Below are 109,899 nucleotides of genomic sequence, written 5' to 3' on the forward strand. Positions count from 1 at the left end.
CGAGACCTGATCCGGGATCTGTTCCTCGTAATCGAGTTCTTCGAGGCTCGCGCCGGCCATGACCTTCGCCGCGATCTTGGCCAGGGGAACGCCCGTCGTCTTCGCGATGAACGGCACGGTTCGGGAGGAACGCGGGTTGGCTTCGAGCACGTACACCTCGCCGTCCCGGACCGCGAGCTGGACGTTGAGCAGTCCCTCGGTCTCCAGGGCCGACGCGATGTCTTCCGTCACCTCGCGGATGCGGGGCATCACGTCTTTGATCTCCTGGGAGCGCGGCGGGATCATACACGCGGAGTCACCGGAGTGGACGCCCGCGGTCTCGACGTGCTCCATGACGCCGCCGATCAGCACGTTCTCGCCAGGGCGAGACTCCGTCTCGCTTGCAGGCGCGTGGGACGCGCCGACGTCGGCGACGGCGTCGACGTCTAACTCGATCGCGTCCGCGAGGAAGTCGTCCACGAGGATCGGCTTGTCCGGGGAGACGCGGACGGCCTCCTCGATGTAGGTTTCGAGGTCCTCGTCGTTGTACACCACGTCCATCGCGCGGCCGCCGAGCACGTAGCTCGGACGAACCAGGACGGGGTAGCCGATGTCGTGAGCCAGGTCCAGCGCCTCCTCCTTGCTGGTCGCCGTCCCGCCTTCTGCCTGTGCGATACCCAGCTCGTCCATCAGCTGGTTGAACCGGTCGCGGTCCTCCGCGAGGTCCATCGCGTCGACCGCAGTGCCCATGATCTCACAGTCGAGGCCGCGGCGGTCGAGTTCCCGTTCGAGCGGCTGGCCGATGTCGACGGAGGTCTGGCCGCCGAACTGGACCATCACGCCGTCGGCGTTCGTGGCTTCGACCACGTCGGCGACTTCCTCGGCCGTGACCGGCTCGAAGAACAGGCCATCACTGGTGTCGTAGTCCGTCGAGACGGTCTCGGGGTTGTTGTTGACCACGTGGGCGTCGATGCCGGCCTCTTCGAGCGCGCGGACCGCGTGGACCGAACAGTAGTCGAACTCGACGCCCTGCCCGATCCGGATCGGGCCGCCACCGACCACGACGACGCTCTCTACGTCGGGGTCGATCTGCAGTTCGTTGCGGTCGATCCCCGAGACGGGATCTCGCGTCGAGTAGTAGTACGGCGTCGTCGCCTCGAACTCGCCGGCACAGGTGTCGACGAGCTTGAAGTCGCGATCGACCGTCTCTGACTCGACGTCCTCGACGGTGACACCCGACCCGTCTGTAGCGGCTTCGATCTCGTCGCCTTTCTCGCTGAGATTACCCTCCGGCACCCAGGAGGCGTGCGTGTCGTTGAACTCGCCGCCGGCCATCGCGGTGATCTCCTGGTCGGTGAAGCCGGCCTCGGCCGCGGTCGCGAAGTCGCCGTTCTGCGCGGCCTCGGCGGCTTCTTCGATCCGCTGGAAGCGCTCGACGTACCACCGCTCGATGTCGGTCAGCTCGACGATCTCGTCGACCGTGTACCCGCGGGCGAAGGCCTCGAAGATGGCGTAGGGGCGATCCGGCGTCGGGCGGATCAGGTACTCCTCTTCGAGCTCGTCGTCGTCGACCTCGCCCCAGTCGACGGCGGGGTCGTACTCCGAGGACCGCAACGCCTTCAGCATCGACTCGGGGAAGGTGCGGCCGATGGCCATCGCCTCGCCGGTCGATTTCATCGCCGTCGACAGCTCGAACTCCACGTCGCGGAACTTGTCGATCGGCCAGCGCGGGACCTTCGTGACGACGTAGTCGATGGCGGGCTCGAAGGCCGCCGTGGTCTCGCCGGTGATCTCGTTGTCGATCTCGTGGAGGCGTTTGCCCATCGCGACCTTCGCGGTGACGCGAGCGATCGGGTAGCCCGTCGCCTTCGAGGCCAGCGCCGAGGATCGCGAGACCCGTGGGTTGACCTCGACGACGCGGTACTCGCCGCCGGGCGTGCCGTCGTCGCGCCAGGCGTGCTGGATGTTACAGCCGCCCTCGATCCCGAGTTCGCGGATGACCTTCAGCGCGGAGTCGCGCATCGCCTGGTGGCCCTCGTCGGGGATGACCTGCGAGGGCGTGACGACCGTCGACTCGCCGGTGTGGATCCCCATGGGGTCGATGTTCTCCATGTTACAGATGATGATACACGAGTCGTCGGCGTCGCGCATCACCTCGTACTCCAGCTCGACCCACCCCTCGATGGACTCGGTGATCAGCACCTCGCTGTTCCGAGAGAGGCGCAGCCCCTTGCGGACGCGCTCGATGAGTTTCTCCATCTCGTGGACGACGCCGGAGCCAGAGCCACCGAGCGTGTACGTCGTGCGTGCGATGACCGGGAGGCCGCCGACCTCGTCGACGGCGTCCTCGACGCGGTCGCGCAGGCTCTCCTCGGTCAGTTCGGTGACGGTCTCACCCTCGTCGAGGGTGATCGTCGTCGAAGACGGCACCGGCTCGCCGATTTCCTCCATGCGCTGTTTGAAGAGGTCACGATCCTCCGTCGCGTAGATCGTGTCCAGCGGTGTGCCCATGATCTCGACGTCGTGCTCTTCGAGGACCCCCTCCTCGGCCAGCTCGGCCGTGACGTTGAGGCCGGTCTGACCGCCGAGACCGGCGATGACGCCGTCGGGATCTTCCTTCCGGATGATCTCGGAGATCGCCTCGGTGTTGATCGGTTCGAGATACACCTTGTCGGCCATCTCCGGGTCGGTCATGATCGTCGCCGGATTCGAGTTCACCAGGACGACCCGCGCGCCCTCCTCCTGCAGGGCGCGACAGGCCTGTGCCCCGGAGTAGTCGAACTCGGCCGCCTGTCCGATCTGGATCGGGCCACTCCCGATGAGCAAGATTGTGCGGTCTTCGCTCTCTGTCATTGTCCGTGGGGAGTCCGCACATCGTAATAAGCCCGGCGATAGGATACGAAGATCGAAACCGAATTTCGAATGTCGTAATGTGGTGGTGTCGCATGGGTAGTCGTGACACCGCCGACTGCGAGGCAGCTGTGCGAGGACGCTCGCTTGGAAACTGCCTTGCTTGCAACGCGGTCGCGACCTCGCAAACGGAACGGTCACGCCTCACGAGACCGGTGAGCGGACAAACGCCGTCTGCCCGGTCAGTTGTTCCGGTCGGCGAACTGGTACCGGTAGGGCTGGTCCTGAATGACTTCGACCTCACCGGTCTGTGCGCGCCGACCGAGCACCGTCGCGACGCGGTGGGCGCTGTCGAACTCCTCGCCGTGCTCGTCGAGGACCTGCAGGATCTCACGCGCCGTCAACGGCTCGTCCGGGTCGGCGTCTTCGAGCACCGATCGAATTCGCTCGAACTCGCCGTGCCGTGTGCGCATGTGCATACATACGCCTTCACACACCATATAACACCGTCAGACAGCCGTCAGACGGCGTTCTGGGTAGAATCGCCGGACGGCGAACTGTCGGAAGATGCAGACAGCTGTCATACGCTATCGGCGGCAGATCTACGTTCTACGAGGATATCTATATATCTCTCGTCCCGACCACGACTCAGATCGGCGTGTCGTGCTCGGACTCGAAGTGCCAGCAGACTGCGTCTCCTGTTGTCTCGCTCGCTTCGCTCGCGAGACTCTCCGAATTACTCGTCCGAGCACTCAGATCGGCGTGTCGTGCTCGGACTCGAAGTGCCAGCAGACTGCGTCTCCTGTTGTCTCGCTCGCTTCGCTCGCGAGACTCTCCGAATTACTCGTCCGAGCACTCAGATCGGCGTGTCGTGCTCGGACTCGAAGTGCCAGCAGACTGCGTCTCCCGTTGTCTCGCTCGCTTCGCTCGCGAGACTCTTCGAATTACTCGTCCGAGCACTCAGATCGGCGTGTCGTGCTCGGACTCGAAGTCTCGCTGGGCGCGGTACTGCTCGACGAACTCGCTCACGTCGAACTCCAGCATCTCCTGTTCGAACTGGTCCATGACCGCGTCGTCCTCGGCGTGGCTGACGGCGTGTTCCATCAGTTCGACGAGCAACTCGACGACGATCTCGTGGAGTCGACGGGAATCGAAGTCGGCCACCCACACCAGCGCGTAGCCGACGGCCCCGTCCTCTGCCACGTCGGCGACGGCCATCTCCTCGGGGAACTCCTCCATCACGATCGCCATGAGGTGTGCTGTCGTGAACTCCTCGCGGTCGTCCTCGGCCGGTTCGACGGTCTCGGTGAGGATCTCGACGAGGAACTCCGGGACGAACCGCGAGAGGGGGTGCATGTCCATCACGACGGCGTGGGTCTCGCCGCAGCGACAGTCGAACTCCCGCAGACCCATGTCCAGTTCGTGGATGGAGCGCTCTTCCCCGCAGGGCAGTTCCATGGACTGGCCCCCGTTCCCGGGCACGCCGGACTCTGTCATTACCAGCGGTAGCGGGTTCGTGCGGTTAAAACGAGCGATGTTTCATGTCGACGGGCCGCTGGGATGCGCGACCGAGATCAGTCAGTCGCCACGTGCTCGTCGGTTGTGGTCCCTGTCTCGGACTGCCGGTTCCCGTCGGCGTTGGCTTCGAACTCGGCGACGAGCGACTGCAACCGTTCTGCTTTCGTCGAGAGCGAACTGGCTCCCGAAGAGATCTGCCGGGTCGTCGCAGTTTGTTCCTCGGCGGCAGCAGAGGCGTTCTGAGCCTCTTCTGCGGTTCGGTCGCTGATCTCGGTCACTTCGTCGATCATGCCGACGACCTCCTGGCTGGAGTCTGCTTGCTGGTCAGTCGCGTCGTCGATCGACTGGATACCGTTGTTGGCGTCTTCGACGGCCTCGACAATCTGGCCGAGCTCTCCGACTGTGTCCTCAACTGTCTGTCGACTCGTCTCGATGTCGTCCTGCATATCGAAAATATCCGTCGAGACGCGGTCAGTCGAGGATTCGACGGTCCCAATGAGCGACTCGACTTCTTGGGTCGCCTCGACAGTCTCCTGAGCGAGGCTCTTGACCTCGTTGGCAACTACAGCGAAGCCTTCACCGGCCTCGCCGGCACGAGCGGCCTCAATCGAGGCGTTGAGAGCGAGAATGTTGGTCTGCTCTGCGATGTCGTCGATCAGCTTCACCACTTCACCGATGCGACCGACGGCGGCTTCGAGTTCCTCGACCTCGGCGACCGTTTCGGTCGCTTGCGTTTCGAGTGCTGCCATCTTCTCGACGGTTTCACTGGCAGTCTCCTGGCTCTGCTCGCCGCGCTCGGCAGCCTGCTGTGATTGGCGAGCGACCTCTGAAGCAGAAGAGGCGATCTCCTCGATCGTTGCCGAGAGATCGTTCATCTCGCTCGCGGTCTGATCGAGTTTCTGATGCTGGTTCTCCGTTCCAGTCGATATCTCTTCGATACTCTGTGCGACTTGCTCGCTGGTCGTTGCGATCTCGTCTGCACCGGCAGTCAGTTCTGTGCTGTCGCTGTCGACCTCCCGCGCGAACGACTGGATTTCACCGATGACCGACTCGATATCGTCCATCATCTCGTTGAACCGCTCGCCGATCTGAGTCATGGACTCGTTGCGGCTCTCGGGGTCCATCCGAGTAGTGAAATCTCCACTTGCCGCTCGTGCCATCGTCGCACTGTAGGACTCGGCCTTCTGTTCGAGCGCATTCGAGATCTCCTCGAACTCTTCTTTGCGCTCTTTTGCCTCACGCTGGGCTTTCTCGGCGGTAGCGCGCTGTTGTTGGGCTTCTTCCCGCGCCTGTTCAGCCTGTTCTTTGGCCTGCTGGGCCTCCTCGTTCTTCCGCTCGGCGTCCTGTACCAGCACTTTCATCTCTTCGACGACACTGAGCGTCGCGGTGCCACCGATAGCGAAGACTGCGACCGTCGCGGTCATCAACGATCCCGTCGCGAGGTTGAAGATCTCTTCCCCGATGCCGGCCTTCTCCATCATGAGGCTGCCCGTCCAAGCAAAGCCAAGCACCGACGCGAACGTGAAGGCGACCCAAAACGGTGCTTCGGCCTCGCTGTCCCGGTAGTTCAACAGGCCCAGTATAGACGCGCCGACGAAGCCGACGGCCCCGATCCCATCAAAGATTGGATCCAGTCCGGTGATCATGATTGCCCCTCTGCCATGATCACGTCACGCCGACGGACGTACGCCGCGACCAAGAAGACGAGGCCCGCGAGCCCGACGCCGATCCCGTGTTCGACGAAGTTCAACACGCCACCGAGCAAGAGCGCCTCGATGTTCGTCGCGACCATCCCGACGACGAGTAGGACGTAGCCTGCTGTGAACCATTTTGTCTCTTCTTTGTACTGCGAGAGGACCGGAATAAGACCTACGAGGGCAACGATCAGCCCAACGAGTTCGAGTGGAGTGAATACCCAAACTTGTACCATACTCGTGGATAGTGATTGGTATACAAATATAGCACGGCCAGAGTATCACGCCTGAAAACACGCCGGACGGTCGTTTGAGCGGTTGCGGCCGTCACGAGAGCGTTCACTGACGACGTGAAAATTGGACCACTTAGTAACAATTGAAACGATTTACACACCGATCGCACTGCCGTCGTGCGATCGGGTGTGCATTGATTTTCAATGTCTACTATAGCTCAGGGCCAGTCGTCGCGCTGCTCTTCCTCGTCGACGGCGTCGGGCGCTTCGGGATCGCCCAGTTCCCAGTCGGCCGCCTCGGCGGCTCCTTCGACGGTGAGGTACTCCCAGCCCGCCGTCTCGGCGAGTGCTTCGTCCTCGTCGCTCGTGCCGACGAAGACGTGGCGCTCGGTGTCGAACTGCTCTTTGACGTTGCCGAGGCTCTCTTCGCGGCCGCGCGGGCCCGAGAAGAAGTCCTGTCTGATGCGGTGTTTCCGACAGAAGTTCGTGACGACGTAGGTGGGTTTCTCGGAGATGACGCCGACGTACTCGGCCCACTGGCGCGCGTCGTTGAAGACTGCGTCAGGCTGAGCCAGTTCTTTGAGCGCCGCGAGTTCGATCGCGAGTGTCATGTCGCCGCTGCCGCCAACCATGCCCGGATCTCGGCTGCCACCGGAAAAAAGGCCGTCGGTTCACCCGCCGATCAGCGCTGGCGGTCGTCCACGTCCCGCAGTTTCGACGCCTGCCCGTTGATCTCCCGCATCTCCCTGACGGCGTCCTGCCCGTTTTTGTGACCGTGGGCATAGTTGACGGAGGCGTCGAGCAGCGACCCGGCGAAGCCAGCGTCTTCGTCGTCGCCACCGTCATCGTCCTCGCTGCTTCGTTTCGGAATGCCGACCAGCCAGCGGACGAATCGTCGGAGCATGCGCTCAAGTTTCCGTTACAGCGACAAAAAACGCTCGCCGACTGTCGACGTTACTCGGCCTGTGCGGGCGCGACTTCTTCGAGGCGTTCGATGTCCACGTCTTCTTCGAGCAGCAGTTCCTTCTTGTCTGCGACCTCGCGCTCTTCGCGGATGAGCTTCTTGAACTTCGACTGCTGGGAGAGATCGCCGATGAGCACGCCGCCGATGAGCTTGCCGTCCTTGAAGGTGAGTCGCCGCCACTCCGTGTCGGAGTACTTTCGCTCGCAGTCCTCGTCGCCGAGCGTCGGGTGACCGAAGGAGAGGAAGGGGAAGTCGAAGTGGGTGATCGAGTACGTCGAGACCCAGCGGAACTCTTCTTCCTCGGCATCGGCGACCATGTTGGCACCGGCGACCGAACCCTGCTCTTTGGCCGAGCCCCACGCGCCGTTCTGTGCGCGCTCGTCGAGGATCGTGTCGTAGAACTGCGTGATGTCGCCCGCGGCGTAGACATCTTCCACGTTGGTCTGCATGTACTCGTCGACGACGATCCCGTCGTCGGTCTCGATGTCCGAGCCGGCGAGGAACTCGGTGTTGAAGTCCAGCCCGATCGCGACGCCCGCGAAGTCGCCGTCGTAGCGGTTGCCGTCGGGGTCGACGGCCGCCTCCACGTGGCCGTCGTCGTCGACCTTGAAGTGATCGACGCCGGACTCGAAGACGGGTTCGACGCCGACGCCGCGCATCGCGTCGTGGATGATCTCCGCGCCGTCGAGGCTGAGCGCGTAGCGCCACCAGCGGTTGCCACGCATGAGGAACGTCCCGTCGATCCCCTGTGCGCCACAGATCGCGGCGAGGTCGATCCCCAGCAGACCCGCACCGACGATGATCGCGTCGTCGGTCTCCTCTGCGTGTTCGCGGATGTTGCGGGCGTCCTGGAACGTCCAGAAGTGGTGGATCCCGTCGGCGTCGGCGTTGTCGACCGGGAGCTGGGCCGGCGTCCCGCCGGTCGCGACGAGCAGTTTGTCGTACTCGTAGCTGTCGCCCTCGTGAGTGTGAATCTCGTGGGCGTCGGTGTCGACCTCCGTGACGTGGGTGTTCAGTTCGAGGTCGATGTCTCGCTCCTCGTACCACTCTGGTTCGTGGATCGAGATCGGTGCTTCGGGGAGCTTGCCCTTCGCGAACTCCTTGATGAGGATCCGGTTGTACAGGGCCTCTCCCTCGTCCGTGATGACTGTGACGTCTGCGTCTGGATCGGCTTCGCGGATCGACTCTGCGGCCGACGACCCCGCGATGCCGTCACCGATAATCACGTGCGACGTGCTCATAGGCGGGACGTTGGATATCGGGCTTAATGTGGATTGCCATCTCCGCGCCAGGTGGCAAGTATTGACGCGGTGGGTGGAAATCACCCCCCCGATCGCGGGGTTGAAGGCCGTCGCGACCAAGGGAAACGTGATGAAACTCCGCCAGAACGTCAAGCACTTCGCGGCCAAGCAGGCGCTGACACTCCCAGTCGTCGGCGATGCGGTCAACGACCGGCTGGTGGACTTGCACACGAACGTCTTCGCCGACAAGGCCGAGCCCGGCCGCGCCGACGAACGGCGCGCCCACCTCGACGACTTCTTCGACGCGACGATGGACACCTACGTCGCCGCGCTGGACGCCGGCTTCCCCGAGGCCGAGGCCAGAGAGATCACGCACGTGCAGGCGAACTTCGACTTCTACAACCACGGCTGGACGGAGATGATGGAGTTCCCCGTCGACGAGCTGGCGGACCACTACGAGCGCTACGAGTCGTTCTTCGAGCGCTACGACATCACGATCGACGAGCCACTCGGGACGTTCGCTCCCGCGGACGGCATCACCGAGGCCCCGTCGACGCCCGAGAAGCTCGACGATCCCGAACACCCCCACGCAGAGGGCGGATTCGCCGACGACGTGTACGTCGAGACCGACGACGGCGAGATCGTGGTCGGCGGCCAGGAAGAGCCCACCGACGTGGATCCGAGCGAGGCCCCCGGCGTCGGTGAGTGACTACCTCGATTCGTCCGCGACAACGGCGAACAGCGCGATCCACTCTACGGTCGTCCGGGCGGTCCCGGTGATCGCCACGACGGCGAACGCGTAGCGTCCTGGCGGGAAGGTGACGCGTCCGTCGGTGACGCCCGCACCGCTCCGATCGCGAGGATCGGGACGGGTGGCAGCCGGTGGAGCAGATCCGACGGAGACTCGAGGAGAGGAAGCTCGGACGACCGATGTCGGTGAATCGCTCGCCGGCCGATGTCGGCGTCGCCCGGGGTTCCGAGGTCTGGACGGGCGCGGGCGTCAGCGTCTGGGACTAGTCGTTCCCGAGGCCGCTACAGCCGCTGAGGCCAGCCAGTACAGCGAGAAACGCCCGTCAGTCTATTACTCGCTTCTACGAACTGCCGAGTCAAGAACTCCCGACACGGGCGTCAGAGAGACCAGTTATCACCACTGAGAAATCCAGGGGAGACATTATCTATCAGTCACACTCAACGTTACTCATGAGCTCGTCCGAGGCCGATCTCGAAGACGTCTCTGGATCAGTGGTCCTCGAACCGTCAGCGTCCGGCAGCGCTCGTTTGTGGACGGTGATGGGTGCGTTATCACATCGAATCAATAGATACCTACCGGCGTCGCTGCAGTCGACGCTGAATCGCGCGCTGTACGTTCATGCTGGAATAGCCGTCGTCGCTCCGCTGTTTGTCGCGTTCGTGACCGGATCGATCCTCACAGCGGTCGCGATTCTCTTGTTTACGTTCGGCTTCGGTGCCCTGATCTACGGCGAAATGTACCGGATCATCCAGAACCTCCAGGACGCGACGGGTGCGATCGGCGAGGAGACGTACGACATCGAGATCGCCGAGCACCGTGCCGACGAAATCGACGACGTCTATCGCCGGATCGAGGCGACAGCGGCCGATCTGGACGAACGCATCAGCGAGGCAGAAGCGGCCCGTGAGGAAGCAGAGACGGCCCGCAGAGAGGCGGAAGCGGCACAGGACGAGGCCGAAGCGACAGCCGAGCGGTTACGGCGACGGGCAGACGAATACAGTACGGTGATGCGGACCGTCGCAGACGGGGACCTGACGCGACGACTACCGACTGACGCCGACAACGAGGCCATGGCCGAGATCGCGACCTCGTTCAACGCGATGCTCGACGATCTGGAGGGGACGGTCCAGGAGGTGATCGCGTTCGCCGAGACGGTGTCGACGGTCACTGGCAGCGTCGAGGCGCGTAGCGAGGCGATCGAACGCGCGAGCAGCGACGTCGACGACGCGATGGACGAGATCGTCGAGGGGGCAGACGACCAGCGGGACCGTCTCGGTGACGCAACCAACCAAGTCAACGACATTTCAGCGACCGTCGAGGAGATCGCGGCCTCCGCGACGGAGGTCGCAGAGACGGCCGACGAGGCAGCCGAAACGGGTCGAGACGCGGGGTCGGCGGCTGGTGCTGCCGTCGACGAGATCGAGACGATCACGGCAGCAGTGTCGGCGATGGCCGACGACGTGACCGAACTCTCGGCGCACATCGATCAGGTCGACGAGATCGTCGACCTGATCGACGGGATCGCGGAGCAGACCAACACGCTCGCACTCAACGCGTCGATCGAGGCCGCACGTGCCGGCGAGGCGGGTGAGGGATTCGCCGTGGTCGCCGACGAGGTCAAGGGGCTGGCACAGGAGACCCAGGAAGCGACAAAGGAGGTCGAGTCGCTGATCGATGCGATGCGCGAGCAGGCGACGACCGCGGTCGATGGCGTCGAGACTGTCGAGTCGAGCGTCGAGCAGGGCACAGAGACCATCGAGGACGCGATGGGCGCGATCACGACGGTCGTCGACAAGATCGAGACGCTCAACGCGGGCGTACAGGAGATCGACGCCGCGACCGACGAACAGGCCGAGACGACCCAACGCGTCGTCGGGACGATCGAGGAGACCGCCGCAGTCAGTGACCAGACGGCGTCGCGGGCACGCTCTGTCGGCGAGACTGTCGGCGAGCAACTGGGCGAGACAGACGCACTGACCGACGCGATCGGCGACCTCTCGACGGAGGCGAGGCGGCTGCAGACCGCACTCGAAGATCTCCAGGTGAGCGATTCGGCGACGGAGGCCGGCGGTGTCGCCACCGCGACCGACGACTGAAGCCCGAGACGGCGACCGCTATCCGCCGTCGGCGATCTGATCGGCACACTCGTAGCCGGCGACGATGCCGCCGTTGAGGCTGCGCTCGGGGTACTGTGCCCGAGAGGCCATCCCGGCGTAGTAGACGCCGTCCGCGATCTCGTCGGCCAGGTCGTACGGGACGACCATGTCCAGATAGCCCCGCTCGTAGATCGGTGCCGTCCGCGGATTCCGAGCGGTCTCGACCCAGTTGACGCTCTCGCGGTCGAAGTCGGGGAACAGCCCCTCGATGCCGGACAGCCACGTCTCGCGGATCTCCGTGTCGTCCTGTTGCCAGTAGGGGTCTTCCGTGTGCTGAACGTACTTGGCGATGTAGACGAGGTGTTCGCCGCCGTAGCGCTCGGGCGGGACGAAGTTGGTGTGCTCGATGAGCGCCCCGAACGGAGCCTCGTCGGCGATGTTGAGCCAGTAGGTGTCGGTCAGCGACTCGTCCATACTGATCACCGAGCAGATCGTCCCCTGGAAGTCGATCGCACACTCGTAGCCCGTCAGGGCTTCGAGGACGGTCGGCATCGCGGCGACGATCGCCGCGTCAACGTCGTGGGTGGTCGTGCCGTCGTCCGTCTCGACCGTCATCGTCTCGACCGCGCCGCCGACCGTCGCGAGGTCCTGCACGCGCGCCCCTGTCGTGATGTTTTCCCGACCGACCGCCTCGACGAGCGCGTCCAGCAGCCGGCCGAAACCGCCGTCGAGGTAGCCGAGGATCTCCCCGTTGAGGATGTCTCGCTCCCCGCGGAACTTGATGCGTCCGAGCAGCCAGGCGGCGCTTACGTCCGCCGCGCGCTCGCCGAACTTCGCTTCGAGCAGCGGTTCGAAGAACGTCTCGTAGACGTTCTCGGTCGTGTGCTCTCGGGCGAACTCCTTGACCGGCACGTCCTCGAAGTCTTCGAGGCGCTCGTAGGTGTCGAACTTCGGGACGCCGCCGCGAACGTCGATATCGAGCGTGAGCATCCCGAGCCTGAACTTGTCGTAGACGCTCCAGTGGGGGAACGCGAGGATCTCCCAGGGCTTGTCCATCGGGTGGACGACCCCGTCGACGTAGTAGGCGTTCTCGCCGATCCGCCACTCGACGTCCTCGCCCAGCCCCAGCTCGTGGGCCAGCTCGACGATCGTCTCCTCGGACTTCGAGAGGTGGTGATAGAACTTCTCCAGAGGGTCCCCGGCGGTCTCGTACACCGCGGCCAGTCCGCCGACCTGGTCTGTGGCCTCGAACACGTGGACTTCGTGGCCGCGTTGCTGGAGCCGGTACGCGGCCGCCAGCCCCGCGATGCCGCCGCCGACGACGCCGATCATGTCCGCTCGTTTTCGGGCGACCGGGATGTGTGTTGTGTCTCGGCCTGCTGGAACTCCAGCACGGCGACGGCACCGCGGCGCGTGCCCTCGTCGCGGATGTCGTTGTCCTCGATCCAGACTGTCCCGCCGTAGAGGTTCATCATCACCGAAACGAAGTAGAGTCCGAAGCCGTGGCTGGTCTGGCTGGCCCCGACGTTGCGCTCGAAGACGGTCTCTTTCATCTCGTCGGTCATGCCGGGGCCGTTGTCTGCGACTCTGAGCTGGACGCGGTCGGCGATCTCGCTGGCGGTGATCTCGACGCGGGGCGCTGGTGCGTCGTTGTGCGTGATGGCGTTCGAGATGACGCTGTCGACGACCTTCTCGACGAGGTCGTTGGCGAGGACGGTCAGCCCGTCGTCGACGGCCAGGTCGATGGTCACGTCCGTGAAGTCCTCCGAGAGCACGTCGACGCGGTCGGACAACACCCCGCCGAGATCGATCCTGTCGAGGCGCTGTGCCTCGCTGGCCGTGACGGTGTCGTTGATCGCTTCGATCTCCTCGCTGAGTTCCGAGAGATCCTCACACCACTGGACGATGCGGTCGAGGTGTCGCTGTCTGGCGTCGTCGACGTGGTCTCGCAGGTGGTTTGCTCGTCCTTCGATGACGAGCAGGGCGTTGCGCAGCGTGTGTCGCAGCACCCCGTTGAAGAACGCGACCTGCTCGTTGCGACGCTCGATGGCCTGTCGGCTCTGGCGCAGCTCGTGTTCGCGGTCGACCTGCGTGAACGCGACCTGCGTCGTCCGGGCGAGGATCGTCGCGAACTGCTCGTCTTCGGTCACGAACGCACCGGGCTCGCGCGAGCCGATCGCCAGCACGCCGTGGTTGTCGATCGGAACGAGGAGGAGATACCGGAACGGCATCGTCGTTCCCGAGTCTCGTACGTCCGCTCTCTCGATCGTCTCGGACTCGTAGGCGCTGTAGATCGGGTGGCCCCGATCCTCGACCGTCAACTCCGTCAGCGTACACTCTCGTTCGAGCCCGTCGCTGGCGGCGATCGGGCACAGTCGATCGTTCTCGTGGACGTATACGGCCGCGATGTCCTGATCGAGGACGCGGTCCGCGAACCTCACCGTCAGCTCGGCGATGCGCTCGACCGAGTTGGCCGTGATGAACTTCTGGGTCGCCGCCTGGAGGGCTTCCAGGCGGTCCTGGCGGCGCTGCTGGCCGGTCACGTCACGCAAGACGACGAGTCGCCCCCGTTCGACGCCGTGCTGGTCGTCGATCGAGGTGACCTGCGGGTCGAAGTACGTGACCTCTTCGGCGGGCCCGTCGGACCGCGAGTAGACCGAACTGCCGTCGAGCCGTTCTGCGAGTCGCGGTGCGACGGTGGTAAGCCGTCGGTCACAGAGAGGGTCGGCGTCGAACATCGCCTCGGCGGCGCGGTTGTGGTCGAGGATCCGACCGTCTTCCGCCAGCACGAAGACCGGATCGGGCAGTTCGTCGACGAGGATGTCGCTCGCCAGTGGCGTCACGTCGAGGAGGTCGTACCGGAACAGTCCCCAGCCGAGCACCAGTCCGGTGAGGCCCAGCGCGGCCGGCGTCAGATCCACGCCCGGGTGCGAGAACTGATAGAACTGCGTCGCGGCGTTGACGATGACCGGGACGAGGATCGCAGTCACTACCGTCGCCGTCTGGAGGCGGTAGATGGCCCGCGATCTGACGAGAAAGCGTGCCAGGAGGACGAACGCCGCCGCGAGGACGACGTACGTGTAGAGGAGATCGATCTGGGAGGGAATCCCCTCTGTGACGGTCAACACGGCGGCATCCTCCCACGTTCCGACCCAAACGCTCTCGGGGCCCTGCACGTAGCCGTGGAGCGGTGCCGTCGCCGAGAGGGCGGTGTAGCCGGCCGGAACGATCCACACCAGCCCGACGAACCGCGGCGTGAGAACGTCTTCACGTCCGATATAGGAGAGCACGAACACCAGTACGAGCGGGGCAGTGCTACTGGAGGCAGCCCGAGCGAAGCGGTCGAACAGATACGCGCTCGCCGGTTCCGCGGTCAAGACTCGGGCCGTCGCCATGAACGCCCACGCGGCGGCAGCGACCATCAGCCAGCCAAACGCCGCGGCCGCCGGGCGATCGTGGTTGCGCCAGGCGAACACCGCCATGGCACTGCAGATCAGCCCGCTGACCAACGTCGTGGCGACGGTCCCCCAGAAGACGTACGTGGCCATTCGATTGTCTCGTTCCGACAATATCCGTTCCGACACTAATCAGTTGCCCTGACGAACAGCCACACCGCCGGTCCCGGCCACACCCTGCGTACGGTCCGCTACCTTTTTGCCTGCAGTGGGGATACTCGGATGCATGTTGACCGTCCGGGCACCGGCAACGAGTGCCAATCTGGGGAGCGGGTTCGACGTGTTCGGCGTCGCGCTCGAGCGCCCGGCGGACGTGGTTCGCGTCTCGAAGGCCGAGCGGACGACCATCGAGGTGACGGGGGCCGGGAGCGAGTACATCCCGGAAGATCCGGAGAAAAACACCGTCGGCGCGGTCGCCAAAGCGCTCGACGCCCCGGCTCACATCGAGATCGACAAGGGCATCCGGCCCGCGTCGGGACTGGGTTCGTCGGCCGCCAGCGCCGCTGCCGCGGCCGTCGGCCTCAACGAGCTCTACGGCCGGGGCCACAGCCGCGAGGCGCTCGTGCCGATCGCCGCCAAGGGCGAAGCCGTCGTCTCCGGGGACGCCCACGACGACAACGTCGCCCCGTCGATCATGGGCGGGTTCACGATCGCGACCGACGACGGGGTCACGCAGGTCGACGCCGACATCCCGCTGGTGGCCTGCCTCCCCGACATCGTCGTCTCGACGCGCGACGCGCGACGCGTCGTCCCCGAGCGGGCCGGCGTCGATCAGCTCGTCGAGACCGTCGGCAACGCCGCCAGGCTCACGACCGGGATGCATCGGGACGACCCCGATCTCGTGGGGGCCGGGATGTACGACTCGATCGTCACGCCGGCCCGAGCGAAGCTGATCGACGGCTACGCGGGCGTTCGGGAGGCCGCGCTGGAAGCGGGCGCGACCGGGGTCACCATCAGCGGTGCCGGCCCGACCGTCATCGCCGCCTGTCACGAGGGCGACCAGCGCGCGATCGGCTCGGCGATGATCGAGCGCTTCGCCGAGGAGGACGTGGAGGCCCAGGTGTACCAGACCCGCATCGGCGCTGGTGCGACTGTGTTCTAGGCGCTGTCTCCACCAGTTCGCTTTTGTGTCACGTGATCGACGTGCGAATATGGTCCCCGACGCGAGCGACGACAGTCACGACCAGTCAACCGACGACGGCCGACCACGGCGAAGCGACGGCGGCGTCGATCCGGGGTTCGATCCGGACACGCTGTACCGGGTCGTTCGGGCCGCGATCAAAGACGCGCTGCTGGACGTGATCGGCACGCTGCTGTTGCTCGGCGTCGCGCTGGTGATCGTCGCTATGGGCGGACAGTTGCTCCTCGCTGCGATGTCCGAGGTGGCGATGGTGCTCGGTGCCCTGCTCGTCCTGTTCGGGCTCTACCTCGGGGCTGCGACGCTGGAGCTGATCCCGCCGCTTCGAGAGTGGCTGTGACCCTCAGTATAGCGGGTGAGTTTATCTGGCCAGAGTGCGTCGTGTGTGCACATGGCACGCAGACAACCGGAGTTCGGGACGGACGGCACCAGGTCGCCGGCACCGGTCGCGGATCGGCTCGTGTGGCTCGGTACCGCGCTGTGCGTGTTCGGAGTGCCGCTCGTCGTCGGCGTCGCTCTCGCGATCGTCCTGTCGGCACCGTCGCTGGCGGCGGGTGTCGACAGCGCCCTCGCGGCCGTCGAGGGGCCACTCGGCGCGCCCGACGGCGTCGAGTGGCTGCTCCACGTGGGCGTCCTCGGCGTGCTCGTCGGCGCGTGGCTCGTCGGTGCGGGGCTCGTGATCGGGGAGCTGTTGCCCTGATCAGTCCGTCTCGCCGTCGGCTTCCGCCGACGGTTGTCCGTCGGCCAGCGGACCGTCGCGCAGTCGGGCCGCGGTTCCGTCGCGTGCGGACAGTTCGCGCTGCGGGTACGGCACCGTGATCCCCTCGTCGTCGAACGCCTCCTTGACGCCGCTGACGACCCCCGAGACCGCCCGCCACTTGCGCGGTGGGCTCGGGTGCTCGATCCAGTAGCGCAGTTCCAGCACGATCGCGGAGTCGCCGAAGGCCTTCGGGATGACTTTCGGTGCCGGCGCGTCCTCGACGATCTCGACGGCTTCGATCGCGTCGAGGGCCACCGCCTCGGCGTGGTCGGGATCGGCGTCGTAGTCGATCCCGACCTCCGTCCGCAGCCGCAGTCGGCCGTTGGAACTCCGGTTGGTCAGGGACTGATCGTTGACCTTGTCGTTGGGCAGGACGACCGTCTCGCCGTCGAAGTTCTGGAGTCGCGTGTTGAGGATCGTGATGTCGGTGACGATCCCCTCCTGGCCGCCGACTTCGACCCAGTCTCCGACGGTGAAGGGGCGCGAGAACATGAGGACGAAGCCGGCGATTAGCGAACCCAGGGTCTGGCGGGCGGCCAGACCGACGACGATACCGAGGAATCCGGCCCCCACCAGCAGACCGCTGAGGTTGATTCCCCACAGCGTCATGATCGACGAACCGACGGTGACGAGCAGGACCACCTGGCCGACCCGCAGCATCACCTCTTCCTGGTGCTGGGTAACTCGATCTGCGCCCTGGCTGAACCGACTGATCACGTTCCTGAGCTGATCCGAGCCGACGTAGGCCAACACCAGTAACGCGGCCGTAATCGTCGCTTTGACCAGATGAGGGATCGCGTCGAGAATGAGGCGACCGGTGACGACGGCCACATCGACGAGTCCCCACACGACCAGCAGTGAGAGCGCACCGACGATCGTGACAGACACCTGCAACACCCGCAGCGCGATCCCCGAGATCGTCGTCGGAATGTACATGCCGACCAGCTCGACGCCGTCCGCGACGCGGCTGTCGAACAGCCGGGACGCGAGGACGCGACGGATCTGGCGAACGAGCAGCGGGACGACGACGAAGACGGCGAGCAGTGCGGCGATCACGAGTACGGCGGTGACGGCGGCCCGCCCCTGTGTCGTCGCGAGTTCTTCGAGGAACTGTTGGCCCTCCCCGAAGACGGACGCGACGGTGTCCTGAAACACCGGCCAGTTCGACGCGGAGCCGTTGGTCGGAGCTGGTGTCTCCTCGCCGACCGGGGTCGGCGTCGTCGCCTGCATGGTTCCTCGGGGGACCTACAGCGGCTTCAGGGTTGTCCTCCGGATCGACACTGTCGGGCGTCAGTCGAGCCGCCGCTCGACGAACCGATCGCGGATCTCGGGATCGGGCACCTGACACTCCTCGCTGCGTCCGAACACGCGATAGCGATACGCTGCCACCACGTCGTACGCCCGGTCGAGAACGCCCGCGGGCAGTGCGATCGCCGGGTACAACAGCGGCCACGGGCCGTCGAGCCGTCGGGCCACGCGCAGTGCGGCCGTCGACTTCGTGGCGACCTCGCCGTCCTCGATCAGGACGACGGAGTCGAAGGTCTCGGTCGACAGGTCGTGGCGTTCGAGCAGGGCCTGGCCGATCTCGGACTGGAGCGGTGCGAACTGGAACGTCCCGGCCGCGTCGAACCGCACGACGAACCGAACTGCGGCGTTACAGAGGTTACAGACGCCGTCGAACAGGAGGACTGGTCCGTCGATGGCATCGAGTCGAGCCGCCACGGCGCGCCCGTCGCTCCCGCCGTCGCGGTCGTCGGAGCCGTCGTCCGCGGGAGTGTCGGCGCTCACGGGTCGTGGTTGCTCGCCGTGTTCGAACGCTCAGACGCCACGGCCCTGCATCTTCTCTTCTTCGGGCAGGTCGGCGTTGGCGTCGCCCTTCATGCCGCCGCCGATGTCCGACGCGATCTCGGCGAGTCGCTCGGGGTCGTCCCAGTTGTTGACCGCCTCGACGATGGCGGTGCCCATCGCTTCGGGGTCCTCTGCGCCGAAGATGCCCGAGCCGACGAAGATGCCGTCACAGCCGTGGTGCATCATCAGCGCGGCGTCGGCGGGAGTCGCGATGCCACCGGCGGCGAAGTTGACGACCGGGAGGCGTCCCATCTCGGCGGTCTCGTGGACGAGATCGGCCGGGGCCTCGTGCTCGCGGGCCCACTTCTCGCGTTCCTCGTAGCTCATCCCGTCAAGCTGTCGGATCGCGCCCTTAATCGACCGCTGGTGGTGGACGGCCTGGTTCACGTCGCCGGTGCCGGCCTCGCCTTTGGTTCGAATCATCGCCGCGCCCTCGTCGATCCGGCGCAGCGCCTCGCCGAGGTTCCGCGCGCCACAGACGAACGGGGCGGTGAACTCGCGCTTGTCGATGTGATAGCGGTCGTCGGCCGGCGTGAGCACCTCGCTCTCGTCGACCATGTCCGCACCGGCGGCCTCGAGGATCTGGGCCTCCTTGGTGTGTCCGATCCGGGACTTGCCCATCACCGGGATCGACACCTCGTCGATGATCGCCTGCAGCGAGGCGGGGTCGGCCATCCGGGAGACGCCACCGCGCTTGCGGATGTCCGCCGGCACGGCTTCGAGGTTCATCACGGCGACGGCACCCACGTCCTCCGCGATGCGGGCCTGCTCGCGGTCGACGACGTCCATGATGACGCCGCCCTTCTGCATCTTCGCGAAGCCGCGCTTGACCAGTTCCGTCCCCCGCTTGAGCTCTTCGAGATCGGTATCGGACATTACGCTCCGCTTAGGGTCGGACTCACTTAACGCGTGTCCTTCTGTGTGGGACACAGTTTCACGGCGTGTGCCCGCTCGCGCTCGGGCCGGCGGCGAACCGACGCCGTCGATTCGGTACACAAAGGCTTTGGCCAACGCGGCCGGCGGATCAGGTATGCACTGGCGGCTCTTCGCGACGCTGGCCGAGACGGCCGGCGAGGATCGGGTGTCGGTCGACGACGCCGAGACGGTCGGCGAGGCCCTCGACGCACTGCTGTCGGCCCACCCCGCACTCGAATCGGAAGTGCTGGACGACGACGGCTCGATGGTCGATCACATCCGGCTGCTCCACGACGGCGACGATCCGTTCGCGGCCGGCGACGGACTCGACACGCCCGTCTCACCGGGCGACGAGTTGGCGCTGTTCCCGCCGGTTAGCGGCGGATAGCGCGTCACTCTTCGCCCGTCAGATCCGCGGCCGTGACGAAGGTCGGCGAGTCGTCGGTGTCGGCCCGGACGAACGCCGCCTGCCCGACGTGGCGTGGCGTCTCCGGGAGCAGGATTCGGACGGCGTCGGCACCGATCGCCGCGGCGTCGTCGCGGATCGCAGTGACCAGCGCGTCGGCGGCGTCGGCGTCGTCCCACGCGGCGACGCCGTACTCGGCGATCCGTTCGTCAGCGCCGGCTGCCGTCCTGACCCGGCAGGCCATCCCGCAGGTGCCGTCGCGCCTGACCGCGAACACGCGCTGCTCGTCGGCCAGGTCGTGGAGGGCGTCGCGGGTCAGCTCCGAGAGGGCCCAGGAGTGTCCCGCATCGAGGGCCAGCCCCCGCAGTGCCGTCCGCGCGTCGCTGTCGGTCCAGTAGTCCCAGGCCGCCGCGGGATCGGGGTCGACGGTCTCGCTGGGGGTTCCCTCCCGTGGTGTCGGCTCGGCCCACCGGAAGCTCGTCACCGGCTCGAACCCCGCGGCGATCGACTGACCCAGTCCGGCGTCGTTCCACGAGAACACCATGTTCCGGGCGACGGTCGCGCCCCGGTCCCGTGCCCACTCGAAGAGCGCGTCGACCATCCGGAGTCCCAGGCCTGCTCGCCGGTGGTCGGGATCGACGCGCATCCCCTGGAGCCACGCCTCGTGGTCGGTGAGCACGAGCGCCTGACAGAGCCCGACTGCCCGGCCGTCGATGTCCGCGACCACCGTGCGTTGGTCCGGCCCGTCGCCCGCGACCCAGTCGCGGAACACGTCCGGAATGTAATCGCGCTGCTCGCGGTCGTCCCAGGTGTCGGCGGTGAAGGCGGCGACGGCCTCGTCGTCGTCCTCGCGGGCCTGTCGAACGGTCCCGTTCATGCGTGACCCTACGTGCCGAGCGCCTTGAAACTACGTCCAGGGGCGGGACTGGGACTGGATCTCGCCGGCCAGGGGCTCGCTCATCGTGTCGGCCACGTCGGACGTGTTCGCCAGCGCCCACATCAGCTTCACCTTCGCCGTTCCGGGGAGCATGTCCTCGCCTTCGACGACGCCGGCCGCCAGCAGATCACGGCCGGTGTCGTAGACCCGGTCACACACTCGCCCGTCGAGACACTGACTGGTCATGACCACCGCGGTGCCGTCGTCGGTCAGGTCGTCGACGACCTCGATCCAGTCGGTGTCGACGTGGCCCAGCCCGGTGCCCTCGACGACGATGCCCGCGGCGTCGTCGAGCATCGCCAGCCGACTCGCGTCGGTGCCCGGCGTGAACTTCACCAGCTCCACGTCCGTCTCAAGTTCGTCGTGCAGTGCCAGTTCGATCTCGCCGCGCTGGGCGTGCTCCCGGCGGAACGTGACGCCATCGGTCGAGTCCGAATCGCTCTCGCTGACCGCCTCGTAGTCGACGGTGCCGAGGGGCTCGGCACCGACGGTCTCGAAGGCGTCCCGACGGGAGGTGTGGTTCTTCCGGACGCGGGTCCCGCGGTGGAGCGCACAGCGGTCGTCGGACTCGCTTTCGTGCATACAGACCATGACCTCCGCGGCGTCGCTCTTTGCCGCCGCGACCGCAGACACCGCGTTCATGACGTTGTCCGAGGAGGGACGGTCGGCCGATCGCTGGCTGCCGGTGAAGACGATCGGCACCGGCGTATCGAGCATGAAGGCCACGGCGCTGGCCGTGAACTGCATCGTGTCGGTGCCGTGCATGACGACGACGCCGTCCGCACCGGCCTCGATCTCCTCGTGGATCGCCCGTGCGAGGTCCTGCCAGACGGCCGGCGTCATGTTCTCCGAGAGGATGTTGGCGACGACGCGGCCGCGGTAGTTGGCCATCCCCGCGAGGTCTGGCACCGCTCGTAACACGTCTTCGGCGTCGAACTGTGCGGTCACCGCGCCGGTGCGGTAGTCGACGGTGGAGGCGATCGTGCCCCCGGTCGAGATCAGCGACACCGTCGGCAGCGACTCGTCGAACTCCACCGTCGAGGTGCCTTCCTCGTCCTGTGCGCTCTCGACGTCGTACACGTCGGTCTCGACGACCTCGACGGTCGCGTCTTCGCGATCGATGCCGACGTTGTATCCGCCGTCGAGCTTGACGACGAGGTGGTCGGGCGTGCTCGACGGCAGGAGGACGCCCTCGTAGGCCTGCGCTCCGCGTTCGACGTGGATCCGGTCGCCTGCGTTCATGGCCGGTCGTTCCCGCCGCCGGGACGTAAACCCTCTCGTTTCACCGCCGAGCGGGACCGCCAGCCGGGAGCGGGCCGCGCCGTCGTCGATATAGTAGCCATTGAAAATCAATGCACACCAGATCGCACGACGGCAGTGCGATCGATGTGTAAATCGTTTCAATTGTTACTATAGGGGCCAACGGTCGCCGCGAACCCCGAAGTTATACGTCTCGCAGGCGACCGTCGGCGTATGAGCCAGTCGATCATCGACCCAGAGTTCGGCGACAACATCGTCACGACCGCCCGGACGGCGACCGGCGACAGCCTCCGGTCGGTGACCTACTTCACGCGGGCCAACTTCGAACAGCTCTATCTGCGCGAGGACCTCGAACAGGACGCCGACCTCAACGACTTCGTCGGCCACGAGTGGCAGGGGTACAAGCAGACCGAAAACGCCTACCAGGAGTCAGAGCTTGGCGAGTACCTGTTCACCGTCCGGGCCTTCGAGAACGGCTACCTCCTGCGGGTCACCGCGGAGCGCTCTGGCGTGTTGATCACGACCGACGGGCTGTCGATGAGCTCCTACGAGGAGATCGCCGAGGCCATCGGTCGGATGCTCGACGAGCAAAACGAGGAGTGACACCACTTCGGGGCCGCTGGGGCGACCGTCGCCGGCCGTGACAATTCTTATGACTCGTCGGCGAAAGGCTCGGGTATGACACTCGACCCGGTGCACGTCGACGGGATCGCGCGCCTCGCCGGGCAGATCGAGCAGGGGGTCGACGAACAGGACCACCGCGCGTTCGCCGAGACCGTCTGGCAGGAGTTTCTGGACCCGCTCGTGGTCGACGGCCGGGCGGTGCTGGAGCCGATCGACGAGCAGCGCCGCCGCAAGGTCGACATGCAGGACGCCGCGCTCCAGGCGACGCCGTTTCCCACCCAGCACGGGCTGGACTCGGGGACGATCAACCCAACGACGTTCAAAAACGGCGTCGTACTGGACGTTGCCCAGGCCGCGATGAGCGCCGTCCCCTCCGACCTGGAGTTGCACCGCGGCCGGACGATCGTCATGACCGCCCACTCGAACGACGCCACGGCCAGCCTGACCGAGGACTGGCGGATGGACGACCAGGGGTACGCCCGCCAGCGAGTCCTCCAGACGCCACGGGTCGACCGGTACGAACAGGACGTGGTCCACGCGCTCGCGCTGTACCTCGCCGAGAGCGAGCACGCCCTCCAGCAGGCCGACGTGGTCGAGGACCTGCTCGTCCTCGACGGTCCGATATACCCGACCGGGCTCCTCCAGTGGGCCGACCACGATCCCGAACTCGCCGAGTTGCTCGTCAAGGAGGACGTGCTCGCCGTCGTCGAGAACTACGTCACCCTCGTCGAGACGTTCCTCGATCGAGATGTCCCCCTGATCGGCTTCGTCAAGTCGACCGGCTCGAAGGCGCTGAGCCGCGCCGTCCGCAAGAACCAGGGGCAGGCTCCGTGGGCCAACGACGCCGCCTTCTTCGAGAAGCTTCTCGCGCGGCGCGACGACGACGGCGAACTCCTGACCGACGCACTGACCTGCACGAACTGGTTCCGGTCGCGGATCGGCACCGACCGCCCGCTCTCGACGGACGGCGACGCGCTGGGGATCGACCGCGAACTCGATCCGGCCGCCTACGAGGTGACGTTCTTCGTCGTCTACGATCCCCGCGAGGACGTGCTGTACCGCGTCGAAGCCCCCTACGGCGTCACCCGCGACGCGGAGACGCGGGACGCGATCACCCGCCAGGTGCTCGCCGACGTGGCCGCCGAGCGCGGCCCGCCGCTGTCGGTCGCCAAGGCCGACGAACTCGCCCGGATCGGGCGCGACGAGAAGGCGGCGCTCCGGGAGAAAATCGAGAGCCAGCTCGACAGCGACCGCCAGCGCGAGTACAACGACGTGCGCTGGGGGGCCGACTTCGAGGAGCTGTAGACTCCCGTCTCGGCCGAGACACTGGCCCACGACACCCCAGAACGACGCTCACACCTCGTCGGCGCTCCCTGTCAGGTCGGCGTCGGGCTCTCGTTCGAGTGCCGGCGGGACCGATCGGTCCGCCGCGTAGCCGTCGAACCAGCGGACGATCCGCTCGATCCGGTCGACGACGTGGCCGGGCTGGCCGCTCCGGGAGAGTTCGTGGCCCTCGTCGGGATACCGGACGAGACGCGTGTCGACGCCGTGTTTCCGCAGGATGCGATGGAAGAGTTCGGCCGAACAGATCGGCGTCCGGTAGTCGTCCTCGCTGTGGAGGATCAGCGTCGGCGTCGCCACCTCGTGTGCGTGCCCCGTCGGCGACTGAGATTGCAGGAACGCGGGCTCCTCCCAGGGAGTCGTATCGAAGTCGTCCTCGACCAGCTTGTAGGCCCAGTCCGTCGATCCGTAGAAGCCGAGCAGGTCGTAGACCCCGCGCTGTGAGACCGCGGCCTCGAACTGGTCCGTCTGACTCACCAGCCAGGCGGTCATGTACCCGCCGAAGCTCCCACCCGTGACGAACAGCTGGTCCTCGTCGACGGAGGGCCGCTCGGCGACCGTCGCGACGCCGGACAGCACGTCGCTGGCCGTGACATCGCCCCAGTCGCGCTCGATCGCCTGCATGTACTCCTTGCCGTACCCCGCCGAGCCACGCGGGTTCGACCAGAAGACGACGTAGCCCCTGGACGCGAGAGTCTGGAACTCGTGCCACATCGTCCCGCTGGTCGTCCACATCGCGTGTGGGCCGCCGTGGACCTCGACGGCCAACGGGTACGACTCCTCGGGGTCGAACTCCGGCGGCGTCAGCACCCACCCCTGGCACGTCCTGTCGTCGGTCTCGTGGCCCGCGTCGCCAGCGGGAAAGCGGATCTCCTCGGGTTCCTGGACCGCGTGCGTATCGAGGTACTCGGCGTTGCACTCGGTGAGTCGCGTCGTCTCGCCGTCGGCGTCGGCGACGAACAGGTCCCCGGGATGGTCCCAGCTGCTCTGGACGTACGCGACGCGGTCGTCCCCGATGTCGAAGCCGTCGATCGCCGACCACTCGTCGCGACGCACTCGCTCCGGCTCGACCGCGACCGGTCGCGGCTCCGATTCGGGGCTGTCCGTCGTCGCGAGGTCGGCCGCGTGGACTCGCCAGAGCGCCGTCGCGCCCTCGTCCGGCGTCCCGAAGTACAGAGTCCCACCGTTCGGGTCCCACGTCGGTCCCAGATCGGTGTCGAGCGTCCGGTCGAGCGCTGCGGTGAGGTCGTGGACGGTGTCGGTCTCGTCGAGCAGGTGCAGCTCCGTCTGTGCCATGGTCCCCTGCTCCGGGTCGGTGTAGGAGAACGCGACGCGTCGCCCGCTGGCCGCGAGCGTCGGCTGGAACGTCGTCGTCTCGTGGCGCACGACGCTGTCGCCGCTGTCGAGGTCGTACGCTCTGATCTCCGTCGCCAGCGAGTCGTCGGGGTCGGCCACGTCGGCGTCGCGGGCGACGTACAGCGTGTCTCCGTCGCCCCAGGTCGGACTCGCGTGGTCGCGGTCGGCCGTCGTCACGCGCTCGACGCCCTCGCCGTCCGCGGTGGCGAGATACACCTGACTCCGTCTCCCGTCGCGATACCGCTCTGCGGTCCGGTACACCGTCCGGTCGACCACGCGCGGGTCCGGCGTCTCCGGCTCGAAGTCGGGTTCGACTTCGAGATCGCGGTCCGCCTCGCGGTCTGCGTCGGTCACCTGCTGGACGAACGCGATGCGCTCGCCGTCGGGTGCCCAGGCGATCTGGCCGACGCCGCCGACGACGCTGGTGACCTGCGTCGCCTCGCCGCCGTCGGTCGGCACCACCCAGAGCTGCTGGCGGTCGTCGGCCCCGCGGGTCGAGACGAACGCGAGGCGGTCGCCGCTCGGGCTCCATCGTGGCTCCGAGTCGACGCCCTCCGCGAGCGTGAATCGCTGCACCTCGCCGCCGGTGGCGTCGGCGACGTACACCGTGGCCTCGTACTCGCTGTCGTCGCTGGGGGTTCGCCGGACGTAGGCGACCCGGTCGCCCGAGGGCGAGAGACGTGGCGTCGAAACTTGCGCGAGATCGTGATAGTCGGCGGCGCTGATCGGCTCCATACCATCGCCTGTGACTGACAGCCAAAGACAGTGGTGGATCCCGTCGCAGATCGCCGTGACACGGCCCGGAGAGTTCGTCTCATACTGCCAGCTGTAACTTCGTGAAGATCTTCGCCACCCCGGGGTGGCGAAATCGGTCACAGATTTACAGCCGGTAGTATCACTCCGCGTGCTCTGGGTCGGACTCCCGGGTCACCGTGATCTCGACCTCGTCGGCGTCGATACCGAGCCTGACGAACTGGGTTCGGACGTGATCTTTCGCGGCGTCGAGGGCCTGCTCGCGGTCCTGAAAGCCCCGCGGCATCGGCGACTCGAACGCGATCTGGATCTCTTCGCCACCGATCGTCTGCGTGCTACCGCCGGTGTCCACTTCGTAGAACTCGTCGCAGATCCAGACGTACGGCGCGTCGTCGTCGGGGCTGCCGGCGAACTCCGGGGCGTCCTCGCCGTCCTCGTAGATCGTGCCCGTCAGCGCCGTCCCGCCGGCCGCACCGTGTACCAGAAGCATCGTCGGAACTTGTGTCTCCACTCTCTTCGATATTTCGGCCTCGAAGCCGACACCACGGCACGAACGATCACGAGAGCGTGTCATGGAACCCGCCACGAGATGTTATTTCTTAGAAACCCTCACCGAAATATTCGATTAGTATGAATGCGAATTGGACGCTGGGGGCTATGCTAACAATAACTCAGCTTTAAACGTTAGCGTCGGAGAGGTCCGTGATCGGCATCATCTGTCCTTGTCACCGCCTTCGTCACACTCCAACGTGTAAAGCCGAGCTTTTAATATAGTCCAATAACAATTATAGGTTGACACTATCGGTTGTAGCCTCGTGAAAATCTTTGCCATCTCGGGTAGTACCATCGTTCATAGATTTACAGGCTCCGACCCACCTGCTTGCCGCTGACATCATTCTATGAGGGGATCAAAAACAATACAGAAATTAAAAAGTGTTTTGGTAGTATACAAGCTAATATGGTATATTTCTCTCGGACTTGGTGTTTTTGGGGCTTTTACTGCTGGAATTACAAATCATTCTGCAGGCTGGGTGTTTTTTATTTTTCCAATGGTAATTCTCATCAGTTTCTCTCTGATTAATAGTTGGCAAGTAATGCAACGAGGTGTAGCGCAACCAGCAGGCGGGCAATTCACAATACTTGCTGGTCCAACTGTATTTTTTCTTGCGCTCATTCTGTCATCAGAGATTATACCAGCACAAGTACAAATCCCATTTATCGGCAAGCTCACTATTCTTGTTACCGGTACACAGGCGTTGTTTTTGTCGATAAGTTTGCAAGGTGAGGAAGCACCTCTCTTTCGGCGGAATATAATTCCAGCAGCCAGTCATCTGCTCATCGGTCTGGGTTCTATTCTGTTGGTTGTAGCTGCGCTTCGAATTACGGTCACGCGTGTGTTCCAAGGAGTGGTACTTTGGTACGCTACTGGATTGACTGTGTTGTTACTCAATACGTTCTGGCGAAATCAGCGAATTGATTCAAGTAGGTTCAAATCATCAAGTGGAATTTCTGATGATTGGAACAATATATTGTTAATTTCAGTTGTTATTGGTATTATTTCTGCTATATTTATTGTCTTTAGTTCATTAAACCAGCCGTTGACTCTAGAGATCGTCGCTCTGGCTCGACCATGGGCATTTGATACTACGCTCGAACAATTTGCAGTAATAGTTGTCGGGACCTGTGCAGTGCTCGCATTTGCAACACTCAGTGCTCCGACATCTGCACCTAGTCCCGTGCAGCGACTCAATCGCATAGCAATTACTATCAGCTCGCAAGCCCTCACAACCGCTATTTTGCTGAACACGCTACTGCTTGGTCTGTTCTTCGTGGTTCCACCTCTACTGACACTAATATTTGGCCTACTTATCGTGCTCGTTACACTCACAGTTATTCTGGATTATCTAAGAGCTGTATACATTAGCCGCAATCAGACTGGAAACACGCCAACTGAGCCGGTGTCAGCCTGTATTTCGTCGTCTATAACTGTAGTTATTCCGGCATACAATGAAGCCGGTGTTCTGTCAGAAACAATTGAGCGCAATATCAAAGCATTGAACAGACTGCAATTCTTGTTGGTCCCAGCAGCGGGGTCTACGGATGAAACTGTAGAAATTGCACATCAGTTCCAGGCCAACTATCCTGATCGCATCCGTGTATTTGAGGGGACAACTGGATCCAAGGCGGGTGATTTAAATCGTGCATGGAACAGAATTGACACTCCATTTGTGCTTCTGTTGGATGCTGATGAGGTTACAGATATGGTATTTGTTTCACGGGCACTTCGAACTCTAAAAGAGTCTCCAGATGTAGGCATTGTCCAAGCCCGCAAGGTACCCCGTCAGCTAGATAACTGGATGGCTCGATTCGTTGCGGCAGAGCGTCGAGTTCAGACATGGATAAGTCACCAATTTATTCACGATGTGTGCGCAGCGAGCCATTTTGCGGGGTCAGGAGCAGTACTCAGACATAAGGTCCCAAATGAAATAGATGGCTGGTCGCCACAAGCTCTGACTGAGGATATTGATTTTACTATACGGTTATACTTACAGACTGACTGGCAGATTAGTTACAACTCGCGGCTAGCCGTGTATACTCTTCCACCTGCAACGATCTCCAATTTGATTCGACAGCGTCGGCGGTGGACACGCGGCTGGGTAGAAGTAACGTGGCGTTACACACGTAATCTCATTCATTCACGACAGACCCTCGGATGGCGGAAAACGGCCGGTCTTCTTTGGGAACTATTTTCAACTATCAGTGCACCACTTTATTTGGTTTCGATAGCAATTACAATATTCATATTTGGCGAATTAGGACAGTCTTTTCCCCTATTGTTCGTAGTTTCACTTGCAGTATTTTTATTGCCTGCACGGGGCATTATTTTTTCATACACAGCAAAGAACGACATAATAAAATCCGTAGATGGAATCCAGATTGTAGCAGTGTTCTTCTTCGCGTATCTCTGGATGCTTTTTATATGGCTAATACAGCTTCATGTTCTCTATCTTCAAATATCAGGAACTCCAAAAAAATGGGAGGTGACACAGAAACAAATATATGAAAATAATTCTGCTCATAATCTTTGGTCTGATTGATTACTTGTTATTATAGATGATACATGTAGTAACTAATATGAAATGGTTGTGTCCGCCAGAATCTCTAGTCAGCCGGTAGAGGTGTGCTAAGTATTTCCCACGCCTGCCAATGCTGCTAATTTGGCATATAGATATTCTGTATCTTGCACCGGAATCCTAACAGGTAGCGGATGGGTTGTCGCTTCCCGCGTCACGTTCTTTGCCTGTATTGTCCGAGTCGTATTCCGCTCGAACGACCGGATTCTTCGAACCACTCGTCCGCGCGATTCACTGGTCGAGCGGAGCGAGACCGGCTTTTGGTATCGACGGGTTTTCGCCGAGCGGTTCGCGTCGTGAATCCGAGGCGAAAAACGGTCGCACAGTATCGGTCGTCGGCAGATGGCCACAACGAGGATTGTGACCGTCTCCGGGGGAAAGGGGTTAGTCGGGGGAGCGACATTGGTCCCGTATGTCTGATCTCGGGGATTTCACGGAGTTCGACGCCGACGACAGCGAGTCGTCGACGCCAGCCGACGGAGCGACGGGAGACGAAGACGGGGCCGCGGCCGACGAGGACGAGGCCTTCGAGGAGATGGACATCGAGCCAAGCGGGCGCGACCGCGGGATCGGCGTCCTCTCGGCCTCGGAGGGGCTGGCGATCTGCGAGGACGAGCGCGAGACCTGCCTGCGGGCGTACGTCACCGTCGGCAACCGCTCGGACGTGCGCATCGGCAAGTACCTGCTCGTCCCCTATCCGGACGGTGAGCGACTGTTCTGTCGGATCTCGGCGCTGGAGTACGCCCAGGAGTTCCGCGCCGACGACGCGACCGAGATCCACGCGCGCCGCGCCATGCGCTCGGGTGGGATCGACGAGCAGGACTTCAAGTTCATGGCGACGCTGGAGCCCGTCGCCGTCCTCTATGGGACGGGCGACGACATGAAGCGCCGGATGACCGACCGCGTGCCAAAGCCCGAGACAGTCGTCCGCCAGGCCACCGACAAGAGCGAGATCAAGACCGGGCTGAAGATCCCCGAGGACGGCGTCTTCCTCGGGCATCTCTCGGTCGGCGGCGAGAAGGTCCAGACGGCCGCCGAGCCGCCGACGATCGACTACCGGCTAAAAGACGACTACGAAGCGGGCGATCCGCTGGTCTTCCGGCACACGCTCGTGGCCGGCGGCACCGGGTCGGGCAAGACCCACGGCTCGAAGAACATCCTCCGGCAGTACCTCGCCGAGGACCGAACGTATCCCATCGAGGGAGAGGACCGCGACGTGTCTCCCTGTCTGGTCATGTTCGACCCACAGGACGAGTACGCTCAGATGCACGACGACGGCGACCTCCCCGAGGAGTTCCAGCGCCGCTGTGAGCGCGAGGGGATCGCCTGTGGCGGCCACGAGGACACGACGGCGTTCGTCCCGAAGGTGTCGGGTTCGAGCTACGCCGCGAGCCACCACCGCGCCGAGCAGGTCGAGTTCACCATCCCCTTCTCGATGGTCTACTCGAACCCGTGGCTGATCGCCGGCAGCCAGCTCAACGACAATCAGTACAGCGCCCTCCACTACCTGCTCGACCGGTTCGAGAAGGAGTACGGCGAGGACGGGACCTACGACCAGTTCACGACGTTCCTCGACGACCCCGCGCTCAAGGAGGAACTCGACGAGTCCGGCCGCGTCCACGAGGCGACCTTCGACGCCGTCAAGCGCCGGGCCTACGGCTTCGGCGGCGTCTTCGATCAGGACGCCCGGCCGATCACCGACATGGTCAAACAGTTCGTCCGCTCGGGCGGGATCAGCGTGGTCCCGACCTACCACATCAACGACTCCCGCTCGAAGACGACGGTCGTGCTGGCGCTGGCCTCGATGCTCGTCGACGAGAAGCTCTCGAACAGCCCGCGCTACGACCGCATCAAGGAGACGCCGCTCATCCTCGGGATGGACGAGGCCCACAACTTCCTGACCGACGCCGACAACGTCCAGGCCCGGAAGGTCATCGGGAAGTTCACCGAGGCCGCGAAACAGGGCCGCAAGGAGCGCCTCGGGCTCTTCCTCATCACGCAGGACCCCCAGGACATCGCTGATCCCGTCTTCAAACAGATCAACAGCACCGTCGTCCTCAATCTGGGCGACGAGGACGCCATCTCCGCGGTCAACATCCCCGCGAACCTGGAGTCGAAGGTCCCCTACATGGAGAAAGGCCAGATGGTGGTGTACTCGCCGGACAACTCCGAGCCCGTCGAGATCCAGGGACTCGCGACCTGCGTGACCAAGCACGGGCGAGAGTGATCCCGCCGGCACGCGCGATGGCTCACGGCGAAGCAGTCGAAGGGTATAATCCACAGCCATGACAGTACCGGACATGGGCAAGCGAATTCTGGTCCCGGTCGACGGCTCAGAGCAGGCGGAGACGGCTTTCGAGTTCGCGATCGACGAATTTCCGGACGCGACGATCGTCCTGCTGAACGTCATCAATCCGGCCGAAGCCGGTTACAGCGCACAGGCCTCGATGCCCTCCTTTTCCGAGGAGTGGTACGAACAGCAACAGAGCGCCGCACAGGAGTTGTTCGACGATCTGATCGCCGACGCCGGTATCGGCGACCGCGAGGTCGAACGGGCCGTCGAGGTCGGGCGGCCGACCACGGCGATCGTCGACTACGCCGACGACAACGACATCGACCAGATCGTCATGGGGAGTCACGGCCGCTCGGGCGTCTCCCGGATCGTCCTGGGCAGCGTCGCCGAGACGGTCGTCCGACGGGCGGACGTGCCCGTGACCGTCGCGCGGTAGGGCGGGCCTCGCGGCGTGCTGTGGCCTCCGTTCACCCCGCGTGGCGCACGATGTGTACGTCGTAGGTGGGATCTTCCGAGATCGGCGCGCCGACGCTACAGACCGGCGTCGACACGCGCCCGGCGTTCTCGCTGCCGATGAACACGATAGAAGCCTCGATATCGTGGGACACTTCCCGGATCGTCCGCACCACGTCGGTGGTCACGTCCGCCATCGAACTCACGTCCGCGGGCCGCTCGACGCGGAAGGTGGCCGCGGGCGCGATCTCTGTCACCTGCCGCTCGAACCGGTCGGCGACGGCCGCTGGATCGTACGATTCGCCCTCGTCGATCCAGCCCCGCTCGACCGCGTAGTCGGCGTCGTCGGGGATCACCGAGAGCGCGACCACGTCTTGCCCGGTGTACTCAGAGAACTCCACGGCGCGTTCGAGGGCGGCTCGTGCGAGCGCCGACCCGTCGAAGGGAACGAGCAGCGTCATGATCGTCGGATCTCGCGGCGGTCGCTTAACTCTTGGCGAGACGGCTGACAACGTGAACGGAGTGGATATAGTAGCCATTGAAAATCAATGCACATCCGATCGCACGGCCGCAGTGCGATCGGTGTGTAAATCGTTTCAATTGTTACTATAGCACCTCGTGTCTCTCCAGTCAGTGGCGTTACTCGACTGGTTCGGTCTCTGCGTTCTCAGCTCTCGCACAATGCTGTCGCGGCTTCCGTGCCGCGATAGTGCATGCAAGTTCGTTGCTGTGAGCACCCCGGCGACCGAGCGGTCCGGAGGACCCGGCAGGTCGCCGGGTTCACCGCGAGCGTGCCGACGGCACGACTCGCGGCTTTTTTCATCGACGTTTTTGCGCGAGCGGTGCGCGAAGCGCACCCGAAGCGGAAAAAGGTCGGTTTAGAAAATATTGGCCTGCTGGTAGACGCTGATGCCCTCCATCGTGATCTCGTAGGGCTTGGTCTCGCGGGAGTGGTTGGCGTTGCGGATCTTCTGGATCTCGACGGCGAGGCGGGTCTCACGGGTTTCGGTGCGGACGTACTGGAGGACGAAGACGGCGTCGGTCAGGTACTCGATGATGCCGTGGCGCGAGGCGTAGGGGTTGTCCTCGCTGGCCTCGGAGGTGAGCATCGTCGTGACCCCGGCGTTTTTCAGCGAGCGGGTGAAGTCGAACACTTCCGTCCGGCGCTTGGCCTGGTCGTCGTACATCATCTCCAGCAAGGACACCGAGTCGAGCACGAGTCGGTCGGCGTCGAACTCCTCGATCAGCGCCGGGAGTTCGCCCCGGATGTTGTCGAGGCTGTTGGCCATCTCGACCGGGTCGAGGTCGACGATGGCCAGCTGGCCCGTCTCCTCGTAGTGTTCGAACTCCCAGCCCCGCTCCTCGGCGGTGGCGATGATGGCTTCACGGCTCTGTTCGAGCGTGATGAACACGGCGTTGTCGCCCTGTTGGAGGCCGTGGTGGAGAAACTGGAGGCCGAAGGTGGTCTTCCCGGTCCCGGCAGAGCCGATGGTGACGATGAGGTGGCGTTCGGGGATGCCTCCCTGGATCATCTGGTCGAGGCCGTCGATGCCGAGGTCGATCCGCGGGATCTCGGACTCGAAGTCATCGTCCTCGAACCCCTCGGAGTCGTCGCCCGGGTCGCCGGCCGAGGCGAACGCCGACTCGAAGTCGTCGTCGAACAGCGAACCGTCGTCGTCTTCATCGAAGGGACCCGCCTCGTCGGTACCGCCGTCGAAGGGACCGTTCCCGACCGCTTCGTCCGGGGAGTCGTCCCGGTCGAAGGGGCTGTCGCTGTCGGTGTCTGCTTCGAAGGGGCTGTCGCTGTCGGTGTCTGCTTCGAAGGGGCTGTCGCTGTCGGCGGGTTCTGACTCGCCGTCGTCGTCGGACTCGTCGACGGCGCTCTCGAACCAGTCGTCGTCGTCTTCACTCATGGCGTGATCGAGCCCCGGTGGCCGTCATACGCGCCCGTTTTTACCCGAACGGATTAACCTTACCGCCGACGTTATCACCTGCGAACATTGGCGTGTGAACGGGTTTATGTACGCGCCGCCGAAAACCCGGGACGATGAAGGTCGGGATCGTCGCCCAGCGATCGAACCGACGGGCGACTGCGCTCGCGACGCGGCTGTTCGAACGACTGCACGACGGGGAGACGACGGTCGTCTTCGACGAGACGACGGCGGCCGCCCTGTCGGCCGACGAGAGCCGCTGGCTGGACGGGCAGACGGCGACGCCGACGGGCCGTGGCGTCGACCAGATGGACGGCTGTGATCTGGTGGTCAGCATCGGCGGCGACGGCACTTTCCTGTTTGCCGCACGGGGGGCCGGATCGACGCCGATCCTGGGCGTCAACCTCGGTGAGGTCGGCTTTCTGAACGCGGTCGCTCCCGACGAGGCGGTCGAGACCGTCGTCGAGGAGGTCCGCCGGATCCGTGAAACCGGGAGTGCGCGGACGCGCACGGTACCTCGGCTTCGGGCCACCGGTGACGACTGGACGCTCCCGCCGGCCCTCAACGAGATCGTGATACAGGGATCACAGCGCGGTCACGGCGGCGGCGCGGGGTTCGAGGTTCGCGTGGACGGGTCGCTGTACACGAGCGGTCACGCGGACGGCGTGCTCGTCGCGACGCCGACGGGCTCGACGGCGTACAACCTCAGCGAGGACGGACCGCTGGTCCATCCCGGCGTCGACGGGCTCGTCGTCACCGAGATGGCGGGCGAGGAAGCGATGCCACCGCTGGTCGTCGACGACAGCAGCGAGATTACAGTCCGTATCGAAAGCGGTGCCGAGAGCGTCGTCGTCAGCGACGGCCGAGTGAGAGAGGCCGTCGCGCCACCGTCACAGGTGACTGTCGCTCGCGCGAGCGAGTCGGTCAAGATCGCCGGGCCACAGCGTGACTTCTTCGCCGCGCTCGGGAAGTTGGCCTAGCGGCGGCCGACGGAGTAGATGACGGGTGCGACGACGAGCAGTCCCAGTCCGACGAACTTGTACATCGCGATCGTCCCGAGCAGGCTGCCGGCGGCCGGTTCGAACATGCCACCGGGCAGGATCAGGAACAGCAGGCCAAACGAGAGGAGGTGGAGCCCGAGCGCCTTGTTCGACCGCTGCAGAAAGACCCCCACCGCACCGAGGACAGTCACCAGCAGCAACACGTCACCGAGGTTGTAGTTCAACAGGAAGCTGTCGACGACTTGCAGTGGCGTGAACATCCTTGTTCGGATTTTCGCCGTGAGGTAATCTTTAAACTTCCGTTCCGCGGGAGCCGGACGAGGCGGCCCTACGACGGCCGTCCGAGATTTTTTCAGGGAGATCGAGACAGAATCGAGCGAGGGCGGACGACAAACAAATATATGCACGCGGCTACCAACGTTGAACCTAGTGTCAGAGTCAACTGACGATGCCACCGTCCTCGTCGTCGACGACGAGAAAGAGGTCGCCGACGTGTACGCGCTGCGGCTGCGTGACGAGTTCGACACGGAGACGGCCTACGGCGGCGAGGCGGCACTGGACGCCATCGGGGATGGTGAGGACATCGACGTGGTGTTGCTCGACCGGCGGATGCCGGGAGTCTCTGGTGACGAGGTCCTCCAGACCATCAGGGAACGCGGCGTCGACTGTCGAGTGATCATGATCACGGCGGTCGATCCGGACTTCGAGATCATCGACATGGCCTTCGACGACTACCTCTGTAAGCCGATCGAGAAAGACGACCTCGTCGCCGCGATCGAACAGCAGCTCACGGCGCGACGGTACGACGACCAGTTGACCCAGTATCTCGAAGCGACCTCGAAGCTCGCCCTGCTCGAAGCCGAGAAGACCGCACAGACGCTCGACGACAACGAAGACGTGGCCCAGCTACGAGACCGCATCGAAGCGCTGAAAGACGAGATGGACGACACGCTCGGCGAGTTCGACGACATCGAGCGGGCGTTCAAAGAGATCGGCCGTCATCCGGGCTGATCGCGACGGCGGGGCGTGTAGACGAGATAGCCGTCGTCGCCGCTCCCGGCCGTCCGGACTCTGAACGGTCGCGGGCCGTCGGCCGTCTCGCAGGTCACGACCGTATCGAGCCCCGCGCCGTCGGCGACCGCCGTGACGACCTCGTCGGCGTCCTCGCCGGCCAGTACTGCCTCGGCCAGCGGTGCGTCGGCGACGGCGTCGGCCGGAACGTCGAACGTCTCGGCGTAGGCGGCGTTGGCGGCGCGGACGACCGGGCCGTGTCCGTCGTCGACGACGTACAGGACCGGATCGGGATGGTCGTCGAACAGGTCCGCGGGCGTCGGGGTGGGCCGTCGCGGTTCCCGTCCGACGGTCATCGTCTCGTCGACCGGCTCGCCGTCGCCCGTCGCGGCGTAGTTGGTCACGACGCCGATGCCGCCCCCGAGTGCGATACCCAGACCCACCGCGCCGGACATCGCGAGTGGGACGCCCAGGAACGCGACCGCGACGTAGCCGATCGCCGCCCCGGAGACAGCGCCGACGACGATACCAGCGAGGAGTCCGCCGACGCCACGGAGCCGGCGTGTCCCGGCGGCGACCAGCACTGTCGCCACGGCGGTGTCCTGTGTGAACACACCGGTGACCGCGAGGGCGACACAGACGAGTGTGACGGCGCTCACCACCAGACGCTGACCGCGTACACCAACCCCCGTCATCGTTTCGTCACTGATCGCCAGACGGTAAAACAGTGTCTCATCGACGCCGTGGTCAGGCGTCGTCTCGGAGCAGCGATTCCCGTACGTAGTCGTCGAAGGCAGCCAGCACTGCCTCCGAGGGGTCGTCGTCTCTGGTCGACTGTCGGAACGTCTGTCCGGCGACGAGCGTCGAGACGAACGTCGCGGTCTGTTCCGGGTCCACGTCCCTGAACACGCCGGACGCGACGCCGTTTTCGACGATCTCCGCGATCTGGTCCTCGAAGCTGCGGTCGACCTCGGTGAACTTCTCGCGGATCGTCTCGTCCTGGACGGCCTGTGCGCGCAGTTCGACGTAGGTGCCCAGCACTGTCGACGCGGGCGATTCCTCGGAGACCTTCTCGGCGGTCGTCGGGTCGAGAATGAGACGAACGAACGTCCGGAGGTTCGCTTCCGGACCGTCGCCGGCCTCCAGTGAGAACACGCGGGTGAACTCCGCGAGGATGAAGTCGACGAACGAGGTCAACAGATCGTGTTTGTCGTCGTAGTGGTGGTAGAACGTCGACTTGCTCAGATCCGCCTCGTCGGCGATCCGCTGGATCGAGAGCCCGGCGTAGCCGTACTGCTTCAGCGCACAGTACGTCGCACGCATGATCGCCTCCCGCGAGTCGTCGGGGTCGCCCGGGAAGGGCGTCTCTGGAGCCATACCGAACGAATATTCGGTCGGCTTGGTAAGGGTTTCGGTGGGTGCGACAGCGATAGATTGATATGATACCGAACGTTCGTTCGACACGAATGCCCGAACGATCGTTCGAGAGCGCTCGGCTGCGAGCGTCGACCGACCGCCACGCCCTCTTTTGTGCTCTGTGGCGTGGATCGGCCCGCCGCGACACGGCACCTCGAACGGTCTGGCGGGCCAGAAACTCATGAACGGACGCACCCTTCTTCCGATAGCCGTCGTTGTATTGCTCGTCACGTCGGGACTCGCCACGGCAGCGGTCACCGGCAGTCCCGATATCAGCGTTCACGTGGCCGACGACACCCTCGCACCCGGCGAGGAGTCGACGCTGGACGTCGTCCTCGTCAACAGCGGCGACCTCGACTCGGGGTCGGCGCGAAACCCCGCGCTCAACAGCGAGGTGACGACCGCTCGCGGAACGACCGTCAGCGTCGACAACGGAAACGCTCCGCTGACCGTCGAGACGGGTGAGCAGGCCGTCGGGTCGCTTCCGGAGGGATCGACGCGCGAGCCGCTCCCGTTCAAAGTCTCCGTTCCGGACGACGCCGAACCCGGAACCTACGACGTGCAGGTCACCGTCGAGTACGACTACTACAGCTACGTCTCGGAGGCGTCGGGTTCGCGGGACCGCGAGTCCGAGAGCCGGACCTACGACGTGCAGGTGAAAATCGAGGAGTCGGCCCGACTCGACGTCACCGACGTAGACACGACGACGCGGGTCGACGGGACCGGCACCGTCGAACTCACCGTCGAAAACAACGGGTCGGCGACGGCCCGAGACGCGACCCTCTCGCTGGCTTCCCCCAGCGCCGACCTGACGCTCGGCCAGTCCGCGAGCGCAGAACGATACGTCGAACAGTGGGAACCCGACGAACAGCGGACCTTCACCTACCGGCTGAGTGCCGCCCAGACCGCCGAGTCCGAACCGTACCCGTTCACGCTGACGGCGGACTACGAACTCGGGAGCGGCGAGTCACGCACGAGCCAGCCGGTCACCGTCGAAGTGACCCCGGAGCCAGAACAGGAGTTCACCGTCAGCTCGATCGACAGCACCGTTCCGGTCGGTGACAGCGGTGACTACACCGTCACGCTTCGCAACGACGGATCGGAGACGCTCACGGACGCCTCGGTCCAGCTGACCTCACAGAACGCAGACATCACGTTCGGCCAGTCGAACAGCGCCAGCCAGTACGTCGAGGAGTGGGAACCGGGCGCAGAACGGACTCTCACCTTCGACGCTCGGGCCGGTGACGATGCCGAGCGGCGCAACTACACGGTCGACGCGACGGTCGAGTACGATCGACCGGACGACTCCGCCACCCATCGACAGGACGTGTCCCTCTCGCTGCGGCCGGTCGCCGAGCAGACCTTCGCCGTCGACACCGTCGACGCGGACCTGGAAGTCGGTGACGACGGGACGCTGTCGGCCGAGTTGACCAACACCGGCCCCCGCACCGCCGAAGACGTCGTCGTGGTGTGGGCCAGCGAGCAGCGCAACGTCGATCCGATCGAAACGGAGTACTCGATCGGGAACCTCGACGCGGGCGAGTCCGCGTCGTTCGACTTCGACGTGGACATCAGCGACAGCGCGCGCAGCGGCCCCCGACAGTTCACGCTCCAGACGCGCTACACCAACGACGACGACGAACAGCGCACCGGTGACTCGATGAACGTCCGTGCCGACGTCGCGCCAGAGCGCGACGAGTTCGACGTAGCCATCCGGAGTGCAAACGTCTCTGCCGGCGACGGGACGGAGCTCACCGTCGAGATCACGAACGCCAAGAACCAGACGCTCAGCGACATCAAGGCCAAGATCTTCGCCGACTCGCCGATCTCGGCCAACGACGACGAGGCGTTCGTGGACGAACTCTCACCGGGCGAGTCCCGGGAGATCACCTTCTCGATCAGCGCGGGCAGCAGTGCGCTCTCGAAGCCCTATCCCGTCTCGATGGACTTCCAGTACGACGAAGCCGACGGTGACACGGTCACCTCGGACACGTACAACATCCCGGTCGAGGTCGAAGAGTCGAGCGGCGGCAGTTCACCGCTCGTGTTGATCGGTGTGGTGGTCGTCCTGATCGTCGCTGCCGTGGGCGGCTACGTTCGGTTCCGATAGCACATGGAGTACCAACGCTACATCGACTGGATCGACGACAAGATCATCTACGACTCCAGGCGCGTCATCCTGGCGTTCCTGGTCCTGACACTCGTCTTCGGGGCGGGGCTCAGCAACATCTCCACGTCCGCCGGGACCTCGCAGTTCGCCACCGGCCTCGAAGAGGAGCAGGCGCTCGAAGACATCAACCGGGAGTTCTCTCCGACCTTCGAGACCGACACCGGGAGTACGCAGCTCATTCAAAAGGAGAACAACGTCCTCTCGAAGCCGGCCATGCTGCGGATGCTCGAAGCCCAAAAGCGGGTGCAGGACCACCCGGACATGCGGGTCACGTCGACGAGCAGTGCCGCCGCGATCGTCGCACAGACGCTCGATCCGTCGGCGACGACCCTCGACCAGCAGATCGACGCGATCGAGCGCGCCCCCGCGTCCGAGATCGACCGTGCGGTGCGCCGGGCCGACGAATCGAGCCCGCGGTTCAGCTCGATCGTCAGCCAGGACTTCAACCGCGGGGACGCCAGCGCCTCGGCGTCGATCGGCGTCATCAGCCACGAGGTGCCCGCCGGACTCTCGTCGGGGTCGGGGCAGGGTGGCTCCAGTCCCCTGACCGCGATCCAGAAGCAAGCTGAGTTCCAGGTCGACTCCGCCGCTGGCGGTTCGATCACCGTCTTCGGTAGCGGTATCGTCGCCGACGAGTTCGGGAGCGTCATCACCGACTCCCTGCTGATCGTCGTTCCCGCCGCCGTCCTCTTCATCTTCCTGTTCCTCTCGATCGCCTACCGCGATCCCGTCGACCTCGCGCTGGGCCTGTTCGCCCTGCTGATGGCGATCGTCTGGACGTTCGGGTTCACCGGTATCGCCGGCATCCCCTTCAGCCAGATGTTGATCGCCGTGCCGCCGCTGTTGCTGGCCGTCGGGATCGACTTCGGGATCCACGCGGTCAACCGTTACCGCGAGGAACTCGTGCTCGGCAGGGGCGTCGACGAGTCGATGCGGACCACGACCGATCAGCTACTGGTGGCGTTCTTCATCGTCACCGGGACGACGGTCATCGGCTTCCTGGCGAACTTCACGAGCGCGCTGGAGCCTATCCGCGAGTTCGGCGTCGTCGCCGGGGTCGGCATCGTCTTTACGTTCCTCATCTTCGGAATCTTCCTCCCGGCCGCGAAAGTCGAGATCGACCGGCTCCGCGAGCGCTACCCGATCCCGACGCTGAGCGAGACGCCGCTTGGCTCCGAGGATTCGGCGCTGGGATCGGTACTGCGAGTCGGAGTGACGATCGGCGACGCCGCACCGGCGCTCGTCCTCGTCGTCCTGCTCGTCGGCAGTGCCGGCGCTGGCGTCTACGCTCAGGAAATCGACACGACGTTCAGCCAGGAGGACTTCCTCCCGCCAGAGGACACCCCGGCGTTCCTCGAAGAGCTACCGGAACCGTTCGCGCCGGGCGAGTACACCGTCTCCGCGCAGCTGAACTACCTCGAAGACAAGTTCGCGACCACGCAGTCGAGTGAGACGACGGTGTACGTCGAAGGGCCGATGCAACGGGACACGGCGCTCGAAGAGATCTATCGGGCCGGAGACGACCCGCCGGACTCCTTCGCCGAGAGCGACGGCCGCGCGGAGTCGACCTCGATCGTCACCGTCATCCAGAGCTACGCCCAGCAAGATCCCGAGTTTCGCCGGCTCGTCGACCGCAACGACCAGAACGACAACGGCGTTCCGGACCAGAACCTCGAACTGATCTACGACGAACTGTTCGCCTCGCCGGCCGGCGACCGCGCCGAGAACTACATGACGGCGGAACGGCGGAGCGCCCGCGTCGTCTACACGGTCGAGGCCGACGCCGAACAGAACGAGATCACCGAGGACACCCGAACGGTCGCCGATCGGTTCCGGATGACCGCGACCGCGACCGGCAACACCGTCGTGTTCAAGGCCGTCTCGGACCTCATCCTCGAATCCGCGATCACCAGTCTCGCCGTCGCGCTGATCGGCTCGGCGATCTTCCTGATGGTCATCTACCGAGTGTTCGAGGGGTACGCCACGCTGGGGATCGTCAACGTCCTCCCCGTCGCGGTGACGGTGACGATGGTGGCCGCGTCGATGCGGTTCCTCGCCATCCCGTTCAACGCGATCACCGCGACGATCCTGGCGATCACGATCGGACTCGGCGTCGACTACTCGGTCCACGTGACCCACCGGTTCGCCGACGAGCGCGCGGAACACGACCTCCGGACGGCGCTCGACCGGACGGTCCGTGGCACCGGTGGGGCGCTGCTGGGCAGCATGCTCACCACCGTCTCGGGGATCGGCGTGCTCGCGCTCGCGCTGTTCCCCGCGCTGGGTCAGTTCGGCATCCTCACCGGGCTGTCGATCACTTTCGCCTTCCTGGCGTCGCTGCTCGTCCTTCCACCGGCGCTGGTGCTGTGGGACGCGCTGATCAACGAGGATCGCCGCCTCGCCTCCCTGTTCGGGATCGGGCCGAAACAGAAGGCCACGCAGGCCCCGACCGTCGGCGGGCCCGACGAGTAGCCCGACGGCGACGCCGGTGAGCGCCACGTTACTGAACGCTTTTGGGTCGGCGTCCGTTTAGTGTCGGTATGACCCACGTCGTCATCATCGGAGCCTACGGCAGCGCCGGAGCCGCCGTCGCTGGCGAGCTGGCAGAGGAACCGGGTATCGAACTGACGCTGATCGACGACGGCGAGCCCGGCGGCGGACTCTGTATCCTTCGGGGTTGTATGCCCTCGAAAGAAGTCCTCTCGGCAGGAGCCCATCGCTTCCAGGCCCGCCACGACGACCGACTGGTCGGCGACGCGCCCGAGGTCGACCTCGAACGGACCGTCGAGCGCAAGGACGACCACACCCTCGGGTGGGCGGGCCACCGCCGCGCCGGCATCGAGGAGCTGGCCGAGCGCGACGACGTGCGCTTCGTCCACGACACCGCTCGGTTCGTCGACCCACACACCGTCCGCGCGGGCGGCGAGGAGTTCGACGCCGACTACGTCGTCGTCGCCACCGGCTCCAGCGTCAACGTCCCCGACGTTCCGGGGATCGACGAGGTCGAGTTCATGACCAGCGCCGACGTGCTGGACGCCACCGACTTCCCCGACTCCGGGATCGTGATGGGCTTTGGCTACATCGGCATGGAGATGGTCCCGTACCTCGCCGAGGCCGGCGGGATGGACCTGACCGTCGTCGAGCACGACGACCGACCGATCGACGAGGCCGACCCCGAGTTCGGGGACGCCGCACTGGAGCTGTATCGGAACCACTGGGACCTGGAGATTCCGACCAACTGCCACGAACGGCGTCTCGAAGCGACCGACGACGGCGGCGTCCGGCTCACCGTCGAGTTCGAGGACGACGGGGCCGACGGTCCCACTCGGGAGACCTACGAGGCCGACCAGCTGTTTTGCTTCACCGGCCGCCGCCCGACCGTCGAGGGGCTCGGACTGGACAACACGGAGATCGCCGTCTCCGGCGACTGGGTCCGCGAGACGATGCAGACGGCAGCCCACGACCACGTGTACGCCGTCGGCGACGTCAACGGCAAGGAGCCGATCCTCCACGTCGCCAAGGAGCAGGGCTTTACCGCCGCAGAGAACATCCGCCGACAGGAAGCCGGGAACGCGCCCCAGCCCTACGAGAACGTCCACCATCACGTGATCTTCTCCGGGCTCGGCGTCTATCCGTTCGCCCGCGTCGGCCACAACGAACAGACCGCCAGAGAGGCGGGCCACGATATCGCCGTCGCGACCCGGCAGGCGAGCGACGACGGGGTCTTCAAGTCCAAGTACGTTCCCGAGGGGCTCGCGAAGCTCGTCGTCGACCGGGCAGACGGCACCGTGCTCGGCTGGCAGGGGATGCACTACCACGCCGACAGCTTCGCGAAGACGATGCAGATCGTCGTCGAGATGGGGTTAGACGTTCGGGAGCTGCCCGATCGCTCCTACCACCCGACCCTGCCCGAGAACCTCGACGGACTGTTCCGTGACGCCGCCGACGCCGTCGAGCAGTAAGGCACTGCGACGGGATCAGGCGAGGGGCAGGTCACGGATCTCGAAGCGCGCCCCGCCGTCGTCGCCGTCGGTGACGGTGACGTATCCGCCGTGAGCCTCGGCGATCTCGGAGACGATCTTGAGGCCGAACCCGGTGCCGTCGTCGATGGTCGTGTAGGCAGACTGGAAGACGTCGTCGCGCTCGTCTTCGGGGATACCGGGGCCGTCGTCGGCGACGTAGAAGCCGGTCCCCTCTTCGAGGGGCCCGACGGTGATGACGACCCCTCGACCGGCGTGCTGGACCGCGTTTCGAAAGAGATTCTCCAGGAGCTGCTGGAGACGCGTCGCGTCGCCGAGGAAACGGTCGTCGACGTCGATTCGCAGCGTCGCCTCGTCGCTTTCGACGACCGCCCAGGCGTCCTCGGCGACGGTCTCGATGTCGACCGGCGTCGGTTCCGAGACGGTCCTGCCGTCGCGTGCCACCGACAGGATGTCCTCGATCAGCGTGTCCATCCGCTGGAGCGACCGCTCGATCGCGTCGAAGTGCTCCTCGGCCCCGGTTTCGCGTGCCACGTCGATCCGTCCGAGTGCGACGCTGAGCGGGTTGCGCAGGTCGTGGCTGACGACGCTGGCGAACTCTTCGAGCCGGTTTCGCTCGCGGGCGATCTCGTTCTGGTGACGGCGGCGCTCCTGTTCGTAGCTCACCCAGTTGCCGAGCAGTTCCACGAGGGCGATCTCCCAGTCCGAGAAGGGCTCGGTCCGTGGCTCTCGGTCGTAGAAGCAGAACGTGCCGTACACCTCGTCCTCGACCACTACGGGGGTACCGAGATAGCAGGCGATGCCATCGTCGGTGTATCCGGCGCGTTCGGCCAGTTCCGGCGCGTCCCGTGCGATGTCTTCGAGGACCAGCGTCTCTTCGGTGACGATCGCCCGCTCGCAGTTGGTCTCGTCGAGCGCGACCCGGTCCCCGGGCTGGGTGTCGCCGGTCGGATCGCGAACGACCTCGAAGACGTACTCGTCGCCCTCTCTGGAGGAGAGCGCCCCGTAGTCGGTTCCGAGCACCGACTGGCCGATCGAGAGCAACCGATCGACCTGCTCCTCGAAGCTGAGCGTCTTCTCGGAGACGACGCGGTACATCTCCTTGAGGATGCGCTCGCGCTCCCGGAGCGTCTCGATCCGGTGCTTTCGATCCGTCACGTCCTGGAAGTACACCGAGAGCCCGTCGACCGAGGGGTAGGCCCGCACCTCGAACCACGTCCCGAGGGGCTCGTACTCGGCCTCGAAGGTCGTCACCCGCTGTTCGTCCATCGCTTCGGTGTATCGGTCGTAGAACTCCGTGTCGACGACTTCCGGCAACAGATCCCAGATTCGGGTCCCGACGAGGTCGTCGATCGACCGATCCACGTCGGCGGCGTCACACACGATCTCTCGCGCCCGTTCGTTGAGGTAGGTGAACCGCCACTCCACGTCCAGCGCGAAGAACGCGTCGGTCATGCGATCGAGGATCGCCGACTGTTCGTGCGGGCGGCTCACTGCCTCGGTGACGGTCGTGACGAGCGTGGGGAGCTGTTCTTCGAGTGGCGTCCGCCGGAGATAGCCGGTCACGTCGGCGTCGATCGCCTCGCTGGCGACCGTCTCGCTGCCGTCGTCGGTGAACAACACGAACGGGAGCGACGGGGCGCGACGCCGTATCGATCGCAGCAGCGACAGCCCACTACCGTCCGGGAGGTCCTGTTCGCTGACGACACAGTCTGTCGATCCGTCCGTCACGTGGGCAAGTGCCGTCGCCGCGTCGGCGACGTGTGTGACGCGAAACGGCCCGCTGTCGCCGAACGAGTCTCGAACCGTCGAGTCCGTGTCCGGGTCGACGTAGAGGACGTCGACGGTGTCCCCTCGCGGCGCTCGCGTTCGATCGACACTGTTCGCCCGGTCCATACACGGGATTGACGAGCCAGCGACATAGGTGTGGTGTCCGCGAGTAGCTGCTCCGTTTCGGCTGCGTTACCGACACGTACGGTGTTGCTATCGGGAACTGGGTTGGTAACAACCGTCTTGACTAGTGTTGCCGTACCACGGAGTATGTACGAGACGATTCTCGTTCCGACCGACGGGAGCGACCACGCCAACCGGGCGTTCGACAGTGCGATCACCTACCTCGCCGTGAACGGCGAGGTTTGTCGGTGGACTCCCGGTCTGTCCACTATACTGTGGAAGGCGAGTAGTCGCCGTTCCCGTTCACTGTTCCCGACTTCAGGGCGAGGTGATGGGTCGCCCCTCCAGAACCAGACTTGAGCCGGTTCTGGATGAATCTGTGTGCGATGTTGCGCGCCGCGTTGTAGTCGCTATGAAGTTCTTTCCCGCATTTCTGGCAGGTGAACTGGTCGCCGTCGCGGTTGTCCTCGTGGGTGAAGCCACAGTCGGCGTGACTACACCGCTGGCTGGTGTAGGCCGGATGGACTGATTCGACAGCGATTCCTTCGGCACGGGCTTTGTATGTCGTCTGGCGCTTCAACTCGCGGAACGCCCACTGCTGGAATTTCGAGGCGTTCGAGATACGTTCTCGTATCTGTTCCAAGTCCTCGAACACGATTGCCGAACAGCCCCGTGACATGGCTTCTTTCACCAGTCGTTTCGACGTTTGGTGTAGAACGTCCTCGGACCAGTTAGCGAAGGTGTCACCGATTGACTGAATCGTGAGGTGTGCGCTTCGCGTCCCCTGTTGTTGTAGTCGGGCGCGACGACGTTCATACTCGCGGCGCTTGTGGTTCAGTAGGTCAGCGTTGCCGATGAACGCTCCTGTACTGGTGACAGCAAGATACCCGTCGACGTTCCGGTCTACGCCGAGAACTGTTCGGCTCTCGGCCTCTTCCAACGAATCTTCGCGTTCCTGTTTGACGGAAACGTGCAAGTAGTAGGTATCGGTCTGATGGTCGTATCGGAGTTTCGCGCCTTGTTTGGTCCACTCGCTACTCTCCATGTATTCGGCCTGGAGCGAGTCGTCTGGGTAGACGTATTCAGCATGAACACGCCCACTTCCGTAAGCGGCCAGCGAACAGTATCCGTCGAAGTAACTGATTGCACTGGTGTTGTAGACGGTCGTGTTCGACGTGAACACAGGTTTTGAGGGGCGTTCGCCAGCTTTCATTTTGTCTACACAGCCGGTAAGCGCGTCGGCGGCATGGTTGACGGCGGCCACGGTCAAGTCTGAGTGAAGGCCGGTGTCGTCCCGTATGTCGTCGTAGACGAGCGGTTGTAGTCGAGAGCGCGACGTTATCACGTACCCATTGTCATCTCTTTCCCATCCCCGGTTGGCAAACCGCTGTGCAGCGTCCCGAAACGTGTTCATCGTTCGTTTCAGGTCGTCGCGCCGCTGGTCGGGGACGGAAAGTTTGACGACAGCAGTACGCTGAATCTCCATCTACACATCACAAGTGGGACTAACTATATATAAATAATTGGGAGTAGGCCGGGAATTGAACGGTGGATAGTCACTAGAGCTTACGCGATTCCCGCCCGCCGTGAACGGCGGGACTCCCTCGCTGAATAAGGTGGCGCTGGCCGACCGAGCGGACAGCTCGCTCGCCCTGTTGCACGTCGTCGACACCGGGACGATCGGCGAACCCGCGCTGTCGGCGACCGAACTCGTCGTCGGCCAGCGCGAGGACGACGGCACCGCGCTGTTGAAGCGCCTGGCCCAGCGCGCTCGCGACCGCGGCATCAGTACCCAGCTGCACAACTGTCACGGCGAGCCGAGCCGGGAGATACGGAGCTACGCCGACGAGATCGAGGCCGACCTCGTCGTCATGGGCTATAGTAACAATTGAAACGATTTACACACCGATCGCACTGCCATCGTGCGATCGGGTGTGCATTGATTTTCAATGGCTACTATACCAGGGCCGGGACCACGACCGCACGCTCGGCACCGTGACGGCACAGGTCGTCAAGGCGTGTGAGCGGCCCGTGATGCTGGTGTAGCGCGGTCAGGGACGCCGCGCTTCGAGCACCGGCATCTCCTCGATGCGGTCCTCGTCGAGGGCCGCCCAGTCGATGCCGTCCGGGCGGTCGTACGGCGTCGCCGTCTCGACGGTCCGTTCGGGCGTCACCACCAGGTCCATCGGTACGTCGTGTTCGTCGACGAGTTCGTGGTCTCGAAGCTGGCGCTCGTGGACCGTCGTCACCACTGGCGTCTCGTCGTCGACCAGATCGAGTTCGCGGAGCAGCGCGTATTCGAGGTCGCTGTACCCCTCGCCCTTGCCGATCCGCGCACCGCGTTCGCTGACGGCGACGCTCCCCGAGACGATCAGGTCGATCGCGGGCATCTCGTCGGGGCCGACCTGCACGCCCGCCTCGCTGGAGCCGCTGACGGTCGTGGCGTCGTCGATGTCGTCGACCGCCGCCGGGTCGAGTTCGATGAAACACCGCTCGTCGCGCAACCGCGGGACGGCCATGTAGACGGTCTTGCCGGCCCGCATCGCCGCCCGCCGGACCGGGAGCTGCGGGGCGTCGGGGTTGGCCTTTAGGGCGTCGGCGTCCGCCCAGATCGCCGTCTCGGCCAGCCGGTCGGCCGCGGCGTCCGCGTCGGCGAAGTTCGGGATGCGACCGTGGGGCGGGAACGGAAACCGGGCGTCGCCGCTCTCTTCGAGGTCGTCCCACACGCGCTGGCGCAGCGTCTGCTTGTCCATGTGGACGGCGACGGACGCTCGCACAAAAGCGCTGGCGTCACGCCGGAAACCAAACGCTTTCCTCGGGGCCGACGGAGAATCACGACGATGGACGAACAGGATCCACCAGATCCCGAGGAGAGCGTGAGAGAGGCCGTCGAGCGGTCTCGCAGTGGGGCTCCGGCAGTGGGACGGGTCGTTCGCGACCGGTTCTCGACCGACGAGGTGTTCCAGCGCATCGTCGCCGCGGCCGACGAGGAGATCACGTCGGGCAGTCGCGAGCTGTACTTCAGCGGTCTGGCGGCCGGGTTCGCGATCACGATCACGTTCCTGATGCTGGTGTCGCTGACGGCCTCGACCGGCGGCGACCCGATTCTGAGCACGCTCCTGTACCCGCTGGGGTTCATCTACATCATCATCGGCGGCTACCAGCTGTACACGGAGAACACGCTGCCGCCCGTCGCGCTGACGCTGGAGCGCATCGCCAGCGTGCCCGCGCTCTTGCGCAACTGGATCGTCGTGCTCGCCGGGAACTTCACCGGCGGCGCGATCGGCGCGATGGCGCTGGCCTGGGGCGGGGTGCTGTCGGCCGACGGGACGGCCGCGGCGTTCTCGATCGCACAGAAGGGCATCAAGGCGAGCCAGGGCGAACTGTTCGTGAAGGCCGCGTTCGCCGGGCTGATCGTCGCTGGCGTCGTCTGGGTCGAGTACGCCTCTCGGGACACGATCTCGCGGATCGCCGTCGTCTACCTCGCCTTCCTCGCGATCCCGCTTGGCGGGCTCTACCACGTCGTGGTCTCCTTTACCGAGATGGTGTATCTGGTGCTGGTCGGCGATCTCGGGGTCGTCGTCGGGATGGTCGAGTTCGTGCTCCCCGTGTTGCTCGGTAACACCGTCGGCGGCATCCTGCTGGTCACCGTCGTCAACTACTTCCAGACGACCGAGGAGCGCCTGGAGTCGGCCCGTTTCGACGGTGCCAACCGACAGCTCTCCTGGCGAGAGTGGATCCTGGGCGGTCTCGCGGGGCGGTCGTACGTGCCCCTGATCGACACGAGCGAGCGAGCGGCCGGACACGGCGCTGGCTCCGAGCGGATCCTTGTTCCGATCTCCAACCCGCGGACCGAGGGGACCCTCGCCGAGCTCGCGTGTGCGTACGCTGCCGGCAAGGAGGCGGCCTACGTGGAGTTCGTCCACATCGTCCGCCTGCCCGACCGGCTGGCGGGCGGGTACGGCGGCGACCAGACCGACCAGATCGTCGCCGAATCCGACGCACAGATGGAGCGGGTCCGCGAGATCGCGTCCAGCTACGAGGTCGACTCCGAGACCTCGACGATCGTCTCGCATCGCTCCATCGAGGAGGTGTTCCAGCTCGCAGACCGGAAGGGCGCGGACACGGTCGTGATGGGCTGGGACGAGGACGCGCTCTGGAAGGCCGGCCGGGCCGAACGCCCGCTCGACGAGCTGACGAGTTCGCTCCCGGCGGACTTCCTGGTGCTTGCCGATCGCGGGTTCGATCCCGAGGAGATCCTGATTCCGGTCGCGGGCAACGAACACTCCGTGCTGAGCGGCGAAGTCGCCAGTGCGCTCGGCCAGACCGTCGGTTCGGCGATCTCGCTGCTCCGGGTCGCCGACGGGCCGGGCCGGCGGACGGAAAACGAGGACTTTCTCGCCCGGTGGGCGAAGAACAACGACCTCGAATCGGCAGACCGCATCGTCGACGACAGCGGCGACGTCGAGGGGGCCATCGTGCGGGCCGCACCGGAACACGGCCTCATCATCATCGGGGCGACCAGAGACGGGCTCCTCTCGCGGATCGGGAGCGACTCGCTGCACCTCGACGTGCTGTCGGACGTGGACTGCTCGGTGTTGCTCGCCGAGCGAGCGACCGAGCGCGGGCTGCTCCAGCGGCTGTTCGGGAACTGATCGGCGCGGGAAACGACAGCCCGAAGACGACGGCGGCCCACTGAGCCGTCGTGGACGAGACTATCGCGTGGCTCCGGGAACGACCCTTCTACGAGGGGCAGATCGTCGACCAGCGGACGGTACCGGGACGGGACGCGACCGTCGCCGACCTCGACGTACGCGACCGACTGGCCGACGCGCTGGCCGAGGACGGCATCGAACAGCTCTACGCCCACCAGGCCGACGCCGTCGGAGCCGTCCGTGACGGCGACAACGTGGTGCTTTCGACCGCGACGGCGAGCGGAAAGAGTCTCGCCTACACGGTGCCGGCCTTCGAGCGCGCCCTCGAAGATCGCCGGACCACACTCTACGTCGCCCCCCAGGTCGCGCTGATCAACGACCAGACGGAGACGCTCTCGACGCTGGCGGATCGGCTCGGCTTCGCGTCGGGCGTGTCGGTCGCCCAGTACACCGGCCGCCAGTCCCAGACCGAGAAAGAGCAGATCCGCGAGCGCCAGCCCACCGTCCTCCTGACGACGCCGGACATGCTCCACTACGGCATCTTGCCCCACGCACACCGCCTCTGGAAGTGGTTCTTCCAGCGACTCGACACCGTCGTGGTCGACGAGGTCCACAGCTACCGGGGGGTGTTCGGCAGTCACGTCGCACTCGTGTTTCGACGCCTCCAGCGCATCGCAGAGCGGTTCGACGCCGAGCCGGAGTGGCTCTGTTGCTCGGCGACGATCGGCAACCCCGTCGAGCACGCGGCGACGGTGACCGGCACTGCCCCGTCCTCGTACCGACTCGTCGACGACGACGCCAGCGCCAGCGGCCCCCGCCACTGGCTGGTGTGGAACCCGCCCGAGTACAGCGGGGACGGCTGGGGGAGCGGCCGCCGGAAGTCCAGTCACGTCGAGACCAGACGGCTGTTCGTCGAGCTGGTCCAGCGGGGCCTCCAGACGGTGGTGTTCACCGGCTCGCGCCAGACTGCAGAGCGCTACGCGGCGGACAGCGCCGAGGCACTGCGCGACCGGGGAGCCCACGACCTCGCGGACGCCGTCGGTGCGTACCAGGCCGCACTGACCGACGACCGTCGCCGTCGGCTGGAGCGAGAACTCAAGTCCGGCGCGCTGCGTGGCGTCTGGAGCACGAACGCGCTGGAACTCGGCGTCGACGTGGGCGGTCTCGACGCCGTCGTGCTCGATGGCTACCCCGGCACCCGGATGCAGACCTTCCAGCAGGCGGGCCGGGCCGGACGCGGGCGCGACCCCGCCCTCGTCGTGCTGGTCGGCGGCGAGGACCAGCTCGACCAGTACGTCGTCGACAACCCGGACACGCTGTTCGAGCACCCGCCCGAGCAGGCGGTGACGAACCCGGAGAACGAACAGCTCATGCCCGCACACGCCTGCTCGGCCGCCCGCGAGACGTGGCTGAAACCCGACGACGACCGGTACTTCGGCGAGACGTTCCCCGCGCTGGTGGCCGACCTGGAGCGGGACGGCCGCCTCGCGCGCCGGACGACTGCGGAGGGGACCCGCTGGGTGTACGGCGGCGAGGGCAGTCCACAGCACGAGACGAGTCTCCGGACCGTCGACGACCAGTCGATCCAGCTGCGCCACGGCGAGGACACGATCGCGACGCTACCCCTCGGCGACGCGCTGCGAGACGCACACCCCGGCGCGATCTACCACCACCAGGGGACGACCTACGAGGTGACCGACCTCGACCTCGATCACGGCATCGCCGAACTCGACCGGACGTGGGCCGACTACTTCACCCGCGTGCGCCACGAGAAGGAGATCACCGTCGAGGCCGACCTGCGAGCGGACACGCTCGACGCCCGGCCCGACGTGCCCGTGCGCTTTGCGGACGTGACCATGCGCAAGCAGATCACCGGCTACGAGCGCCGCGACGGGCAGAACGGCGAGGTGATCGGGCGGCGTAGCCTCGATCTCCCCGAGACAACCCTCAGGACCAAAGCGCTGTATTTCACCGTCCCCGCGGATCTAGAGCGAGCGATGCTTGGCGAGGCGGTCCCGGCGACCGACGACGGGACGGCGGACGGCCGCGACCGTCCGCCCGCCCCCGACGATCCCGGCGACTTCCCCGGCGGCATCCACGCCGCCGAACACGCCGCGATCTCGATGCTCCCCTTCGAGTATCTCTGTGACCGCCGCGACGTTGGCGGGCTCTCGACGCCGCTGCACCCCCACACCGACGAGCCCACGATCTTCGTGTACGACGGCCATCCCGGCGGCGTCGGCATCGTCCGGAGCGCCTACGACGACGTCGAGGGGCTGCTGGCGACGACGCTCTCGATGCTGCGGTCCTGTGACTGTGCCGACGGCTGCCCGGCCTGCGTGCAGTCGCCCCACTGTGGCAACGCCAACGACCCGCTGGACAAGGGGCTGGCGACGTACCTGCTGGACGGGCTGACGGAGTGATCGCGTTCGGGCCAGAGAGGCGTCAGCCCAGTTCCTCGACGAACTCCTTGACGATCTTCTCCTCGGCCCGGTGGAGCGTCTCGCTGCAGGTCGACTTGGCGATGCCGACCTCCGAGGCGAGTTCGGTCAGCGAACAGTCCCGCGGCGTGTCGTAGTAGCCGTTCTCGACGGCGGCCTGGATCAACTCCAGTTGGCTCCCCGTGAGCAGCTGCTCGGTCTCGACGTGCTGGCTGACCCGCTCGACGTGGAACGGAATGCCGAACTCTTCGAGTTGCTGGCCCAGCGCGGACAGTCGCTCCTGTGGCGCGGTGATCTCCCAGCGGGCCTCGCCGTCGCTGAGTCTGAACGGCATCTCCAGTGGGATACCGGAGCCCTGCACCGGGAACAACAGGAGCGGATCGCTGGTCTCGAACTGGACCAGCGCCGTGTCCTCCCAGCGCTGGAGAATCTCTAAACTGGTGACGGCCTCACTCTCGTCCATCTGGCCGAGGATGGCGACCAGTTCGTCGGCGGTGATCTCCGTGAGCCCGACGCCCGACTCCTCGCCGGGGACCGCCGCCAGGATGCGAAACTCCGCGTCCGGAAACGACCGCGAGAGCGAACCGATCCACACCTCCTCTGGAATCGTCAGCGTCAGTTCGGCTCGTGGCATGTGTGCGAATATGTTCGTCCGGGCGACGGCTCCTGTCCCGAACATGTTCGGCAACGGCAGCGACGCGGAAAACCCTTCGGAGAGAACCGCGCTGTCGGGAGCGGCCTCGCCCAGCGACCGCAGAAGGCTTAACCGGACGGGCGACGCGCCAGCACTCATGCAAGAAGTAACGGTGACGCGGGATTTGCCGGCCGCGCCCGAGGCGGTCCGCTCGCTGGTCGAAGAGACCGAGTCGTTCATGAGTGCCGCCGGGTTCGACGCCGTCCGCGTGGAGGGCGAGACCATCCGGATCCAGAACCGCGTGGGGCTGTTCGACGTCGAGCTCATCGCCGGCATCGTCAAGGACGACGACGCCGTGCTCGCCTACGAACAGGAAGAGGGGATCTTCGAGGACATGCACACGGCCTACCACCTCGAAGAGACCGACGACGGCACGACGATCTCGGCGACGACCACGTTCGAGGCCGTGGACCTGCCGATCGTCGGCCAGGTGCTGGACGCGACCGTCGTCAAGCGCCAGCGCAGCTCCGAGTTGAACGCGCAATTCGACTGGCTCGAAGCGGAGCTCTCGTAGTCCGGTTCTCGCCCCCCTGGAAAATCTCCCTCACATGTTCGGGACGGTGCAGTCGGTCGTGGCGCTCCAAGCTGTTCGTATGAGCGTCTCACACGACGACGTCGAGCCCGTGACCGACCACGTCCACGAGAACTCCTGGTCGGTGAACCTCGAACAGCCAGCCCACGGCGACGACCGCGACCTCGTCGTGGCCCAGGCGATCGACGCGATCGAACACACGGCCTCGGGCAACCACGTCAACCTCGTCACGCACGGCGAGCACGGCCACCCGGAGACGTACCTCTACGACGCCCTCGAAGCGCGCGAGGACGTGACCTACGACTACGTCGAACAGTGTGGCTGTGGCGGCCACGTGGTCCGCGTCCAGGTGCAATGAGGGGCGTCGACGTCGAGGAACGGCCGCTGGTGCTGATCTGGGAGCTGACACAGGCCTGTGGGCTGACCTGCAAGCACTGCCGGGCCGACGCCCGGCCCGAGCGTCATCCCGACGAGCTCACGACCGCCGAGGGCAAGCGGTTGCTCGATCAGGCCGCCGACTTCGGCGACGGCCAGCTGGTCGTGCTCTCGGGGGGCGACCCGCTCGTGCGCGACGACGTGACCGAACTCGTCGAGTACGGTACCCGGCAGGGACTGGGAATGACACTGACCCCCAGCGGCACCGAGTCGCTGACCCCGGAGCGCATCGAAGCCCTGCAGGACGCCGGGCTCCGCCGGATGGCCCTCTCTCTGGACGGTGGCGACGCCGACTCCCACGACGCCTTCCGCGGCGAGTCCGGGAGCTTCGAGGCGACGCTCGCGGCCGCCGAGGCCGCCCGTGAGACCGATCTCCCCTTGCAGATCAACACGACGGTGTGTGCCGAGACGGTCGACCAGCTGCCGGCGATCCGGGAACTCGTGGCCGACCTCGGTGCGGTCATGTGGTCGGTGTTCTTCCTCGTCCCGGTCGGTCGGGGTCGGGTGCTGACCCAGATCAGCCCCGACCGGGCCGAGCGAGTGATGGAGTGGCTCCACGAGGTCTCCGAGTCGGAGCCGTTCGGCCTCAAGACGACGGAAGCACCCCACTATCGACGGGTGACCATCGAGCGAGAGCGCGACGGAGAGGCCGGAGAGAACGACGGGCTCCAGCGTCGCACCGGCATCCGCGCGGGCCAGGGCTTTGCCTTCGTCAGTCACACCGGCGAGATGTACCCCTCGGGGTTCCTCCCGGAGTCGGCCGGCAACGTCCGCTCGGAGGGCGTCGTCGATCTGTATCGAGAGTCGGCGCTGTTTCAGCGCCTCCGTGACGACAGTGCCCTGGAAGGCAAATGCGGTGCCTGCCCCTACCGCGGGGTCTGTGGCGGGAGCCGTTCGCGGGCGTACGCGGCGACCGGCGACCCGATGGGCAGCGATCCGCTGTGTTCGTTCGTGCCCGACGAGTACGACGGTCCGCTCCCCGCGACCCACGGGGAGCGCGTTCCCACAGACTGAGAACACGCGTTTCCCGTTTTACTGTGGGAACGCCAATTAGCGGCTATGTCCGAGGGACTTCGCGTCGAGCTGGCGATCGACTCGCCCGAGGCCTGCCCCGTCGCCGACGCCTCCGAGCGGGTCGACGGGTCGGTCACGAACGTCACGCGTTCGACCGGCGGCGAAGCGGTCGTCGAAGAGTTCTCCGCGCCCGCCGGAACGGACGTGGGCGAGGCCGTCGAACCGCTCTTCGAGAACGGCTCGGAGGCGCGCTATCGCTTCCGGCGCGATCCCGACCAGGACTGTTTCTGTGACGCCGTCGAGACGTTCGACTGTGCGGTCAGCGACATCCAGGCGGAGGACGGGCAAGTCATCGCCACGGCCCACGTCGACGACGCGGCCCAGGTGCGTGCAGTCGTCGAGGAACTCCGGGACGCGTTCGGCGACGTGGCCCTGCGCTCGCTGCACCAGCACGGCGAGGGGACGCTGGGGGACGCCGTCGTCGTCGACCGCGGACAGCTGACCGATCGACAGCGCGAAGTGCTGGAAACCGCCCACGAGATGGGCTATTTCGACTATCCGAAAGGCGCGAACGCCGGTGAGGTCGCCGAGGCGCTCGACATCTCCGTCTCGACGCTGGCCGAGCACCTCGCGGCCGCCCAGACCAAACTGCTCGACGACGTACTGCCCTAGACCGTCTTTCGTCGCCGCGTCGTCGCCCTCATCCGCGGGCGACGAACGCGCTCGCGAGCAGGGAGGCGTAGCCGACTGCCCCCGCGAGCACGGCCAGCCGTCCGACCGGGGTCGCGCTCGGCACGACCAGACCCGCGAGCTGGCACAGGAGTCCAGCCGCGAGAAGCGAGACACTGGCCAGCGCCGTCCGGTCGTTCGACCCCGGCCAGACGCCCACCGACGGGGGGTAGAACTGCAGGGCCGCACCGACGATCGTCAGGCCCAGAAAGCCCACGAGCGCGAACTGGTAGTGCAGAGTCACCACCGCGGGGGCTCGCCCGACGAAGACGAGGTGTGTGGCCAGACCGACCGCGACGACGCCCGCGGCGACGCCCGCGAGGACGGCCCGCAGTCCGACCCGCGTGCGGTCGGAGCGTCGGTACAGCAGTCCGTAGGCGAGCGCGAAGCCGAGGATCGCGACCGCCTCGAGGATCGCGCCGACCACCAGGAACGGTCCGCCGTCCAGCCCGGTCGCGAGGAGTGCGGGGCCGACGCTGCCGGCACCGAGGACGACGAGCACGAGCGCACGTGGGGGGTGTGCGACCAGAAACCGCGGGAACAGCCGGAAGCCGACGGCAAACACCAGCAGCGCCGCCCCGCCCGCCCCCAGCAGGTGTGAGATCCGAGCCGGGACACCGCCCAGTGGCGCTGGGAGCCCGACCGCACCCGCGAACAGCGCGTAGCTCCCGACCGACAGATAGCCAGCGACGAACGGGACCGCGGCGTTGCTGACGCGATCGATCGGACGCCGATCGGACTGGTGGTCGCCGGTGGCAGTCTCCCGACCGGTGAGATTGTCCCGAACGGTCCAGCCGAGTGCGCCGAGCCAGACGAGGACACCGGCGAACCACGCCGCCGCGCCGACCGTCGACACGACGCCGGGAACGCCCGGCCGCGTGCCGGCTGCCAGCGCGACGACGCCGACGACGGAGAGGGGAAACTGGACGGCCGGGGCTCGCGGCGTCGCCAGCGTCCGGTCGAAGTACGACGGGATCAGCGCGTAGGACTTCCCGAAGACCGTGTGCAAGACGAAGCCGTACAGCAACAGGACGACCGCCGGCCGTCGTCCGACGCCGAGCGGCGCGAGGACCGCCCAGGCGACGAGCGCGGCCGCGCCTGCCCCGACGAACCGTCGCGACCACCGCGAGACCCGTGGTGGCGACATCGTCGGATCGACGCCCGCCGTCGGCCTAAAGCTACGGGCGAACGACTGGGGTTGGGGCTACTCCAGTTCCCGCTCGCGCTCCTGGCTGGCCCGCTCGCGGTACTCTTCGACGTCTTCGAGCGTCTCGGTCTCCAGCAGTCGGTCGAGCTTGCGCTCGAACTGCTCGTCGGTGAGCTCGCCTTCGGCGTAGCGACGGCGCAGCGCCTCCAGTGGGATCTCGTTCGGACTGTCGGCTTCCCGCTCCGATTCGTCTCTCGTCGTCTCGCCAGATACAGTGCCGGTCACGTCGTCGGCCCACTCCTCTCGGTCTTCCTCGTCGCCGAACAGGGTCGCGGTCAGTGGAACGAACACGGCGTATCCGACGATCAGCGCCGGGAGCCACCACTCCTGTCCGGTGAACAGACCGATCATCCAGATGCCGGTCACCAGCATGGAGACGATCCCCGTGGCGTTCTCGCGGGCGCGGTCGATCGGCGTCTCCTCGCTCATTGGTCGTGGTTCTCGGGAGACGGTTATAATGGTGGCGAGAGCGTCACTCGTCGCCGGAGAGGGGTTCGATCGGGACCCCGCCGACGCGCTCGCCCGGTGCCACGTCGCGGTTGACGAACGAGTGGGCGGCGACCGTCGCACCGTCGCCGATCGTCACGCCCGGCCGCGTCGAGGAGCCGTGTCCCAGGGTCACGTCGTCGCCGATCTCGACGGGGCCGACGTGCCACTCGTCGGTGTACCCCTCGTGGGTGAGCAGCTTCGTCCCCCAGCCGATCAGCGATCCCTCGCCGATCGTGATCTTCTCCGGGAAGAACGGGTCGACGACGACGGCCGGCGCGAGCACTGAGCCCGACCCGATCTCGACGCCGAAGGCCCGATAGACCGGGTTCTTGGCGATCGGTGGCAGGTGTTTACACAGTTCGAAGACGTAGTAGGTCAGGCCGAACCGGATCGGATTCCGTATCTGGTACCAGCCAGCGGCCGGTACGTCGCGGCGTTCGACGCTGTCGTCGACGGTCGACCGCTTCGCTTCGCGTCCGTCCATGCCCGTCGTAGGCGCGCCGTCGACAAGTCGGTTCCTCCGACGACGCCGGCAGCGTCACTCGACCGACGCGAGGGCCTCGGTGTCGCCCAGCGCCGGATAGTCCTCGAAGATCGCGGTGGCGGTGTGTTCGCCGCTGATGAGACACATCGGCATCCCGATCCCCGGCGTCGTGTAGGCCCCGGTGTAGTAGAAGCCGTCCAGTGGACCGCGGTGACTCGGTCGGAAGGGACCGGTCTGGAACAGGGTGTGTGCGAGACCCAGCGCCGTCCCGTCGGGGTCACCGTAGCGGTCGGCGAACTCGCTGACGCAGGCCGTCGTCTCCGAGACGATCCGATCGCGGAGGTCCACGCCGGTGTGTTCTGCCAGATCCGTGAGGACCTGCTCGCGGAACCGCTCGCGCACGTCCGGAGCGTCGTCGAGACCCGGAGCGATCGGGACGAGCGCGACGACCGCGTGGTGTCCGTCGGGAGCGACGGTGTCGTCGGTCTTCGAGGTCACCGAGAGGTAGTAGGCCGGATCGTCGGGCCAGCGCGGCTCGTCGAAGATCGCCTCGAAGTGGTCCGACCAGTCCGTCGGCAAGACGAGCGTGTGATGTTCGAGCGGGTCCACGTCGCCCTCGACGCCGAGATACAGCAAGAACGCCGACGGCGCGTAGGTCTGGTCGTCCCAGTATCCGGGGTCGTGTGCGCGGTCCCGGTCGTCGAGCAGCGCTCGCTCGGTGTCGGCCGGGTTGGCGTTGCTGACGACGAGGTCGCTCTCTACGAGGCCGTCGTCGGTCGACAGTTCGAACTGACCGGCCTCGCCGCCGACGTGCTGGACCTCGACGCCGGTCCGGATGGTGACGCCTTGCTCGCGGGCCAGCTCCGCCAGCGCGTCGACGACGCCAGCGATACCCCCCTCCGGGTAGAAGACGTTCAGGTTCAGGTCGACGTGACTCATGATCGAGTACAGCGCAGGGGTGTTGTACGGCGAGCCACCGAGGAAGACGAGGGTGTACTCCAGGAGCTGACGGAGCTTCGGGTGCTCGACGTAGCGGCTCACGTAGTCGTCTATGTTCCCGAACAGGCGATAGCGCGGTGCCATCGGGAGCAGGTCGGTGTCGACGAACTCTCGGAGTCGCTCACGGCCCTCGTAGACGACGCGATCCATCGCCAGCTCGTAGTTGCGCTCGGCGTCGTCGAGGTACGCGGCGAGTGCCTCGCCGGCCCCCTCCTCGTAGGACTCGAAGATCGCCTCGACGCGGTCGCGATCGGGCGGGACCGTCACGCTGTCGCCGTCCTTCCAGCACACCCGGTACTGTGGATCGAGTCGCTCCAGTTCGTAGTAGTCACCCGGTTCGCGGTCGAAGTGAGCGAAGAACCGCTCGAACACGTCGGGCATCAGGTACCAGGACGGTCCCGTGTCGAACCGGAACCCGTCGCGTTCGAGTACACCGGCGTGACCCCCGACCCGGTCGTGGCGTTCGAGGAGTCGCACGTCCAGTCCTGCCCGTCCGAGGTACGCGGCCGCCGAGAGGCCGCCGAACCCGCCGCCGATCACCGTCACCGTCGGATCGCCCGAGCGCCGACTTTGCATGCCCGTCGCTAGCGGTCCCGTCGTTTTGAGGGCACCTGCCGTTCCCACACACTGGGAGTTAGGTATTCCACTTTTTTCACGAACGACGCTAGGGTCCGACGATGCGCCCGACGGAGACCCTCTCGGCGTGGCGGCTGTACCGGGACGTGGACACACACCCGTCGCTCGGACTCTCTCGGGCCGCACTGCTGGTCTTGCTGGTCGGGTTCGGCGGGCTCGCACTCGCCGGGATCGAGGTTCCGCTCCGGGCCCAGATGGTCGTCTACCTCGTCGGGATGGTCGCGCTGAACCTCCCACACGGCGGGTACGAGCACTTCGAGAACCTCCGGCGGCGACGGCCGACGGTCCGGTGGCGGTACGTCGGAGCGTACCTGCTGGCCATCGGTGCCTTCGTGGGACTCTTTTTGCTCGCGCCGGTCGCGGGGCTCGCGCTCGCCCTGGTGGTCGCGATGGCGAAAGGCGGGCTCGGTGGGCTCCACGTGCTCGCGGCGACGAGTGGGACCGGACACCTGCAGACCCGTCCACAGCGTGCGCTCGCGATCGCCGTCCGGGGCGGTGCGGTCATGCTCGTCCCCATCGTCTTCCACCCGACGACGTTCCACAGCTTCAGCTCGCTCATGGTCGGGCTCGTCGAACCCGGCGCGCTCGCGGCCTACAGCGGCCAGTTCGACCTGACCCGGCGCGTGATCGCCGTCGGCTACGCGCTCGCGCTGGGCGCGCACGTCGGACTGGGCTACGTCCGGGGCGGCGGCCGCTCGTGGCTCGTCGACGCGGGCGAGTCCGTCCTGCTGGCCGCGTACTTCGCCGTCGTGCCCGTGCTGGTCGCGGTCGGTCTGTACTTCCCGTTCTGGTACTCGGCCCGCCAGGTCGCTCGGACGGCGACCGTCGAGGCCGAACCGGTCGGCGACGACGAGTGGGATCTGGTCGGGGGCAGCTCGGCGTCGACGGTGGCGCTGCGCGCGTGGGGCATCCTGATCGCCGGTGCGCTGGCGACGTTCGCCGTGCTCGCGGTCGTCTACTGGCTGTTCCCCAACCCCCTCGCCGGTACCGCCGCACTCCCCGGTGCAGTCGCGTTCTGGAGCGTCTTCATCAGTATCGTCGCGCTCCCACACGTCCTCGTGGGCTCGCTGCTGGACCGCGACCGGGGCATCTGGTACGTTCCCTGACTACGGCAGCGTGAACGGCTGCCAGCCGTCCGGCTGACCGCGCAGGCCGCGCACGCGCAACTCGCCGTCGGCGTCGCCGTCCTCCGGTTCCCGGACTTCGATCCGCCCGTCGGCCACCTGACTGATCGTGTTGACCGTCTTCGTGTCGTGAGTCGTCGGATCGATCGAGAACAGCCCCAGTCCACCGGCGCTGTCGATCCGACCCGAGAGCGTCTGGACGAACCGGAACAGCGCCCGCATGTCGACGTACATCGACAGCGACGAGAGGCTGACCAGCCCGGTCCGGACGCGGCCGTCGGCGGCGTCGGCGTACAGCGACTCGTACAGCGCCGAGAAGCGCATCCCGATGCCGGTGAGGTCGCTCTGGGTCGAGATCGACCTGACCCTGAGATCGAACTGCGACTCGGCGAGGTCCTGTCCGGTACAGTCGATGACGCCCGCCCGGTCGGTGTCGAACGACGGGTGGAGTCGACGGCAGCTGTCGAGCAGCGTCTCGCAGCTCTGGTTGGTCGAGACGAACAGCATGCCGTCGCCCGTCTCCGTCCCGTCGGCGACCATCGAGCGGACGAGGTCCTCGGCGCGGCTCAGCGCCGGCCCGGCGACCAGCACGGTCGAACCCGCCTCGATCGGTTCGATCGGGACGCCGTCGCCGAACTCGTAGACGCCGTCGGCTCCGCCGCTCATGGCTCTTCTCCGTCCGTCTCGACGCCGCCGTCCAGTCGGGCGTGGAGTTCGATCACGTCCATGGCGACGGCCGCCAGATCGCGGAGATACGCTTCGTCGGCCGCCGAGAACGAACGCGGCTCGTCGTCGTAGATACACAGCGGCCCGATCACGAGCCCGCTCCTGGTCACGAGGTTCGCGCCCAGGTACGCCCGGATCCCCATGTCCAGGAGCGTGTCGCTGCGGGACTCGAAGCGCGGGTCCTCGGTCACGTCCTCGACGGCGAGCACGTCGTCGTCTTCGACGATCGTGAACGTACAGATAGAGTCCTGCCGGTCCATCGTGTCCCACTCGTTGGCCCCGCCGTAGCAGGCCAGAAAGTCCTGACTGTGCTCGCTGATGATGTTGATCGAGGCGCGCTCGACCGAGAAGTGCGTGGCCGCCAGGTCGGTGATGCGGTCCAGGGATTCGAGCAGTGCCCGATCGTCGAGATCGTACGACTGGAGGGCCGCCAGCCGCTCGCGTTCGTTCTGTGGCAGCGGGTACGAGGCCTGTGACTTGCCCTCAACAGTCGTCTGGAGCAGTCTGGCCAGTCGTTCGGTCCCGAACACCGAGCCCTTGCCGACGTACTCGGTGATGGTCCCGCGCAGTTCGTCGGTGCTGATGGCGTCCGGAGCGGCGTCAGTATAGAGGATACAGCCCGCGTCCGGCGCGGTGTCACGGACCGCAGTCACCAGTTCCAGGCCCGTTCCGTCGGCCAGGTCGTACTCCGTGACGACGGCGGCCAGGTCGGTCGAGACGGCTGTTGTCGCGTCGTCGAGGGTCGCCGCGGTCTCGAAGACCGGGTCGAACTCCGTGAGCTCGGTCCGGAGCCGTTCGACCGTGTCCTGGCGGGCGTCCTCGTCGGGATCGACACAGAGGATGCGATGAGACGGCATGCTGTTGGCTACATCGTCTGCCACGAGCGGTATGTACGTACTGGCCGAAGTATCAACAGCGAAAACTGCGCGCCCTACTCAGTGCCAAGCACCGCGTCGAGCGTCGCGTCGTCGACGTGGCGGCCTTCCCGGCCCGCCGTGTAGGTCTTTGCGACGGCGATGGCCCGTCCGGTCCGGGAGTCGCCCAGATCCGGCGAGAGCTCCGACTCCAGCAGGTCGGTCGTCCACGAGCACTCCTCGTAGTCGATTTCACCGGCGACGAGGCCCAGACACAGCGAGACGACGATGTCGTTCATCGCGTCGGTGACGAACGCCGGGGTCGCTCCGCTGATCGCTCCCAGCTGCTCTACGTCGACCTGCGTCCCGTTGACCGTCGCAGCGAACACGACCGAGCCGGCGGCCAGCTCGGGGGCCGTGTAGTCGCCGTCCGGTTCGTCGGCCGCGTACCGTTCGAGCGTCCGCCGACTCTCCTCGGCGACGGCGTCGGAGAGTTCCAGTTCGGCGACGAGATCCGAGACGATCTCCGCCGGGCTGGGGCTGGGGATGTCCGCGTCGATTGCCTCGTCCAGCGCGCCCAGCGTCTGCACGACCGCGCGGGCCTCGACGGGCCGGTGGGCGGCCACGTCCCCAGCGTCGGTGTCGGCCTCGTTCAGTCGCAGCCCCGCGACGAGTGTCGCACCCGCCAGCTCGGTCGCGTTCGACACGTCGACCTCGCCGACGGCGTCGCCCACCATCCCGCGAGCGAGCAGGCGCGTCGGCGCGTCGACGTCGAGCTCCTCGACCAGCGCGTCGATCTCGTCTTCGACCGCTTGGACGGTCACGTCGGGCTCTGCCTCTGTCACCGCGGTCTCGGGTTCGTCGCCCGCGTCTCCCGGTGTCGGCCCGGAAGGAGTCTCGCCGTCCGCGTCTCCCGGTGTCGGCCCGGAAGGAGTCTCGCCGTCCGCGTCTCCCGGTGTCGGCCCGGAGGGAGTCTCGCCGTCCGCGTCTCCCGGTGTGGTCTCGTCGGGCTCTGCAGCCGACTGCTCCTCTGCTTCGCCAGCGCCGTCGGTGGCCGTCGCGGCTTCGGCCGGCTGGGCGACCTGTCCCTCCGTCTCGGCGCTCATCTGGTAGCGCTCGTCTTGCAGTCGGTCACCGAGCAGGCGTTTGAGCGCCTCCGCGCGGTTCTCGATCGCCACGCGGCTGGTCTTCGAGGCCCCGCTGAGGACGTTCTGTACGTCCTCCGCGTCGTGGCCGTTGACCAGCGCCGCCAGCGACAGCGCACCCCCGGCGGTCGCCCCCGGCGAGCGCCCGTTCGCGATCACCTCGGGATTCAGCTCGAAGGCGTCAAGCAGGATCCGGTGTGCCACGTCGACCAGCGAGTCGGGCATCTCGACGGCCAGGCCCAGGCGGTCGGCGAGCGCCTGTGGCTTGGGCGGGACCTCGTCGACGTCGAGGTAGACGCTCGCGGTGTCGAGTTGCTGCTCGGTGATCGTGATCTCTCGGTCGTCGAGCAGCTCGGACCACGCGCTCGCGACCGTCTCCTCGTCGACCGGGAGCCCGTCCTCGCGAGCCGACAGGACCAGTGCCGCCGCAAGGAAGTCGTCGATGTTCCCCTCGTCGATCTCGGGCTTGTTGCGCAGCTGTCCCAGCCGGACCTGAGTGATCTGTAACGTCTCTTTCGGTATCTGGAGTTGCTCGCAGACGCGGAGCAACCGATCCTCGACGCCGTCTCCTGCACTACTTGCCATAGTGCAGTCGTTCACGCTTCACTGTCTTAACTTTTGGATGCTCGAACCGCCGATCGGAGCCGGCGCGGGACCGTCGCCGTCCCGGACCGTCGAGCGGCGGCTCCCCTCACCGCTCGTCTGCTGGCCCGAGGCCGGGGACGGCGACGGCCGCTTCGAGCCGATCCATCGCCAGCGCGGTCGTCAACACCAGCGCGAGATACAGAACCGCCACGACGACGTAGGTGTCGGTGACCCGGAAGCTATCGGAGGCGATGATCCGGGCCTGTCGGAACAGCTCGGGCACGGTGATGAACGCGGCCAGCGAGGAGTACTTGATGAGATAGACGAACTCGTTGGTCCAGCCGGGAATCGCGTAGCGCAACCCCTGTGGCAGGACGACGTGGCGGATCCCCGCCGCCTTCGAGAGGCCGATCGATCGGGCGGCCACGAGTTGTCCGCTGTCGACCGACTGGAGCGCGCCCCGGATGTACTCGGCCTGGTAGGCCGAGGAGTTGATCGTGAAGCCGACGATCGCCACGAAGACGGCCGCCCGTGGCACGGCTCCCTCGCCGACGAGCCCGAGCCCCTCGATCTCCTCTGCCAGGGGGAGCCCGTAGTACAGTAAGAACAGCTGGGCGAGCAGCGGCGTCCCGCGAACGAGCTCCGTGTACGCGAGCGAGACGGTGCCGACGATCCGCCCGCCGTAGACCCGCGCGACGGAGAGCGGGACGGCGATCGCCAGTCCGAGCACCATCGACGCGAGCGTCAGGTACACCGTGATGAAGGCACCGGCGGCCATCGCCGGCCCGCCCTCGATGGCGAAGGCAGTCAGTTCGAACGGCCAGGCGAGCCACTCCGCGAGGAGTCCGAGCGGCCCCAGATCGGCACCGACAGCGGTCAGGGTCTCGGCGGCGTTCGCGAACGGTGCGGTCGGGAGCCACGGCTCGCGAGCGAGCACCGCCGTCTCCGAGCGGATCAGGTCCGGGACGCCAAGCGCCGTGGCGACGGCGTCGAGGACCGTGTTGTGGTAGGCCCAGCGCAGCGACAGCCACGTCCAGAAGACGACGCCGACGGTCACGACGGCGACGCGTCGCCGGCCCGGCAGATCGCCGACGGCGGCGGGTTGGGTCTGGTCCGTGCTCATCAGTGGATCTCTGTGAGGTCGCCCAGGAACTCGCGTGTGCGGTCGTGTTCGGGGTCGTCGAACAGCTGTTCGGGCGGTCCCCGTTCGACGATCCGCCCGTCGTCGAGGAAGGTGAGCGTCGTGGCCGCAGAGCGGGCAAAGCCCATCTCGTGGGTGACACACAGCATCGTCATCCCCTCGTCGGCCAGGTCGTTCATCACGCCCAGCACCTCGCCGATCAGTTCCGGGTCCAGCGCGCTGGTGGGTTCGTCGAAGAGGATGAGCTCCGGGTCCATCGCCAGCGAGCGAGCGATCCCGACCCGCTGTTTCTGGCCGCCGGACAGCTCTGCCGGGTAGGAGTCTGCCTGCTCGGCCAGCCCGACGCGGTCGAGGAACTCCATCGCGCGGTCGTGGGCCTCGCCGCTCGGGAGATCGAGCACCTCGGTCAGCCCCAGCGTGACGTTGCCCACCGCGGTGCGGTGCGCGAAGAGATTGAAGTCCTGAAACACCATCCCGACCCGTCGCCGGAGGTCGTTCTCGTCCATCGCGTGGACGTCCTCGCCGTCGAGGAAGATCGACCCGCCGTCGATCTCGGTGAGACGGTTGATACAGCGCAACAGGGTGGACTTGCCCGATCCGCTCGGGCCGACGATCACGTCCACGTCCCGTGTGTCCATCTCGAACCCGACGCCGTGCAGTACCTCCTCTTTCCCGTACGATTTCTCGACGTCTTCGAGTCGAAGTAGGCTCATTCGTTGCCTCCTGGGATCGCGTAGCGGTCGTGTAGTCGATCGAGCGTCCGGTTTGTCGCGACGGTCAACACGAAGTAGATCGCGGTGATCGTGAGGATGACCTCCATCACGGCGGTGCCCCGGCCGGGCTGGAGATAGAGGTTCTCGGCCCGAGTCAGGAGCTCCGCCAGTCCGATCGCGAAGGCGACGCTGGTGTCTTTCAGCACGATCGTGAACTCGTTTTGAAAGCCGGGGATCGAGCGCCGGATCGCCTGCGGGAAGATCACGTGGCGGATGGCCTGGAGCTTGCTCATGCCGATCGAGCGGGCCCCCTCCATCTGACCTTCGCTGATCGACTGTATCGCGCCCCGGAACACTTGGCTCTGGTAGGCCCCGCTACGGAGCCCGAGCGCCAGCGCCGCCGCGAGAAACGGCGTCACCTGGATGTCGAGCGCCGGCACGGTGCCAAGCTGTGGGATCGGGAGCCCGAAGTACAGCACCACGACGAGCACGACGATCGGCGTACCACGGAAGACGACGCCGACGGTGCCGACCACCGACCGGAGCGAGTCCGGCCCGTACACCTCGATCGCCCCCATCGGGAATCCGGCCAGAAACCCCAGCGAGAGACTGGTGATCGTCAGCAACACCGTGACGATCGTTCCCAGCAGCAGGAAGTCCGCGTTGCTGGCGACGAAGAGCCAATCGCTGCTTTGCAACACGATCCCCGCCATCTATCTCACTCGAACCACTCGCCGACGAGCTCGTCGTATGTACCGTCGTCGCGCAGTTCCGCGAGCGCGTCGTTCAGATCGCTCAGGCGCTCGTCGTCGGGACGCATCCCCATGCCGAACTGCTCGCCGGTGTCGATGACGAACGCGATCGCGACCGCACGGTCGCCCGCGAAGCTCCCGGCCACGGGCTCGTCGACGATCACGGCGTCGACGTTGCCGTTTTCGAGGTCCTGGGCTGCCAGCGTGTAGTTGTCGTAGCGCCGGAGGTCGTCTTCGGCGACGAGTCCGTCCTCGACGAGTGCCTCCGCCTCGCCCTCGCCCGTGGTGCCGCCCTGGGCACCGACGCGGACGCCTTCGAGATCCTCGACCGACTCCGGCTGGAACTCGCCGCCTTCCTGGACGAGGACGGCCTGGCTGGACTCCCAGTAGGGGTCGGTGAAGTCGATCTGCTCCTGGCGGTCCGGGCCGATCGTCATGCCGGCGGCGATCAGATCGATATCGCCGTCCAGCACCGACGGGATCAGCGACTCGAAGGCGATGTCCTGCCACTCGCCGACCTCGTAGCCGGCCCGGTCGATGACCGTCTCGGCCAGCTCGATGTCGAAGCCGACCAGTTCGCCGTCCTCGGTGTACTCGAACGGCGGGAACCCGGAGTTCGTCCCGGGAACGATCGTCTCCGTGTTCTCCTCGCTACTCGAACAGCCGGCGATCGCCGTCGTGGCTCCGAGAGCCCCGACGGTCTTCATGTACGCCCGCCGATCCATACTGTACGTACGAGCCATACCGATTGATCGGTAGAGCCACTGTTGAACGTTTCGGGCCTGTTCTGGATGGTCTATCATGCCGACGGCGGTGATCGGCATTTTTCGAGGGCGGGCGAGGGGGTAATCACTCGCGGCTCTGCTTCGTATCTGAACACCGCCGTCTCCGTGGCGGGACCATTTATGTTCGCGCGTACCACACGGGTGAGCATGGAACAGCTATCCTCGTGTTACTTCTGTGGAGCCGCCCTCGACGCCCAGATCGAGCCGTACCAGGTCGTGCCGGCGTCGCTGGAGCCGACCGACGACCAGCAGCGAGCCGTCTCGCTGTGTCCGAGCTGTCGCCAGAAGCTCGCACACGTCGTCGAGACCGTCGTCGAAGCCAGCGACGACGGGGACGCCACCGCGGCCATGGACGACGTGTCGGATCTCGACCCCGATGGAACGCTCCTCGACGACGAGCCAGGCACCGCGACCGGAGTCGACGACTCCGTGGCCGACGGCCAGTCGACGGACGCGAGCAACGACACGAAACCGGAACCGGAACCGGAACCCGCACACGAGGGGCGATCCGACGACGGTAGTGAGCCGTCCCAGTCCGACGCCGACGGACAGGCCCAGCGCACGGGGTCGCGTCACTCTCACAACGGGACGGGCGACGAGCAGGGTGTCGATCGCCGCCGCGACGGCGAGACGCGAACGGACCGTGCCCCGGACGAACGTCGGGCCGAGAGCAGCGAGCGACGCGACGGTGCCGGTCCGCGACGAGACGGCCGGGGCGCAGCCGACGACGCCGAGGCCGACCGGACACAGCAGACTCACAGTGCCGGCGACACGGGCGAGGACGACGACGGACCGTCGCTGACGGCACTGGAGTACAACAAGGTGATGCGACTCCTCCAGAACCGTGAGTTCCCGGTCGAACGCGCCGAGATCCACGACATCGCGACGAGCGCCTACGAGATCAGCGACCGGGAGTTCGACGCGATCATCGACGCCGCGATCGAGCGCGGCCTCATCGACGAGGAGAACGGTACGCTCGTGAGCGGCGACTGATCGCGATCACTCGACTCGCTGCGTGTAGGTCACCTGTTTCTCGGTGAAGCCGTTGTCCTCGTAGAAGCTGCGCGCCCCCTCGTTGGCCCACTCATACGGAAAGTTGTAGGTCTTTACCAGATCGACCGCACGACGGCGTGCGGTCGACTGGGTAAACGCCTACAACCGTCCGTATCACAGGAGACTTCCAGGTAGTCGACGCCGCGTTCGCGCGCGAGTCGCTCGACGCACTCGATGGCCGCAGTACCGTAGCCTCGACTTCTGTGGCCCTGCTCGACGAACAGATCGACGATCTGGAGGTACCTGTCCAGTGCCCGCGAGGGGTGTTCCCCTTCGCGTACGAGCACCGAGCCGACCGTCCGGCCGTCGACTTCCAGCAGGAAGGCCGTGGTGTCGTCACCGTCGACGTGGTGCTGTGCAATGCCCTCGACGACGTCCGCCGGATCGTCGTGAGCCAGTTCGTTCAGCTCCGAGTACGGCTCCATCTCGCTGGCCAGCTGGAACCAGTACTCGGCGAGCAGTTCGGCGTCGTCTCGGGTCGCCTCGACGAGGTCCATACGCCGGTCACAGAGCCGTCGTCGATAGCTGTTCTGGTGGTCTGGGAACCGGTCACACGCCAGCCGAGGTAGTGTTCAGAGAAGCGACGCGAGGGCTTCGGTGCCTGAATGACGCTACTCTCTCTTATCTGAACACCGCCCAGCCGACTCCCCGAAGGCATACGGACGGGGCCGTCGAAGGGCCGGCCATGGATCTGCAGACACTCACGGACCGACTGGACGAGCGACTCGACACGGCGGCCTACGCCGATCTGGACGCCAGCCCGAACGGACTCCAGGTCGAGACCCGCTCGACCGAGATCGAGCACGTCGCCGTCGCCGTCGACGCCGCCGAGGCGACCGTCGAGGCGGCCGCCGACGCCGGGGCCGATCTCCTGGTCACACACCACGGTATCGTCTGGGGCGGGATGGAGCGACTGACCGGGACCCACTACCGTCGGATGGCTCCCCTGATCGAGCACGGCCTGGGGCTGTACGTCTCCCACCTCCCTCTCGACGGCCATCCGGAGTTGGGCAACGCCGCCGGAGTCGCAGACCTGCTCGAACTGGACGACCGGGCTCCCTTCGGCGAGGTCGGCCCGGAGTACATCGGCCAGCGCGGACGGGCAGCCAGCAGCTACACCGCCGAGGACCTCCGATCGTCGCTGGCCGACGAACTCGACACCGCCGGCCAGCCCGTGCAGGTGCTCGACTTCGGCCCCGACGAGATCGAGGACATCGCGATTGTCACCGGCAGCGGCAGCGACTGGATCGGCGAAGCCGCCGAGGCCGGCGTGGACGCGCTCGTGACCGGCGAAGGCAAACAGAAAGCCTACCACGAGGCCCGCGAAGCGGGGCTGACGGTCGTACTGGCCGGCCACTACGCCACGGAGACCGTTGGCGTCCGATCCCTCGCCGCGCTGCTCGAAGAGTGGGGCCTGACCACGACCTACGTCGACCACCCGACCGGACTGTAACGACCACGACGGACCGCATCCCTCAAGCGCCCTCGGCGGCCACTGTCCGCCGATGGACGCGCCGGTCGAGTTCGACGCGATCGACGATCACGACGACCTGATCGCGTGGTCCCGTGCCTACTGCAAGCACGCTCGTCGCAAGTGGCTGGTGGACGTGCGCCTCGACCTCGTCGAGTGGACGGTCTCGACGCGGGCCCGCCGCCGCGCCGCCGCGGTCAGACACCCCCAGATCGACGACGCCACCGTCGGCGACGCCCTGGACTGGGACGCCGTCCCCGACGCCGACGGCAGGCCGCTCCCCTGTACGCTGTCGCTGACCTGGGACGCGTTCCGCGAGTTCTCGCAGGCGGAGTGGGCGTCGACGCTGCGCCACGAGCTGATCCACGTCGAACAGTACCAACACTGCGCCACGACCGGCCACGGCGCGGCGTTCCGGTGGCGCGCCGAGACACTCGACACCGAGGTCCACTGCCAGACGTTCGCCGACGCGCGCTGGACCTTCGAGTGTCGAACCTGTGGCACCGTCGTCGCCCGCCGCTACCGTGACTGCCCGTTCGTCCGCGAGTACGACCGCTACCGCTCGGACTGCTGTGGGGCACAGCTTCGATGCGTCGAACGATCGGAGTGAACCCTGTCGAGGACGAGCATCTACCGGCGTTGCTCCGCGAATCGTTCAGCCGATCTCTCGCGGTGTCCATCTACCGAATCTCCTGTACTGTCGGCCGTCCATCTGTGACCGATTTCGCCACACGGGGTGGCGAATGTCGTCACGAAGTTATAGCCAACAGTAGCAGGCGAGTTCGTTCTGTGGGCATGGTCCAGGACCGTCTTCGGATCGTCCAAATGCGGAGCATCGGCCGTGACGAAACCGGGATTCGGCTAGCCGGGCAAATACGCTCACGGATCCGGTTTTCTGAATCCGTGGCCGAGATGTCGATACTACTGGCCGATAACCTTCGGCGGGGTCGAGCGAGGGGTTTAATCCTCGCGGTCGTGTCTGCTATCATGCTTCCGTGGTTAGGGCACGGAAGCCACAGCGGGCCGGTGTTGCAGCACCGGGCCCGCGTTTTCCGAACTGTTGCAGCAGTCCGGGTGACCTCCGTGGCTAATTATTCTCCTACATCACAATAATAGTTTCTAAACTTGTAATGTTCTCAATCACATTAACACAGGCAACCAGAGTTTATATGACCCACACAACCGATAGACGGCACAATGGCGGGTCGAAAACCAGACGTAACCGATGAGGAGATCATCGCAGTACTGTCTCAGGCTTCTGATCCTGTTCTATCTACGAACGAAGTTGCCGAGCAGCTACCGATCAAATCAAATGCGACACAGATCCGACTGAAAGAGCTCCGTTCGGCGGGTCGTATCAGCGGAAAGCAGGCTGGTCGAAGCTGGGTCTGGTGGGTTGATAAATAGATATGTATTAATGGCAGTATTTATTCTATGTCTAAGTCACTCTTTAATATATCTTCTTCAGACAGTTCCTCTTTCATTAGCGAGTGAGCGAATCCTATTATTTCACTGGACTCATTCTGGGAGACAGTTTCCATATCATGGACTACGTTATTGCGCTTTTTTCTCATTTTATTAAGCGAATCGTATTGGGTATTTGATATGGCGTTGCTCATTTCCAAAACCTCAATTTTATGCGTAGAAGTCCAATTTGCACTAGAGGTCACCTTCTTTCGCCGGTCGTGATTTACTCCAACTGTATTTTTAAGATGAGAATCTAAAAATTGGTTAATATGTTGTTCTATAGCGATCCAAGTCAGGAGGTAAGATTGTCTAAATTCTCCATTTTTATGATGAGTGTATGCCTGGAGTAGCGATTTTGCTTTTTCCTGCAAATCCTCATCGGCACATATCGACTCTGCCAAATCAACGACGGCTTCCAAAGTTTCGGTCTCAACTATATCGCGAGATACCAGATCTCTTGAACGGAAATGATCTTCATTTTGGACATTATAATATGGTTCGATGATTTTCCGCTCAATTCGTTCAGGAGATCCAATAGGACGTATCTCAGTTGTATCGTCCTGGGATTCAATTCTGACTTCTACAAGATCATCAACTGTCGCAGCTAGGAATGGTTCAGTAGTGTATAGGGATGCTGAAAAGATAGAATTTAGTATATTTAATGCCTTCTGAGGATCAGACTCGTCGACACAAATAAATCCATCTTGTCGAATATATACATCTATTTCCTGTATATTTAAATTCAACTGAGCTTCCTTCTCACGATTTGGCTCATTTAGAATCTTATCTTTGAACGATTGCTCTGGTTCAGAGCCAACCCAAATCGGTTTGTAAAAATATGTACCCAACCCATCGCGGTCCCTCTCTGGAGGTGATGAATCCGGTTCTTCGGTCGATCTATCTTCATCAACCGAGTCAAATAAACCCTCTAATTGAACAATAGAGATATCTGTTGGGTCTAATTCCAAAATGTCGCCTATTATCACATAGCCCCAGCCGAACCGCCCAAGATCGAGTTGGGTGTATGCACTTTTATCATAGTCTTGGAATATTGAGTCTTCTACGGTTTCAACGAAAACTGAAAATAAGTCTCTTAACAGGCGGCGACGCTTCACTAAACCAGTACCATCGACGTCTCGTCTATGTGATATGCGGCTTTTTTCGACCGGTTGCTGCCACCGCGGAGATTCCAAGACTGAATCTGCCTCTTCTATAAAGTTTTTACCATCAAAGGGACCATTTATGATGATTTCAAAATCATCCCGGTTGTCGTCATGAGTCTTGACAAGGGCGTAAGCGGGTATAGGGTCCTCAATATAGAATATCTCTAATTGGATTGGTTTCCGAAAATCCATCCCTCTATATGTTTTAAATATCCCATCCATTTCTTCGACATCTTCTGGATAATATTCTTCAAAATCACTTACTAGGTCCTCTAAATAATCCTCCAACTCAGACTCACTGGACATATAACCTTCAGATGAAACTTGACCGTATAGTATTTTCCATACAGTTAATATATTCTATGTTTTTATGATGCTAACATCAGGCTGCACTGCGGCGAGGCCGGGATCGTCAAGGTCGTCTCACTGTCTCCAAACGTTGGGAGACTAGCTCTATAGAATATATCGGGTTTATAAGAGTGAGAACGTGAGGATACTCACTACACTCACTCCGAATATCGTAATATCTGGGATGCCATCTAAAATTTTCTCGTGTAATGTCTTTCTCTCCGCAATGAGCTCCGCTCGTTGCTTTTGTTTTATCTCAGAAGCTATCTCGTCAATCGTCTCCTCGACGCCCGGATCTAAAGCATCATATTGCTCTAATGTCTGGCGCTTGGATCTCAATTCTCGCGAAGCTGCACGGCATTGTTCCAGTTGCAGTTCTTGAGAGCTTGTTGGTGGTCTATCTCGAGACCGTCGTAATTCGGCTATTTCATCCTCAGAAAGGCCGATCTGCGACATACTCTCATCTATAATCCATGATCTAATAAGTCTGGCTTCAGGACTATATATCAGCAACCGGAGGATCTTTCTCCCGATCTACGACGGGTACGTCGTCATCGTCGTCGGCACAGTCCTCCACGGCTTCGAGGTCTTGCTGACCGTCGCCCAGCTCGTCGCTGGGGAAGTCCCAGTACGCATACGCACCAATGTAGTCGACGATACACCGGAATGTGGCTTCCTCGGGCAGCGTTGAACGCACCTGCGGCTGTTCCACGTCCGAGATTGCCCGCTCGACGGCGGCGTCGAGATCGTCGAGGTCGTCCCCTGCCGACGGGCGAGGTCGTCACGTATCTCGCCCTCGCTCCCCGCTTGTACGGAGTCGAGCGAACACCAGCGGACGGCTTCGCGAACGCCGGGGTCCTGCGTGCGGTCGTTCGGGTCGATCCCCTCGGTGATCGCTTCCGAGCAGGACCAGAACACCGGTTCGTCGCCCCGTACAGCGCGAGCTTCCACGTCGCCGCTGTGTCGGCGTCCGACTCTCTGTCGTCCTCGGACGCCACAAAGGACTCCGTGGCGTCGAGCAGCGAGCCAGCGGCTCGAGAGGAAATGCGACGCCGAAAACGGTGAAGTGGGACCGCCGAGCCAAGCCACAAAATCGACAGACGGCGTTACGATGGTTCGATCTGCTGTGTGGATGTGGTGGGTTCATGATTCGCTTGGAGTGTCGAGTTGCAGGTCGGTGATGTAGGGGCGACGGCGCTGTTCCAACCGCTGGCGCTCCGTCGCCTGGTCGTAGTACTTCTCGATGACTTCGAGCGTGGCGTTCACCCGCTCGCCGACGATCTCCGCCGGCAGGCCGCAGTCGCGTTGCCACGTGATGCTCCCCGTCCTGATCCGGTGGGGAGAGAGCGACGACGGGCACTTGCTGGCGTGGTGAACGTGGACGTACTCGCAGGCGTCCCGCTCCTCCCCGTGGGGACAGGGACCGAACAGGCACGGCTGCGTGGCCAGATACGTCCACACACGTAGCGTGTTCTCGGACGAGCGACCCTGCGTCGTCGTGAACAGCGGCTTCCGTCCGCTGCCGTCGTGAGAGGTCTCGCGATAGTGCTCGATGTAGTAGTCCAGCACCTCGCAGACCGATTCCGGTAGGCCGACCGCTCGCTCGCCGTCCGAATCGTTCTTGAGCGGCGTGCCATCGCGGTGGTGGAACGTCACGAAGCGCTCGGCGCTGTGGTAGTCTCGCAGGTCGAGACTCCGAGCTGCACCGACACGGCAGCCGGTGAACCACAGCAGTTCGAGCACGGCGTGCTTCGCCGTCCCGTACCGCTCCGGCGTCTCACGGAACGACCGAATCAGGGCCGCGGCGTCGTCCGGGTCGAGCATCTCGTCGTTGGAGCCCTCGCCGTCGGGGATGCTGGGGACGTGGACCTTCTCCGGCAGCCCGTCGTCGACGACACCGATACGGGCCAGGTACTCCAGCCAGTTCTTGAGCGTCTGCATCTCGCCGTTCAGTGTCGACGCAGCGAGGTCCTGACCGCGTCGGTGGGTCTCGTACTCGTCGAGCGTCCACCCGGTCAGGTCGCTCATCGCCTCGATCCCCTCCTTCTCCTCCGTCCAGTCGACGAAGATCTTCAGTCGGTACCGCCACGACTTGACGGACTCCGCTGCCGACTCCGTCTTGCGGTGGTTCAGGTACCTCTCCATCGCTTCGCGAGGGGACAGGTCCGGCGCGTCAGTCATCGGCGACGACGGCTTTCCCGGCCCCGTCGTCGGGCTGCGCTCGGTCCAGGTCGTCGGCGTCGGCGACGCGCTTCCCCTTCACGTAGACGCGCTCTTCGTCGCTCTGGTCGTAGTGCTCGGTCCGCACTTCGCGGATACCGCCGATCCGATGAGGGGGAAGCTTGCCTTCTCGACCGCGCCACTCCGTGAACGAGACCCACCCGCTCGACAGCGTCTCGTAGTTGGCGACGTAGACCGGCCCCTGACCGCGCACGTCGACGTAGGCCGGCGTGTAGGTGTCGGGCAGCCGCTCGGGGTCGACGCGGTCGCTCTCGGCGTCGATCTCGCCGCCGTCGGGTAGCACCCGCTGCTTGCGCTTGACGATCTTGCCGGCCCGCGAGATCAGCAGGTGCTCGCTCTCGTCCGTGTGGTGAGTCCATGTCTCGCCGCACTCGGAGCACTCGACGGCGGCCTCGTCCTGCTGGAGAGTCCCGTCACACAGCACGCGAGGGCAGTCGTCGCCGTCCCAGATCTGCTGGGTCACCGTCATGGGCCGCTCTCCTCGCTGTCGTCACGCTTTTCGTCGTCGCCGTCGTCGTCAAAATCAGGGGCCAGCCGGGCACTGGACATGTTAGGCGGCCCCCGTTTCGGACTCGTCGATACTACCGTTCTCGTCCCGGCAGAGTACCGTTTCAGGCGTGTCGAAAGGTGAATCCGTAGCCTGTCGGATGCAGTGGCGGATGTACTCTGCTCGGCTCATATTGTGCCGATCCTTCTCTTCCTCGATCTGCATGAGCATGGCCGGTTCCATACCCACGGTCACATTTGCATGTGGCATGCATGAATGACTGATTAGCTCCTGCAAGTTATAGTTTACGAGAGACCTAAAAACATTCAAAGACTATCGAGGCAAACATCCGAGAGCAATATCAGTCATGCATTCATTCACTCAGACATGCGCTATTCGGGCGACTGGATGGTACTCGCAGATGACCGGATTCTCGAATACATCCGCGAAAATGAATCTGGTCGCCCAACTGCGATGGCAGAAAGCGGGTACGTCCGGTATTCACGTCAGTATGTCCACCAGAGATGCAAGAAGCTCACCAAGCACGGACTCCTGAAACATCTCGGCAATGGGGTCTACATCATCACAGAACGCGGAGAGGGTTATCTGAACGGCGAGATCGACACGTCCGAAGACGCACCGGACGAGGTGGAGCCAGTCTTCGACGAGGACAACGGACCAAGCGTCGGGGAGAACCACGAGCAGGTCTAAGAGATGAACGAGAGAAAGTCGGCCCACTGGATGAAGCAGCTGGACGAACGAATCTTAGAGTACATCGACCGGGACGGAATGGCGACTCCCCGGATGATGGCCCGCGACAGGGCTTTCACAGCGTCGCCAAGTCACATCTGGGAACGGTGCCAGATGCTCTACTACATTCGGTTCGTCGAGCCGATCTATAGCGACATGTACGACCTGACGACGGACGGGATGCTTTATCTTCAGGGGAAGATCGACGCCGATCACCGGCCAAAGCCGACTGTTGAGCGAGTCCTAGGAGGCTAAATGTATGTTTATAAATAAAGTTTTCACTTGCCAAAAAATTGATTCTGGAGAGGAATCTGGGGAAGAGGAAGCTGAAGTTATGATTGACGACGATAGTGGTAGTATCGATTTCCAGATGAGTCACTATGATGTTAGTGAAACTGGCAAAAGAGAGGCGCACGACGTAGAGGCCCAAGACATTCAAAGACGTACCCTTGAGCGAATGTTAACAGTAACGTCTGAATGGCTGGATTCGGACGTTAAAGGATCAGTCAGTGTCAATTTAGGAGAGGTATCGGGAGTATATGGTCAAAGAGGCCATGAAGTAGCGGTTGGAAGAGAAAGAATCAATTTTGACCTACATGTTTCAGTTAATGATCGAGGAGTTTGGTTTGGGGATCAAGATTTGGGGTTATACAAGATCCCAGCAGGCCCAAAGAAAGACGTAAATAAAAACACATACAATAATCTATACAATATCCGTCAGTTCCGGGATTTATTGGAGGAGTTTCTCTACAGCTACGGCAGAGAAAATAGAGATGATCAAGATGTTGGTAGTTTCAGCTACCCAACCTCTGAATTAGATGATGAACTCATTGAGCGTGTTCTCCCAAAGTATGATCGGGGAAATTTTGGCGACGCTGTTCAGACAGCGGGTAAAATTGTTGAAGAACGTGTTCGGCAAAAATCTCCGGAAGAACTCAAAGAGAAGGATGGGAGCGAGCTTATTCAGGAAGCAACCAAGTCGGGTGGACCTCTCTCATTTGGAGAACGATCTGCGGAGGAACAGGGTGTAATGTTTCTGTATGCAGGCTCATATCAAGCAATCAGGAATCCGCTTAGCCATCGGTCTCCAGATCAGTCAAAAGAACGGTATTTAGATGATCTTGGGAAAGAAGAGGCCCACAATATAATATCATTCGTCAATCTTCAACTCCGGTTTTTAGACCAATATGCCAGTAGCCCCTGAAGCAAGAGCTGAAAACATATTTGACGTAATCACACATGGGGTTGCGCGTCGAGAAAATGGCTTCCTCCAATATGAACACGAGACTGGGTGACTCCGTGTTCATATTCGCCGGTCGCCCTCGATCGTGACCACGAATCTCCTCGGCAGTTCAGCACTTCACCCCCAAATCGGGCCGAAATGACCCGTCCAGTGAGTCGAAAAACTAGGATTCTGTGGTCGTGTTCATAGATATCAGACACCGTTTAGCTTTCACGATTATTATACGCTCTTGTGAAGCACGTTGTTGATTTTCAGAGTGCGGCGTTGAGAGCATGTTTGAGTGCTTCGTCACCTGGTTTTCTGTAGAGTTCACGGCGGAGTTCGAAGGCTCTGAGATACGGCGTTAGCTTGTCTTTCGAGACGCCTCGATGGGGCGAGAGCCACCGTCGCGTCAGCGACGCGTGGCTCTCGCAGCCGTTGACGTGTACTTCGCCATCAGCGTATTCACCGTCGCTGTGGACGACGTATTTGCGGGTGAATGAGTCGTCGTCTTCTAGTGGGTCGTAGGCCCGAAATCCGTCCGTATAGACGGTCAGTGACTCCTCTTCGTGGTCAGCAAGCAGGAGTCGAACGGTCGATTCGTCAGCGGATTTCGCTGGCACGACGTACCGCTCGTCCGAACCACGATCGACGAGCGTGAACACCGGCGGTTTGTCGCCGTCGTACGATCCCCGTCCACGCGTGGACAGGCCACGCGAGCGCGACTCCTGGTCACGCTCGCGGCCTTTGAGACCAGCAGAGACGTACACTTCGTCGATTTCGACCGGTCCAGACAGCGTAATCGAAGGCGCGTCGAGAGTTCTGGCGAACTGCTCGACGTGCCGTCTCACCGTCCGGTAGGAACAATCAAGCTCTGCCTCGATTTGCCGAATACTCGTGTTGAACCGTAAGAACACGTAGATCGTGAAGTACCATTCTTTGAGCTTCAGCTTCGAGTGAGCGAAGATCGTGTCGGTCTTGTCGTTGAACGTGCGACCGCAATTCTTACACAGATACCGTTGATACACCCGGTAGCTGCCGTTTCTGACCGTCAGGTCAGAACGGCAGCGGGGGCACTCGACGCCATCACGCCAGCGAACCTGTTCCAGCAGGTCCGCTGCAGCCGATTCCGACACGAACCGGCTTATTGGGAACATATCGGGCACCGCTAGCGCGGTGCCCTTGCCCTCTTCGACTTTCAGCTCCAGCCATCGCTATCAACAATCTCCTTCGCAAGAGCGTTATTATATGTCTGCCCGAATCATATACTATCAGATCAATATTTTAGTTAAATCTGTGAAGAATATACGGAGTTTGTATTCAAAGAGATTCGAAATCTATTGTTAGAGTCGATAAGAGTCATAATTTTGGTGTCCCGCCTTCAGGTCCAATGCCACAAGTGGCATTGGACCTACAGACTACATAAAACTTTCCTAGTCTCAGAACCGTAACGGAACTCGATATGTTGGTGGCTCTGAGCTACTGTTTAGACCTATCCGTGATCGTCTAGTAGCTGAGTAGCCTAGTGGCCTAGTAATTTATCAACTAGCAACCGCTTGTCCTAGACACGCTAATGAGCACCTTCGACGAAGACAAGAAACACGAGCCGGAACTTGGAAACGGTGATAGCCTCTCTGAGCGGCTCGATTCTATTGATCTCGATGAAGACGATACCTGCTCTACTGACGATCTTCGGGACAAACTCGATCTGTAGCGGACTTATTGATGGGGGAGATAGAAGCCGTCGAGAATGTTGAGGAGTGGGTGTTGAGAGACCTCAAGAGTTCGAGTTTTAGTGATGAAGAACGGGAAGATGCAGTTGAGGGGATAGAGAAGGTCGAAAAAGATCTTGTCACTTGGGGACGGCCGATTCTGAAAGTTCTAACAATCGTAGAGCACACGGGTGACAAGACGGTCTATCGGTATCGAGATGATCCGCTTAGGCTCTTCTTCATCCGAAAAGGAGAGACTATGTACTGTATCGGCGTCGGAAAACGGAAAACGACGTACGATCGGGACTTGGATCAGTTCAGTGATCGAGCAGACAACCATCCACCCTGATTACAGCCACTCGACTTTCTCCCGCTCCCGAAGCTGTGCCTCGGGGCTGTGCGTTCCCCGGTAGTGGTCCAGGAACGTCTCCAGGTCGTCCCAGCCGCCCCAGTCGCAGACGACCATCGCGTCAACGTCGGCCGACCGGAGGCTCGTCGCCCACGTTCGTCGGAGATCGTGCATCCCGACATGTTTCCAGCCGGGTTCACTAGTCTCCTCAGCCAGTTGATCGCGTGCTCTGGATATCCAGCGACGTAGTGACCGTTTGCTGGACTGAATCACCGGTTCATCAGTCGGCTCCTCACGGATGTCTCCCACCGTTCGTATGGTTGTCGCTAAGTCGGAGGGAATCGGCGTCTCACGGTAGTGTCCAGTCTTCGCTGATTCCCACACCCGAAGCATCTTCCCAGCATCCGTATCTGCGACGTGATCGGGAGCGACACGCACAACTTCGTCGGTTCGAAGGCCACAGTGGGCCGCCAGTTGGATAGCTACGCGCCACTCGGTTTCATCGGAATGGTCCAGCAGTTGATTGACCTCTCGTTCAGATAACCATGCCTTCATTCCGTCTTGTTTTTCGTATTCTTCGAGGTTCATCTGTTGTCCGGTAATTCTCCTTTGCGGTCAGAAATCCTAGAAAGTTCCGGTCGTGGACCCCCAATCAGGGGCCAGATGGGGGTGATTCTGTCCGACTCTGTGCCGAGAGGCGGACACCAGAAGAGCAAAACTGTCGCAGAAAAGCTTGGGTGTGATCCTTCAGTAGGGGTTCACTGCGCTATTCAGGCGTGTGACGCCGTCGATCGAGTCGAAGTCGTCGTCGAAGCTATAGATATACTCGATGTTCTCAGACTCCATGAACGCAGTCTGCATACTGTCGCCGAAGTTCAGGCCGGGATAGCCACGAAACAGGGATCGACCGAGGCCGAAGTTCTTCTTCGGATTGTACTGCAGCTCGAAGTGTGCGCCCTGTACGAAGCGGTCGAGGAGGTCGACGGCGCGGTCATGGCCTTTTCGCTCCTCGACGAAATTCAGCGTCTCAAGCAACGCTTCGTTGGTGATGACGCCATCGGGCAACTCTCCGTAGTCGATCCCGCGCAGAATCTCCAGTCCACGCTGGTGGTCAGCGTCGTCACGATCCGCCGCAGCAATGAGGGCAGTGGCATCTAAGAGTGCCCTGCTCATCGCTCCTCTCCGCTCGTGTTGTGGGCGGTCCCGCCGTCTCCTCCCATCGACATGGGTTCGAAGTCATCGAAGACACCTTCGCGCTGGTGGACGACCTCCACCATCACGTCGCCCTCTTCGACGGTCCAGCGGATCTTGTCTCCCGCTTCGATGCTGAGTGCCTCTCTGATCTCGGAGGGGATCGTGACGCCACCACGTTCACTCACGGTCGTCTCGTCGCTGGTTCCCATATTGATAGCCATGTGCTGTGGTCAGTTAAGCCTCATGTGGTTTCTCATGTGCCACGCTGGGGAAAGAACACAGGAGCTTCACGACCTGCTCCGCTTCCTCTCGTCGCCGTCGACGGCGTCGGCCATCGCCTCCTGCTCGTCGGTCCCCGGCGGGGGCCGGTACGGGAGCTTGCTGGCGACCGCTCGCCCGAACCCTTCGAGCCGCTCCATCCCGTAGCGGGTCGGGACGGCCATGCCACCGAGGAACATCAGCAGGCCGAACGCGACCGTCTGCGTGTCGGGGAGCGCAGGTAGGACTGCCTGCATCACGATCCCTCCCCGATTGCGTCGGCGTCCACGTCGTAGGTCGGCCCCTCGTCGTGAACGCCGAAGGCCCGCAGGAGCGCCCTGAGCCGCTTGCGGTTCGATCGCGACCGCTGGGCCGTCCGTCGCAGCACCTCCAACTGTGCGAGCTCGATAGCGACCAGCACGGACAGCAGTGCCGCGACCGTCCCAAGACCGATGCTCATGCCCATTAGAGCAACCCTCCGATGGCGTCCCCGGCGTCCTCGACCGTGTCGGCCGCGCCGCCGGTCGCCCAGCTAAAGCCGTTACCGGCCGCGTCACCAGCACCCTCGACCGTGTCGGCAGCGCCGCCAAGCCACCAGTCCATCCCGTCGCTGACAACGTCGCCGGTGCCGTCGGCCACGTCCGTCGCACCGTCCCAGCTATCGCCAGCAGCGCCGCCCACGTCATCCGCGGCATCCTGTGCGCCGTCAGCCACGTCGCTGCCGACGGTGACGGCAGTGTACACGTAGTACAGTAGCCCGAGACCGATAACCACCATGAGGATCTGCCCGCCGCGAGACTCCGCGACCTGACGGGCATCGGCGCTGCCCTGCTTGGCAACATCGGCCACCTCGTCGGCGTTATCGGCGAGCGCGCCGCCGGCCGCTGCTGCCGCTGGAGCCGGACTCACCGCGACCACCCCCAGATCGCGACCAGTAGCGCGATCGCCCCGACTGCACCGACTGCCTCGATCGGCAGGCCGGCCGGACCGGTCGGTGATCTGTCTGAGGAATCCGACGTGTCGGTACCGGGCGTCCCGTCGCCCGGCCAGTCGGTCGAGCCATCCGGAGCGGTGGTCCCTCGATCCGCCTGACTGGAGTTCGGAGTGCCGTCAGTCCTGCTATCCGGTGTGGTCACCACCGCATCGGCAGATCCGTCGCCATCGGTGTCCTCGACGCCCTCAGACGGGCCAACAGTCGTGTCGCTGCTGCCCTCGTTGCGGCCGCTGATGATCGTGTGATCCGAGCCGTTCGTTCCTGAGCCCGAATCTGGGTTCGGGTCCGGGGGCGAATAACCGTCGTCGCGCGAGTCGTCAGTCTGCCGGTCGATGAGGTCCTGTGTCTGCTCCGATCCGCGACTCGACGACGAACTGCTCGGCGACGAGCCGGTGCTGTCGTCTGACTCGGAGATCGCCCCGTCGGGGCTGATATCCTTCCCGGTAGCCTGTTCCCATCTCTCGACTGCGTTCATCGCTCGATACCTCTGCTCTGAGTGTTGCTGTCGTTCATAATTGTATCACCATAGATTCGGTGCCGGTAGTCGGTCACGAGAGGGACCCTCCGAGATTACCCCCACGGCCGACGCTGAGCCCCTTGAGCTTCACCGGATCGAGGACGATCTGCGCAGTATCGTCCAGCGGCCCGATGGGCTCTTGGAGAGGGTTGCCGTCGTCGTCGACGGCGGGATTGAACCACGTGTACCGGACACCGTCGGGGCCGTTGGCTCTCCGGGCCACGCCCATGAACGTGGTGTAGGTCGTCGACAGACAGGGCAGATCGCCCCGAGCGTCGTCGTCGATCGCGGCCGCCGTCGGGAACACGCCGGCAGACATCACCCACTCGACTTCCGGCAGCGGGTTGCCGTCCGGATCGACTACCTCCACAGCGACGGGCCGGAAGGCTGCGGGAATGAGGATCCCACTCTGGTCGGTGCTCTCGGCGTGATCTCGACGGCGGTGGGGCCGCGGTCGGACCGTGTCGGTCGTCGCCGCCCCAGCTGCATGGCCGGTGCGCTCTGGCCGCGGCCGCACTGTGTCAGCCGTGACAGCCCCCGACGGGGCTACCCTACGGGACGTGTCGGGCCGGTTCTGGCTCGACGTGGCTGCCGAGGCCGACGTGGCCGTCCGCGAGTCGTCGCTGTCGCTCAGCGATCGGGCACTCGCCGCCGTCGGTGCCTCTGTGAACGTCGCCATCGGGTCACTCCATCGCGATGCCGACCTGTGCCACGTTGTGTGCCTTGCACAGCTTGTACAGGTTGTTCGCGCTCTCGTCCTGGATCGTGTCTTCGTGGCTGGCGTCGTCGCCCGATTCTTCTCGAACCCACATCGAGTGCGTCCCGATGATGGCGTCATTCCCGTCGTTGTTCTGGTACTGGCCCGAACACACCACGTTGTCCGTCGTCGTGTAGTTCGCGAAGTTGTTGTCCGGGTTCACCTGCCCTCGACCGTGCTGGCTGCTGCCCGATTGCGTTCCGGGCATCGCGCTCAGGAAGTTCGTCCAGTTGCGTGAGTGGCGGTCATCGTAATCAGTGTCGTAACACTGTGCGTGCCAGAGAACTGCGTAATTGCTCTCTCGGTTGGCGGCCGCGTCGAAGTCCCAGGTCTCTGCGAGTCGGGCCATCCCGATCGCCATATCTTCGTCGTTGCCGTCTCCGACGTTCCGCTCGACGTAGAAGGCCCACCCGTCGGTGTCGGAGTAGTCGAGATAGTAGCTCACGCTGTCCCCTTCGTCGATGATCTCTCCGCCCCTATCGTCGGGCGCATATCCCATCGGATCATCATAATCGTCTCTGCCGGTCTCAGCAGCCACGTCGTGCGCGTAGCGATCGGCCCACGTCGAGTTTGCCGAGTCCCAACTGGGACCGTGTTCCATTCGGATCGCTCCAGCGTACCCATTGTCGAGTACGAAAATCTGGAAACACTCGCCGTTCGGTGCGCTGATGACGAACCACTCCCCGTCGGCGATGCTCTCGGCGTCGCCGTTCGCTGAGGTGTCTTCGAGCGACCAGTTGGTCATCCCGGCGATGTTGTCTCTGAGTGCCGCCAGTGCTTTGCCCCACGTCGTCGCGATTGGTCCTTCGAAAGTCATGTTATCGTAGTGCCAACACTTTCAGAGTGGTGTCGGCGTCACTCTCGGTCATCTTTCGGTACCACAGCTTTGAGGCGTTGAGTCCACCGGGTGGGCTGAGCGAAAACGGCGCTTCCGAGGCCGTCAGCGGGATCTCGCGGTTGGTCCCGGTCTGCTGGAACGAGACCAGCACCGGCCCATCGAAGCCCCACACGGTGACCGTATCGGCGGGGAACCCCCAGTCGAGACTCTGCTGGCCGACGCCGTCGACGGCGACCGGCACCTCAGTCACGAAATACGTCGGCTCGTCGCTGGTGCTGGTCTCGCCGAGATACTGGTCGCCACGCTGGTCGAGCAACAGCGCGAGCAGGAGCCGGTCCGTGTCGCTCTCCAGCAGATCCTCGTGCCAGGAGTCGGCTCCGATACCGTACTCGGACAGCACCCGCTCGATGACGCTGTCAGGGCCGACAGTGCTCATTGGCTCATCACCACGTCGTTGCTGTTGTGAATCATATCGTACCGTCCTCCATCGCCGTGTACAGCAGCAGTACGAGCATGCACAGGGTGCTGGCCAGCAGCAGGTCGTCTCGGTTGATCGGACGCCCCCGGAGGATCTCGTCCAGCGCCGAGTCGTCCGGTCCGTACTGTTGGCCGTCTCGCTGACCAGTGCTCGTCGTCGCTGCTGCGGTGCGTGGCTCTCCGGGTGGATTGCGACCGGTGCCAGATGCTTCTCGTCCGGTTACGTCTCGTGTAACAAGTCCGCCGGACGGCACGGCTCTACCTCCGTGCCGCGTCAGTCGCCACTGCCTGCTTCAGCCCGTCGATAGGGCCTTCTGCTCCGCGGACAGGCAGGTCAGTGAGCGCGTTCGTTGCGACCACCTCAGTCCCCGATCCGTTCGCGTCCGTAGCGAACGCGACCGTGTACGGGGCCGTGATGGTGAGTGCGAGCGTGAAGTCCGCCGGAATGAACGGATGGAGCGGGGACTGATCGGCGTCGACGGTGATGGGCTCTTTGCCCTGGTCCCGACGGTGGATCATCCCCATGTCTGCCGAGAAGAGAACGTCCGGCGTCCCGTTGGGTGCGACCTTCTGAATCTCCACGAGCGCCTGCGCACCGCTCGTGTAGTAGATCGTGAGCGTGTTGTCCGTCCCGTCGTCCGTGTAGGTGATCTGGTCGGCGGCGTAATCGACCGAGTCCGGTTGAACGCGGTTGTCGCCCTTGTACATCACCACGGAGTCGGTGACCACGCTCGAATCGATCAGTTCGTGAGTCAGGGGGAACGTCTCGGCGTCTCCGGCGTTTCCGTCGGTCGTGAACGTCTCGCGAGCCACCAGCGACAGGTCGAACGGACGGGTTGCGTCGACGGACAGCGCCCGCTTGGGCTGGTACTCCGCGACGGTCGTTGGCTGTCCGGGCGATCCCGTCGAGAAGCTGAAGTCACCGTTCGTGATGTTGTCGCGGCTGGTGTTGGCCTCCCGAAGACGCTGCATGATCTGCTCGTTCATGCTGTTAGTCCTCCGCTCGGACGGTCACGGCCTTGCGGTCGATCTCCAGGCGCGAGTTGTCCCAGTCGATCTGCTTCGACGATCGGATGGCGACCTGTACCTCCTCGAAGTCGAGCACGACCAGGCCGTCCCCGTTCAGTTCGGTTCGAGTCTGTTCTCGGTACTCCTCGTTCTGCTGTTCCTTGAGCGAGAGCGTCCGGTACTGTCGGATGTTGCTCAGGCGTTCGCTCACGATCATCGGCTGATCCCGACTCGGGGTGTCCCACCGCAGGAACACCTCGGTGTCGCGAGGCAGGTCGTTCCCGTCGGCGTCCTTCAGCTCGGCGTAGATGGGGACGCCAGAACCGCCGTACACGTGATTGTCGATCTCGATGACGAGCCCGTCGACGGGCGACCACGTGAGGATCGTGCTGTCGGTGTCTGGGATGTTCGTCTCTTCCGTCGCGTCGACCTTCGCGCTGCCGAGGTTGGTCAGACTCTCCGACATCAGTTACCCTCCGAGACCCGAGCGCGGAGTTCCTCCAGAACGTTGATGCCGCCGCCGATGGCGACCTTCCGGCCAGCGCCACCGTAGAGCGCGCCGCCAGCGGCGACTGTCGCCCCGTAGGCTTCGTTCGGGAGGTCCCGTCCCATCTTGTTCTCGACTGCGTACTGCACAAGTTCCGGTGCCATGTACCCGCCGCCGATGAGGGCCACGTCCATCACGTAGTCCTCCGAGGCGAGCGTGTCGATTGCATTACTAAATTCCATGCAATCCGGATGTGTGGGTGTAGAGCCTTCAACGAGCCACGAAACGAGGAATAACGGATACTGCCTCGTACAGCACCATGCTGTACACTACTTCAATACGGAGCAGCGTCCATCAACACGCGGACCACTTCGGCGTTGCTCGGCCGGCCCCCTGGCCGTTGCTGCTCGATCGTCTCGCGGAGCTGCTCGAAGTCCTGGCTGTCCGTCCCCTGGAGAGTGATTTGCGTTCTCATTCTGGCATCTTGATGCTCTTACCCGGCGCGCCGACGTGCTCGCTGTCCATGTCGACGTTGGCCGAGTTCATCCGTCGCACTGTGCCGCTGTCGTCCGAATAGATCCACTCCGAGCCGGTGACTATGTCGCCGTCCGTCCACTTCCGCACCGAGACCGGCCCTCCGTCGTCGGCGTGGAGGTCGTCGGGAAGGCCCGGCACGCGGTGGCCGCCCGACCGGTGAAGGTCCTGCGGGTAGTCCACTACACCGCCGATCTTTGAGAGGTCGCGGTCGCTCTCGAAGCCCCCGAGTTTCCGGGCGGTACACTGGGCGATGATCGTCTCTGCCAGCTCTGAGAGCCGTTGAGTTACCCAGATACTCGACTGGCCCTCGCCGCGCCCGGTCGTCGCCAGCCCCTTGATGGGGTCGAGGAGCTTCGCCTGTTGCTGGGCAACGAAGTGGGCTTCGTCGATGACCCACAGCACCGATAGGGACGACCGCCGACCGGCACTGATCGCCTTCGCACAGACCGCTCGCCACTGTTCAGGCGACAGGTGCGAGTGGCGGGCCAGCACGACGTTGCCGTTCTGCTCGATCAGCTGCCGGAAGTGATCGGTCGACCACTGCTCGGCTTCGACGGGGCCGGCGATCCAGTGCTTGGCCTTCCCGGCCTTGACGAGACCGCGGTACTCGTCCTTGTAGTCCAGCAGCACCACGCCGTCGTACTCCCCGAGGTTGCTTTCCGTGGTCGCCTGACAGACGTAGGACTTCCCCCATCCGCTCGCCGCTGCGAGGAGCAGATTCACGCCCCACACCCCGCGAGTCCGAGAGACGAACCAGCCAGCCACGCGATGGCACCAAGTAGGCCGATCAATTCGCCGTCACTCATCGTCGCCATTGCCCTCCTTGACGTGCTCGCCATCGAGCCGGAGCGTGTCGCCGCCGGAGGTCCTGATGCGCCGCTGCTCGCCGTCCTCGATCACGTCGAGATCCAGGTCGGTCAGAACAGCGTGGTCCGGGTACTCGTCGGGATCGGCAGGCTGGTCGCTCCGAGCCTGCGAAACCAGCAGATCGAGCAGTAGCGCGACGATCAGCACCCACGCTACGGCTTCGGCCGTCTTCCTCACCTGTCTGGTCGTCGAGGGCAAGTTCACATTCATGCCAGCGCCTCCGTGTTCGCGTAGATCGCCTGTTCTGTGGCCTCACTCGGGCCGGCCAGCAGGTCGGTAACGGCCCGCCGACGGTCCCACTCGACCACCGCCTCCTCGAACCGATCGAGCGAGACGCCCCACTGTGCGCTGACGTGTCGATCCGCCAGCGTCCGATCCGCTTGTCCTTCGATCCCCGCCTGGTGTCGCACCGCGTCGGCCCAGCGGGCGATCTGGTCCTGCCACTCGCCTGGCTCCATCTCCGCGTAGGTCGCCAGTATCGCCGGGTCACTCACGTCGAGATCGTCGGGAGCACACCGCGACAGCCAGATTTCGGCCAGCGAGGGGCCGCCGGGGGTCCGGGCGGCAATCACGTCGCAGAGTTCGGCCACGCGCTCCTCCACGTCGAGGTCGGTCACGCTGTCGTCGGGGTCGATCCCCAGCCGCTCGCGCTGGTCGAGCACGGCCGCCCGCTGCTGGGCTTCGATCTCGGCCAGTACTCGGGCGTGGGCCGTGATCCGCTCGGAGTTGTGAGGGTCGTTCAGGTCGCCTTTCATCTGCCGTAGCTGCTTCATTCGCTCCATCATAGCTGTAGGTTCAGGTCGTCGGTGAGGTCACTGATCGCGTCCTGTGCCACGTCGGTCTCGGTGAGTACGATCACCAGCGCGAGGCCGGCGGTCCCGATGGCCACCTGCTTGCCCGGCGAGAAGTCCATCTCCATACCGCTCTCCGCGAGCCACTGGTCGACCGCGTCGTCAAGCTCGACCGGCGGCGACCGGGCCAGTTCCTCGATCGCTTCGGCGTCCTTGCTGGTCTCTCCGTCGCTGGACTCCGCGATCTCCCCCAGCAGTAGAGAGAGCATCATCACGTACTGGTCGCCCCACGACTCGCCGTCTGGGACGGTCGGCTGTGCAGTGCTCTCAGTGTTCTCGTCGTCGCTGGTGTCGCCCTCGTCGTCATCCTGTTCGTCGGCCCCAGCGCCAGCTTCCTCCTCGATGGCGTCGGTATCGAGGTCGAGGTCGTCGAGGTCCACGTCGGCCCGCTCGTCGTCCTCAATCGCCGGCCGGTCATCTTCGGTCTCCTCCGGCTCCGGTTCGGGATCCGGAGCCTGCTCCTCGGGCTGCTCCTCCTCGACGGCGTCAGCATCCGCGCTCATCAAAACACCTCCTCGGGTGTTTCGCCGTCGTCTACGGGTTCGGCGGCCGTGCTCTCCACCTCGATCGGTTCCTGCTCGTCGTCACTGTCGGAGCTGGTCGCGAGCGCCACGACCACCGCGAGCAGCACGGTCCCGACGAGGATCACCGCCCCCGAGCGGCCGCTACCACCGCTTTGAGCGTGGTCGTCCTGATCGTCCGTCCCGCTGCCGTTGGTGCTTTCACCACTGCTCTCCCCGCTCGTTTGCTGTAGCTGTTGCTCGTACTCGTCGGATTGGTCCATCTCGTCGCCCTCCTCGGGCTGCTCGTTTCCCGCTTCTGTGCCGCTGTCAACACCCTCTACTGGTGCTTCGCCCTGCTCGTCGTCCTCGTCTTCCTCGGTAGCGGCCGCTCCACCGGTGCCGGGCGGGTCGTCGTCGCTGTCACCGCTCTCGTCGACGCCCATCAGCGCCGCTCGAAGTGCTTCCATGTCCTCGTGAGCGGCGTCTTTCTTCGCGTTGATGTGCCGCCGGACACTCTCTTTGCTCTTTTCGCCGTCTTCGTTGTAGTCGCACCCCTCTGCGGGGCAAATTGGTCCTGTCATAACTCACTGATCGTCCCCTGTTCGGGGTCGTGAAACTGCTGCTGGTCGGTGCTCTCGGTGCCGTTCTCTGCCCCCATCGAGGGGTCGTCTCGTTCGTCGGCGAGGAGACCGCCCCGGTTGACCGGTGCTTCAGCGGTGCTTTCTCGCCCCTGAGCGGTGCGGGTATCCGCTTCGACTGCCAGTGCCGTCTGCTGGTTTTGCTGCTCTCGCTCCCCGGACAGGTCGACCTGCGCGCTTTCGGCCCCCTGAAGCACCTGCTCGTTCTCCGCTTCTGTGCTGCTGTCAGCACCCTCTACTGGTGCTTCGCCCTGCTCGTCGCTGTCAGTGCCGGCGACCACCTGCCGAATGTGCTCGCGGTCCCCCTGAGTGACGGGGTGCGAGTGGTCGCTGTGGTCGGCGTGGCACTCGTAGCAGTCGGCGGCCATCTGCCGGGCCAGGTCCATCAGGTCGGCCTGTGATCCCTCCAGCTTCTCGAAGTGAAGGGGCTGCTGGCCGACGGTCTCCCGAATCTCGTTGATTGTTCGGGCGGCCTGCTGTGCGTGGACCCATTCGTTGGCCAGCGTTTCGAGGGCGTCGTCGACGGCGTCGAGCGCCCCGAGGTAGCCGTTCCACGCCTGCTTGAGCGCGCCCTTCTGCTTGCCCGTCAACTCCTCGGACTTGACCGCCTCGCCCTGTTCTACCTCCTCGGGCTTCGAGGGAGCCGGGCGGTCGTCCGGTGCCCGCTGGGCCAGTAGCATCTCCTGCACGTCGTCGAAGTCGTACTGGCAGGTCTCGGTGAGGAACTCGCAGGCTTCGGGATCACCTGCCTCGCAGTGGCCCCGTGCGTGGTCGCATCGCTCGCCCTTTGCCGTCTGGGCAGCGTCAGCGGCCTTCTCGTCGGCACTCTCCTGCTCGTCGGTGCGCTTGCCGCTCTCGCGGCTGGCGTCGGCCATCACCTCGCGGTGTTCGTCGACAGTCAGAGTGCCGTCGTAGTAGCTCACCCAGTCCTCGACACCCTCGGACCGAGCGATCCCCTTGACCGCCTTCGCGTGGGGAACCGAGGCGCGTGCCTTCCCGAAGTCGATCCGGTCACGCTCGCCGTCACTGAGCGGCACCTGACCGGGACCGTCGCTCCCTTCGCCCCGACTGTCTTCTGCTTCGAGGCGCTCGGCGTCAAGCACATGGTCCGGCGTGTCGGCGTCGGAGTAGGCGACGGTCTTCAGCCGCCGGTCGTCGTCGGTACACAGATACTCCTCGTGTCGGTCTCTCGCGGCGTCTGCCGCGTCCTTGGTTCCATACTCGATACGTGTCGTCACGGGGGAGAAGTCACCACCATACCCCTAACCGGGACGTAGAACGTGTTGGGTGGCTGGACCACTCCGAGTACGAGTATATATTCGGATACAGACTTTTTACTAATCAGATTCTAGAAGGTTCCATGTCGCAGCGGCAAGTGAGATACAACGTTGGTCGGGCGCTGTCGGACAGTCCGGTGGTGCCCCTTGGTGATGCAAAAGCGCAGGAACAGGGCGGTTCTTCGGTCTACGTGCCATATCCGCAACCCCACGCCCGGAATCAGGGCATCGAGCAGAGTAGTGAAGTGGAGCTGGCACTGCTCGCTGGGACTGGGGTTATCATGGTCGCACCGTCTGGGTTCGACTGGGATACGCTCGAAAAGCAGGGTGAGCCGTTTACTGCCGGTCAGTAGCCGTGCTCACGTCGCGGCTGTTCCCGCCGTCCGCAACCGCGAATAAAGTCTGCTGTTCTTGGCGGCCTTCAACGGCTCGAAGAATGCTTTCGGATAGCTCGTGTGGGACTTTCGCACGTTCCGCTGGGTCGCGTGGGTACGGGTCTTCTGTGTTCGCACAGCCGCCGTGCGTGTTGGATTCGTGGCAGTCGTCGGCGTAGCCGCACCACCGATACTCGAAGCCCTGTGGGTGGTCTCCCCACAGGTCGGTGGGTTTCATCACGTCCTCTCCGTACTGGCAGTAGCTGACGGTGCCGGCAGGCTGACCGAGTATCCAGCGCAGCCGGCCGACGGGGTTTTCGAGGAACCAGTAGTCGGGCGAGATCGCCTTGATGAGCCCGACGATGTGGTGCGTGAGTGTGATGTGCTTCCGGGTCTTCGGGTGGTCCGGTTCCTTCGTCTCCGGGTTCCAGTACTTCTCCGACGGGCACGCCTTCGAGAACGTAGTACACGGCGGGCTGGCGAGGACGATGTCGGCGGCCGGCAGATCTGCCGGCCGGAGGTTGAGCACGTCCGCGCAGATGTCCGGCTCGAACTCCTCTTCTATCTCAACGGTGACGACTCGCCAGTTTTCGGCGTCCTCGAAGGCCGACGAGAACCCGCCCAGGCCAGCGCAGAGGTCCAGACAGATTCGTTCAGTCCCGCTTCCAGACTGCTCAGTCATCGGCCGGCGCACCTCCCTCGATGCCGAACTCGTCACGGGCGGTCAGCGGACGCACAGCAACTTTCCCGTAGACGACTGAGAGAAACGGCGTGTCGTCGAGTGGTTCCAGCACTTCCTCACGGATGATCTGTTTCGGCGTGTTCGGGTGGGTCTCCTCGCAGAGGATCGACTTCACTCGCTCTACACTGATGACCCGCTTTTGATCGCCAGCGAGTGCGAGGTAGGCGTCGGCGAGCGTCGGGTCTTCGGGGAGGAGGTACCGCGAGTCTTGCGACGACGGCAGGAATTCGTCGAGAGCATCACGGACCACATCGCTTTTCGTGGCTCCGTGCGCTTCGATGTACTCGTCGAAACGGGCAGCGAGAGCGCCGGAAAAACGTGCTTCGGCCCGTGCCTCTGCCTTGTGCCGGTCGGCGGTCTCGGAGTCGCCGGGCAGTCGACTTCCGCGGGACCCGCTCATGGTTTCCTCCGATCCGCAGATCGGGGGTCGGTTGCGGAAGCACTCGAAACGAGGGTCGGGCTAGCCCGCATCCGGGGGGTGGCTAACCTCGGGTTCGTTTCGAGTCGAGTGTATGGTGGCGGACACCCCCCCCGCATCCGCCTGAGAGAGTGTAGTGGGTGGGTCCCCCGTCATCGCTGAACACCTCCGACCTTCTCGCGAGCAGCGTTCAGAAGGTTCCCGATCGTACCGAAGGCGCGGTCGGTTCGGCGGGCGAAGGGACGGACGCCCTCGTCGCCAACGTCACAGTGCAGGTAGGCGTCGAGTTCGGCAGGAGTGAGGTCGGTGAGTCGTGGCCGTGGTGGTGGATCGAAGCGGAACCACGCTGGTGGCTCGTCGTACTCACGGCCGGTCGTGAGGTGTTGCACGGTGATCCGGCCCCGAGACCACCGCCACCACAGACTGGCGAGGTGGGCGCACCAGCCGCGATACTGGCCGCTTGCACAGTCGCACTCGGCGACGAGGTGCTGGCCGTCGAGGGCGAAGGTCACGCGGTGGGGGTCATCGCTCTCCTCAAGCCAGACCATCCGCTCGGCGTCGTTGATCGGGCCGCCTCGATCGCCCTCCGTCTGCGCTCGCTGCCAGCTCTCCGAGAGCGTCCAACCCTCGGGGAACCGGAGTTGAGACGGCTCGCCGAGGCGATCGTCGAAGGTGGTCGACGGCGTGAACGTGGCTCCGCTCATCGTCGCCCTCCGTGGCAGTTGGGACACCACTCGCTCGGGATCGACGAATCGCCGCGAGTCCCGCGTCTCAACCGATTACCACAGTCGGGACAGAACCTCATGGGCGGCACACCCCCTTGTCCAGGGCAGGGCACCGCTTCAGTTCGCGGTCGATGGCGAAGCCGCAGAACTGACAGATTTCTTGGCTGTCAGCGTCGGGTGCACGGCTCACGCTGACCACCTCGTTTCAGTGAGAAAGCGGCGAAGAAGGCCGCTATCCTTTATTTTGGAGTGGGACCGCCGAGATTCGAACTCAGGTCCTACCGACCCCATCGGCAGAGGATACCACTACCCCACGGTCCCGCACTCGGGATGAGGAGGGTCCACTAATTAAGGGCTACGCTTCGGCGTTGTGTGTGGGAGTCATCGTCTCGGTCGGGCGCGTCGAGTCGCGGCGGGTGTCGCCGCCCACAGAAGCGTTAGACGAGGACGCGTTCGAGTTCGACGGCGACGCCGCTGTCGGCGTCGGGGTCGCCGACCAGTCTGCCCAGACACACCGCCGCGCCGTCGGGTGTCACGCAGCACACGTCGGCACCCTGCTCGGCGTCGGTCTCGATCACGCCGGGTGCGTAGACCGGTGCGCCGTGTGCCACTTCGCGGGCGGCGCTGGGTGCGATGGTCACCGTGGGATAGCCGGCCAGGGCGCGTTCCGCGGGTGCGACGGTCTCGTGGAGCCACGTCTCGTCGTCGTTGTCGGTCCACTCGGCCAGTGCGTCGACGAGGTCCTCCATGGTGACGAGGTCGCGATCGTCGAAGTCGCCGGTCGCGGTGCGTCGGAGTTCGCCCATGTGTGCGCCGGTCCCGAGCGCGAGCCCGATGTCGTGACAGAGCTTTCGGACGTACGTTCCAGAGCCACAGCGGACGCGCAGGAGCGCCCGGCGATCGTGGCGTTCGAGGACGTCTAGCGCGTGGATCGTCCGGCTGCGGAGCCGTCGTTTCACGGCGCTCTTGCGCGGGGGCTTCTGGTAGATTTCGCCCTCGAACTCGGCGACGATCGAGTCGAAGTCCGGCGGGGCCTGGTCGTGGAGTTCGAGAATCGTGACGTACTCTTTGACTGCGTCGTCGAACACGCGTGCCGCGCGGGCGGCGTCGCCGAGCAAGATCGGGAGACAGCCCGTGACCTTCGGGTCGAGCGTTCCGCCGTGTGCGACGCGCCCGAGCGTCCGGTCGTCGCCGGCCGCGTCGAGCGCGTCGTCGACGGCGTCCCGGACCCAGGCGGCCACCTGGTGGGCGGAGGGGCCGGGTGGCTTGTCGAGGTTGACGACGCCGAAGGTGAGCAGATCGGCGGGCGACCGGTGTTCGGGCGAGTCGCGGACCATCTCAGAACTCGTAGGTGACGCCGGCCGTCGGCGCTTTCCCCTCGTCACCGTCCGGTTCGTAGGCGTCGACGGCGGCGACGATGAGCTCCTGGACGCCGGTCTCGTCCCAGCGGGCGGTGTTGATCGAGAGGTCGTAGATCGATCGGTCGTCGATGTCGATGCCGTAGTACTCCTGGTAGCGCAGTCCTTCGCTCTCGGCGCGGGCCTGCGTCTCGTCTCTGGCTTCGGTGACGGACTTCTCCTCGCGGTCGGCGATACGTTCGGCTCGCACGTCCAGTGGTGCGTCGAGCCACAACTTCAGGTCGGCGTGGTCGCCGGCCATCCAGCCGGCCAGCCGGGATTCGAGGACGAGATCGTCTTCCTCGCGAGCGGTCGATCGCAGTCGCCGGTCGAGGTCGCGGTCGATCTGGTCGTCGGACTCGGCCTGCTGGTTCAGTTCGACCAGCGAGACGCCGCGTTCCTCGGCCAGCGAGCGAAAGATGTCGCCGCCGCTGACGTGGTCGTATCCGAGCTTCTCGGCGAGGTTCGCGGCGAGCGTGCTCTTGCCGCTACCCGCCGGTCCGGAAACGGTGATCAACATGTATCGACTGGTGAGGGCGCGAATAAAGAGGCTGTCTGTTTCCGGTCGCGTTCGCGGTGTCGGCTACCCCGTCGGCGAGGTCTGGACGTTCAGTGCCTTCCGGAGCAGCTGGCTGAACCCGAGCGAGCACAGGAAGTACCAGAGGATCCAGGCCTGGAGCGGCCCGAGGACACCCTGTTGCCAGTTCGAGACCTCGCCCACCAGCGGAAGCACCATCACGGTCTCTGCGGCCTCGATGTGACCGTCGCGGATCATCCAGTACATCCAGAGGAAGGCGGGGATCGTCAGTAGCATGATCCACACCATCGGGCGGAACTGGGCTTTGAACATGCCCAGCTGGTCGCCCATCGCCTCCATCTGCTCTTGCTGGATCTCGTCGAGGGCTTCGTCGTCGCCGCGCTCTTTGGCGGCCTCACGGCGGTCCTGCAGATCCTGCATCTTCTCTTGGTACTTCCCCATGACTTCCGAGTCCATGAGGTTGTCCTGGAGGAGTGTCGACCAGAGACCGGTCATGATCGCCAGCACGAGGATGACGACGTAGAACGGAACCACGTCGTTGAGCGGCCCCAGTACGATGTCGATCGTGCCGCCGACGAGTGCGCGCACGTCCTGTTGCATGTAGCCGGCGAACAGGCCCACGGTGACCAGGGCCGCGCCCTTGTCGTAACTGGTCCAGTTGACGCCCTCGTCGTCGCCGTCGCTGTCGCCGCTGGTGGCCGCGGCGGCCTCGACGCTGTCTTCGCCGAGCGCGTCGCGGATCCCGTCGGGGTCGCTGAGGACGAACCCTGCGCCGTCGGCGTCGACCAGCAGCCCCTTCTCGATGAGCCGGCCCCACTGACCGCTCGTGAGATCGTCGCTCACGTCGGCCCAGGAGACGGTTCCCTGCTCCTCGGCGACGGCGAGGACGGTCGCCAGTGCGTCGGTCATGTCCTCGCCCTCGCTGGCGAGCGACTCTACTTTCTGGGCGGTACGTGCCATTCGTGTACTACTCTACAGCGGCGAGCCCTTATGAACGTTTTACTCGACGCGCGCGTCGATGGCGTCCTGGATGTCGGCCCAGACCTCGTCGGGGGTCTGCTCGCCGTCGACGGCGACGAAGGCGTCGTCGCCCTCGTAGTGATCGATCACCGGTCGGGTGTTCTCGTCGAACACGTCCAGTCGGTTGCGCACGGACTCCTCGTTGTCGTCGTCGCGCTGGATCAGGTCGCCGCCACAGTCGTCACAGACGCCGTCTTCCGCGGGCGGACTGAACTCGACGTGGTAGTTCGTGCCACAGTCGTCACACACCCGACGGCCGGTGAGTCGGTCGACCAGTTCCTCCCGAGCGACCGACAGCGAGAGGATCACGTCGAGGTCGGTCATGTCTGCCAGTTCCTCGGCCTGTTCGAGGTTGCGCGGGTAGCCGTCCAGGACGAAGCCGTCGGCCTGAGAGAGGGCCTCGTCGACGATGGCGTTGACGACTTTGTCCGGCACGAGGTCACCAGCGTCCATGTACGCGCCCGGCGTGTCGTACTCCGTGTCCATGTCGGAGATGTCCATCTCCTTGTTGCCACGGAGCGCGTCGCCGGTCGTGACGTGCTCGACGCCGTAGGTCTCGGCGATGTTGCTCGATTGCGTGCCCTTGCCCGCACCCGGCGGACCCAGAATCAGGATTCGTGGTGCTGCCATGCCCGACGATTCTGTGGCGTGCAATAAATGATTGTCCAAACGGTTCGACGGCTCGACCGACTGTCGCGCCTCTGTGGATCGGTACGGTAACTTCTTGCGTCCCCGGTGGTCGAAAGTACTATCCCCGGTCATGTGTAGGGAGGGATATGAGCACTCCACCGGGGGAGTACTACACGGAGGAACGGTGGCAAAACTGGATCGATCGTCTCGACGAAGAGGAGATCGATCCGGAAGACGAAGATTCCGCTCGCCTGCTGTTGAATCTGCAGGACGATGCGGCGATCGCCGTCGCCAAGATCATCACCGATCACGACGACGAGTTGATCGATCGGGAGACCGCGCTCGAGGAGATCGCGGACATCCGCGCGATCGTCCTCGAAGAGATCGACCTCGACGACGAGGAGACCGTCATGCTGATCGACGGCGTCCAGACCTCCCTCGTCTGTGTCTTCTACGCCGCCGAGGAGTACATCGCCGAGGGGCCTGCCGAGGAAGGGACCGTCATCGACTACATCGAGGCCGCGGCCGACGCCGAGGCCGAGGAAGACCTCGACGCGGCGCTCGGTTACTGCGTCCAGGCCGGCACGCTGGTCATCGACGGCGAGGAACTCGACGTGGACGCGGCCGCCGAACTCGAATACGGGCTGGTCTCGGAGTGGGCCAACGGACTCGATAGCCTCCAGACGGCAATGAGCGACCCCGAGGTCGTCGAAGAAGACGAAGAGGGCGACGCGTAGTCGTTATCGTTTGGATCATAGCTGCGGACAGCTTTTTTACCGGGTACTGACAAGGACGGGCAATGGGACTCCGGGACGACGACCGCGCCCAGTCGGTCCAGATCGGAGCGGTGTTGCTGTTCGCGATGCTCGTCGTCGCGTTTTCGAGCTATCAGGCGTTCGTCGTCCCGAACCAGAACCGCGCGGTCGAGTTCAACCACAACCAGGACGTCCGAGACCAGATGCAGGATCTGCGCAACGCACTGGTCTCGATCCACGGCGAGACGGCGACCAGGTCGGTGACGCTGACACTCGGGACCCGCTATCCCGCCAGACTCGTCGCCGTCAACCCCGGCCCCGCCTCGGGGACGATTCGCACCAGCGAAACCGCGGAGTCAGGGGCGAATCTGACGATCGCGAACGCCACCGCCAGCGGTGAGACCGGCGACTTCTGGAACGGCACCGATCGGCGCTACGACACCGGCTTTCTCGTCTACCAGCCCAGCTACAACGTCTACGGACAGGCCCCGGAGACGGCCTACGAGAACACGGTCCTGTCGAACCGCTTCGCGGACGAGAGTCTGGCGGAAACCGGCCAGACGATGATCGACGGCAAGCGGATCAGCCTCGTGACGATCAACGGCTCTCTGAGCCGGACCCAGGCCGGTTCGACGAGCCTGGACCTCGAACCGGTGAGTACGTCGACGACGACGGTCGCGGTGTCCAACGACTCCTCGAACGTGACACTCTCTGCGGCGACGCAGCTGTCCGAGTCCGAGTGGGACGCGCTCCTGGCGGACCAACGCGACGAGAACGGCGGTCACGTCCTCGACTACGAGGTCCAGACGGTCGCTGGCGCTCGGTACGATCGTCTGTGGGTCACGCTCGAACCGAACGTCTCCTACCGGCTCCGCATGACGAAAGTCGGGGTCGGAACGAACGTCGCCGAGGAGGAAAGCGCCTATCTGACCGACGTAGCGGGCAACGAATCGACGATTCCTGAGGAAACGACCCAGGAGCTCGTGGTCTCGGTCCGAGACCGGCTCAACAATCCCGTCTCTGACGTGACGGTCAACGCAAGTATCGAGTCAGCGACGGGGAACGGGACACTCGCAGCGACGGAGCAGACGACTGACGATAGCGGTCAGGCCACGTTCAGATACGAAGCGGCCGACATCTCTGGGACGACCAGTGAGACGTTCCAAATAAACGCGAGTCTGACTGGCACGAGCGCCGAGATCGGTGGCGCACAGTTCGATTCGACCACCGCGAAGAACGTGACATTCACTGTCAGCGTCCAGAACAGCGACAACAGTGGACTCGGTAGCGGCGGCAGTGGTAGTCCGTACGCAGTTTCGTGGCTCGATCCCTCACAGACAGGCGTCACCTGTCCGGACGGTGCCAATGGCGTCTGTACCGTCGATGCGAGCAAGGCAGCCACTGTCGACCTGACGGCGACGACCAATCCGACTTCGGTGGGAACCATCATCGATTACTCGCTCAACGATTCAGGCGCTGGGTCGGTCAACCCCGGTGAGGGCGAGACGGACGCGGCTGGCGAGAACGGCACGACGTTCACACCAACTCGTAACGGAGGTGTCACTGTGTTCGCGTCAGGGGGCGGGAGTGGCGATGCAATCGAACTTCTGGTGTCGAACTACGCGTCCGGCTTGGTGTACAACGACGACGCCGTCACCTACGACGGTGCGGACACGGACAGCGTCGCTGGCGGGGTGAACTTCTCCGTCACGAACCGTTTCGGCGAGAGTGTCACGATCACCGATGTCAGGATAGCGCCGGCAAACAGCGCTGTCACGACCCTCAGCGACGGCGGGACGCCGAACGGCGAACCCGTGACGAGTGAGGTGTACGTCGCTGCGGACCTGGCCGATGCCCACGTCGATTACAATGACGGGACCGCCCTCCCGCGAACTGTCGATCTGGACGCCGACGGATTCAGCAACGACGGGAACGCACAACTCTCGGACGGCGCAACGGCGACGTTCTACCTCTACGAGTTCACTGACGGTACCTCGTCGGTCGACATGAGCGGCGAAGACGTGGAGATTACGGTCACCTACCAGCCAGCGAGCGGCGGAACCGAGACGAAGACGTTTACGATCACGCCAACCGGCGGGGGTGGCGGAGGCGGTGGCGGCAGTTCCGCGCCGTCGGCGACCATAACAAGCGCGACCTACAGCGCCGGATCCTCGCCGCCGACCGACCGATACGACGTCACCGTCGACGTCTCAGACGCGGACGGCGACCTCGACCGCGTCGAGTACGAACTCACCGATTCGTCGGGCACGGTTGTCGACACGGCGACGGACAACGGTGTGAGCGGAGCCAGCGACACCTCGGCCGAGCGACTAGTCGCACAGACCAACGAGCGCGATAGCTCGTATACCATCAGGGTGACCGTCTACGACTCCGCATCACCGCCCAATACGGGGAGCACCCAGACCGTCGTCTCGGGTAGCGGCTGACCGACTGATCGGTGTCCCCCGAGTTACGACGTGACCGGGTTGCCCAGCGACAGTCGTCGGTCCAGACGACAGATCGAACTGACGACGACAGATATGGTGGTGTCGCCGACCGTCGGTCGGCTTGATCTTGCGAGCTGAGTGTACGATATTCGACGATCGTCGAATGAATAGTCGACAGTCTCTTATACGGCGGTGGTAACTCTCACAGTATGACAACGGTCGGTATCGACGCGATCGAGATTCGGACGGGCAAGCTGCAACTGGACCTCGCAGAGACGTTTGCGCCGGCCCAGGACGAGGATCCCGGCAAGTACACGAAAGGGCTCGGTCTCCACGTCTCTTCGTTCCCCGACGTGTACGAGGACATCGTGACGATGGCGGCCAACGCGGCACACCGGCTCATGGAGCGCAAGGGTCTGACGCCCGACGACATCGGCCGGATCGACGTGGCGACGGAGTCGGCTTTCGACAACTCCAAGCCCGTCTCGACGTACGTCGCCGGCTGTCTCGAACAGGTGTACGACGACGACTTCCACCACGCTAACAAGGGCGAGCGGAAGTTCGCCTGCATCGCCGGGACCCAGAGCCTCGACGACGCGTACAACTGGATCCGCGCGGGCCGCAATCGCGGCCGCAAGGCGCTCGTGATCGCGACCGACACCGCGCTGTACGCCCGCGACGACCCCGGCGAGGCCACACAGGGTGCCGGCGCGGTCGCGATGATCGTCGACGAGAATCCCGACTTCGTCGAGCTGTCGACCGACCAGGGATTCGGGAGCGCCGACGAGACGGACTTCCTGAAGCCAAACCAGCAGTTCCCCTCCGTCGACGGCAAGCGATCGATGAAGGTGTATCTCGCACGCATGCGCGAGGCGATGGAGGACCTCGAACGAGCCGGCGTCGACCTCCACCCCGACGACTTCGCGCTGATCCCGTTTCACACGCCGTTCCCGGGCATGGTCCGCAAGGCCGCTGCTCTGGGCTATCGCCACGTCTGCCGTGACACCGACGTGGAACTGACGCTGGCCGAGGAGATCGGCCGTCAACCCCGCCGCGAGGAGTTCAAGACACAGGAGCAGTTCTTCGACGCCATCGAGGAGTACACGGACGCACTCACCGAGACGGAGCGCTACGAGGACTGGTACGCCGACACGATCGAACCGACCCTCGAAATCGCCCGCGAGGTGGGCAACTGGTACACCGGCTCCGTCCACGTCGCCCGCGTCGCCGGCCTCAAGCACGCACTGGAACACGACCGAGACCTGACCGGGGCCCAGCTCCTCGTGGCCTCCTACGGCTCGGGCGCACAGGCCGAGATCCACGCTGAGACGGTCGCCGACGGCTGGAAAGCGGAAATCGAGGCGCTCAACGTCGACGACCAGCTCGACCGCCGCTACGACATCTCCTTTGCGGAGTACGAGCGCATCCACGACGTACACAACCACGACACCGACGACTACGCCGACGTGGAGGAACTCACCACGCCAAGCGAGGAGTTCGTCTTCGACGGCTGGGGTCGGATGGGCGAACGGAAGTATCGCTACGTGCGATAGCACGGATCGAGAGCGAAGCGAGCGATCCGGTTTTTCGCCCACGTTTTTGCGCGAGTGGTGCGGGACCGGAGGTCCCGCAGACAATGCGAACGGGCGCTTTTCGCCCGTGAGCAGATGGTAGCGAACGGAGTGAGCTACCCGAAGCGGAAAAAGGTGGGCAGCGGGACGGATGGGCGAACGGAAGTATCGCTACGTGCGATAGCGCGCGAACATCTCCTCCAGGCATCTTTTATACATATCGGGCTGAACGAAGCGGTGATGCCCTCCACTCGACGACAACTCCTCGCGACGACCGGCCTCGCCGTCGCCACGGCGTTTGGCGGCCGATTCGCCGGGGCTCAAACGGCTGTGTCTTCCTCGGCCAACGACTGGCCGATGGCTCGCTACGACGCCGCTGGTACGGCGTCTCACCCGTCTGGGACGGGCCCGAAAGACGAGGTCGAGATCGTCTGGAGCCACGAGTCGACGGCGTGGTTTCGGGGGACGACGACCCCGATCAGAGCGGGCGACACGATTTACGCGGCCGGCCGTGGGTTGCTGGCACTGGACACCGAGGACGGCGAGCGCCGATTCGGAGCGTCCGGTCCCTACCAGTCCAGCCCGGCCCGCGTGTCGGCGTCCCTGTACGATACCGACACGCTCGCGGTGACCGCTCCAACGGGGGTCTTCGGCCTGAACGCCGGTGGAGGTCTCGACGTACCCATGAGAGACGAACCCGTGGGCCTCCAGCGCTGGCGCGAGTCGTCGGGCGAGACCGGATTCTTCGGTGCGCCCGACCACGCCACTCCAGTCGTCGCCGATGGGACGATCTACACCGCCCTGCCGGGGACGAACTCGATCGCCGCGCTGGACGCCGACAACGGGAGCGTGCAGTGGCGATCGACCCATCACGAGGACGATAACGTGAGCGCCTCGTTCAACCGTCCGGCCGTGCGGGACGATCTGGTCGTCGCCTCGAACTGGCCTGGGAAGGTAACGGCGTATCACGCCGACGACGGGACACGAGAGTGGCAGCGGGAGATCGACGTTCAGACCGTGCTCGCACCGGTCGCGACCGCGTCTGGCGTGGTCGTTCAGACTCGCGAGGACGTTCGGCTGCTGGATCTTGCTGACGGCACCACGCTGTGGCGCGCGGAGTTCGACGCGAACGTCACCGATAGCGTCCCGGCGGTCGCCGACGGCACCGTCTTCGCGGTCGACGAGCTGGGGTCGATGCACGCGCTGGACCTCGCGAGCGGCGAGGTGCTGTGGACGACACCGTTCGACGGCAAGACGGCTCCCGTCGTGGCCGACGGCGTCGTGTACGCGGTCCGATCGGGCTTCGAGCTGGTCGGAGTCGACGCCACGAGCGGCGACCGACTGTTCACCTACCGGCCCTCGCAGGTCCCGCTGTCCGCGCCGATCGTCGGCGACGGACGGCTGTACGCCGCCAACCGAAAGCGCGTGATCGCACTGGAGGAGACGGCATGACGACGGAGTCAGACGGCGGGACGGTCGGCGACGACGGTGCCGCCGGTGGCGGGTCGTCCGCACCGCGGACGACGGCGACCATGCTGCGGGCTGCCGTGACTGAAATCCGCCGGGACCCCTGGCTGCTGTGTCCGTTCGCCGTCGCCGGCCTTCTGGTAGCACTCGTCGACTGGCTCCGGCAGCGAGACCCGATCTCGGTCGTGACGCCCCACTGGATGGACCAGACCGTCAGCCTCCAGTACTCGGTGTTTCCGCGTGGGACCGCCCGCACGAGCAGATCCGTCGGTGCGCTCGTCGATCTGGAACTGCCGTCTCTCCTCGGTGCGGTCGCGCTCGAAGCGGTCGTCCCGCTGGCAGTAGGCACGGCCGGCTGGGTGACGATGACGCGAGTGCTCGACCGGGACAGCGGCCGCGCGTCGCTGGGTCGTTATCTCGCGGCTTTGGCTTCTTTGACGGTAACACTCCGGCTGTTTGCGCCCGTCCGGTTTTCCCCGGATAGCGTCCCGCTGATACTGCTGTCGCTGGTCGTCCTCTCGCTCGTGCTGGTCTCGCTGTTCGCGCTGCCCGGCTACCTCGCTGCCGGCTACGGTGTCCTGCACGCGCTGGGAGCGAGCGCCGCGACGGCGCGAGGCCAGCGACTGCAACTGTTCGGACTCGTGCTCACGTTCGGTCTCGCCGCCTGGGGGCTGGCGCGGGTCCCCGTCGCTGGTGGGTTCCTCAGTACGGCGGTCGTGGCACCGGTTCAGGCCGTCTCGATCGCCGTCCTGGTTCGGGGGGCTGATACGGACGGTTGTAGGCGTTTACCCAGTCGACCGCGCGACGGCGTGCGGTCGATCTGGTAAAGACCTACAACTTTCCGTATGAATCGGTTTCCGAGGCGTGAAGCCGACGAGAACAGTCGATACAGGCGGTCACGGTAAGAGCCAGTCGAGGCTGGACGCACAGGTGTAGCTCCCGCCGGCCCCGTCCGATTTGAGCGTGAGTTCGTGCTCCTGCTGGCGTTCAGTACAGGAGCGGATGCCGGTGTGGACGTGGCGCTGGTCGTCTCCCAGATCTTCGACGACGTAGATCGTGACGTTGCCCGGCGTCCAGGCCTCGACCGTCGTCGTCACGTTCTCTCCCGGCTCGACGGTGTGGCGCTGGCCGGGGACGCCGTCATCTGCTATCGTCACGTTCCGGAACTCGCCGGGCCAGTAGAGCTGTTCGAGCGTCGCGAGTCGACGGTCGCCGTCGTCGGTCGTGACGGCGAAGTTCAGCTCCATCACGGACTCGGTCTCGGCGACGGTGTAGGCGGTCACGCGGTGGGGGGTGTCTGCCTGGTTCTCGATCGTCAGCTCGGGCGGGGCGTCGATCACCCCTCCGGCGGCGACGGAGAGTCCACTCAGGGCGAGCAATCCGACGAGGAGGGCGGTCGTCGTTCGGGGGGCCATGGTGTCGGCGACGAAGGGGGAACTAACGGTTCTTTCGCTCCCGGCGCAACCGACTTTGCCGCCGGTGCCCAGTGAGCCACCGTGTACGACTACCACGCTCACACCAACTACTCGGACGGTCGGTACATGTTCCACATGGCCCGAGCCGCCGAGGCGGCCGGACTTGCGGGGATCGGCTTCACCGATCACTGTACCGTCACCGAGCGCGACTTCCGCCGCGAGGAGCGGGCCCGCTACGGATTCACCCTCGACGAGACCTACGAGCGGCGGCGCATGGGCATCGAGTCGCTGCGCGCCGAGACCGACGTGGCGATCTACGACGGCGTCGAGATGGACTACCACCCCAGCGACGAGGACGCGATCGCCGACTTCCTGTCCGAGGCCGACTTCGACTACGCGATCGGGAGCGTCCACGAACTCGACGGCGCGAACGTACAGGTCCCCTCGAACTACACCGGCCGCTCCGAGCCAACACTCGACGCCCTCGTCGACGAGTACTTCGACCGTCTCGTCGAGCTGATCGAGTCCGAACTGTTCGACGTGGCCGCCCACCCCGACCTGATCGAGCGGACGCCGCCGCTGGCTGGCCGCGCGACCGAGGCACAGTATCGCCGCGTGGCGTCGGCCTTCGCCGACTCGCGGACGATCCCCGAGATCAACGCCGGGCGCGCGCTGAGCGATCTCGATCTCGTCCACCCGACGGCACCGTTCCGGTCGGTGCTGGCCGAGTACGACGTGTCCGTCACCGTCGGCTCCGACTCACACACCCCAGAGGAGATCGAGGCGCGAGCGCCCTTCCTGCGGTCGTTCTTCGAGGAGGCAGCACTCGACCTCGTCGCGCCGCCCGCGCTCCAGTAGCGCCTACCGGAGTTCCCGCAGCCCCGCCAGCATCTCGTCCATCTCGGCGTCCGCGACGGCGAGCGAGAAGCCGTCGATGCGGGCGAGATCGACCGCGTGATCCCAGAGGGCGTCCGATTCGAGTCCGTGCAGGACGACCGCGTTGGGCGTCGGCGTCACGACTCGCAGCGCGACCAGCGGTGACTCGCCGCGAGTCACGTCCGTAAACACCAGCGCCCGGTTGGTCGACTGCCCGTAGAGCTGGTAGAACTCGTCCGAAGAGAGCCGCGTGATCGCGGCGATGGAGTTGATGACGGTGTGGCCGGCGACGGTGTCGGCGTCGCCACCGACCAGCTCGGTGGCGTCGATGGCGTCGTAAAAGTCCGCCAGTGGGAGGTTGGCCGGGTACTCGCCCAGATCGTGGACCACGTCGGAGTCGAAGCCGGCCGACAGGACGCGAGCGTGCTGGCGGATGTGTTCGCCGCCGCGTCGCTCGTCGATGTCCAGCAGCGCCGAGACGACCCGCTGGACCACGCCGATGCCGGGGTTGTCGCGCCGCCCGCTCTCGTAGTCGGAGACGACAGAGGGCGACACGTCGAGCGCGTCGGCCAGTCCCGTCTGGCTCACTTCGAAGTCCGTGCGCCACTTGCGGACGGTCTCTCCGGGCGCGTCGCTGAGCGCGATCTCGCCCGCCATCTTCTCGGCCAGTTCCGCCCGCGGTCCCCGAACCATACCTCACCGTCTACACGGAGACGGTCAAAAGCGTACCGGAGCCGCCGTCACCGACCGCTGTTCGCGAGGGTAGCCCCGATCGCCCCACCGATCGAGCCGAACACGAGCGGGTAGACCAGTCCGGCGAGCCCGATCGCCGGCACCAGCGTCGGCCCGCCCGACGAGGAGTCGACGGCGACGGTAAAGAGGAAGGCCCCGGCGATCGCCAGCGGGAGGTAGCCGGCCGTGACCGCGCCGCCGGTCCGGAGCGCGTCGCCCACGTCGGTCGCGTCGGCCATCCGGGCACCGAAGAGACCGGCCGCGATCAACAGCGCCGGTGGGAGCACGTACAGGACGGGCGACAGCGCGTCGCCCTGTGCGATGTAGTTGAGGACCTCCGTGCCGCCGAGAAACGGGATGTCGATGTCGATCGTCGTCGTCACGCCGTGGGCGTTGTAGAACACCCAGCCGACGAGCTTCCAGGCGACGCCGCCGTCGCCGACCGCCTCGACGATCTGATTCAGGCTCGACTCCTCGACGGCGGGGCCACTGAGCACGTACGTGAAGACGTAGCCCAGCACGTACGCCCCGATCCCGCTTCCGGCTGCCGGTCCCAGCTCGCGAACAGTTTCTTTCATGCCGTTCGCCCTGCGAGCAGCCACGGTATATGTCTTTGGGAGCGGTCGCGGGGCAAACACTGATGCCGGCGACGGCGAAAGCGACCGTATGGCAACGAGCGCGTCGCTGACCGAGCCGTCGGTCCTCGCACACACGAAGCGCGAGCTGTTTCCCGGCGACGATCCGGACGGCTACGTCGTCGCGGACACGCAGTTCGCACAGGAGCGGTGGGTCGATCGTCGCCCGATCGCCGAGGAGACGAAGGCTGCACTCGCGCCGTTCAACCACGTCCGGGTCGGCACCGGCTACCCGGATCTCGTCGGCGTCGGACCGCTCGATAACGACTTGCTCGCGGTCGACCGACAGGGCGAGCGGCCGCCGCTGGTGGTCGTCGAGGCCAAGGGCTACTCCGGCGGGACGGTCGACGGCGAGCGTGCCGTCGTCCAGGCACACGACCGGCTCGACGAGGCCAACGTCGCCTTCGTCTCGGCTCCGCTGGCGTCGATCCGAGACGGCGAACGCACGCTGGCGCGCGAACTGAACGTCGGCGTCCTCGGCGTCACCGAGAGCGGTCGTGTCGAAGTGCTCGAACGACCCAGAGTCGTCGGGAACCGGACCGACGGCGAGGCCGGCGCGATCCGGTTCCAGGCAGGTGCCCAGGGCGTCGCCGAGAAGAGCTTCGGGCTGAACCATCCCAAGAACTACCTCGCCTACCCGCTGGCGGTCGCACACGACGGCGAGACCGAGCGGCTCGTCGCCGACCACGTCGTCGGCGCGGTCGACGCGGCTCGCCAGGGCGCGGCCTTCCTCGGGCTGGTCGACGCCCAGCCCCGGCCGACGCTGACGCCGCTGGGTCGGGAGGTCGTCCGGTTCGGACTCGAAGAGTTTGGGACGCTCGAAGCGGCAGTGGTCGACTTCGAGTCCTATCGCCGCTCGCGAAAGCGGTTCGTCGACGTCGCCCCGCGCTGGGGACAGGTCGCTCGCCGCGTCGTCTACGCCTATCCGGCGACGACGCTGCTCGTCGAGGAACTCCAGCAGATGCACGACGACGGCATCGACGCCCCCTCGCTGGTCGAACTGGTCGAGTGGCTCCACGCTCACCACCCGACGTTCACCGTCGAACTGTTCTTCCGGGGCGACGAGAACGTCCGCGAGCGCGTCCTGAACGAGGGTGGCGAACTCAGGGACGCGCCGCTCTCGGACGGCGACAGCTACCACTCACCGACGGTCTTTCAGCTCAAGGCGATGCTGTACCACGCCGGTCTGCTCACCGACCGCGGGGCCGAGCCGTCGAAGCTCGATCCAGAGCGCGACACGTGGGCGCTGTGTCACCCGGTCTGACCGCCGGTCGGGAACGTCGTCACCGTCTCGATGCCGTCGGGCGAGAGGCGGACCCGCTGGTTCGGTGCCACGTCGTCGAAGGTCCGTTCGGTCCCGTCGGGCCAGGTGACCGTGATCGTCACGTTGCCCTCGCCCGCGAGGCCGACGTGGCCGACCTGACTCTCCTGTGAGAGGTAGTCCGTCTCCGAGTACTGGACGACCCGCTGGGTGCTGTCCTCGCCGCTCACGGTCACGGTCGCGCCCAGTGCCGTCCCGCCGGTCTCGTCGACGGCCCGGAACTGCAGGCGATCCGTGTCGCTGGTGACCGTGTTCTCGTAGACGGCGAATCGGTCGCCGTAGGCGGCCGATATCACGTCCTGATCGCCGTCGTTGTCGAAGTCGAGTGCGACCAGACCACGTCCGTCGGTCTCGGGGAGCCCCCGCTCGTCGGCTGCGAGGTTCTCGAAGCCCCCGTCGGTCCGCTCCCAGAGCATGGGGAAGGTGTAGCGTGGATCGTCGGGGTCCAGCCGGAACACGTTCTGGGTCGCGTGCATGAGGTCGCGGTCCCCGTCGTTGTCGAAGTCCGTCGCCGTCGCGGCCCACCCCCAGCCACCCGTCTGGACGCCCAGGGACTTGGCTCGATCCTCGAACGTGCCGTTGCCCTGATTGACCATCACGGTGTTGCCCTTCGTCCGGCCCGAGTGGAAGGCGAACGTCGACATCCGTTCGAGCAGCTCGTAGCGTTCCTCGGACATGTTGTCCCGTGAGATGGGCAGTTCGATGTTCGTGACGAACACGTCCCGACGCCGGTCACCGCCCAGGTCGGCGACCTCGACGGACATCCCGTTTCGCGCGGTCGGTCCCTCCAGCTGGCGCTGGCTGAAGCTGGCGCCGCCCTCGTTGACGTAGAGCACGTCGGTGTTGAAGTCGTTCGCCACGTAGATGTCCGGTCGGCCGTCGTCAGTCAGGTCCGTTGCAGTGGCGGCCAGACTCCAGCGATCGCCCTCGATGCCGGCGTCCTCGACGCGCTCGAACTCGCCGCCGACGTTGCGATAGAGGTAGTTAGGGTAGCCGTTGTCTGACGTGAGCGTCTCGTTCAGTGCGCTCTTGCCGGCCGGGGTCTTTTCGAGCCAGTCACCGGACTGGTAGAGGAACAGGTCGACGCGGCCGTCGCCGTCGAAGTCGGCTGGCGCGGCTCCCAGGGGATGTGTGACGTTCTCCAGACCCACGTCGTCCGGTTCGAACGATCCCTCGTCGTTGTGGAGCGCGACGACGCCACCGCCCCGGGGCAACAACAGGAGGTCCTTCCAGCCGTCGTCGTCGTAGTCGACGAACGTGGCGCTCTTGAACTGCCGGTCGTACTCCGGTAACGCGCCCGAGCGACTGAACTCGCCGCCGGTGTTCTCGAACAGCACCGGCCGTTGGCCGCCGACCGCCAGCACGTCGTCCCAGCCGTCGTTGTCCACGTCGGCGACGTAGACGCCCGCGTTGCCGTTGCCGGCACCGCCCGCCACGTCGTCGCTGTAGTTCAGCCCCACCTCTCCGGTCACGTCCTCGAAGCCGATCTCGCCGCCGGTGTCGCTGCCGCCCCCCATCTCGGCGATCGAAGTGCAGCCGGCGGTCACGGTCAGCAGTGCGACGACGGTGACCGCCAGCGTCCGTCGGTCGATCATGGTGTCGGGAGCGCGCGGTCCTCGCGCGCGGGAACGACGAGGGCCGTCCGCCCCTTCGTTTCGAGGTAGTCGACGATCCCGTGTTCGTCGTCGTCGACGTCGAAGTCGTACTCCTCGGGCTCCATCGCCCGTCGGGTGGTGACGAAGTCCTCGATGTCCTGCTGGATCGAGGTGAAGTTGAAGTCGACCGGTTCGGGGGCGTCCGTCGCGACCCCCTCCGAGCGCCGCAGGATC

General features: G+C 64.6%; 117 protein-coding genes and 1 tRNA gene (2 of these 118 cut by a window edge). 41 read left to right on the forward strand and 77 right to left on the reverse strand.

What is annotated here, in order from left to right:
* The 8 genes from carB to HMUK_RS07825 form a co-directional block, all read right to left on the reverse strand.
* Nucleotides 1-2,832, reverse strand: the 5' portion of a protein-coding gene (gene carB, locus HMUK_RS07790; RefSeq protein WP_015762590.1) for a carbamoyl-phosphate synthase large subunit. Its footprint begins 456 nt before the window's first position; 2,832 of the gene's 3,288 nt are visible here — the first part of the coding sequence; its start codon is at nt 2,830-2,832; its stop codon lies off the left edge, out of view.
* Between the two features lie 239 nt (nt 2,833-3,071).
* Complete coding sequence (locus HMUK_RS07795; RefSeq protein ID WP_079979653.1) at nt 3,072-3,302, reverse strand: hypothetical protein; 231 nt, start codon at nt 3,300-3,302, stop codon at nt 3,072-3,074.
* 487 nt (nt 3,303-3,789) lie between these two features.
* Entirely contained in the window at nt 3,790-4,326 is a 537-nt protein-coding gene (locus HMUK_RS07800) for a DUF5815 family protein (protein ID WP_015762592.1), read from the reverse strand.
* A gap of 77 nt (nt 4,327-4,403) precedes the next feature.
* Nucleotides 4,404-5,993: a methyl-accepting chemotaxis protein gene (locus tag HMUK_RS07805; RefSeq protein WP_015762593.1), complete on the reverse strand. Its 1,590-nt coding sequence runs from the start codon at nt 5,991-5,993 to the stop codon at nt 4,404-4,406.
* Entirely contained in the window at nt 5,990-6,277 is a 288-nt protein-coding gene (locus tag HMUK_RS07810; RefSeq protein ID WP_015762594.1) for a hypothetical protein, read from the reverse strand. Before HMUK_RS07810 ends, HMUK_RS07805 begins: the two co-directional genes overlap by 4 nt.
* A 215-nt stretch (nt 6,278-6,492) precedes the next feature.
* A complete protein-coding gene (locus tag HMUK_RS07815) occupies nt 6,493-6,906 on the reverse strand; it encodes a DUF7124 domain-containing protein (protein ID WP_015762595.1) in 414 nt (137 codons plus the stop codon).
* A gap of 50 nt (nt 6,907-6,956) precedes the next feature.
* Entirely contained in the window at nt 6,957-7,178 is a 222-nt protein-coding gene (locus HMUK_RS07820; RefSeq protein WP_015762596.1) for a hypothetical protein, read from the reverse strand.
* Between the two features lie 50 nt (nt 7,179-7,228).
* On the reverse strand, nt 7,229-8,479 hold the full coding sequence (locus HMUK_RS07825) for an NAD(P)/FAD-dependent oxidoreductase (protein ID WP_015762597.1): 1,251 nt from the start codon (nt 8,477-8,479) through the stop codon (nt 7,229-7,231).
* Nucleotides 8,480-8,609: 130 nt separating this feature from the next.
* Between HMUK_RS07825 and HMUK_RS07830 the strand changes: the two genes are divergently transcribed.
* Both HMUK_RS07830 and HMUK_RS07835 read left to right on the forward strand, forming a co-directional pair.
* The gene (locus HMUK_RS07830; RefSeq protein WP_049940880.1) at nt 8,610-9,188 is read left to right on the forward strand and encodes a DUF6149 family protein; all 579 of its coding nucleotides are present in this window, start codon (nt 8,610-8,612) and stop codon (nt 9,186-9,188) included.
* Between the two features lie 581 nt (nt 9,189-9,769).
* Complete coding sequence (locus HMUK_RS07835; RefSeq protein WP_015762599.1) at nt 9,770-11,326, forward strand: methyl-accepting chemotaxis protein; 1,557 nt, start codon at nt 9,770-9,772, stop codon at nt 11,324-11,326.
* An 18-nt stretch (nt 11,327-11,344) separates the two neighbouring features.
* On the opposite strand, the gene HMUK_RS07840 is transcribed toward HMUK_RS07835, so the two are convergent.
* The gene (locus HMUK_RS07840; RefSeq protein WP_015762600.1) at nt 11,345-12,658 is read right to left on the reverse strand and encodes an NAD(P)/FAD-dependent oxidoreductase; all 1,314 of its coding nucleotides are present in this window, start codon (nt 12,656-12,658) and stop codon (nt 11,345-11,347) included.
* Nucleotides 12,655-14,874: a sensor histidine kinase gene (locus HMUK_RS07845; protein WP_015762601.1), complete on the reverse strand. Its 2,220-nt coding sequence runs from the start codon at nt 14,872-14,874 to the stop codon at nt 12,655-12,657. Before HMUK_RS07845 ends, HMUK_RS07840 begins: the two co-directional genes overlap by 4 nt.
* A 133-nt stretch (nt 14,875-15,007) precedes the next feature.
* On the opposite strand from HMUK_RS07845, the gene HMUK_RS07850 reads away from it, so the two are divergent.
* The 3 genes from HMUK_RS07850 to HMUK_RS07860 are packed head-to-tail and all read left to right on the forward strand — an operon-like array spanning nt 15,008 to nt 16,619.
* Complete coding sequence (locus HMUK_RS07850; RefSeq protein WP_015762602.1) at nt 15,008-15,883, forward strand: homoserine kinase; 876 nt, start codon at nt 15,008-15,010, stop codon at nt 15,881-15,883.
* 49 nt (nt 15,884-15,932) lie between these two features.
* A complete protein-coding gene (locus HMUK_RS07855; protein WP_015762603.1) occupies nt 15,933-16,259 on the forward strand; it encodes a hypothetical protein in 327 nt (108 codons plus the stop codon).
* Between the two features lie 51 nt (nt 16,260-16,310).
* A complete protein-coding gene (locus tag HMUK_RS07860; RefSeq protein ID WP_015762604.1) occupies nt 16,311-16,619 on the forward strand; it encodes a hypothetical protein in 309 nt (102 codons plus the stop codon).
* On the opposite strand, the gene HMUK_RS07865 is transcribed toward HMUK_RS07860, so the two are convergent.
* From HMUK_RS07865 to pdxS, 3 genes are read right to left on the reverse strand one after another with little or no spacing between them, the layout of a single operon-like run.
* On the reverse strand, nt 16,620-17,909 hold the full coding sequence (locus tag HMUK_RS07865) for a mechanosensitive ion channel family protein (protein ID WP_015762605.1): 1,290 nt from the start codon (nt 17,907-17,909) through the stop codon (nt 16,620-16,622).
* A gap of 60 nt (nt 17,910-17,969) precedes the next feature.
* Complete coding sequence (locus tag HMUK_RS07870) at nt 17,970-18,467, reverse strand: thiol-disulfide oxidoreductase DCC family protein (protein ID WP_015762606.1); 498 nt, start codon at nt 18,465-18,467, stop codon at nt 17,970-17,972.
* 30 nt (nt 18,468-18,497) lie between these two features.
* Nucleotides 18,498-19,403, reverse strand: coding sequence for a pyridoxal 5'-phosphate synthase lyase subunit PdxS (pdxS, locus tag HMUK_RS07875; protein ID WP_015762607.1), 906 nt, complete (start codon nt 19,401-19,403; stop codon nt 18,498-18,500).
* Between the two features lie 154 nt (nt 19,404-19,557).
* Between pdxS and HMUK_RS07880 the strand changes: the two genes are divergently transcribed.
* Nucleotides 19,558-19,830 (forward strand): ubiquitin-like small modifier protein 1, encoded by a 273-nt coding sequence (locus HMUK_RS07880; protein WP_015762608.1) that lies wholly within the window; start codon nt 19,558-19,560, stop codon nt 19,828-19,830.
* 4 nt (nt 19,831-19,834) lie between these two features.
* On the opposite strand, the gene HMUK_RS07885 is transcribed toward HMUK_RS07880, so the two are convergent.
* The gene (locus HMUK_RS07885) at nt 19,835-20,725 is read right to left on the reverse strand and encodes a GNAT family N-acetyltransferase (RefSeq protein WP_015762609.1); all 891 of its coding nucleotides are present in this window, start codon (nt 20,723-20,725) and stop codon (nt 19,835-19,837) included.
* Between the two features lie 30 nt (nt 20,726-20,755).
* Nucleotides 20,756-22,027, reverse strand: a complete 1,272-nt coding sequence (gatD, locus tag HMUK_RS07890) for a Glu-tRNA(Gln) amidotransferase subunit GatD (RefSeq protein WP_015762610.1) — start codon at nt 22,025-22,027, stop codon at nt 20,756-20,758.
* Between the two features lie 231 nt (nt 22,028-22,258).
* On the opposite strand from gatD, the gene HMUK_RS07895 reads away from it, so the two are divergent.
* Nucleotides 22,259-22,648, forward strand: coding sequence for a DUF7522 family protein (locus HMUK_RS07895; RefSeq protein ID WP_015762611.1), 390 nt, complete (start codon nt 22,259-22,261; stop codon nt 22,646-22,648).
* Nucleotides 22,649-22,723: 75 nt separating this feature from the next.
* Nucleotides 22,724-23,974 (forward strand): DNA double-strand break repair nuclease NurA, encoded by a 1,251-nt coding sequence (locus HMUK_RS07900; protein ID WP_015762612.1) that lies wholly within the window; start codon nt 22,724-22,726, stop codon nt 23,972-23,974.
* Between the two features lie 48 nt (nt 23,975-24,022).
* On the opposite strand, the gene HMUK_RS07905 is transcribed toward HMUK_RS07900, so the two are convergent.
* Nucleotides 24,023-26,101 carry a S9 family peptidase gene (locus HMUK_RS07905; protein WP_015762613.1) on the reverse strand — a complete coding sequence of 693 codons (2,079 nt, stop codon included), beginning with the start codon at nt 26,099-26,101 and terminating at the stop codon, nt 24,023-24,025.
* A gap of 160 nt (nt 26,102-26,261) precedes the next feature.
* The gene (locus tag HMUK_RS07910; protein WP_015762614.1) at nt 26,262-26,609 is read right to left on the reverse strand and encodes a DUF7113 family protein; all 348 of its coding nucleotides are present in this window, start codon (nt 26,607-26,609) and stop codon (nt 26,262-26,264) included.
* A gap of 409 nt (nt 26,610-27,018) precedes the next feature.
* Between HMUK_RS07910 and HMUK_RS16740 the strand changes: the two genes are divergently transcribed.
* The 3 genes from HMUK_RS16740 (at nt 27,019) to HMUK_RS07920 (ending at nt 31,982) form a co-directional block, all read left to right on the forward strand.
* Nucleotides 27,019-29,217 carry a glycosyltransferase gene (locus HMUK_RS16740; RefSeq protein ID WP_015762615.1) on the forward strand — a complete coding sequence of 733 codons (2,199 nt, stop codon included), beginning with the start codon at nt 27,019-27,021 and terminating at the stop codon, nt 29,215-29,217.
* A gap of 448 nt (nt 29,218-29,665) precedes the next feature.
* A complete protein-coding gene (locus tag HMUK_RS07915; RefSeq protein ID WP_015762616.1) occupies nt 29,666-31,480 on the forward strand; it encodes an ATP-binding protein in 1,815 nt (604 codons plus the stop codon).
* Nucleotides 31,481-31,553: 73 nt separating this feature from the next.
* On the forward strand, nt 31,554-31,982 hold the full coding sequence (locus tag HMUK_RS07920; protein WP_018257735.1) for a universal stress protein: 429 nt from the start codon (nt 31,554-31,556) through the stop codon (nt 31,980-31,982).
* A gap of 31 nt (nt 31,983-32,013) precedes the next feature.
* Here HMUK_RS07920 and HMUK_RS07925 read toward each other — a convergent pair whose 3' ends face one another.
* Nucleotides 32,014-32,460, reverse strand: a complete 447-nt coding sequence (locus HMUK_RS07925; RefSeq protein WP_015762618.1) for a universal stress protein — start codon at nt 32,458-32,460, stop codon at nt 32,014-32,016.
* Nucleotides 32,461-32,877: 417 nt separating this feature from the next.
* Nucleotides 32,878-33,912 carry a KaiC domain-containing protein gene (locus tag HMUK_RS07930; protein ID WP_015762619.1) on the reverse strand — a complete coding sequence of 345 codons (1,035 nt, stop codon included), beginning with the start codon at nt 33,910-33,912 and terminating at the stop codon, nt 32,878-32,880.
* Nucleotides 33,913-34,046: 134 nt separating this feature from the next.
* Between HMUK_RS07930 and HMUK_RS07935 the strand changes: the two genes are divergently transcribed.
* Nucleotides 34,047-34,910: an NAD(+)/NADH kinase gene (locus tag HMUK_RS07935; RefSeq protein ID WP_015762620.1), complete on the forward strand. Its 864-nt coding sequence runs from the start codon at nt 34,047-34,049 to the stop codon at nt 34,908-34,910.
* On the opposite strand, the gene HMUK_RS07940 is transcribed toward HMUK_RS07935, so the two are convergent.
* A complete protein-coding gene (locus HMUK_RS07940) occupies nt 34,907-35,191 on the reverse strand; it encodes a hypothetical protein (RefSeq protein ID WP_015762621.1) in 285 nt (94 codons plus the stop codon). The two genes, HMUK_RS07935 and HMUK_RS07940, sit on opposite strands and share 4 nt — an antisense overlap.
* A 169-nt stretch (nt 35,192-35,360) precedes the next feature.
* Between HMUK_RS07940 and HMUK_RS07945 the strand changes: the two genes are divergently transcribed.
* Nucleotides 35,361-35,942, forward strand: coding sequence for a response regulator (locus HMUK_RS07945; protein ID WP_015762622.1), 582 nt, complete (start codon nt 35,361-35,363; stop codon nt 35,940-35,942).
* Here HMUK_RS07945 and HMUK_RS07950 read toward each other — a convergent pair.
* Both HMUK_RS07950 and HMUK_RS07955 read right to left on the reverse strand, forming a co-directional pair.
* Nucleotides 35,930-36,637, reverse strand: coding sequence for a hypothetical protein (locus tag HMUK_RS07950; RefSeq protein WP_015762623.1), 708 nt, complete (start codon nt 36,635-36,637; stop codon nt 35,930-35,932). The genes HMUK_RS07945 and HMUK_RS07950 overlap by 13 nt on opposite strands.
* A 52-nt stretch (nt 36,638-36,689) precedes the next feature.
* The gene (locus HMUK_RS07955) at nt 36,690-37,319 is read right to left on the reverse strand and encodes a TetR/AcrR family transcriptional regulator (RefSeq protein ID WP_015762624.1); all 630 of its coding nucleotides are present in this window, start codon (nt 37,317-37,319) and stop codon (nt 36,690-36,692) included.
* A 322-nt stretch (nt 37,320-37,641) separates the two neighbouring features.
* Here HMUK_RS07955 and HMUK_RS07960 point away from each other — a divergent pair, with 322 nt between their 5' ends.
* The 3 genes from HMUK_RS07960 (at nt 37,642) to HMUK_RS07970 (ending at nt 43,490) form a co-directional block, all read left to right on the forward strand.
* On the forward strand, nt 37,642-39,468 hold the full coding sequence (locus HMUK_RS07960; protein ID WP_223270941.1) for a COG1361 S-layer family protein: 1,827 nt from the start codon (nt 37,642-37,644) through the stop codon (nt 39,466-39,468).
* A 3-nt stretch (nt 39,469-39,471) separates the two neighbouring features.
* Nucleotides 39,472-42,000, forward strand: coding sequence for an efflux RND transporter permease subunit (locus HMUK_RS07965; RefSeq protein ID WP_015762626.1), 2,529 nt, complete (start codon nt 39,472-39,474; stop codon nt 41,998-42,000).
* 68 nt (nt 42,001-42,068) lie between these two features.
* Entirely contained in the window at nt 42,069-43,490 is a 1,422-nt protein-coding gene (locus HMUK_RS07970; protein ID WP_015762627.1) for a dihydrolipoyl dehydrogenase family protein, read from the forward strand.
* Nucleotides 43,491-43,505: 15 nt separating this feature from the next.
* On the opposite strand, the gene HMUK_RS07975 is transcribed toward HMUK_RS07970, so the two are convergent.
* Nucleotides 43,506-45,404: a hybrid sensor histidine kinase/response regulator gene (locus tag HMUK_RS07975; RefSeq protein ID WP_015762628.1), complete on the reverse strand. Its 1,899-nt coding sequence runs from the start codon at nt 45,402-45,404 to the stop codon at nt 43,506-43,508.
* A 265-nt stretch (nt 45,405-45,669) separates the two neighbouring features.
* Entirely contained in the window at nt 45,670-46,887 is a 1,218-nt protein-coding gene (locus HMUK_RS07980) for an RNA-guided endonuclease InsQ/TnpB family protein (protein ID WP_015762629.1), read from the reverse strand.
* A 100-nt stretch (nt 46,888-46,987) separates the two neighbouring features.
* Here HMUK_RS07980 and HMUK_RS07985 point away from each other — a divergent pair, with 100 nt between their 5' ends.
* On the forward strand, nt 46,988-47,293 hold the full coding sequence (locus tag HMUK_RS07985; protein ID WP_015762630.1) for a universal stress protein: 306 nt from the start codon (nt 46,988-46,990) through the stop codon (nt 47,291-47,293).
* A 159-nt stretch (nt 47,294-47,452) separates the two neighbouring features.
* On the opposite strand, the gene HMUK_RS07990 is transcribed toward HMUK_RS07985, so the two are convergent.
* On the reverse strand, nt 47,453-48,154 hold the full coding sequence (locus tag HMUK_RS07990) for a 5-formyltetrahydrofolate cyclo-ligase (protein WP_015762631.1): 702 nt from the start codon (nt 48,152-48,154) through the stop codon (nt 47,453-47,455).
* An 87-nt stretch (nt 48,155-48,241) separates the two neighbouring features.
* Here HMUK_RS07990 and HMUK_RS07995 point away from each other — a divergent pair, with 87 nt between their 5' ends.
* Nucleotides 48,242-50,056, forward strand: a complete 1,815-nt coding sequence (locus HMUK_RS07995) for a formate/nitrite transporter family protein (protein ID WP_015762632.1) — start codon at nt 48,242-48,244, stop codon at nt 50,054-50,056.
* 50 nt (nt 50,057-50,106) lie between these two features.
* Nucleotides 50,107-52,479, forward strand: a complete 2,373-nt coding sequence (locus tag HMUK_RS08000; protein ID WP_015762633.1) for a DEAD/DEAH box helicase — start codon at nt 50,107-50,109, stop codon at nt 52,477-52,479.
* A gap of 22 nt (nt 52,480-52,501) precedes the next feature.
* Here the strand turns inward: HMUK_RS08000 and HMUK_RS08005 are convergent, their stop codons facing one another.
* Nucleotides 52,502-53,131 carry a helix-turn-helix domain-containing protein gene (locus HMUK_RS08005; RefSeq protein ID WP_015762634.1) on the reverse strand — a complete coding sequence of 210 codons (630 nt, stop codon included), beginning with the start codon at nt 53,129-53,131 and terminating at the stop codon, nt 52,502-52,504.
* A 157-nt stretch (nt 53,132-53,288) separates the two neighbouring features.
* Between HMUK_RS08005 and HMUK_RS08010 the strand changes: the two genes are divergently transcribed.
* The 4 genes from HMUK_RS08010 (at nt 53,289) to HMUK_RS08025 (ending at nt 55,844) form a co-directional block, all read left to right on the forward strand.
* Nucleotides 53,289-53,705 (forward strand): hypothetical protein, encoded by a 417-nt coding sequence (locus HMUK_RS08010; RefSeq protein WP_049940781.1) that lies wholly within the window; start codon nt 53,289-53,291, stop codon nt 53,703-53,705.
* A 79-nt stretch (nt 53,706-53,784) separates the two neighbouring features.
* Nucleotides 53,785-54,081, forward strand: a complete 297-nt coding sequence (locus HMUK_RS08015; protein ID WP_174259121.1) for a CGCGG family putative rSAM-modified RiPP protein — start codon at nt 53,785-53,787, stop codon at nt 54,079-54,081.
* Nucleotides 54,078-55,172 carry a radical SAM protein gene (locus tag HMUK_RS08020; RefSeq protein ID WP_015762637.1) on the forward strand — a complete coding sequence of 365 codons (1,095 nt, stop codon included), beginning with the start codon at nt 54,078-54,080 and terminating at the stop codon, nt 55,170-55,172. Before HMUK_RS08015 ends, HMUK_RS08020 begins: the two co-directional genes overlap by 4 nt.
* Before the next feature lie 45 nt (nt 55,173-55,217).
* Nucleotides 55,218-55,844, forward strand: coding sequence for a helix-turn-helix domain-containing protein (locus HMUK_RS08025; protein ID WP_015762638.1), 627 nt, complete (start codon nt 55,218-55,220; stop codon nt 55,842-55,844).
* Nucleotides 55,845-55,872: 28 nt separating this feature from the next.
* Here HMUK_RS08025 and HMUK_RS08030 read toward each other — a convergent pair whose 3' ends face one another.
* Genes HMUK_RS08030 through HMUK_RS08045 form a run of 4 tightly spaced genes read right to left on the reverse strand, consistent with a single transcriptional unit; the run spans nt 55,873 to nt 59,656 of the window.
* Nucleotides 55,873-57,048: a hypothetical protein gene (locus HMUK_RS08030; RefSeq protein ID WP_015762639.1), complete on the reverse strand. Its 1,176-nt coding sequence runs from the start codon at nt 57,046-57,048 to the stop codon at nt 55,873-55,875.
* 57 nt (nt 57,049-57,105) lie between these two features.
* Complete coding sequence (locus tag HMUK_RS08035; RefSeq protein ID WP_015762640.1) at nt 57,106-57,537, reverse strand: SHOCT domain-containing protein; 432 nt, start codon at nt 57,535-57,537, stop codon at nt 57,106-57,108.
* Between the two features lie 43 nt (nt 57,538-57,580).
* Entirely contained in the window at nt 57,581-58,081 is a 501-nt protein-coding gene (locus HMUK_RS08040) for an acyltransferase (RefSeq protein ID WP_015762641.1), read from the reverse strand.
* Between the two features lie 54 nt (nt 58,082-58,135).
* A complete protein-coding gene (locus HMUK_RS08045) occupies nt 58,136-59,656 on the reverse strand; it encodes a phytoene desaturase family protein (protein ID WP_015762642.1) in 1,521 nt (506 codons plus the stop codon).
* A gap of 101 nt (nt 59,657-59,757) precedes the next feature.
* On the opposite strand from HMUK_RS08045, the gene HMUK_RS08050 reads away from it, so the two are divergent.
* Entirely contained in the window at nt 59,758-60,822 is a 1,065-nt protein-coding gene (locus HMUK_RS08050) for a Brp/Blh family beta-carotene 15,15'-dioxygenase (protein ID WP_015762643.1), read from the forward strand.
* Here the strand turns inward: HMUK_RS08050 and HMUK_RS08055 are convergent, their stop codons facing one another.
* From HMUK_RS08055 to HMUK_RS08085, 7 genes are all read right to left on the reverse strand, one after another.
* Entirely contained in the window at nt 60,823-61,506 is a 684-nt protein-coding gene (locus HMUK_RS08055) for an RAD55 family ATPase (RefSeq protein WP_015762644.1), read from the reverse strand.
* On the reverse strand, nt 61,503-62,447 hold the full coding sequence (locus tag HMUK_RS08060; RefSeq protein WP_223270942.1) for a GAF domain-containing protein: 945 nt from the start codon (nt 62,445-62,447) through the stop codon (nt 61,503-61,505). The genes HMUK_RS08055 and HMUK_RS08060 overlap by 4 nt, the downstream gene beginning before the upstream one ends.
* 50 nt (nt 62,448-62,497) lie before the next feature.
* The gene (locus HMUK_RS08065) at nt 62,498-64,150 is read right to left on the reverse strand and encodes a hypothetical protein (protein WP_015762646.1); all 1,653 of its coding nucleotides are present in this window, start codon (nt 64,148-64,150) and stop codon (nt 62,498-62,500) included.
* Between the two features lie 106 nt (nt 64,151-64,256).
* Nucleotides 64,257-65,273 (reverse strand): amino acid ABC transporter permease, encoded by a 1,017-nt coding sequence (locus HMUK_RS08070; protein WP_015762647.1) that lies wholly within the window; start codon nt 65,271-65,273, stop codon nt 64,257-64,259.
* The gene (locus tag HMUK_RS08075) at nt 65,273-66,004 is read right to left on the reverse strand and encodes an amino acid ABC transporter ATP-binding protein (protein ID WP_015762648.1); all 732 of its coding nucleotides are present in this window, start codon (nt 66,002-66,004) and stop codon (nt 65,273-65,275) included. The genes HMUK_RS08070 and HMUK_RS08075 overlap by 1 nt, the downstream gene beginning before the upstream one ends.
* Nucleotides 66,001-66,717 (reverse strand): amino acid ABC transporter permease, encoded by a 717-nt coding sequence (locus HMUK_RS08080; RefSeq protein WP_015762649.1) that lies wholly within the window; start codon nt 66,715-66,717, stop codon nt 66,001-66,003. Before HMUK_RS08080 ends, HMUK_RS08075 begins: the two co-directional genes overlap by 4 nt.
* A gap of 5 nt (nt 66,718-66,722) precedes the next feature.
* Nucleotides 66,723-67,499, reverse strand: a complete 777-nt coding sequence (locus HMUK_RS08085; RefSeq protein ID WP_015762650.1) for a basic amino acid ABC transporter substrate-binding protein — start codon at nt 67,497-67,499, stop codon at nt 66,723-66,725.
* A 189-nt stretch (nt 67,500-67,688) separates the two neighbouring features.
* On the opposite strand from HMUK_RS08085, the gene HMUK_RS08090 reads away from it, so the two are divergent.
* The gene (locus HMUK_RS08090) at nt 67,689-68,534 is read left to right on the forward strand and encodes a hypothetical protein (RefSeq protein WP_126967179.1); all 846 of its coding nucleotides are present in this window, start codon (nt 67,689-67,691) and stop codon (nt 68,532-68,534) included.
* A 113-nt stretch (nt 68,535-68,647) separates the two neighbouring features.
* Here HMUK_RS08090 and HMUK_RS08095 read toward each other — a convergent pair whose 3' ends face one another.
* The gene (locus tag HMUK_RS08095) at nt 68,648-69,091 is read right to left on the reverse strand and encodes a GNAT family N-acetyltransferase (protein WP_015762652.1); all 444 of its coding nucleotides are present in this window, start codon (nt 69,089-69,091) and stop codon (nt 68,648-68,650) included.
* A 188-nt stretch (nt 69,092-69,279) separates the two neighbouring features.
* On the opposite strand from HMUK_RS08095, the gene HMUK_RS08100 reads away from it, so the two are divergent.
* The 3 genes from HMUK_RS08100 to HMUK_RS18085 all read left to right on the forward strand — a co-directional run bounded on the left by HMUK_RS08100 (nt 69,280) and on the right by HMUK_RS18085 (nt 71,472).
* Entirely contained in the window at nt 69,280-70,047 is a 768-nt protein-coding gene (locus HMUK_RS08100; RefSeq protein ID WP_015762653.1) for a Nif3-like dinuclear metal center hexameric protein, read from the forward strand.
* A gap of 52 nt (nt 70,048-70,099) precedes the next feature.
* Nucleotides 70,100-70,675: a SprT-like domain-containing protein gene (locus HMUK_RS08105; RefSeq protein ID WP_015762654.1), complete on the forward strand. Its 576-nt coding sequence runs from the start codon at nt 70,100-70,102 to the stop codon at nt 70,673-70,675.
* Between the two features lie 587 nt (nt 70,676-71,262).
* The gene (locus HMUK_RS18085; RefSeq protein WP_015762655.1) at nt 71,263-71,472 is read left to right on the forward strand and encodes a winged helix-turn-helix domain-containing protein; all 210 of its coding nucleotides are present in this window, start codon (nt 71,263-71,265) and stop codon (nt 71,470-71,472) included.
* Nucleotides 71,473-71,492: 20 nt separating this feature from the next.
* Here the strand turns inward: HMUK_RS18085 and HMUK_RS17165 are convergent, their stop codons facing one another.
* From HMUK_RS17165 to HMUK_RS08125, 5 genes are all read right to left on the reverse strand, one after another.
* The gene (locus HMUK_RS17165; RefSeq protein WP_015762656.1) at nt 71,493-73,001 is read right to left on the reverse strand and encodes a hypothetical protein; all 1,509 of its coding nucleotides are present in this window, start codon (nt 72,999-73,001) and stop codon (nt 71,493-71,495) included.
* A 165-nt stretch (nt 73,002-73,166) separates the two neighbouring features.
* Entirely contained in the window at nt 73,167-73,499 is a 333-nt protein-coding gene (locus HMUK_RS17170; RefSeq protein WP_126967180.1) for a hypothetical protein, read from the reverse strand.
* A gap of 43 nt (nt 73,500-73,542) precedes the next feature.
* On the reverse strand, nt 73,543-73,755 hold the full coding sequence (locus HMUK_RS17905) for a hypothetical protein (RefSeq protein ID WP_049940782.1): 213 nt from the start codon (nt 73,753-73,755) through the stop codon (nt 73,543-73,545).
* A gap of 431 nt (nt 73,756-74,186) precedes the next feature.
* A complete protein-coding gene (locus HMUK_RS08120) occupies nt 74,187-75,224 on the reverse strand; it encodes a tyrosine-type recombinase/integrase (protein WP_015762657.1) in 1,038 nt (345 codons plus the stop codon).
* The gene (locus tag HMUK_RS08125) at nt 75,217-75,753 is read right to left on the reverse strand and encodes a hypothetical protein (RefSeq protein WP_015762658.1); all 537 of its coding nucleotides are present in this window, start codon (nt 75,751-75,753) and stop codon (nt 75,217-75,219) included. The genes HMUK_RS08120 and HMUK_RS08125 overlap by 8 nt, the downstream gene beginning before the upstream one ends.
* 405 nt (nt 75,754-76,158) lie before the next feature.
* Here HMUK_RS08125 and HMUK_RS08135 point away from each other — a divergent pair, with 405 nt between their 5' ends.
* Genes HMUK_RS08135 through HMUK_RS16755 form a run of 3 tightly spaced genes read left to right on the forward strand, consistent with a single transcriptional unit; the run spans nt 76,159 to nt 77,725 of the window.
* On the forward strand, nt 76,159-76,482 hold the full coding sequence (locus tag HMUK_RS08135) for a MarR family transcriptional regulator (RefSeq protein ID WP_015762660.1): 324 nt from the start codon (nt 76,159-76,161) through the stop codon (nt 76,480-76,482).
* A 3-nt stretch (nt 76,483-76,485) separates the two neighbouring features.
* Complete coding sequence (locus HMUK_RS08140) at nt 76,486-76,776, forward strand: hypothetical protein (protein ID WP_015762661.1); 291 nt, start codon at nt 76,486-76,488, stop codon at nt 76,774-76,776.
* Nucleotides 76,777-76,780: 4 nt separating this feature from the next.
* Nucleotides 76,781-77,725: a TIGR02391 family protein gene (locus tag HMUK_RS16755; RefSeq protein ID WP_015762662.1), complete on the forward strand. Its 945-nt coding sequence runs from the start codon at nt 76,781-76,783 to the stop codon at nt 77,723-77,725.
* A gap of 290 nt (nt 77,726-78,015) precedes the next feature.
* Here the strand turns inward: HMUK_RS16755 and HMUK_RS08150 are convergent, their stop codons facing one another.
* Complete coding sequence (locus tag HMUK_RS08150; protein WP_012807489.1) at nt 78,016-78,900, reverse strand: IS1595 family transposase; 885 nt, start codon at nt 78,898-78,900, stop codon at nt 78,016-78,018.
* 416 nt (nt 78,901-79,316) lie between these two features.
* Here HMUK_RS08150 and HMUK_RS17585 point away from each other — a divergent pair, with 416 nt between their 5' ends.
* Both HMUK_RS17585 and HMUK_RS08155 read left to right on the forward strand, forming a co-directional pair.
* The gene (locus HMUK_RS17585; RefSeq protein ID WP_015762663.1) at nt 79,317-79,457 is read left to right on the forward strand and encodes a hypothetical protein; all 141 of its coding nucleotides are present in this window, start codon (nt 79,317-79,319) and stop codon (nt 79,455-79,457) included.
* Nucleotides 79,458-79,468: 11 nt separating this feature from the next.
* Nucleotides 79,469-79,804, forward strand: coding sequence for a hypothetical protein (locus tag HMUK_RS08155; protein WP_015762664.1), 336 nt, complete (start codon nt 79,469-79,471; stop codon nt 79,802-79,804).
* Here HMUK_RS08155 and HMUK_RS08160 read toward each other — a convergent pair whose 3' ends face one another.
* The 20 genes from HMUK_RS08160 to HMUK_RS17755 form a co-directional block, all read right to left on the reverse strand.
* Entirely contained in the window at nt 79,805-80,392 is a 588-nt protein-coding gene (locus HMUK_RS08160; RefSeq protein WP_015762665.1) for a tyrosine-type recombinase/integrase, read from the reverse strand.
* 159 nt (nt 80,393-80,551) lie between these two features.
* The gene (locus tag HMUK_RS08165; RefSeq protein ID WP_015762666.1) at nt 80,552-80,977 is read right to left on the reverse strand and encodes a PIN domain-containing protein; all 426 of its coding nucleotides are present in this window, start codon (nt 80,975-80,977) and stop codon (nt 80,552-80,554) included.
* The gene (locus tag HMUK_RS08170; RefSeq protein ID WP_049940785.1) at nt 80,974-81,207 is read right to left on the reverse strand and encodes an AbrB/MazE/SpoVT family DNA-binding domain-containing protein; all 234 of its coding nucleotides are present in this window, start codon (nt 81,205-81,207) and stop codon (nt 80,974-80,976) included. Before HMUK_RS08170 ends, HMUK_RS08165 begins: the two co-directional genes overlap by 4 nt.
* A gap of 78 nt (nt 81,208-81,285) precedes the next feature.
* A complete protein-coding gene (locus tag HMUK_RS08175) occupies nt 81,286-81,513 on the reverse strand; it encodes a hypothetical protein (RefSeq protein WP_015762668.1) in 228 nt (75 codons plus the stop codon).
* Nucleotides 81,513-81,716, reverse strand: coding sequence for a hypothetical protein (locus HMUK_RS08180; RefSeq protein WP_049940786.1), 204 nt, complete (start codon nt 81,714-81,716; stop codon nt 81,513-81,515). The genes HMUK_RS08175 and HMUK_RS08180 overlap by 1 nt, the downstream gene beginning before the upstream one ends.
* Nucleotides 81,717-81,721: 5 nt before the next feature.
* Nucleotides 81,722-82,165, reverse strand: a complete 444-nt coding sequence (locus tag HMUK_RS08185) for a hypothetical protein (RefSeq protein WP_012808001.1) — start codon at nt 82,163-82,165, stop codon at nt 81,722-81,724.
* Nucleotides 82,162-82,725 (reverse strand): hypothetical protein, encoded by a 564-nt coding sequence (locus tag HMUK_RS08190; protein WP_015762670.1) that lies wholly within the window; start codon nt 82,723-82,725, stop codon nt 82,162-82,164. Before HMUK_RS08190 ends, HMUK_RS08185 begins: the two co-directional genes overlap by 4 nt.
* Nucleotides 82,726-82,798: 73 nt before the next feature.
* The gene (locus HMUK_RS08195) at nt 82,799-83,446 is read right to left on the reverse strand and encodes a hypothetical protein (RefSeq protein WP_015762671.1); all 648 of its coding nucleotides are present in this window, start codon (nt 83,444-83,446) and stop codon (nt 82,799-82,801) included.
* Nucleotides 83,447-83,450: 4 nt separating this feature from the next.
* Nucleotides 83,451-84,341, reverse strand: coding sequence for a hypothetical protein (locus HMUK_RS08200; protein ID WP_015762672.1), 891 nt, complete (start codon nt 84,339-84,341; stop codon nt 83,451-83,453).
* 1 nt (nt 84,342) lies between these two features.
* A complete protein-coding gene (locus tag HMUK_RS08205) occupies nt 84,343-84,798 on the reverse strand; it encodes a hypothetical protein (RefSeq protein ID WP_015762673.1) in 456 nt (151 codons plus the stop codon).
* Nucleotides 84,799-85,097: 299 nt separating this feature from the next.
* Nucleotides 85,098-85,826, reverse strand: a complete 729-nt coding sequence (locus HMUK_RS08215) for a hypothetical protein (protein WP_015762675.1) — start codon at nt 85,824-85,826, stop codon at nt 85,098-85,100.
* A gap of 4 nt (nt 85,827-85,830) precedes the next feature.
* Complete coding sequence (locus tag HMUK_RS08220) at nt 85,831-86,313, reverse strand: hypothetical protein (RefSeq protein ID WP_015762676.1); 483 nt, start codon at nt 86,311-86,313, stop codon at nt 85,831-85,833.
* On the reverse strand, nt 86,313-86,576 hold the full coding sequence (locus HMUK_RS08225) for a hypothetical protein (protein WP_015762677.1): 264 nt from the start codon (nt 86,574-86,576) through the stop codon (nt 86,313-86,315). Before HMUK_RS08225 ends, HMUK_RS08220 begins: the two co-directional genes overlap by 1 nt.
* 92 nt (nt 86,577-86,668) lie before the next feature.
* Nucleotides 86,669-86,809 (reverse strand): hypothetical protein, encoded by a 141-nt coding sequence (locus tag HMUK_RS17590; RefSeq protein WP_015762678.1) that lies wholly within the window; start codon nt 86,807-86,809, stop codon nt 86,669-86,671.
* A complete protein-coding gene (locus HMUK_RS08230) occupies nt 86,806-87,594 on the reverse strand; it encodes a type IV secretory system conjugative DNA transfer family protein (RefSeq protein ID WP_126967128.1) in 789 nt (262 codons plus the stop codon). The genes HMUK_RS17590 and HMUK_RS08230 overlap by 4 nt, the downstream gene beginning before the upstream one ends.
* A 75-nt stretch (nt 87,595-87,669) precedes the next feature.
* Nucleotides 87,670-87,948, reverse strand: a complete 279-nt coding sequence (locus HMUK_RS08235; RefSeq protein ID WP_015762680.1) for a hypothetical protein — start codon at nt 87,946-87,948, stop codon at nt 87,670-87,672.
* A complete protein-coding gene (locus HMUK_RS08240) occupies nt 87,945-88,511 on the reverse strand; it encodes a hypothetical protein (RefSeq protein ID WP_226928622.1) in 567 nt (188 codons plus the stop codon). The genes HMUK_RS08235 and HMUK_RS08240 overlap by 4 nt, the downstream gene beginning before the upstream one ends.
* An 8-nt stretch (nt 88,512-88,519) precedes the next feature.
* The gene (locus HMUK_RS08245; protein ID WP_015762682.1) at nt 88,520-89,092 is read right to left on the reverse strand and encodes a hypothetical protein; all 573 of its coding nucleotides are present in this window, start codon (nt 89,090-89,092) and stop codon (nt 88,520-88,522) included.
* On the reverse strand, nt 89,092-89,673 hold the full coding sequence (locus HMUK_RS08250; protein WP_015762683.1) for a hypothetical protein: 582 nt from the start codon (nt 89,671-89,673) through the stop codon (nt 89,092-89,094). Before HMUK_RS08250 ends, HMUK_RS08245 begins: the two co-directional genes overlap by 1 nt.
* A complete protein-coding gene (locus HMUK_RS17755) occupies nt 89,670-90,968 on the reverse strand; it encodes a hypothetical protein (RefSeq protein ID WP_015762684.1) in 1,299 nt (432 codons plus the stop codon). Before HMUK_RS17755 ends, HMUK_RS08250 begins: the two co-directional genes overlap by 4 nt.
* 122 nt (nt 90,969-91,090) lie before the next feature.
* Here HMUK_RS17755 and HMUK_RS08260 point away from each other — a divergent pair, with 122 nt between their 5' ends.
* Complete coding sequence (locus tag HMUK_RS08260) at nt 91,091-91,360, forward strand: hypothetical protein (protein WP_015762685.1); 270 nt, start codon at nt 91,091-91,093, stop codon at nt 91,358-91,360.
* Here HMUK_RS08260 and HMUK_RS08265 read toward each other — a convergent pair.
* From HMUK_RS08265 to HMUK_RS08300, 8 genes are all read right to left on the reverse strand, one after another.
* Nucleotides 91,344-92,063, reverse strand: a complete 720-nt coding sequence (locus HMUK_RS08265) for a DNA cytosine methyltransferase (protein ID WP_015762686.1) — start codon at nt 92,061-92,063, stop codon at nt 91,344-91,346. The genes HMUK_RS08260 and HMUK_RS08265 overlap by 17 nt on opposite strands.
* Nucleotides 92,056-92,523, reverse strand: a complete 468-nt coding sequence (locus HMUK_RS08270; RefSeq protein WP_015762687.1) for a hypothetical protein — start codon at nt 92,521-92,523, stop codon at nt 92,056-92,058. Before HMUK_RS08270 ends, HMUK_RS08265 begins: the two co-directional genes overlap by 8 nt.
* A 170-nt stretch (nt 92,524-92,693) precedes the next feature.
* The gene (locus HMUK_RS08275; protein WP_015762688.1) at nt 92,694-93,245 is read right to left on the reverse strand and encodes a hypothetical protein; all 552 of its coding nucleotides are present in this window, start codon (nt 93,243-93,245) and stop codon (nt 92,694-92,696) included.
* A gap of 271 nt (nt 93,246-93,516) precedes the next feature.
* Nucleotides 93,517-93,587: transfer RNA gene (locus HMUK_RS08280), tRNA-Pro, on the reverse strand.
* A gap of 116 nt (nt 93,588-93,703) precedes the next feature.
* Nucleotides 93,704-94,603 (reverse strand): RNA-guided pseudouridylation complex pseudouridine synthase subunit Cbf5, encoded by a 900-nt coding sequence (locus tag HMUK_RS08285; protein WP_015762689.1) that lies wholly within the window; start codon nt 94,601-94,603, stop codon nt 93,704-93,706.
* Nucleotide 94,604: 1 nt separating this feature from the next.
* Complete coding sequence (gene cmk / locus HMUK_RS08290; protein WP_015762690.1) at nt 94,605-95,183, reverse strand: (d)CMP kinase; 579 nt, start codon at nt 95,181-95,183, stop codon at nt 94,605-94,607.
* A gap of 63 nt (nt 95,184-95,246) precedes the next feature.
* On the reverse strand, nt 95,247-96,161 hold the full coding sequence (locus HMUK_RS08295; RefSeq protein WP_015762691.1) for a DUF106 domain-containing protein: 915 nt from the start codon (nt 96,159-96,161) through the stop codon (nt 95,247-95,249).
* 39 nt (nt 96,162-96,200) lie between these two features.
* Nucleotides 96,201-96,851, reverse strand: coding sequence for an adenylate kinase (locus HMUK_RS08300; protein WP_015762692.1), 651 nt, complete (start codon nt 96,849-96,851; stop codon nt 96,201-96,203).
* Between the two features lie 146 nt (nt 96,852-96,997).
* Between HMUK_RS08300 and HMUK_RS08305 the strand changes: the two genes are divergently transcribed.
* The 5 genes from HMUK_RS08305 (at nt 96,998) to HMUK_RS08325 (ending at nt 103,918) form a co-directional block, all read left to right on the forward strand.
* A complete protein-coding gene (locus HMUK_RS08305) occupies nt 96,998-97,588 on the forward strand; it encodes a DUF2150 family protein (RefSeq protein WP_015762693.1) in 591 nt (196 codons plus the stop codon).
* Nucleotides 97,589-97,650: 62 nt separating this feature from the next.
* Nucleotides 97,651-100,053: an Ig-like domain-containing protein gene (locus HMUK_RS08310; protein WP_015762694.1), complete on the forward strand. Its 2,403-nt coding sequence runs from the start codon at nt 97,651-97,653 to the stop codon at nt 100,051-100,053.
* A 209-nt stretch (nt 100,054-100,262) separates the two neighbouring features.
* Nucleotides 100,263-101,606, forward strand: a complete 1,344-nt coding sequence (hmgB, locus tag HMUK_RS08315) for a hydroxymethylglutaryl-CoA synthase (RefSeq protein ID WP_015762695.1) — start codon at nt 100,263-100,265, stop codon at nt 101,604-101,606.
* Between the two features lie 258 nt (nt 101,607-101,864).
* Complete coding sequence (locus HMUK_RS08320; protein ID WP_079979654.1) at nt 101,865-103,076, forward strand: PQQ-binding-like beta-propeller repeat protein; 1,212 nt, start codon at nt 101,865-101,867, stop codon at nt 103,074-103,076.
* Nucleotides 103,073-103,918 (forward strand): hypothetical protein, encoded by an 846-nt coding sequence (locus tag HMUK_RS08325; protein ID WP_015762697.1) that lies wholly within the window; start codon nt 103,073-103,075, stop codon nt 103,916-103,918. The genes HMUK_RS08320 and HMUK_RS08325 overlap by 4 nt, the downstream gene beginning before the upstream one ends.
* Before the next feature lie 69 nt (nt 103,919-103,987).
* Here HMUK_RS08325 and HMUK_RS08330 read toward each other — a convergent pair whose 3' ends face one another.
* Nucleotides 103,988-104,506: a hypothetical protein gene (locus HMUK_RS08330; RefSeq protein WP_015762698.1), complete on the reverse strand. Its 519-nt coding sequence runs from the start codon at nt 104,504-104,506 to the stop codon at nt 103,988-103,990.
* A gap of 81 nt (nt 104,507-104,587) precedes the next feature.
* Between HMUK_RS08330 and HMUK_RS08335 the strand changes: the two genes are divergently transcribed.
* Entirely contained in the window at nt 104,588-105,364 is a 777-nt protein-coding gene (locus HMUK_RS08335) for a PHP domain-containing protein (protein ID WP_015762699.1), read from the forward strand.
* A gap of 3 nt (nt 105,365-105,367) precedes the next feature.
* On the opposite strand, the gene HMUK_RS08340 is transcribed toward HMUK_RS08335, so the two are convergent.
* Complete coding sequence (locus HMUK_RS08340) at nt 105,368-106,075, reverse strand: helix-turn-helix domain-containing protein (protein WP_015762700.1); 708 nt, start codon at nt 106,073-106,075, stop codon at nt 105,368-105,370.
* A gap of 47 nt (nt 106,076-106,122) precedes the next feature.
* Nucleotides 106,123-106,692 (reverse strand): hypothetical protein, encoded by a 570-nt coding sequence (locus HMUK_RS08345; RefSeq protein WP_015762701.1) that lies wholly within the window; start codon nt 106,690-106,692, stop codon nt 106,123-106,125.
* A gap of 88 nt (nt 106,693-106,780) precedes the next feature.
* On the opposite strand from HMUK_RS08345, the gene HMUK_RS08350 reads away from it, so the two are divergent.
* A complete protein-coding gene (locus HMUK_RS08350; RefSeq protein WP_015762702.1) occupies nt 106,781-108,013 on the forward strand; it encodes a hypothetical protein in 1,233 nt (410 codons plus the stop codon).
* On the opposite strand, the gene HMUK_RS08355 is transcribed toward HMUK_RS08350, so the two are convergent.
* Together HMUK_RS08355 and HMUK_RS08360 are read right to left on the reverse strand one after the other, a co-directional pair.
* Nucleotides 108,001-109,665 carry a CRTAC1 family protein gene (locus tag HMUK_RS08355; RefSeq protein WP_015762703.1) on the reverse strand — a complete coding sequence of 555 codons (1,665 nt, stop codon included), beginning with the start codon at nt 109,663-109,665 and terminating at the stop codon, nt 108,001-108,003. The two genes, HMUK_RS08350 and HMUK_RS08355, sit on opposite strands and share 13 nt — an antisense overlap.
* A protein-coding gene (locus HMUK_RS08360; RefSeq protein ID WP_223270945.1) for a DUF7405 family protein crosses the window boundary here: on the reverse strand, nt 109,662-109,899 show its end. The gene runs 1,067 nt beyond the window's last position; 238 of the gene's 1,305 nt are visible here — the last part of the coding sequence; the start codon falls outside the window, past its right edge; the stop codon is at nt 109,662-109,664. Before HMUK_RS08360 ends, HMUK_RS08355 begins: the two co-directional genes overlap by 4 nt.

Source organism: Halomicrobium mukohataei DSM 12286, assembly GCF_000023965.1.
Taxonomy (GTDB): Archaea; Halobacteriota; Halobacteria; order Halobacteriales; family Haloarculaceae; genus Halomicrobium; species Halomicrobium mukohataei.

Excerpts from the sequence above, each read along its gene's own strand:
- HMUK_RS08325 (WP_015762697.1), top strand. The coding sequence starts at position 103,073 with ATGACGACGGAGTCAGACGGCGGGACGGTCGGCGACGACGGTGCCGCC.
- HMUK_RS08090 (WP_126967179.1), top strand. The coding sequence starts at position 67,689 with ATGGAACAGCTATCCTCGTGTTACTTCTGTGGAGCCGCCCTCGACGCC.
- HMUK_RS08140 (WP_015762661.1), top strand. The coding sequence starts at position 76,486 with ATGAACGAGAGAAAGTCGGCCCACTGGATGAAGCAGCTGGACGAACGA.
- HMUK_RS08345 (WP_015762701.1), bottom strand. The coding sequence starts at position 106,692 with ATGAAAGAAACTGTTCGCGAGCTGGGACCGGCAGCCGGAAGCGGGATC.
- HMUK_RS08240 (WP_226928622.1), bottom strand. The coding sequence starts at position 88,511 with ATGAAGCAGCTACGGCAGATGAAAGGCGACCTGAACGACCCTCACAAC.
- HMUK_RS07800 (WP_015762592.1), bottom strand. The coding sequence starts at position 4,326 with ATGACAGAGTCCGGCGTGCCCGGGAACGGGGGCCAGTCCATGGAACTG.
- HMUK_RS07895 (WP_015762611.1), top strand. The coding sequence starts at position 22,259 with ATGAGCCAGTCGATCATCGACCCAGAGTTCGGCGACAACATCGTCACG.
- HMUK_RS08220 (WP_015762676.1), bottom strand. The coding sequence starts at position 86,313 with ATGTCGGAGAGTCTGACCAACCTCGGCAGCGCGAAGGTCGACGCGACG.
- HMUK_RS17590 (WP_015762678.1), bottom strand. The coding sequence starts at position 86,809 with ATGAGAACGCAAATCACTCTCCAGGGGACGGACAGCCAGGACTTCGAG.
- HMUK_RS08030 (WP_015762639.1), bottom strand. The coding sequence starts at position 57,048 with ATGTCGCCACCACGGGTCTCGCGGTGGTCGCGACGGTTCGTCGGGGCA.
- HMUK_RS08305 (WP_015762693.1), top strand. The coding sequence starts at position 96,998 with ATGAGCACTCCACCGGGGGAGTACTACACGGAGGAACGGTGGCAAAAC.
- HMUK_RS08025 (WP_015762638.1), top strand. The coding sequence starts at position 55,218 with ATGTCCGAGGGACTTCGCGTCGAGCTGGCGATCGACTCGCCCGAGGCC.
- HMUK_RS08075 (WP_015762648.1), bottom strand. The coding sequence starts at position 66,004 with ATGAGCCTACTTCGACTCGAAGACGTCGAGAAATCGTACGGGAAAGAG.
- HMUK_RS07835 (WP_015762599.1), top strand. The coding sequence starts at position 9,770 with ATGGGTGCGTTATCACATCGAATCAATAGATACCTACCGGCGTCGCTG.
- HMUK_RS08330 (WP_015762698.1), bottom strand. The coding sequence starts at position 104,506 with ATGGCCCCCCGAACGACGACCGCCCTCCTCGTCGGATTGCTCGCCCTG.
- HMUK_RS08235 (WP_015762680.1), bottom strand. The coding sequence starts at position 87,948 with ATGAATGTGAACTTGCCCTCGACGACCAGACAGGTGAGGAAGACGGCC.
- cmk (WP_015762690.1), bottom strand. The coding sequence starts at position 95,183 with ATGTTGATCACCGTTTCCGGACCGGCGGGTAGCGGCAAGAGCACGCTC.
- HMUK_RS07820 (WP_015762596.1), bottom strand. The coding sequence starts at position 7,178 with ATGCTCCGACGATTCGTCCGCTGGCTGGTCGGCATTCCGAAACGAAGC.
- HMUK_RS07905 (WP_015762613.1), bottom strand. The coding sequence starts at position 26,101 with ATGGAGCCGATCAGCGCCGCCGACTATCACGATCTCGCGCAAGTTTCG.
- HMUK_RS07930 (WP_015762619.1), bottom strand. The coding sequence starts at position 33,912 with ATGAGTGAAGACGACGACGACTGGTTCGAGAGCGCCGTCGACGAGTCC.
- HMUK_RS07990 (WP_015762631.1), bottom strand. The coding sequence starts at position 48,154 with ATGGACAAGCAGACGCTGCGCCAGCGCGTGTGGGACGACCTCGAAGAG.
- HMUK_RS07855 (WP_015762603.1), top strand. The coding sequence starts at position 15,933 with ATGGTCCCCGACGCGAGCGACGACAGTCACGACCAGTCAACCGACGAC.
- HMUK_RS17165 (WP_015762656.1), bottom strand. The coding sequence starts at position 73,001 with ATGTCCAGTGAGTCTGAGTTGGAGGATTATTTAGAGGACCTAGTAAGT.
- HMUK_RS08165 (WP_015762666.1), bottom strand. The coding sequence starts at position 80,977 with ATGAGCAGGGCACTCTTAGATGCCACTGCCCTCATTGCTGCGGCGGAT.
- HMUK_RS08295 (WP_015762691.1), bottom strand. The coding sequence starts at position 96,161 with ATGGCACGTACCGCCCAGAAAGTAGAGTCGCTCGCCAGCGAGGGCGAG.
- HMUK_RS08055 (WP_015762644.1), bottom strand. The coding sequence starts at position 61,506 with ATGAGCGGCGGAGCCGACGGCGTCTACGAGTTCGGCGACGGCGTCCCG.
- HMUK_RS08095 (WP_015762652.1), bottom strand. The coding sequence starts at position 69,091 with ATGGACCTCGTCGAGGCGACCCGAGACGACGCCGAACTGCTCGCCGAG.
- HMUK_RS18085 (WP_015762655.1), top strand. The coding sequence starts at position 71,263 with ATGGCGGGTCGAAAACCAGACGTAACCGATGAGGAGATCATCGCAGTA.
- HMUK_RS07880 (WP_015762608.1), top strand. The coding sequence starts at position 19,558 with ATGCACTGGCGGCTCTTCGCGACGCTGGCCGAGACGGCCGGCGAGGAT.
- HMUK_RS07935 (WP_015762620.1), top strand. The coding sequence starts at position 34,047 with ATGAAGGTCGGGATCGTCGCCCAGCGATCGAACCGACGGGCGACTGCG.
- HMUK_RS08065 (WP_015762646.1), bottom strand. The coding sequence starts at position 64,150 with ATGGCAAGTAGTGCAGGAGACGGCGTCGAGGATCGGTTGCTCCGCGTC.
- HMUK_RS07915 (WP_015762616.1), top strand. The coding sequence starts at position 29,666 with ATGTCTGATCTCGGGGATTTCACGGAGTTCGACGCCGACGACAGCGAG.
- HMUK_RS07970 (WP_015762627.1), top strand. The coding sequence starts at position 42,069 with ATGACCCACGTCGTCATCATCGGAGCCTACGGCAGCGCCGGAGCCGCC.
- HMUK_RS07975 (WP_015762628.1), bottom strand. The coding sequence starts at position 45,404 with ATGGACCGGGCGAACAGTGTCGATCGAACGCGAGCGCCGCGAGGGGAC.
- HMUK_RS08350 (WP_015762702.1), top strand. The coding sequence starts at position 106,781 with ATGGCAACGAGCGCGTCGCTGACCGAGCCGTCGGTCCTCGCACACACG.
- HMUK_RS08020 (WP_015762637.1), top strand. The coding sequence starts at position 54,078 with ATGAGGGGCGTCGACGTCGAGGAACGGCCGCTGGTGCTGATCTGGGAG.
- HMUK_RS07910 (WP_015762614.1), bottom strand. The coding sequence starts at position 26,609 with ATGCTTCTGGTACACGGTGCGGCCGGCGGGACGGCGCTGACGGGCACG.
- HMUK_RS08310 (WP_015762694.1), top strand. The coding sequence starts at position 97,651 with ATGGGACTCCGGGACGACGACCGCGCCCAGTCGGTCCAGATCGGAGCG.
- HMUK_RS08190 (WP_015762670.1), bottom strand. The coding sequence starts at position 82,725 with ATGAACGCAGTCGAGAGATGGGAACAGGCTACCGGGAAGGATATCAGC.
- HMUK_RS17585 (WP_015762663.1), top strand. The coding sequence starts at position 79,317 with ATGAGCACCTTCGACGAAGACAAGAAACACGAGCCGGAACTTGGAAAC.
- HMUK_RS07795 (WP_079979653.1), bottom strand. The coding sequence starts at position 3,302 with ATGCGCACACGGCACGGCGAGTTCGAGCGAATTCGATCGGTGCTCGAA.
- HMUK_RS08215 (WP_015762675.1), bottom strand. The coding sequence starts at position 85,826 with ATGAACGAGCAGATCATGCAGCGTCTTCGGGAGGCCAACACCAGCCGC.
- HMUK_RS07955 (WP_015762624.1), bottom strand. The coding sequence starts at position 37,319 with ATGGCTCCAGAGACGCCCTTCCCGGGCGACCCCGACGACTCGCGGGAG.
- HMUK_RS08250 (WP_015762683.1), bottom strand. The coding sequence starts at position 89,673 with ATGACAGGACCAATTTGCCCCGCAGAGGGGTGCGACTACAACGAAGAC.
- HMUK_RS08005 (WP_015762634.1), bottom strand. The coding sequence starts at position 53,131 with ATGCCACGAGCCGAACTGACGCTGACGATTCCAGAGGAGGTGTGGATC.
- HMUK_RS08040 (WP_015762641.1), bottom strand. The coding sequence starts at position 58,081 with ATGGACGGACGCGAAGCGAAGCGGTCGACCGTCGACGACAGCGTCGAA.
- HMUK_RS07995 (WP_015762632.1), top strand. The coding sequence starts at position 48,242 with ATGGACGAACAGGATCCACCAGATCCCGAGGAGAGCGTGAGAGAGGCC.
- HMUK_RS07950 (WP_015762623.1), bottom strand. The coding sequence starts at position 36,637 with ATGACGGGGGTTGGTGTACGCGGTCAGCGTCTGGTGGTGAGCGCCGTC.
- HMUK_RS07925 (WP_015762618.1), bottom strand. The coding sequence starts at position 32,460 with ATGACGCTGCTCGTTCCCTTCGACGGGTCGGCGCTCGCACGAGCCGCC.
- HMUK_RS17170 (WP_126967180.1), bottom strand. The coding sequence starts at position 73,499 with ATGTCGCAGATCGGCCTTTCTGAGGATGAAATAGCCGAATTACGACGG.
- HMUK_RS07840 (WP_015762600.1), bottom strand. The coding sequence starts at position 12,658 with ATGATCGGCGTCGTCGGCGGCGGCATCGCGGGGCTGGCGGCCGCGTAC.
- HMUK_RS08080 (WP_015762649.1), bottom strand. The coding sequence starts at position 66,717 with ATGGCGGGGATCGTGTTGCAAAGCAGCGATTGGCTCTTCGTCGCCAGC.
- HMUK_RS08070 (WP_015762647.1), bottom strand. The coding sequence starts at position 65,273 with ATGAGCACGGACCAGACCCAACCCGCCGCCGTCGGCGATCTGCCGGGC.
- HMUK_RS07815 (WP_015762595.1), bottom strand. The coding sequence starts at position 6,906 with ATGGTTGGCGGCAGCGGCGACATGACACTCGCGATCGAACTCGCGGCG.
- HMUK_RS07885 (WP_015762609.1), bottom strand. The coding sequence starts at position 20,725 with ATGAACGGGACCGTTCGACAGGCCCGCGAGGACGACGACGAGGCCGTC.
- HMUK_RS07860 (WP_015762604.1), top strand. The coding sequence starts at position 16,311 with ATGGCACGCAGACAACCGGAGTTCGGGACGGACGGCACCAGGTCGCCG.
- HMUK_RS07940 (WP_015762621.1), bottom strand. The coding sequence starts at position 35,191 with ATGTTCACGCCACTGCAAGTCGTCGACAGCTTCCTGTTGAACTACAAC.
- HMUK_RS07830 (WP_049940880.1), top strand. The coding sequence starts at position 8,610 with ATGAAACTCCGCCAGAACGTCAAGCACTTCGCGGCCAAGCAGGCGCTG.
- HMUK_RS08105 (WP_015762654.1), top strand. The coding sequence starts at position 70,100 with ATGGACGCGCCGGTCGAGTTCGACGCGATCGACGATCACGACGACCTG.
- HMUK_RS07980 (WP_015762629.1), bottom strand. The coding sequence starts at position 46,887 with ATGGAGATTCAGCGTACTGCTGTCGTCAAACTTTCCGTCCCCGACCAG.
- HMUK_RS07810 (WP_015762594.1), bottom strand. The coding sequence starts at position 6,277 with ATGGTACAAGTTTGGGTATTCACTCCACTCGAACTCGTTGGGCTGATC.
- HMUK_RS07845 (WP_015762601.1), bottom strand. The coding sequence starts at position 14,874 with ATGGCCACGTACGTCTTCTGGGGGACCGTCGCCACGACGTTGGTCAGC.
- HMUK_RS08265 (WP_015762686.1), bottom strand. The coding sequence starts at position 92,063 with ATGACTGAGCAGTCTGGAAGCGGGACTGAACGAATCTGTCTGGACCTC.
- hmgB (WP_015762695.1), top strand. The coding sequence starts at position 100,263 with ATGACAACGGTCGGTATCGACGCGATCGAGATTCGGACGGGCAAGCTG.
- HMUK_RS16740 (WP_015762615.1), top strand. The coding sequence starts at position 27,019 with ATGAGGGGATCAAAAACAATACAGAAATTAAAAAGTGTTTTGGTAGTA.
- HMUK_RS08260 (WP_015762685.1), top strand. The coding sequence starts at position 91,091 with ATGTCGCAGCGGCAAGTGAGATACAACGTTGGTCGGGCGCTGTCGGAC.
- HMUK_RS07865 (WP_015762605.1), bottom strand. The coding sequence starts at position 17,909 with ATGCAGGCGACGACGCCGACCCCGGTCGGCGAGGAGACACCAGCTCCG.
- pdxS (WP_015762607.1), bottom strand. The coding sequence starts at position 19,403 with ATGTCCGATACCGATCTCGAAGAGCTCAAGCGGGGGACGGAACTGGTC.
- HMUK_RS08175 (WP_015762668.1), bottom strand. The coding sequence starts at position 81,513 with ATGCAGGCAGTCCTACCTGCGCTCCCCGACACGCAGACGGTCGCGTTC.
- HMUK_RS08035 (WP_015762640.1), bottom strand. The coding sequence starts at position 57,537 with ATGAGCGAGGAGACGCCGATCGACCGCGCCCGCGAGAACGCCACGGGG.
- HMUK_RS08180 (WP_049940786.1), bottom strand. The coding sequence starts at position 81,716 with ATGAGCATCGGTCTTGGGACGGTCGCGGCACTGCTGTCCGTGCTGGTC.
- HMUK_RS08050 (WP_015762643.1), top strand. The coding sequence starts at position 59,758 with ATGCGCCCGACGGAGACCCTCTCGGCGTGGCGGCTGTACCGGGACGTG.
- HMUK_RS07850 (WP_015762602.1), top strand. The coding sequence starts at position 15,008 with ATGTTGACCGTCCGGGCACCGGCAACGAGTGCCAATCTGGGGAGCGGG.
- HMUK_RS08120 (WP_015762657.1), bottom strand. The coding sequence starts at position 75,224 with ATGACTGACGCGCCGGACCTGTCCCCTCGCGAAGCGATGGAGAGGTAC.
- HMUK_RS08320 (WP_079979654.1), top strand. The coding sequence starts at position 101,865 with ATGCCCTCCACTCGACGACAACTCCTCGCGACGACCGGCCTCGCCGTC.
- HMUK_RS08160 (WP_015762665.1), bottom strand. The coding sequence starts at position 80,392 with ATGAACCTCGAAGAATACGAAAAACAAGACGGAATGAAGGCATGGTTA.
- HMUK_RS08270 (WP_015762687.1), bottom strand. The coding sequence starts at position 92,523 with ATGAGCGGGTCCCGCGGAAGTCGACTGCCCGGCGACTCCGAGACCGCC.
- HMUK_RS08355 (WP_015762703.1), bottom strand. The coding sequence starts at position 109,665 with ATGATCGACCGACGGACGCTGGCGGTCACCGTCGTCGCACTGCTGACC.
- HMUK_RS08200 (WP_015762672.1), bottom strand. The coding sequence starts at position 84,341 with ATGACTTTCGAAGGACCAATCGCGACGACGTGGGGCAAAGCACTGGCG.
- HMUK_RS08300 (WP_015762692.1), bottom strand. The coding sequence starts at position 96,851 with ATGGCAGCACCACGAATCCTGATTCTGGGTCCGCCGGGTGCGGGCAAG.
- HMUK_RS07825 (WP_015762597.1), bottom strand. The coding sequence starts at position 8,479 with ATGAGCACGTCGCACGTGATTATCGGTGACGGCATCGCGGGGTCGTCG.
- HMUK_RS08135 (WP_015762660.1), top strand. The coding sequence starts at position 76,159 with ATGCGCTATTCGGGCGACTGGATGGTACTCGCAGATGACCGGATTCTC.
- HMUK_RS08195 (WP_015762671.1), bottom strand. The coding sequence starts at position 83,446 with ATGGCGACGTTCACAGAGGCACCGACGGCGGCGAGTGCCCGATCGCTG.
- HMUK_RS07920 (WP_018257735.1), top strand. The coding sequence starts at position 31,554 with ATGGGCAAGCGAATTCTGGTCCCGGTCGACGGCTCAGAGCAGGCGGAG.
- HMUK_RS08150 (WP_012807489.1), bottom strand. The coding sequence starts at position 78,900 with ATGTTCCCAATAAGCCGGTTCGTGTCGGAATCGGCTGCAGCGGACCTG.
- HMUK_RS08225 (WP_015762677.1), bottom strand. The coding sequence starts at position 86,576 with ATGGAATTTAGTAATGCAATCGACACGCTCGCCTCGGAGGACTACGTG.
- HMUK_RS08015 (WP_174259121.1), top strand. The coding sequence starts at position 53,785 with ATGAGCGTCTCACACGACGACGTCGAGCCCGTGACCGACCACGTCCAC.
- HMUK_RS08170 (WP_049940785.1), bottom strand. The coding sequence starts at position 81,207 with ATGGGAACCAGCGACGAGACGACCGTGAGTGAACGTGGTGGCGTCACG.
- HMUK_RS08155 (WP_015762664.1), top strand. The coding sequence starts at position 79,469 with ATGGGGGAGATAGAAGCCGTCGAGAATGTTGAGGAGTGGGTGTTGAGA.
- HMUK_RS08125 (WP_015762658.1), bottom strand. The coding sequence starts at position 75,753 with ATGACGGTGACCCAGCAGATCTGGGACGGCGACGACTGCCCTCGCGTG.
- HMUK_RS07805 (WP_015762593.1), bottom strand. The coding sequence starts at position 5,993 with ATGATCACCGGACTGGATCCAATCTTTGATGGGATCGGGGCCGTCGGC.
- HMUK_RS08285 (WP_015762689.1), bottom strand. The coding sequence starts at position 94,603 with ATGGTCCGCGACTCGCCCGAACACCGGTCGCCCGCCGATCTGCTCACC.
- HMUK_RS08100 (WP_015762653.1), top strand. The coding sequence starts at position 69,280 with ATGGATCTGCAGACACTCACGGACCGACTGGACGAGCGACTCGACACG.
- HMUK_RS08245 (WP_015762682.1), bottom strand. The coding sequence starts at position 89,092 with ATGAGCGCGGATGCTGACGCCGTCGAGGAGGAGCAGCCCGAGGAGCAG.
- gatD (WP_015762610.1), bottom strand. The coding sequence starts at position 22,027 with ATGAACGCAGGCGACCGGATCCACGTCGAACGCGGAGCGCAGGCCTAC.
- HMUK_RS08340 (WP_015762700.1), bottom strand. The coding sequence starts at position 106,075 with ATGGTTCGGGGACCGCGGGCGGAACTGGCCGAGAAGATGGCGGGCGAG.
- HMUK_RS16755 (WP_015762662.1), top strand. The coding sequence starts at position 76,781 with ATGTTTATAAATAAAGTTTTCACTTGCCAAAAAATTGATTCTGGAGAG.
- HMUK_RS08085 (WP_015762650.1), bottom strand. The coding sequence starts at position 67,499 with ATGGCTCGTACGTACAGTATGGATCGGCGGGCGTACATGAAGACCGTC.
- HMUK_RS08010 (WP_049940781.1), top strand. The coding sequence starts at position 53,289 with ATGCAAGAAGTAACGGTGACGCGGGATTTGCCGGCCGCGCCCGAGGCG.
- HMUK_RS07900 (WP_015762612.1), top strand. The coding sequence starts at position 22,724 with ATGACACTCGACCCGGTGCACGTCGACGGGATCGCGCGCCTCGCCGGG.
- HMUK_RS08205 (WP_015762673.1), bottom strand. The coding sequence starts at position 84,798 with ATGAGCACTGTCGGCCCTGACAGCGTCATCGAGCGGGTGCTGTCCGAG.
- HMUK_RS08045 (WP_015762642.1), bottom strand. The coding sequence starts at position 59,656 with ATGCAAAGTCGGCGCTCGGGCGATCCGACGGTGACGGTGATCGGCGGC.
- HMUK_RS07965 (WP_015762626.1), top strand. The coding sequence starts at position 39,472 with ATGGAGTACCAACGCTACATCGACTGGATCGACGACAAGATCATCTAC.
- HMUK_RS08275 (WP_015762688.1), bottom strand. The coding sequence starts at position 93,245 with ATGAGCGGAGCCACGTTCACGCCGTCGACCACCTTCGACGATCGCCTC.